The 85,601-nt window shown below is 56.6% G+C and carries 75 protein-coding genes (1 of these 75 only partly in view); 56 read left to right on the forward strand and 19 right to left on the reverse strand.

Annotated elements, in window-relative coordinates; genetic code table 11:
• The 11 genes from KVT38_RS10340 to KVT38_RS10390 form a co-directional block, all read left to right on the forward strand.
• Window positions 1-563 carry the 3' portion of a zinc-dependent alcohol dehydrogenase gene (locus KVT38_RS10340; protein WP_217593632.1) on the forward strand. It extends 430 nt beyond the left edge of the window, so 563 of the gene's 993 nt are visible here — the last part of the coding sequence; its start codon lies off the left edge, out of view; the stop codon is at window positions 561-563.
• A gap of 24 nt (window positions 564-587) precedes the next feature.
• Window positions 588-1,544, forward strand: coding sequence for an ABC transporter permease (locus KVT38_RS10345; RefSeq protein ID WP_217593633.1), 957 nt, complete (start codon window positions 588-590; stop codon window positions 1,542-1,544).
• A gap of 22 nt (window positions 1,545-1,566) precedes the next feature.
• Complete coding sequence (locus KVT38_RS10350; protein WP_368859080.1) at window positions 1,567-2,463, forward strand: carbohydrate ABC transporter permease; 897 nt, start codon at window positions 1,567-1,569, stop codon at window positions 2,461-2,463.
• 147 nt (window positions 2,464-2,610) lie between these two features.
• Window positions 2,611-4,221: a type 2 periplasmic-binding domain-containing protein gene (locus tag KVT38_RS10355; RefSeq protein WP_217593635.1), complete on the forward strand. Its 1,611-nt coding sequence runs from the start codon at window positions 2,611-2,613 to the stop codon at window positions 4,219-4,221.
• Between the two features lie 81 nt (window positions 4,222-4,302).
• Window positions 4,303-6,372: a hypothetical protein gene (locus tag KVT38_RS10360; RefSeq protein WP_217593636.1), complete on the forward strand. Its 2,070-nt coding sequence runs from the start codon at window positions 4,303-4,305 to the stop codon at window positions 6,370-6,372.
• A gap of 25 nt (window positions 6,373-6,397) precedes the next feature.
• Window positions 6,398-7,054: an RraA family protein gene (locus KVT38_RS10365; protein ID WP_217593637.1), complete on the forward strand. Its 657-nt coding sequence runs from the start codon at window positions 6,398-6,400 to the stop codon at window positions 7,052-7,054.
• Window positions 7,055-7,086: 32 nt separating this feature from the next.
• Window positions 7,087-7,851, forward strand: a complete 765-nt coding sequence (locus KVT38_RS10370; protein ID WP_217593638.1) for an SDR family NAD(P)-dependent oxidoreductase — start codon at window positions 7,087-7,089, stop codon at window positions 7,849-7,851.
• Window positions 7,852-7,881: 30 nt separating this feature from the next.
• Window positions 7,882-8,724, forward strand: coding sequence for an amidohydrolase family protein (locus KVT38_RS10375; protein WP_217593639.1), 843 nt, complete (start codon window positions 7,882-7,884; stop codon window positions 8,722-8,724).
• A gap of 16 nt (window positions 8,725-8,740) precedes the next feature.
• On the forward strand, window positions 8,741-10,504 hold the full coding sequence (locus KVT38_RS10380) for an IlvD/Edd family dehydratase (protein ID WP_254639132.1): 1,764 nt from the start codon (window positions 8,741-8,743) through the stop codon (window positions 10,502-10,504).
• A 400-nt stretch (window positions 10,505-10,904) separates the two neighbouring features.
• On the forward strand, window positions 10,905-13,274 hold the full coding sequence (locus tag KVT38_RS10385) for a carbohydrate-binding protein (protein ID WP_217593640.1): 2,370 nt from the start codon (window positions 10,905-10,907) through the stop codon (window positions 13,272-13,274).
• Window positions 13,275-13,546: 272 nt separating this feature from the next.
• Window positions 13,547-14,515 carry a PLP-dependent cysteine synthase family protein gene (locus KVT38_RS10390; RefSeq protein WP_217593641.1) on the forward strand — a complete coding sequence of 323 codons (969 nt, stop codon included), beginning with the start codon at window positions 13,547-13,549 and terminating at the stop codon, window positions 14,513-14,515.
• On the opposite strand, the gene alr is transcribed toward KVT38_RS10390, so the two are convergent.
• From alr to KVT38_RS10405, 3 genes are all read right to left on the reverse strand, one after another.
• A complete protein-coding gene (gene alr, locus KVT38_RS10395) occupies window positions 14,460-15,653 on the reverse strand; it encodes an alanine racemase (RefSeq protein WP_217593642.1) in 1,194 nt (397 codons plus the stop codon). The two genes, KVT38_RS10390 and alr, sit on opposite strands and share 56 nt — an antisense overlap.
• Window positions 15,650-16,780: an alanine dehydrogenase gene (gene ald, locus KVT38_RS10400; RefSeq protein WP_217593643.1), complete on the reverse strand. Its 1,131-nt coding sequence runs from the start codon at window positions 16,778-16,780 to the stop codon at window positions 15,650-15,652. Before ald ends, alr begins: the two co-directional genes overlap by 4 nt.
• 102 nt (window positions 16,781-16,882) lie before the next feature.
• Window positions 16,883-18,130: a PucR family transcriptional regulator gene (locus KVT38_RS10405; RefSeq protein ID WP_217593644.1), complete on the reverse strand. Its 1,248-nt coding sequence runs from the start codon at window positions 18,128-18,130 to the stop codon at window positions 16,883-16,885.
• Between the two features lie 230 nt (window positions 18,131-18,360).
• Between KVT38_RS10405 and KVT38_RS10410 the strand changes: the two genes are divergently transcribed.
• Window positions 18,361-19,542: an LL-diaminopimelate aminotransferase gene (locus KVT38_RS10410; RefSeq protein ID WP_217593645.1), complete on the forward strand. Its 1,182-nt coding sequence runs from the start codon at window positions 18,361-18,363 to the stop codon at window positions 19,540-19,542.
• Window positions 19,539-21,020: an aldehyde dehydrogenase family protein gene (locus KVT38_RS10415; protein WP_217593646.1), complete on the forward strand. Its 1,482-nt coding sequence runs from the start codon at window positions 19,539-19,541 to the stop codon at window positions 21,018-21,020. Before KVT38_RS10410 ends, KVT38_RS10415 begins: the two co-directional genes overlap by 4 nt.
• Here the strand turns inward: KVT38_RS10415 and KVT38_RS10420 are convergent.
• The gene (locus tag KVT38_RS10420) at window positions 21,017-22,204 is read right to left on the reverse strand and encodes a CdaR family transcriptional regulator (protein ID WP_217593647.1); all 1,188 of its coding nucleotides are present in this window, start codon (window positions 22,202-22,204) and stop codon (window positions 21,017-21,019) included. The two genes, KVT38_RS10415 and KVT38_RS10420, sit on opposite strands and share 4 nt — an antisense overlap.
• An 85-nt stretch (window positions 22,205-22,289) precedes the next feature.
• Here KVT38_RS10420 and KVT38_RS10425 point away from each other — a divergent pair, with 85 nt between their 5' ends.
• The 13 genes from KVT38_RS10425 to KVT38_RS10485 all read left to right on the forward strand — a co-directional run bounded on the left by KVT38_RS10425 (window position 22,290) and on the right by KVT38_RS10485 (window position 36,637).
• Window positions 22,290-23,276 (forward strand): NAD(P)-dependent oxidoreductase, encoded by a 987-nt coding sequence (locus tag KVT38_RS10425; protein WP_217593648.1) that lies wholly within the window; start codon window positions 22,290-22,292, stop codon window positions 23,274-23,276.
• A gap of 46 nt (window positions 23,277-23,322) precedes the next feature.
• Window positions 23,323-24,474, forward strand: a complete 1,152-nt coding sequence (locus tag KVT38_RS10430) for a saccharopine dehydrogenase family protein (protein ID WP_217593649.1) — start codon at window positions 23,323-23,325, stop codon at window positions 24,472-24,474.
• Between the two features lie 19 nt (window positions 24,475-24,493).
• Window positions 24,494-25,900, forward strand: a complete 1,407-nt coding sequence (locus KVT38_RS10435) for a hypothetical protein (RefSeq protein WP_217593650.1) — start codon at window positions 24,494-24,496, stop codon at window positions 25,898-25,900.
• A 152-nt stretch (window positions 25,901-26,052) separates the two neighbouring features.
• The gene (locus tag KVT38_RS10440) at window positions 26,053-26,475 is read left to right on the forward strand and encodes a hypothetical protein (protein ID WP_217593651.1); all 423 of its coding nucleotides are present in this window, start codon (window positions 26,053-26,055) and stop codon (window positions 26,473-26,475) included.
• 12 nt (window positions 26,476-26,487) lie between these two features.
• Window positions 26,488-28,914, forward strand: a complete 2,427-nt coding sequence (locus KVT38_RS10445) for a molybdopterin-dependent oxidoreductase (RefSeq protein ID WP_217593652.1) — start codon at window positions 26,488-26,490, stop codon at window positions 28,912-28,914.
• Window positions 28,915-29,015: 101 nt separating this feature from the next.
• Window positions 29,016-29,723: a DNA alkylation repair protein gene (locus KVT38_RS10450; protein ID WP_217593708.1), complete on the forward strand. Its 708-nt coding sequence runs from the start codon at window positions 29,016-29,018 to the stop codon at window positions 29,721-29,723.
• Between the two features lie 236 nt (window positions 29,724-29,959).
• Entirely contained in the window at window positions 29,960-32,215 is a 2,256-nt protein-coding gene (locus tag KVT38_RS10455; protein WP_217593653.1) for an ATP-binding cassette domain-containing protein, read from the forward strand.
• A gap of 21 nt (window positions 32,216-32,236) precedes the next feature.
• Window positions 32,237-32,830, forward strand: coding sequence for a YdeI/OmpD-associated family protein (locus KVT38_RS10460; protein ID WP_217593654.1), 594 nt, complete (start codon window positions 32,237-32,239; stop codon window positions 32,828-32,830).
• Window positions 32,831-32,909: 79 nt separating this feature from the next.
• Entirely contained in the window at window positions 32,910-33,725 is an 816-nt protein-coding gene (locus KVT38_RS10465; RefSeq protein WP_254639133.1) for a copper amine oxidase N-terminal domain-containing protein, read from the forward strand.
• Window positions 33,726-33,820: 95 nt separating this feature from the next.
• The gene (locus KVT38_RS10470) at window positions 33,821-34,216 is read left to right on the forward strand and encodes a hypothetical protein (RefSeq protein WP_217593656.1); all 396 of its coding nucleotides are present in this window, start codon (window positions 33,821-33,823) and stop codon (window positions 34,214-34,216) included.
• A 144-nt stretch (window positions 34,217-34,360) separates the two neighbouring features.
• On the forward strand, window positions 34,361-34,540 hold the full coding sequence (locus KVT38_RS10475) for a hypothetical protein (RefSeq protein WP_217593657.1): 180 nt from the start codon (window positions 34,361-34,363) through the stop codon (window positions 34,538-34,540).
• Window positions 34,541-34,645: 105 nt separating this feature from the next.
• Complete coding sequence (locus KVT38_RS10480; protein WP_217593658.1) at window positions 34,646-35,536, forward strand: LysR family transcriptional regulator; 891 nt, start codon at window positions 34,646-34,648, stop codon at window positions 35,534-35,536.
• A 114-nt stretch (window positions 35,537-35,650) separates the two neighbouring features.
• Entirely contained in the window at window positions 35,651-36,637 is a 987-nt protein-coding gene (locus KVT38_RS10485) for an SLAC1 anion channel family protein (RefSeq protein ID WP_217593659.1), read from the forward strand.
• Window positions 36,638-36,668: 31 nt separating this feature from the next.
• On the opposite strand, the gene KVT38_RS10490 is transcribed toward KVT38_RS10485, so the two are convergent.
• Genes KVT38_RS10490 through KVT38_RS10500 form a run of 3 tightly spaced genes read right to left on the reverse strand, consistent with a single transcriptional unit; the run spans window position 36,669 to window position 40,547 of the window.
• Entirely contained in the window at window positions 36,669-37,766 is a 1,098-nt protein-coding gene (locus tag KVT38_RS10490; RefSeq protein ID WP_217593660.1) for a GerAB/ArcD/ProY family transporter, read from the reverse strand.
• Between the two features lie 49 nt (window positions 37,767-37,815).
• Window positions 37,816-39,042, reverse strand: a complete 1,227-nt coding sequence (locus KVT38_RS10495; RefSeq protein WP_217593661.1) for a Ger(x)C family spore germination protein — start codon at window positions 39,040-39,042, stop codon at window positions 37,816-37,818.
• Window positions 39,039-40,547 (reverse strand): spore germination protein, encoded by a 1,509-nt coding sequence (locus tag KVT38_RS10500; RefSeq protein WP_217593662.1) that lies wholly within the window; start codon window positions 40,545-40,547, stop codon window positions 39,039-39,041. The genes KVT38_RS10495 and KVT38_RS10500 overlap by 4 nt, the downstream gene beginning before the upstream one ends.
• Window positions 40,548-40,704: 157 nt before the next feature.
• Here KVT38_RS10500 and KVT38_RS10505 point away from each other — a divergent pair, with 157 nt between their 5' ends.
• From KVT38_RS10505 to KVT38_RS10515, 3 genes are all read left to right on the forward strand, one after another.
• Complete coding sequence (locus KVT38_RS10505; RefSeq protein WP_217593663.1) at window positions 40,705-41,388, forward strand: PAS domain-containing protein; 684 nt, start codon at window positions 40,705-40,707, stop codon at window positions 41,386-41,388.
• 25 nt (window positions 41,389-41,413) lie between these two features.
• Window positions 41,414-43,207 carry a hypothetical protein gene (locus tag KVT38_RS10510; RefSeq protein ID WP_217593664.1) on the forward strand — a complete coding sequence of 598 codons (1,794 nt, stop codon included), beginning with the start codon at window positions 41,414-41,416 and terminating at the stop codon, window positions 43,205-43,207.
• A gap of 188 nt (window positions 43,208-43,395) precedes the next feature.
• Window positions 43,396-44,121 (forward strand): YheC/YheD family protein, encoded by a 726-nt coding sequence (locus KVT38_RS10515; protein ID WP_217593665.1) that lies wholly within the window; start codon window positions 43,396-43,398, stop codon window positions 44,119-44,121.
• Here KVT38_RS10515 and chrA read toward each other — a convergent pair.
• A complete protein-coding gene (gene chrA / locus KVT38_RS10520; RefSeq protein ID WP_217593666.1) occupies window positions 44,118-45,362 on the reverse strand; it encodes a chromate efflux transporter in 1,245 nt (414 codons plus the stop codon). The genes KVT38_RS10515 and chrA overlap by 4 nt on opposite strands.
• Before the next feature lie 184 nt (window positions 45,363-45,546).
• On the opposite strand from chrA, the gene KVT38_RS10525 reads away from it, so the two are divergent.
• The 4 genes from KVT38_RS10525 to KVT38_RS10540 all read left to right on the forward strand — a co-directional run bounded on the left by KVT38_RS10525 (window position 45,547) and on the right by KVT38_RS10540 (window position 50,313).
• Window positions 45,547-45,912: an ArsR/SmtB family transcription factor gene (locus KVT38_RS10525; protein WP_217593667.1), complete on the forward strand. Its 366-nt coding sequence runs from the start codon at window positions 45,547-45,549 to the stop codon at window positions 45,910-45,912.
• A 212-nt stretch (window positions 45,913-46,124) separates the two neighbouring features.
• Window positions 46,125-46,610, forward strand: a complete 486-nt coding sequence (locus KVT38_RS10530) for an RrF2 family transcriptional regulator (protein WP_217593668.1) — start codon at window positions 46,125-46,127, stop codon at window positions 46,608-46,610.
• Window positions 46,611-46,744: 134 nt separating this feature from the next.
• Window positions 46,745-48,178, forward strand: a complete 1,434-nt coding sequence (locus KVT38_RS10535; protein WP_217593669.1) for a DHA2 family efflux MFS transporter permease subunit — start codon at window positions 46,745-46,747, stop codon at window positions 48,176-48,178.
• A 194-nt stretch (window positions 48,179-48,372) separates the two neighbouring features.
• Complete coding sequence (locus KVT38_RS10540; protein WP_217593670.1) at window positions 48,373-50,313, forward strand: hypothetical protein; 1,941 nt, start codon at window positions 48,373-48,375, stop codon at window positions 50,311-50,313.
• Between the two features lie 10 nt (window positions 50,314-50,323).
• Here the strand turns inward: KVT38_RS10540 and KVT38_RS10545 are convergent, their stop codons facing one another.
• On the reverse strand, window positions 50,324-51,202 hold the full coding sequence (locus KVT38_RS10545; RefSeq protein ID WP_217593671.1) for a helix-turn-helix domain-containing protein: 879 nt from the start codon (window positions 51,200-51,202) through the stop codon (window positions 50,324-50,326).
• 153 nt (window positions 51,203-51,355) lie between these two features.
• On the opposite strand from KVT38_RS10545, the gene KVT38_RS10550 reads away from it, so the two are divergent.
• Together KVT38_RS10550 and KVT38_RS10555 are read left to right on the forward strand one after the other, a co-directional pair.
• Window positions 51,356-52,279, forward strand: a complete 924-nt coding sequence (locus KVT38_RS10550; RefSeq protein ID WP_217593672.1) for a phytanoyl-CoA dioxygenase family protein — start codon at window positions 51,356-51,358, stop codon at window positions 52,277-52,279.
• A 135-nt stretch (window positions 52,280-52,414) separates the two neighbouring features.
• Window positions 52,415-52,900: a GNAT family N-acetyltransferase gene (locus tag KVT38_RS10555; protein ID WP_217593673.1), complete on the forward strand. Its 486-nt coding sequence runs from the start codon at window positions 52,415-52,417 to the stop codon at window positions 52,898-52,900.
• Window positions 52,901-52,952: 52 nt separating this feature from the next.
• On the opposite strand, the gene KVT38_RS10560 is transcribed toward KVT38_RS10555, so the two are convergent.
• Window positions 52,953-53,939 (reverse strand): aldo/keto reductase, encoded by a 987-nt coding sequence (locus tag KVT38_RS10560; protein ID WP_217593674.1) that lies wholly within the window; start codon window positions 53,937-53,939, stop codon window positions 52,953-52,955.
• A gap of 183 nt (window positions 53,940-54,122) precedes the next feature.
• Here KVT38_RS10560 and KVT38_RS10565 point away from each other — a divergent pair, with 183 nt between their 5' ends.
• The gene (locus KVT38_RS10565; RefSeq protein ID WP_217593675.1) at window positions 54,123-55,094 is read left to right on the forward strand and encodes an AraC family transcriptional regulator; all 972 of its coding nucleotides are present in this window, start codon (window positions 54,123-54,125) and stop codon (window positions 55,092-55,094) included.
• Window positions 55,095-55,142: 48 nt separating this feature from the next.
• Window positions 55,143-55,781: an HD domain-containing protein gene (locus tag KVT38_RS10570; protein ID WP_217593676.1), complete on the forward strand. Its 639-nt coding sequence runs from the start codon at window positions 55,143-55,145 to the stop codon at window positions 55,779-55,781.
• A 114-nt stretch (window positions 55,782-55,895) separates the two neighbouring features.
• Here KVT38_RS10570 and KVT38_RS10575 read toward each other — a convergent pair whose 3' ends face one another.
• Window positions 55,896-56,465 carry a collagen-like protein gene (locus KVT38_RS10575; protein ID WP_217593677.1) on the reverse strand — a complete coding sequence of 190 codons (570 nt, stop codon included), beginning with the start codon at window positions 56,463-56,465 and terminating at the stop codon, window positions 55,896-55,898.
• 301 nt (window positions 56,466-56,766) lie between these two features.
• On the opposite strand from KVT38_RS10575, the gene KVT38_RS10580 reads away from it, so the two are divergent.
• Both KVT38_RS10580 and KVT38_RS10585 read left to right on the forward strand, forming a co-directional pair.
• Window positions 56,767-57,807: a YheC/YheD family endospore coat-associated protein gene (locus KVT38_RS10580; RefSeq protein WP_217593678.1), complete on the forward strand. Its 1,041-nt coding sequence runs from the start codon at window positions 56,767-56,769 to the stop codon at window positions 57,805-57,807.
• Between the two features lie 127 nt (window positions 57,808-57,934).
• A complete protein-coding gene (locus KVT38_RS10585) occupies window positions 57,935-58,378 on the forward strand; it encodes a cell wall hydrolase (protein WP_217593679.1) in 444 nt (147 codons plus the stop codon).
• Here KVT38_RS10585 and KVT38_RS10590 read toward each other — a convergent pair.
• Window positions 58,375-58,974, reverse strand: coding sequence for a cupin domain-containing protein (locus tag KVT38_RS10590; RefSeq protein ID WP_217593680.1), 600 nt, complete (start codon window positions 58,972-58,974; stop codon window positions 58,375-58,377). The two genes, KVT38_RS10585 and KVT38_RS10590, sit on opposite strands and share 4 nt — an antisense overlap.
• A gap of 132 nt (window positions 58,975-59,106) precedes the next feature.
• Between KVT38_RS10590 and KVT38_RS10595 the strand changes: the two genes are divergently transcribed.
• The 9 genes from KVT38_RS10595 (at window position 59,107) to KVT38_RS10635 (ending at window position 68,549) form a co-directional block, all read left to right on the forward strand.
• The gene (locus tag KVT38_RS10595; protein ID WP_217593681.1) at window positions 59,107-59,796 is read left to right on the forward strand and encodes a L,D-transpeptidase family protein; all 690 of its coding nucleotides are present in this window, start codon (window positions 59,107-59,109) and stop codon (window positions 59,794-59,796) included.
• 344 nt (window positions 59,797-60,140) lie between these two features.
• Complete coding sequence (biuH, locus tag KVT38_RS10600) at window positions 60,141-60,824, forward strand: biuret amidohydrolase (RefSeq protein WP_217593682.1); 684 nt, start codon at window positions 60,141-60,143, stop codon at window positions 60,822-60,824.
• A 25-nt stretch (window positions 60,825-60,849) separates the two neighbouring features.
• Entirely contained in the window at window positions 60,850-61,929 is a 1,080-nt protein-coding gene (locus KVT38_RS10605; RefSeq protein WP_217593683.1) for an ABC transporter substrate-binding protein, read from the forward strand.
• A gap of 14 nt (window positions 61,930-61,943) precedes the next feature.
• Window positions 61,944-62,801 (forward strand): ABC transporter ATP-binding protein, encoded by an 858-nt coding sequence (locus KVT38_RS10610; protein ID WP_217593684.1) that lies wholly within the window; start codon window positions 61,944-61,946, stop codon window positions 62,799-62,801.
• Complete coding sequence (locus KVT38_RS10615; RefSeq protein WP_217593685.1) at window positions 62,798-63,550, forward strand: ABC transporter permease; 753 nt, start codon at window positions 62,798-62,800, stop codon at window positions 63,548-63,550. The genes KVT38_RS10610 and KVT38_RS10615 overlap by 4 nt, the downstream gene beginning before the upstream one ends.
• Complete coding sequence (atzD, locus tag KVT38_RS10620; protein WP_217593686.1) at window positions 63,547-64,620, forward strand: cyanuric acid amidohydrolase; 1,074 nt, start codon at window positions 63,547-63,549, stop codon at window positions 64,618-64,620. Before KVT38_RS10615 ends, atzD begins: the two co-directional genes overlap by 4 nt.
• Window positions 64,621-64,687: 67 nt before the next feature.
• On the forward strand, window positions 64,688-66,472 hold the full coding sequence (gene atzF, locus KVT38_RS10625; protein WP_217593687.1) for an allophanate hydrolase: 1,785 nt from the start codon (window positions 64,688-64,690) through the stop codon (window positions 66,470-66,472).
• Window positions 66,473-66,495: 23 nt separating this feature from the next.
• Window positions 66,496-66,933 (forward strand): cupin domain-containing protein, encoded by a 438-nt coding sequence (locus KVT38_RS10630; protein WP_217593688.1) that lies wholly within the window; start codon window positions 66,496-66,498, stop codon window positions 66,931-66,933.
• Window positions 66,930-68,549, forward strand: coding sequence for a PucR family transcriptional regulator (locus tag KVT38_RS10635; RefSeq protein ID WP_217593689.1), 1,620 nt, complete (start codon window positions 66,930-66,932; stop codon window positions 68,547-68,549). The genes KVT38_RS10630 and KVT38_RS10635 overlap by 4 nt, the downstream gene beginning before the upstream one ends.
• Window positions 68,550-68,642: 93 nt before the next feature.
• Here KVT38_RS10635 and KVT38_RS10640 read toward each other — a convergent pair whose 3' ends face one another.
• The gene (locus KVT38_RS10640) at window positions 68,643-70,049 is read right to left on the reverse strand and encodes an aminotransferase-like domain-containing protein (RefSeq protein WP_254639134.1); all 1,407 of its coding nucleotides are present in this window, start codon (window positions 70,047-70,049) and stop codon (window positions 68,643-68,645) included.
• A gap of 134 nt (window positions 70,050-70,183) precedes the next feature.
• Between KVT38_RS10640 and KVT38_RS10645 the strand changes: the two genes are divergently transcribed.
• Window positions 70,184-70,594 (forward strand): GNAT family N-acetyltransferase, encoded by a 411-nt coding sequence (locus tag KVT38_RS10645; protein ID WP_217593690.1) that lies wholly within the window; start codon window positions 70,184-70,186, stop codon window positions 70,592-70,594.
• A 90-nt stretch (window positions 70,595-70,684) separates the two neighbouring features.
• Here the strand turns inward: KVT38_RS10645 and KVT38_RS10650 are convergent, their stop codons facing one another.
• Window positions 70,685-72,046 carry an MATE family efflux transporter gene (locus tag KVT38_RS10650; RefSeq protein ID WP_217593691.1) on the reverse strand — a complete coding sequence of 454 codons (1,362 nt, stop codon included), beginning with the start codon at window positions 72,044-72,046 and terminating at the stop codon, window positions 70,685-70,687.
• A 256-nt stretch (window positions 72,047-72,302) separates the two neighbouring features.
• Here KVT38_RS10650 and KVT38_RS10655 point away from each other — a divergent pair, with 256 nt between their 5' ends.
• From KVT38_RS10655 to KVT38_RS10670, 4 genes are all read left to right on the forward strand, one after another.
• On the forward strand, window positions 72,303-73,637 hold the full coding sequence (locus KVT38_RS10655; RefSeq protein ID WP_217593692.1) for a spore germination protein: 1,335 nt from the start codon (window positions 72,303-72,305) through the stop codon (window positions 73,635-73,637).
• Complete coding sequence (locus tag KVT38_RS10660) at window positions 73,634-74,746, forward strand: SLC5/6 family protein (protein WP_217593693.1); 1,113 nt, start codon at window positions 73,634-73,636, stop codon at window positions 74,744-74,746. The genes KVT38_RS10655 and KVT38_RS10660 overlap by 4 nt, the downstream gene beginning before the upstream one ends.
• Window positions 74,739-75,842: a Ger(x)C family spore germination protein gene (locus tag KVT38_RS10665; protein ID WP_217593694.1), complete on the forward strand. Its 1,104-nt coding sequence runs from the start codon at window positions 74,739-74,741 to the stop codon at window positions 75,840-75,842. The genes KVT38_RS10660 and KVT38_RS10665 overlap by 8 nt, the downstream gene beginning before the upstream one ends.
• Window positions 75,843-75,961: 119 nt before the next feature.
• Window positions 75,962-78,154 (forward strand): fibronectin type III domain-containing protein, encoded by a 2,193-nt coding sequence (locus tag KVT38_RS10670; protein ID WP_217593695.1) that lies wholly within the window; start codon window positions 75,962-75,964, stop codon window positions 78,152-78,154.
• A gap of 66 nt (window positions 78,155-78,220) precedes the next feature.
• Here KVT38_RS10670 and KVT38_RS10675 read toward each other — a convergent pair whose 3' ends face one another.
• Entirely contained in the window at window positions 78,221-79,168 is a 948-nt protein-coding gene (locus KVT38_RS10675; protein ID WP_217593696.1) for a phytanoyl-CoA dioxygenase family protein, read from the reverse strand.
• Window positions 79,169-79,287: 119 nt separating this feature from the next.
• On the opposite strand from KVT38_RS10675, the gene KVT38_RS10680 reads away from it, so the two are divergent.
• Both KVT38_RS10680 and gap read left to right on the forward strand, forming a co-directional pair.
• A complete protein-coding gene (locus KVT38_RS10680; protein ID WP_217593697.1) occupies window positions 79,288-80,151 on the forward strand; it encodes a helix-turn-helix domain-containing protein in 864 nt (287 codons plus the stop codon).
• 191 nt (window positions 80,152-80,342) lie between these two features.
• Entirely contained in the window at window positions 80,343-81,395 is a 1,053-nt protein-coding gene (gene gap, locus KVT38_RS10685; protein ID WP_217593698.1) for a type I glyceraldehyde-3-phosphate dehydrogenase, read from the forward strand.
• A gap of 164 nt (window positions 81,396-81,559) precedes the next feature.
• Here the strand turns inward: gap and KVT38_RS10690 are convergent, their stop codons facing one another.
• The 4 genes from KVT38_RS10690 to KVT38_RS34715 form a co-directional block, all read right to left on the reverse strand.
• A complete protein-coding gene (locus tag KVT38_RS10690; RefSeq protein WP_217593699.1) occupies window positions 81,560-82,075 on the reverse strand; it encodes a discoidin domain-containing protein in 516 nt (171 codons plus the stop codon).
• A gap of 278 nt (window positions 82,076-82,353) precedes the next feature.
• On the reverse strand, window positions 82,354-83,064 hold the full coding sequence (locus tag KVT38_RS10695) for an ABC transporter permease (RefSeq protein WP_217593700.1): 711 nt from the start codon (window positions 83,062-83,064) through the stop codon (window positions 82,354-82,356).
• Window positions 83,033-83,986, reverse strand: coding sequence for an ABC transporter ATP-binding protein (locus KVT38_RS10700; RefSeq protein ID WP_217593701.1), 954 nt, complete (start codon window positions 83,984-83,986; stop codon window positions 83,033-83,035). The genes KVT38_RS10695 and KVT38_RS10700 overlap by 32 nt, the downstream gene beginning before the upstream one ends.
• A 255-nt stretch (window positions 83,987-84,241) precedes the next feature.
• A complete protein-coding gene (locus KVT38_RS34715) occupies window positions 84,242-84,478 on the reverse strand; it encodes a hypothetical protein (protein WP_254639135.1) in 237 nt (78 codons plus the stop codon).
• 182 nt (window positions 84,479-84,660) lie between these two features.
• Here KVT38_RS34715 and KVT38_RS10710 point away from each other — a divergent pair, with 182 nt between their 5' ends.
• Window positions 84,661-85,320: a TetR/AcrR family transcriptional regulator gene (locus tag KVT38_RS10710; RefSeq protein WP_217593702.1), complete on the forward strand. Its 660-nt coding sequence runs from the start codon at window positions 84,661-84,663 to the stop codon at window positions 85,318-85,320.
• Window positions 85,321-85,601 lie beyond the last annotated feature (281 nt).

Genomic DNA, 85,601 nt, shown 5'->3' on the forward strand with positions numbered 1-85,601 from the left:
CACGAATCGCGCATGCCTCCAACTATCGGGTGATTGGCTTGGAGCCTATTGCAGAGAGAAGGTCGCTGCTTGTCTCGGCAGGCATCCGCCACGCCTGCAAGAACGGAGAAGAGGTCGCCGCCGTACTGCGGGATACGACACCCGACGGAGGCGGCGCGGACGCCGTGCTCGTATGCGCCAGCAATCGAAAGGCCAGCCTGATCGACGAAGCCATCGGATGGCTCCGGGACCGCGGTCGCGTCGTCATCGTCGGTGACACCGGCACCGCATTCGATCGCGATCTGCTCTTTGCCAAGGAAGCGAGCGTGCACATCTCGCGGGCCGGCGGGCCGGGGCGCTATGAACCGGACTACGAACAGCGGGGCGTCGACTATCCGATCGGTTACGTGCGTTGGACGGAAGGACGCAACGTGCAGGACTTTCTTCGAATGCTCCAGGAGAAGCGCATCGACATCCGGTCTCTGATCTCCGACCGCGTGTCGTTTCGCGAGCTGCCCGAGCTTTACAGCCAGTACGCTTCGGCGCCCCAGAACAGAATGGGCATCGTCGTCCGCTTCGATTAGAGCGGCAGGAGAGGAGTGAACGGCATGTCGCAAGGAAGCGCGCAAGCCGCGGACGTATCAAGCGGATACGTGCATAAGCCATCAATTGGAAACAAGATATGGCGCTACCGCTGGCTTTACGTGTTTATGGTCCCTGGCATTCTCTATTACCTGGTCTATCATTACGTCCCGATGTTCGGACTGGTCGTCGCCTTCCAGGACTACAATCTGATGCAAGGCGTCACCGGCAGCTCCTGGGTCGGATGGGACAACTTCAAGGCGGTATTCGAATCGCCGGACTTCCCGCAACTGATGAAAAACACCGTTCTCCTTAGCATTTACCGCCTCGTGTTCGGCATGCTGCCGGATCTGCTGCTAGCGCTCATGCTGAACGAGATCCGGGTAAGGTGGTTCAAAAAGACGATCCAGACGCTTACCTACGGCCCGCACTTCCTTTCCTGGATTATCGTGTACGGCATCATGTTCTCCTTTTTCGCGCCGGGCTCGGGGCTGGTGACGACGTTCTTCCGGGATATGGGCTGGGGCGATATCGATGCGCTGACCAACTCGGATCTCTTCCGGCCGATGCTCGTCATGACGGACATCTGGAAAAGCACCGGATACGGCGCCATCATTTACTTGGCAGCGCTTGCCAACATCAACCATGAGCAATATGAGGCCGCCGCGATCGACGGGGCCAACCGCTGGCGCCAGCTGTGGCACGTAACGCTGCCCGGCGTTCGCGACGTCTTTATGCTGCTGGTGATCCTCCGACTTGGCGGCATCCTGGATGCGGGCTTCGAGCAAGTGTACATTTTCCTGAACGTTCGCGTTTACGACGTCGGCGACATTCTCGATACATGGATCTTCAGGCGCGGCATCGAAGAGATGAATTACAGCGTGCCGGCTGCGGTCGGCGTGTTCAAGTCGGCGATCGGCTTCGTCCTCGTGCTGGGCGCGAACAAGCTGGCGAAGCGATTCGGCGGCTCCGGCATCTGGTGAGGCCGGCAAGCATCGAACGGAGGTGGCGCAATTGACCTATATTTTCAAAAAGTCGGTTCCAGACCGCATTGTGGACGCGTTTATCATCGTCATTCTCTCCGTATTCGGACTGGCGACCTTGTTCCCGCTTTATTATGTTGCGGTCGTCTCGATTACGCCTTATACGGAGGTGCTCCGCAACGGCGGCTTTCTCCTAATTCCCAAAACCTTCACTTGGGATGCCTACAAGGCGATCTTTAACAGCGGCGTCGTGCCGAGGGCGCTGAACGTGACGATCTTCGTCACTTTGGCGGGCACCGCACTGAACCTCATCGTCACGACGCTGCTTGCCTATCCGCTCTCCAAAAAATACTTGCCGGGACGCAACGCCGTGCTCATGGGAATCGTATTCACGATGCTATTTTCCGGCGGGCTCATCCCGACTTTCCTTACAGTCAAGGCGACGGGCCTGATGAACACGCTCTGGGCGCTCATCATTCCCGGCATGGTATCGACCTTTAACCTGCTGGTCATGAAAACGTACTTCGAATCGCTCCCGTCGGAGATCGAAGAGGCTTCGAAGGTGGACGGCTGCACGGACGTCGGCACGCTGCTCCGGATCGTACTGCCGCTGTCCATGCCGATCATGGCGACGCTCGGGCTGTTTTACGGGGTCAACCATTGGAACGCCTACTTCGGCGGCATCATGTACTTGAACGACCGGGATCTGTACCCGCTGCAAGTCGTCCTCCGCAATATGATCGTCACGCCCAGCGTGAGTCAGGAGCTGTCCGTACCTCAATCGCAGCTGAGCGCGTTGCCGCCGGAGTCGATCAAGATGGCAACCGTCGTTGTCGCGATCGTGCCGATCATCGCCGTCTATCCTTTTCTGCAAAAATACTTCATCAAAGGGATGCTGCTCGGCGCCGTTAAAGGCTGATCCGTCTAACTCGTCAAGGGGGGATGCGTCAGCCGAAGCGCCTCGGCGCCGGCGACCCACAGTCCGAAAGGCATGAAAAAGAAGGCATTCCGCACATTCCATGCAAGCTGGCTCGTCATGCAACCCAATCCAGGGAGGTCATTCCACATGAAACGTACAAGCGCCATACTGGCAAGCCTTGCCGCCGCATCCCTATTGGCCACCGCCTGCGGCAACAACGACAACGGCGCTTCGCCGTCCGCCGGCTCTTCCTCGTCCGGTTCCTCCGCATCGTCCGCCACGGCCGCGACGAAGCTCAAGCTGAACTGGTATGTCATCGCCTCGGCGGACGCCCAGCTCCCCAAAGGGGATGCCGACTTCGTCAAGAAGGCGATCGACGAGAAGTTTAACGTCGACCTCGTCATTGACTATATGCCTCTCGGAACGGACTTTCAGAACAAATTCAACTCGCTGGTCGCTTCCAACGACATTCCCGACGTCTTTTTCGCCGAAGGCATCCCCTCGAACCAATACATTGCGGACGGCGTCGCACGCGACATGACGGGCCTCGTGACGCCGGCCAACATGCCGAACTACTTCAAGTACTGGGTCACCGAGGAAGAGCTGCCGAAGTACCAGGTCCAGGGAAAGTTCGCGCGCGCTCCGGTTCCTTACGAAAAAAATTATTATCGGTCTTATTACGTACGCAAGGACTGGCTCGACAACCTCGGCCTGTCCGTGCCGAAGTCGTACGACGAGATGGTCGAGGTCATGAAAGCCTTCACGACCCGCGATCCGGACGGAAACAACAAAAACGATACTTACGGCTTCACCGCATACGGCAACGGAACGAATATGTCGCTCGAATTTCCGACCTACGTAAAAAACGGCCTGTTCGGCGACTTCATGGTCGAAGGCGACCAATTCATCGATACCCGCACGGACCCTCGCATGCAACAGGTGTTGACGGATACCCGCGCGCTTCTGGATCTCGGCGTCGTCGACCGGGACTGGCTGCTTAACAAGAACGGACAGCAGCTCGAAAAGGCGGAGCAGGGCAAGGCGGGCATCGTGCTCGGCTTCGGCAAAAACTTGGCGTTCGACAACAACCCGGAAGGTCTCCAAGCGAAAACGAAGGAAATCACAAAAGTCGAGACCGCAAACTGGGTGGCTTTCGATCCGTTCGCCGACACGGGCACTTACCTGACGCCTGTACCCGGCAACCCGTTCTTGTTCAGCTCGAAGTCGACGGATGTGGAAATCGAGCGTTCGATGCAGATCCTCGACTGGCTCGCGGGCGAAGAGGGCTTCCTGATGACCCATTACGGCCGGGAAGGCTCGGAGTACACGCGCAGCGGCAGCACGATCACGCTGAACCAGGAAGCATACAAGACAAACGTCACGGATCAGGGCAACTTCCTGTCCGTCTACCAATGGTTCACGCCGATCTCGGGTCCCGAGGCGTTCGGCGTCGAGGTGTCCGATCCGAATATGACCGACCGCGACAAGGAGATTCTGGCGACGATGAATGCATACAAGCTTGTGCCGTCCGTCGGTACCAGCCTCGTCGTCAAGGAAGGCATGGACCTGGCCGCGCTTCGCAAGCGCATGAATGAGCTCCAGATCAAGGTGCTCTATGACGACAAAACCGCGGACAACTGGCCTGCTTACCGCCAGGAGCTCATGACAAAGTATGCAGGCAAGGAAATTTTCGAGTACTACGCGCAGCAAGTTTCGGAGGCGCGCGGTACGACGGTGAGCTTCGACGCGGGCAACTGATCGCCTTGATAGAGCTTGAAGGCGGAGAGCCGGCATCGGCTCTTCGCCTTCGCCGAATGAAGAAGCGAAAGGGGAGCGCACATGAACGGTTGGCAACGGCAGGCCGACGATGTGACGGCGCTGAAGCGACTGCCGTCAGGCGGAATTCAGGCCGGCGAGACGATTCTGGTGCGCGGCTACGCGGCGGCCGGAGACGGCGGGGCGAAGGAGGTGGCGTGGCATCCGGAATGCGAGCTGGCCGACGACGGAGGCTTGGTTCATGCGCCGGCGGACGGCGGGCGGGGAAGATGGATCGTCTCGCACGAAGGCGTCGGAAAATTCAGTTACTTCGGCGTGTTCGGACGCGAAACGGCTGCGGATGCCGCACTCGATGCGATGCTCGCACATCCTTCGATCCGGCGGATCGAAGCGGACTGCGATTTGAACTTCACGCAGCGGCACCGGATCACCCGCGGCTTTATCGATCTGAACTTCAACGGCTTCACGGTAACGACGACGGGGATCGAACCTGCACCGCCGAACGATCCGTTTGCGGCGATTTTCTACTTCCGCGGCGAGGAGACGGGCGACGTTCAGCGCGTCGTGCTCTCGGAGACGCTTGCGGAGCTGGAAGATCGCTTCGAAGTGGCGGACGCCACGGCGTTCAACGTCGGCGATTGGTGGCTCGTGCGCGGCGACCGGCTGTCCGGCGGCGCGGAACGGGAGCTGGAGAAACTCGTCAAGGTAACGGAAGTGCCGGACCCGACGCATGTGCGTCTGCAGTATAAGAACGGATGGACGCTGGAAGCGGGCCGCGTCCTCGAGTATCGGCGTGTGAAGCCGATCGTGCAGGCGAACGTGCGAAACATGAAGTTCGTCGCGAAGGGCGCGACCGAAGCGTCCGGCTCGCATCCGCTCGCCTTCGAGTATGCTGTCGAATGCGACGCCGTCGGCATCGATGCGACAGGCACGTACTGGCCGGTCGTCATGCGGCGCTACAACACCTTTTACGTAACGGAGCGCTGCCAGCTGCTGAATCCGGCCGAGGTCGTCGTTGGAGGCACCGGCTATCTGACGCAGCAAATTTATTGTTTGTATGGCCATGTGCGGGACTGCCTGACGAGCAACGGCAGGCACTTGAACGACTTCACCGGCTCGGCCTATTGCCATGTCGAAAACTGCCATGCCGACGGGGACGATCTCGGCGCGTTCGTGACGCACGGACAATATGAGCACGATCTCACCTATGTCGGCAACTCGGGCCTCATGTCGTTCGCCAACAGCGGGCCGACCTGGGGAGAGAGCGCAAAGCGGATTACGGTCAAGCAGCATGTCGCTTCGTGGTTTCTTGCCTTTCGAAAGGTGACCGATCTGACGCTCGAAGACGTTCATGTCTACGCGCGCGCCGGAGTCGAAAATACCGCGGATACAGGCTCCTTCTGGCTCAATGCCGACGGGGTGCAGATGAAAAATTGCACGGCGGAAAAGATGGTGAAATTCAAGCAGGTCTCCGCGCGCTCTCGGCGCCCCTCCGTCGTGGAAAATTGCGCCTTTGCGTTGACGAAAGGGCGACGCGTCTCCCATGAGGAGGTCGCGTCGGAGCTGACGTTCCGCGGGTGCCGGTTCACGGGCTCGGACGGCAATGCGTTCGCGGGAACGGGGGATTTGCGCTTTCTGGATTGCCGAATCGAGGGGTCGGGACCCGACGCCCGCCCGATCCGATTTGCTGGAAAGCGGTTGACGATACGCGGCGGAGAAATTCGAAATTCAGGATTCCGATTAACCGGCGGCAGCGATGTCCGACTGGACGTCGGATCGGGCGCGACGATCTCGGGGAGCAACGGAGAGCAAGCGTTTTTCAGCAGAAGCGGAGAGCCGGGAGGAGGCGCGACGAGCTGGAGATTCGACGGCGCGATCAGCATGGCCGCCTGTCCGACGATGGCGCACTTCGCCATCGCCGGCTACGACGCCGATCACGAGTGCTTCGTGACCGGATCCGCCTTTGAAGGCGGCCGCTTCGAAGTGTCCGAAGGCGCGTTCGGCGAAGGGAGCTGCATGCTGTACGATTCAAACGTCGAACGCGGCGTGGATCGAAGCGCCCTGCCGCCCGAATCTGCGGCGATCAGGCATCGCGAAGGCAATCTCCTGCTGCCGGCACGTTCAACAAAATAAGCGTTAACCATGGAGGATAACAATCGTGAACGATCAAGAACTGTTCGACCGCATGAGTGAATCGCTCTATTCGGCGGTCCTGTCCGACACGCTCGACGAGCTGGGCTACCGCAATCAAGTGATGAGGGAAAACATCAATCCGATCGATCCGGATTGGGTCGTGGCCGGCCGCGCCAAGACGATCCTGTCCGTCGATGTGCACTACCTGCCGGATCATCCGTACGAACAGGAGATCGCGGCAGTCGACAGCATCAAGCCGCATGAGGTGGTCGTCGGCTGCACGAACGAGTCGCTGCAGAACGGGCTGTGGGGAGAGCTGCTCTCGACGGCATCCAAGATGAGAGGTGCGCGCGGCGCGATCGTCGACGGCCTCATCCGCGATACGAAAAAAATTCTCGAACTGGGCTTCCCTGTATTCGCGACGGGGACGAAGCCGGTCGATTCGCAAGGACGCGGACTCGTCATCGAATACGATATTCCGGTCAAATGCGGCGGCGTACTCGTCCATCCCGGCGACGTCATCTTCGGCGACAGGGACGGCATCGTCGTCATTCCGGCCGCGCTGGCAGAAGAGGTTTTCAGGCGTGCGCTGGACAAGGCAACCCGCGAGAACCATACGCGCGACGAGCTGCTGCAAGGAAGGACACTGCGTCAGGTTTACGACAAGTACGGGGTATTGTAAGCACTTGCGAAAAAAGGAGGTTGGCGGCAGCCGTGAGATTGCGGGGTAAACGAGCGCTCGTGACCGGAGCGGCAAGAGGCATCGGCGAAGGCATTGCCGAGCGCTTCCTCGAGGAGGGCGCCAGCGTCGTCCTGTTGGACCGAAGCGAGACGGAGCTTAAAGCGGCGCTCTCGCGGCTGGAGACCCGATCGCCGGGGCGCGTCGCGATCGAAGTGTGCGACCTGGCCGACGAAGCCGGCTTGGAGCGGGCGGCACATTGCGCCTTTGTACGCTTCGGATGTATCGACATCCTCACCAACAACGCAGGCATCGCCTATCGGGAGGCGTTCCTGTCGATCCCTTCCGCGCACTGGAATGCCGTCTTCGATATCAATGTGCGCGCGACGTTCAGGCTCGGTCAACTGGCTGCGAGCCGAATGATCGCTCAGGGAAGCGGCGGCTCAATCGTCAACATGAGCTCGAAAAACGGACTGGCAGCAAGCAGCTGGCTCGCCCATTACAATGCCTCGAAGGCGGCGGTCATTTTATTGACCGAATCGATGGCGGTCGAGCTCGCGGTGCATGGCATTCGCGTGAACGCGGTCGCGCCGGGCTTCGTCGACACGCCGCTGGATCGCAAGCTTCGGGCGGAATCGAGCCTGCCTGCTTATTCGTCGCGCACGCCGATGAAGCGGGGCGGCACGGTGGAGGAGATCGCGAACGTCTTTTTGTTCCTCGCCTCCGACGAAGCTTCATACGTGACCGGCTCGACGCTTCGTGTCGACGGCGGCCATTTGGCGAACGGCAGCGAGCTTTAAAGAGGAACAAACAAGGAAGGCGGCGAGCCCATGATTTTCGACAGTCATACGCATCTGTTCGGTCCGGGCATGGTGTCCGGACCGTCCGATCAGGCGATCAAGCGCGCCTGGGGGCCGGATATGAACATAGAGGCGACGCCGGCGCAGCATCGGGAAAATATAAAGGGACTTCGGGGCTCGATCGTGCTTGCCTTTGCCGGGCATGCGACGGGCATGGTCGTGCCGAACGAGTACGTCGCCGATTATTGCCGGACCGATCCGGACCGTCTGTTCGGCTTCGCCAGCGTCGATCCCAATCGTCCGGACTGCGTGGACGCGTTCGAGACCGCGATCCGGGAGCTGAAGCTGTGCGGCCTCAAGCTCGGTCCGATCTATCAGAACTTTTATCCGGATGCCCAAGCGCACTTCGCACTCTATGCCAAGGCGCAAGAGCTTGACGTGCCGATACTTTGGCATCAGGGCACGTCGTTCGTGCCCGAAGGCTATCTGGACGCATCCCGTCCGGCGATGCTGGATCCGATCGCCAGAGCTTTTCCGCGTCTGAAAATGATCGTGGCGCATATGGGGCATCCGTGGGTGGACGAATGCATCTCGCTGGTTCGCAAGCATCCGAATTTGTACATGGACCTGTCGGCGCTCGGCGGACGGCCGTGGCAGTTCTATAATGCGCTCGTGTCGGCGCTGGAGTACGGTGTGCAGGACAAAATTTTGTTCGGCTCCGACTTTCCGTTTTTCACGACGCGGCAGACGATCGAATCGCTTATGCGCATCAACGATCTGGTAGAGGGAACGAAGCTGCCGCGCGTCCCGGATACGGTCGTCGAGGCGATCATCCATCGGCCGACGCCGGAGCTGCTCGGACTTGTTCCATAGGGCGGCAGCTTCAAAAATGAAGAAGGGGAGAAGTCCGATGGCGCAAGGAGACGGAGAACGCGGAGCCGAGGCTTCGTCCGGCCGCAAGCTGAAGAGCGAGTCGTATTTTCAGGAAAAGGAGCTGTGGGGCTTCATTCATCGTTCCTTCACGAAGTCGATGGGGTACACCGAGGAGGATCTCCGCAAGCCGGTCATCGGCATCTGCAATACGTTCAGCGAACTGAACAAGTGCCATTCGCACTTCAATGAGCTGGTCGAATACGTCAAACGGGGCGTCTGGCAGGCGGGCGGGCTTCCGATGGCATTCCCGACGATCTCGATCGGCGAGCCGTATATCAAGCCGACCTCGATGCTGCTTCGCAATCTGATGGCGATGGACACCGCAGAGATGATGAAGGCGCAGCCCATCGACGGCGTGGTGCTCATCGGCGGCTGCGGCAAGACGGTGCCGGCACAGCTCATGGCGGCGGGCAGCGTCAAAATTCCCGCGATCGTGCTCACGGGCGGCCCCATGCTGAACGGCAGGCTGAACGGCCGCTCGCTCGGGGCCTGCACGGATTGCTACGGCTTTACGCTGGAGCACAAGGCGGGCAACATCACGGACGAAGAGCTGGCTATCGCGGAGAATGCGGTCTGCCGAAGCGACGGGCATTGCATGGTGATGGGGACGGCCAGCACGATGGCTTCGATCGCGGAAGCGATCGGCATGGCGCTGCCGGGCAACGCGGCCATCCCTGCGCCGGACAGCCGCAGGAGGCATATGGCCGAACGGACGGGCAAACAGATCGTCGAGCTGGTCCGCCGGGATATCCGTCCGCGCGACATCATGACTGCGGAGGCGCTAGAGAACGCGATCGCGGTCACGATGGCCAGCGGCGGCTCGACCAATGCGATTATCCACCTGATCGCGATCTCCCAGCGGCTGGGCCGCAAGCTGCCGCTGGAGACGTTCGACGCGATCAGCGCCTCCACGCCGTTTATTCTGAATCTGCGGCCTTCCGGCAAGTACCAGATGGAGGAATACTTCGAAGCCGGCGGCGTACCCGCGCTCATGAAGGAGCTCGAGGCGCACCTGCACCTCGATTGCCTGACGGTGACCGGACGAACGATAAGGGAGAATCTCGCCTCGGCGCGGACGCTGAACCGCGACGTCATACGCACGGCGGCGGAGCCGCTCGACGCGCAGGGCGGCATCGCGGTGCTGCGGGGCAACCTTGCGCCGGATGGCGCGCTGGTCAAGCAAACCGCGGTAACCGCGCGCTTGAAAAAGCATCGGGGCCAAGCGGTCGTTTTTGAGAGCCCGGCCGATATGGAGGCCAGGATCGACGACCCGGATCTGGACGTGGACGAAAACAGTGTTCTCGTGCTGAAGAATGCGGGTCCGAAGGGGGCACCGGCCATGCCCGAGATCGGGCAGATTCCGATCCCGAAGAAGCTGCTCGTCCAGGGGGTGCGCGACATGGTACGGATCTCGGATGCGAGAATCAGCGGCACGTCCTACGGCGCGCTGATCGTTCACGCGGCGCCCGAAGCGGCGGTCGGCGGCAATCTGGCGCTGGTGCGCACGGGCGACTGGATCGAGCTGGACATTGACCGCCGCAAGCTGGAGCTGCAGGTCACGGACCAAGAGCTGAAGGAGCGTCGTCAACATTGGCAGGCGCCTGCGCCGCAGGACGACCGGGGTTACGGCCTGTTGTTCCACGAACGGGTGCTACAGGCGAATTTGGGCTGCGATTTTGACTTCCTGCTGCCGAAGGCGCTGCGGGAGGAACTGCTGTAGCCGCTCGGGATGACCATTTGATGACAGTGGCTGTAATCAAACACCGTCAGGGTGAGTTTTGCCCTTGCGCTCAAGGAGCCCTTGCGGCTCCTTTTTTTTGTGCGGTTCGGCCTATCTTAGAGAAAACGGATCTGATACCATCCTGCAAAAGTATATCGTTTGCCAGGTCATCGGACGCATTTTACAAACGAGTGTGTTCACATTATCCATTATGAGGGAATAATATTAATATATATAAATTAATATTATCGATTTGACATCCGATATAAAAGGGTAACAAAGGAGGTTTATGATGAAAAATTCATATAATAGGAAATTAAAGATTATTATTTCAGTTATGTTGGCGTTCATTATTGCAATACCCGCGCTCCCGAACGAAAGCGCCCATGCCGAAGGTACGTTGATCAAATCGGGCAATTATTTGTACAGCCCGCAGCCAGATGCGGGCAGCTCTCCCGATCGCGTGACAAGCGGACTGGTATCGACGGCGAACGGCGTGCTGGTTGACGGTTTGAGCAACTATGCCGGTTGGATGGGCAGCGGGACCGCTTTGACGACCGTAAGAGTCGTTTTCGATCTCTTAAGGGACTATCCGTTGGAGCAGATCAACATCGTCATGAATTCCCAAAACAATTATTGGGGCTTTAAAGATATCACCGTCAAGTATCGGCCTGAAGCGAAGCTCGGCTACTATATCGCCGCCAGGCATGTCAGGTCGGGCACGAATCTGAATTATACCGTCACCGTGCCGATGGCAAACGCAACGGCCAGATATGTCATCCTGGAAATCCGGCGAACGCAGCAGTATCAGCATATCCCGCTCACGGAAGTGGAGGTTTACAAAGGGACCGGCGAAGCGCGCGAGATTTCGACAGATGCGCTTACTGCGACGGATCTCAAGGCCGAGCTGTCCAAGGATGCGCTGATGGTCGACAAGTACGGTCAATGGATAAGCGAGACCTGGCCCGGCAAAGTCGGCTACGACGTGCAGCTTCAGCTCGAGTATGCGAACGAGGCGGCTCAGCTGGCGACGACTGCTTTGAACCTGGCTAAATACGACGCTTACGGCGGAATCAAAAGTATGGGCAAGTACGCAGCGACCGGATTTTTCCGACTGCAAAAAATAAACGGCAAGTGGTGGTTCATCACGCCGGAAGGCTACCCCTTTATTATGAAAGGCGTCGATGCGGCAAGTCTGTGGGAGGCCGGCTACAAGACGCCGGTCAACAAAGCCGACGGGAGCCCGAGGGCCATTTTCGACGAGCTGCCGGACAAGAGCTTGTATTCGCCGGCTTATACCAACGATACCAACGGCCAGTATGTGAGCTTCGTCGTTGCCAACGTTATGAAAAAATACGGCGAAAACTACGAGGCGAAATGGGAAGACATCACTAAGAAGCGGTTGATCGATTGGGGCTTTAACGCGTTCGCGAAATGGACAAAGCCGAAGGGTGTCACTTTCCCTTATGTTCAAGTGCTGCAGGATCCTGCGAACTTGCGAAGAATTTTGTGGACGTACGACGTCTTCGATCCCGAGAGCGAGACGATCATCGACAACGCGCTGAAGACGCAGCTTCAAGCCGCGAGAAGCAGCGCATGGCTCATCGGGTATACGTATGACAACGAAGCGGGCTGGGACAGCGAGATCGTGAAGCAAATTTTGCTATACGACGCGAGCTCCCCCGCCAAAAGCGCGTTCGTCGATTTTATGTCGGCCCGATACAACGGTGATCTGGCAACGGTTAATCGCTTGCTCGGAACGGGTGCCGCGTCGTTCGCCGCGCTGAAGGATACGCGAGTCGATATCGCCAAAGTGCCTGGCGTGGACGTATCCGAATATATCCGGCTGGCGTCCAAAACGTATTATTCCACCATCCGCAACATCATCAAAAAGTACGATGCGAACCATCTGTTCCTCGGCAGCTCCGTCGTTCCGACCTGGCGCACGAGTCTGGATTGGGATCAAGGCGCGATGGCTTACGTCGACGCCTTCTCGGTGGACAGCTACACGCAGAATGCCGATTGGATCGCCAAATATGCGGCATACGACAAGCCGCTCCTGAATCAGGAGTATTCGTTCGGCACCTCGGTCAGAGGGCTGACCTATATAAGCGCACCGACGAAGACGGAGAGTATCGCGGACAGAGGCAGGGCTTTCGAGACATTCATCGAGAGTCAGGCCGCCAATCCGCTGTTCGTCGGATCCGGCTGGTATTCGTACTACGATCAGCCGGTGACGGGCAGGCCGGACGGGGAGAGCTACAATACCGGTCTCGTGAATCAGCAGGATCAGCCCTATACTGAAATGGTCTCCTATATGAAGGAAGCGCATGCCGTATTGGAGAGCCTGCATGCCGGCTCCGCTGCGCCGGTCGCGACCGCACCGGCTCCAATCATGATCGAAGCCGAGAAATACGGCGCGCAGCTGGGAGCCGCGATCGCTTCCGGCTCGACCGGTGCGCAGTATATCGGCGCCTTGAAGCCCGGCGATTGGACGGCTTACGCCAACGTGAACCTGACGGGAATGACCAAAGCGGAGTTTAAATTCGCTTCGGACAAGATGGGAACCTTGCGTCTAAGAACCGGCGGTCCGTCCGGCACCGTCATCGGTACGTTAAATATCGCACCGACGGGCGGGCTGCAGACGTGGAAAACGTCGCAGATCTCCATCACGCCTACAGCCGGCGTTCAAAATCTGTACCTGACGTTTGAAAACGCGGCCGGCGACGAAATCGGCAATATCGATTACTTCAAGCTGCTTGCTTCCTGAACTTGTAGAGGGATCAAGTGACGAGCGGGGCTTCACAGGAAGTCTTCGTCACTATCGACATTAAAAAGAGGGGCGACATCGTCGCCCCTCTATTATTCGTTTTCACGAACGATGAATCAGAAATCGCCTCCTGTTTATTCGTTTTTGTTGCCGAGCGTACGAATTCGGGCATCACCTCCTTTATTTGAATATGCTTGAGTGTTTACGGCGATGCATTATAATAGACAAAAGGATCAATATATTGCACAAAATGAGGAATGGGGTAGGCGTAAATGCGCGGAAAAGTACTGAATCATGTTTATGAAGCGATCGGGCATACGCCCATCGTGCGGTTAAGCCGGCTTACGCAAGCGTTGGAAGGGGAAATCTACGCCAAACTGGAATATCTCAATCCGGGCTTCAGCAAAAAAGACCGGGCGGCGCTCGCGATTGTTGAAGAAGCGGAGGCGGACGGCCAGCTCTCGCCGGGGCAGACCGTCGTCGAATTGACCAGCGGGAACATGGGTACCGGTCTGGCTATCGTATGCACCGCCAAAGGATATCCGTTCGTGGCCGTCATGTCCAGGGGCAACTCGATCGAACGGGCGCGCATGATGAAGGCGCTTGGGGCCGAAGTGGTGCTGGTCGATCAAGCGCCGGGCTCGCAGGAAGGCCAGGTATCGGGCGAAGATCTTCGTTTGGTCGAGCTCGTGACCGAGCGGATTACGCGCGAACGCAAGGCGTTCCGCGCGGATCAGTTCAATCGGCAGGGCAGCGTGCACGCGCATCAATACGGTACGGCGAAGGAAGCCTGGGAACAGACGGATGGGCATATCGACGCGTTCGTCGATTTCGTCGGAAGCGGCGGCACGTTCGGCGGGTGCGCCCGCGCGCTTAAAGCGCTGAAGCCGGACATTCGCTGCTACGTGGTAGAGCCACGGACAGCGCCGTTCCTAGCGGGACTTGAAGTGACGAATCCCAACCATCGCATTCAAGGCGGGGGATACGGCATGGCGCTCTCTTTTGTTGACGATGCCGCGCTTGTAGAGGACTTTATTCAGGTGTCGGACGAGCAAGCTATTGCAGCCGCGCGGGATTTGGCGTCCAAGGAAGGAATATTCGCAGGCTTTTCTTCGGGCGCGAACGTGGCTGCCGCGCTGCGATTGCTCGAGGAGCGGGAGCGGGGCAGCCGCATTCTGCTTACGATCAACGATTCGGGACTGAAGTATTTATCGACGGATCTGTATGAGACGGAGGTGTAGCGAGTTTGTCTTTCAACGTGTATATACGCGGTACTCTTTTTCCGATCAGGCAGACCGCTTCATAGGAAATGGTGCCCATGCGGGAAGCGACTTCATGAATGGAAATCCTATCGCTCCCTGATCGGCCGAACAAGGTGACCTCGTCTCCGGTCTTGACGTCCGGCAGCGAGGTCACGTCGATCATCGTCTGGTCCATGCATACGCGGCCGACGATCGGCACGCGTACGCCCTGAACGAGCGCGAAGCCGTTGTTCGATAGTTGGCGCGACAAACCATCGGCATAACCGACAGGGAGCGTCGCGATCGAGCTCTCTTCTGTAGTGGTATAGGTTAAGCCGTAGCTGACTGGCCGATTTTCTGTCACTTTTTTTATGTATGAGATGCTCGTCTTCAGCTGCATCGCTTCCAGCAAGGGATAGGAAGGGAGCGGCGCCCCCGTCAGCGGAGACAAGCCGTACATCGCGATGCCGATCCTCGCCATGTCCATGTGCATTTCCGGAAAACGCATGGCGGCCGCGCTGTTGCAGCAATGCTTGATCGGAATATGGATGCCGTGATCCGCCAATTGGGCGATCGTGTTGACGAACCGTTCGAACTGGCTCCGGGTAAACGACGGGTCGGGGTTATCGGCATCGGCAAAATGCGTAAAAATGCCCTCGATCGTTACCAATGGATGAGAGCGCTTTAGACAAAACGCCAACACCTTCTCCGGCTGAAAGCCCAAGCGAGCCATGCCGGTATCGACCTTCAGATGAACGATAGCCTGCTTGCCAAGCCTGCCCGCGACCGAGACGACATCGTCCCACATGTCTCGGGACGACACCGCGATCGCGATCCGTTGGCGGACCGCGGCTTCGATCGCCCGCGCCGTCGAATGCCCCAGGATCAGAATCGGCGCCTCGATGCCGGCATCCCTGAGTGCGATGGCTTCATCCGCGAGCGCCACCCCCAAATAATCGGCGCCCGTCTCTATGGCCGTCCTGGCCGTCGCCTCAGCGCCGTGCCCGTACCCGTCCGCTTTGACGACGGCCATGAGCCGAACGCCTATCCCCAGATTCTCCCTGAATAGTCGCACGTTGCGGGCGATGGCATCGAGCGACACCTCCGCCCGCGTATCCCGGCAGCCGGCAGACGTCATACGAGATTCCCGCCGCGCATCGCCAGTTCTACAGGAACGTATTCATAGCTAAGGTCTCGGGCGACGGCTTCATAGGTGACATAGCCGCCAGCGGTATTCACGCCGAGCTTCAGGGCGGGATTGCGCTCGATGGCCTTCACGATGCCTTGATTGGCGATTTGCAGCGCATAAGGGACGGTAACGTTCGTCAGCGCCATCGTCGACGTCCGCGGGACCGCGCCGGGCATATTCGCTACGGCATAATGAACGATGCCGTGCTTTTCGAATGTCGGGCGGTCGTGTGTGGTGACGCGATCGATCGTCGCGAATACGCCGCCCTGGTCGACGGCGACGTCGACGTCGACCGAACCGGCCTGCATCGATCGGATCATATCCTCGCTCACCAGCTTTGGCGCCTTCGACCCCGGAATCAGTACCGCGCCGATGCACAGATCCGCTTCGGCGACCGCCTCCGCAAGATTGGACGGATTGGACATCAGCGTCGTGACGTTCGCGCCGAACAGATCGTCGAGCTGCCGCAGCCGCTCGGCATCCTTGTCCAGCATCGTCACTTGCGCGCCAAGCCCTGCCGCGATCTTGGCGGCGTTCGTCCCGACGACGCCTCCGCCGATGATCGTCACCTTGCCGCGCCGGACGCCGGGCACGCCGCCCAGCAGGATCCCTTTGCCGCCATGCGTCTTCTCCAGGAGATGGGTTCCGATCTGCACGGACATCCGGCCCGCAATCTCGCTCATAGGGGTGAGCAGCGGCAACGTCCGATCATGCGATACCGTTTCGTAAGCGACCGCCGTCACCTCGGCTTGCGCGAGCGCTTGGACTAATTCGGGGTTCGCCGCCAGGTGGAGGTACGTGAACAAAATAAGATCCTTGCGGAAATAGCCGTATTCTTCGCGAATCGGCTCCTTTACCTTCAAGATCATATCCGAGACCTGCCAGACCTCGGCTGCTTGAGCCGCGATGCGCGCGCCGGCAGCCGCAAAATCGTCGTCGCTATAACCGCTGCCTGCGCCGGCGCCCCGCTCGACGACGACCTCATGACCGGCCAGCTTAAAGGAGGAGACGCCCCCGGGTGTTAGCGCAATGCGGTTTTCGTTGTTTTTGATTTCTTTCGGCACGCCGATGATCATGGCGAAGACTCCCTTCTCGTTCGCTTTACGAACAGTATAAGGGAGCGCGTCCCGCGACGGTTTGTCGGAAAAAGAGAATCGGAGAGCGGGGATTTGTGGTTTTTAACGAAGCCGCCTGGACTTGAATTCCAGGTAACAGGTCACCTTTTGATCCATGCGGGAGAGATCGATGCCGCCGATATGCGCGATCCGCTTCAGGCGGTAACTGAGCGTATTCTCGTGCACGTGGAGCGCTTCCGCCGATTCTTTCAAATTGCTGTCATGGTCCAGATAGATCTCCAGCGTACGCAGGAGGTCTCCGTTATGATCGAGATCGTACGCTTCCAGGCGATTCAAGCATTCGTTTTCATAATAATGGTCCTGCCGGTGCCGCTGAACGTCGGGCAGCAGGCGGTAATAGCCAAGCTCGGCGTATCGCTGGACGGCCTTAAGCGCATCGGGAAAGGATCCGCGGAGCCGGATGACGGTCATGGCTTCCTCGCAGCTGGCGGTCACGCGCGCATAATCGTCATAGACGGCGCCGCAGCCGCCCGGCAGCGTGGCGCAGTCGAAGCGCTGCGTCAATTGATCGGCCAACAACGTCAGGGCGGTCGGCGTTTGCACCTGCGGCAACCGGGCAGGGGCGGCTTCGAGCACGAGAAGCCGATCGCGGTCGATCGCATGAAGCGCGATACGCTTTTGAAGCGTCGTCGTGATCAAATATTGAAGCTGCTGCCGCTGTTTGTCGGCGATCTCTTCGGGAAAGGGGAGAATCCCCACGCAGAATAAAGGGGGGAGCGCGATCCCTTGCTCTGCCGCCAGCCGTTTGACCTCCGAATCCGTCTTTAAATCCCCCGACAACAGCTGCCGGAAAAATTCCTGCTGGCCGATCTCCGCTTTCCGGTGCGTCATATGAAGCTGAAGCAGCTTGGTTTTGGCGGCTTTGGCCGCCTTGGCGAGTTCTTCGCAAATATAATCCGGCTGCAGGTCGTTTTCGCCCGCGACCAGCCATATATAGCCCAGCACCTGGCTTTCCTTCCGAATGGCGACAGCGACCCGGTCGCCGAGTCCGATCTCGCCGATCGAGGAGATCAGGAGCGGCGCTTCGCTTTTCATCAATTTCGGAATCGCGCCCTCCCGCCACAGCGCCTGTACGACCTTCTCGGGAACTCTTTTGCCGATGATGGTCGAGATGCGCGCCGGATCCGTCTCTCCGTGATGGGAGCTGTAGGCGATCAATCGATGGCCTGCGTCCTCGATCGTGACCGAGCAATGAAGATGCTCGCTGATCGCGTCCGCCAGCGCTTCCAGGCTGTCGAAGCTTCGGTCGAACGGGTTTTTGCCTTCTTTTTTGTCCATTTCCTTATCCATGTCCGATAACTCCCCGACGATTATGAATCCGATTCCTTTATTTTTATCACATTCGGCGTACCTGTTACATCTTGCCGGACCCATTTGTGCGAATTGCACGGAACTTTTATTCATTCAGTCTATGATTTTCGTGCAAAACGGCCATAGTCGCAAGACTGGAAAAAAAGCTATCGTTAAGGCAGAACGGCGACCGCGAAAGTAGACAGCGCTGAAGAGAGGCGAAGGCAAGCATGCAGTATTCATCCCGGCGGGTCGAACGAATCCCGCCATACGTGTTCGCGGAAATGAACAAGAAAAAAGCCCGGATGATACAGGAAGGGGTCGATGTCATCGATCTTGGCATCGGCGATCCCGACCTTCCGACGCCCCGGCCGATCGTCGACAAATTGATCGAGGAGATGCAGGACCCGGCCAATCTGAAATATCCGAGCTTCATCGGATGCGCGGAGTTTCGCAAGGCGGTGGCGGATTTCTATAACCGCGAGTACGGCGTCGCGCTAGACCCGGACACGGAGGTTCTTGCGCTCATCGGGTCCAAAGAGGGGATCGCCCATCTCATCCCCGCCCTGGTCGATCCCGGAGACGTGGTGCTCGTCCCCGACCCGAGCTATCCGGTGTACCGGATGGCGACGGAGATCGCGGGCGGCGAGCCGTACGGCATGCCTTTAACTGCCGAAAACCGGTACGAGCCGCGGTTCAATACGATTCCGAAGGAGACGGCCGAGCGGGCCAAGCTGATGTTCTTGAACTATCCCGGCAATCCGACTGCCGCGACGGTCGAACTCGATTGCTTCGAACGCGCCGTCTCTTTTGGCCGGGCGCACGGAATCGCGATTGCCCACGATTCCGCCTACGGCATGGTTACCTTCGGCGATTACAAGGCGCCGAGCATCCTGCAGGCGGCAGGAGCGAAGGAGATCGCGATCGAGTTCGGCTCTCTCTCGAAAACCTACAACATGACGGGCTGGCGCATCGGCTACGCGGTCGGCAACGGCCGGCTCATCAAGTCGCTGTCCGTCATGAAGAGCAATATGGATTCCGGCCCGTTCACGCCGATCCAAAAAGCGGCCGCATTCGCTCTGAACGGCGACAAGGAAACGATCGCGGCCCGCAACCGGATTTACAAACAGCGGATGGACGTCGCGATCGAGGGGCTTGCGGCGATCGGCGTCCGGGCGGAGGCGCCGCGCGGCAGTTTTTTCATCTGGGCTAAAGTTCCGCAAGGGTATACATCGGCGACGTTTGCCGCGCATGTCCTCGAAGAAGCCGGCGTAATTGTGACGCCCGGTCCGGCATTCGGTCCGGCAGGAGAGGGCTTTTTCCGAATATCCGTCTCGGTGCCGGGCGACCGGCTGGAAGAGGCAATGAACCGGATTCGGCACCAATTAAAATTTGATGGAGGCCAACCATGAAAAAAGTGTTGAACTATATTAACGGCAAATGGACGGAATCGGCGACGGGCAAATTTCTGCCGGTCCTCAATCCCGCGACAGGGGAAACGCTCGCCGAAGTGACGCAATCCGCGGCGGAGGAAGTCGATCTGGCCGTACAAGCGGCCGTCGCCGCGCAAAAATCCTGGCGGCTCGTACCGGCGCCGGAACGGGCGGAAGTGTTGTACAAGGTCGCGCATTTGCTGAAGGCGCGCAAGGAAGAGCTGGCACAAATATTGACGAGCGAAATGGGCAAGGTCATCGACGAAGGACGAGGCGAGGTTCAGGAAGCGATCGACATGGCCTATTATATGGCCGGCGAAGGCAGACGCCTGTTCGGCGATACGGTGCCGTCCGAGCTTCGCAACAAGTTCGCGATGAGCGTCCGCGTGCCCATAGGGGTCGCGGGGCTGATCACGCCCTGGAACTTCCCGATCGCGATCGCGTCCTGGAAGTCGCTGCCCGCGCTCGTCGCCGGCAATGCCGTCGTCTGGAAGCCGGCCTCCGAGACGCCGATGATCGCCGCCGAATTCGTCAAGGTTTATGAAGAGGCCGGTCTGCCGGCAGGCTTGGTAAATCTCGTCAACGGCTCCGGCAGTGTAGTAGGCCATGCGATGGCCCTGCACCCGGGCATCGATCTGATCTCCTTCACGGGCTCTAACGAAGTTGGCAAGCGGATCAACGCCCAAGCGGGCGCGCTGCTGAAAAGAACGTCGCTGGAAATGGGCGGCAAAAACGCGGTCATCGTCATGGACGACGCGGATCTCGACCTGGCGGTGGACGGCATCTTGTGGAGCGCCTTCGGAACGAGCGGGCAGCGATGCACGGCCTGCAGCCGGGTCATCGCGCACGAATCGGTCAAGGCGGAGCTGGAGGGCAAACTGCTGTCGCGGATGGGGCAACTGAAGCTCGGCAACGGTCTCGACGATGCCGTGCAAGTCGGGCCGGTCATCAATCGCGCTTCGCTGGACCGCATCGATTCGTACGTGCGAATCGGCAAGGAAGAAGGCGCGAGGCTGCTCGGCGGAGGCAAGCCGGCTACGGAGGGCGGCTTGGCGGACGGCAGCTTTTACGAGCCGACGCTGTTCACGGACGTGAGGCTGGACATGCGAATCGCCATGGAGGAAATCTTCGGGCCGGTCGTATCGATCATTCCGGTCGGGAGCCTCGAGGAAGCGATCGAAGTGAATAACCGCGTCGAATTCGGCCTGTCCAGCTCGATTTTCACCCGCGACATTAACCGCGCCTATCAAGCGATGCGCGATCTGGATACGGGGATCGTCTACGTTAACGCAGGCACGTCCGGCGCGGAGATCCATCTGCCCTTCGGCGGCACCAAAGGGACGGGCAACGGGCATCGCGACTCCGGCGTCGCTTCGCTCGACGTGTACACGGAGTGGAAGTCCATCTATGTCGACTACAGCGGCAAGCTTCAGCGCGCGCAGATCGACAACTATTAATCCCGCGCGTTGCGAAGGGCGATATATAGCAGCAGGCTGTGCTCGAACGTGGAGAGATCGAGACCCGTCAGCTCCGACAGCTTGTCCAGGCGATAGTTCAGCGAATTGCGGTGGATGAACAACGTTCGGGCGGTCTCGCTCAGATTCAGGTTGCATTTGCAGTAGGCCAGAAACGTCGAGGACAACGTCTCGTAATTGGCGTGTTCGCGCAGCGCCTGCAGCATGACCCCGAATTGGTCCGTGACGGGCGGCGTCAATTCCTGCGTTAACAGCTCCAAGGTGATTTCCCAATCGTTGTAATGATAGAATGGATTGGAAGTCGGGGTTCGTTTACCGATTTTTAAAGTCCGGACGGCGTTCTCGTAGGACTGCTTGATGCCGGCGACGCCGGACATGACGTTCCCCAACGCGACGGAAGCGCCGGCCTGATGCTTATCCCGAAGAAACTGATTGAGCTTGCGCATTCGCTGTTCGGTCTTCCCGGCGAGCAGCTCCTGCTCGTGGGGCTGGACGGTCTTCAGCACGATCAGCTGTTCGAGATTGAGCAGCGAAAAGATGTCTTGCCGGTGGTCGACGAACAGTTGCTTGACCTGCTCGATCAGATCCTTTTGGAAATAGGGGAAAGCACTTTTATCCAAGCTGCCGTCCTTGTCCGGCAGTTGCAACGAAAGCAAATCCAGCTCAATCACGATACATACGCGATCGAGATCGAAGCGGTAGCCGAGCATCCGCCCGTATTCGATCATCGTGTCGGACTCTTCGTCCGGGCTCGAGAACAGCAAATATTGGACCAACGTATCGAGCGCCTTCGTTTCCAGCGCGGACGTTTCCTTTTTGAACGATTCATGGAACATCAGCTCGACGTGGCTCTTCACCAGCTGGACGTACTTCTTGATCGAATCCGGTTCGCCGGCGATGCCGAGCACGCCGATGACCGCATCGTTCAGCAATATCGGCGTGGCGATGCCCGGCAGCACGTTGTCGAGCGCTTTGACGTCGCCGGGCTCGTACGAGATCGTCCGGTTTTTGCGCAGAACTTCGATCGATGCGATGTGAAGGCTGCCCAAGCGGTCGCGGTCGGTCGAACCGATGATCGTCCCTTTGTCGTCCGTGATGATAATCGGATATTCGATGATCTCGCTCGTATGATCGACGATCGTCTGCGCGATCTGGTCTAGGATCATGCTTGTATCGCTCCTGGCGGAAGTCTTATTTGGAGCCCATTATAGCATGATTAGGGCAGGTGCAGGGCGGGAAAGGAGCCAAGGAATGGCAAAACCGAAAGTATTGCAGATTCTGTCGATGTACCACGAACAGGGGCAAATCGTCCTCCGGGAAGGCGCGGAGGTCGTGCGAACGGACCGATACGACATTCCCCATTTATGCGAGCTGGCCAAAGGCGTGGATGGCATTGTCCTGCGCGCTCCCGCGCGAATCACGCGCGAGGTGATCGACGCGAACCCGAAGCTGCGCGTCATATCCGGCGCCGGCGTCGGCCTCGACAATATCGATGTCGCCTACGCAACGGCGCACGGCATTCCCGTGCTTCACGCGCCGTCCGTCTACCGCGTGTCGACCGCCGAGCATGCCATCGCGCTCATGTTGGCGCTCGGCAAATCCGTCGTTCGGCTGCACGGCGAGATGAGCAGGGGCAACTTCGCTTCGCGGAGCGTTATCCCAACGTTCGAATTGAAGGGGAAAAAGGCCGGCTTGATCGGCTTCGGCCAGATCGCGCGGAAAGCGGCAAAGCGACTGCGGCTCGGCTTCGAGATGGACGTTACCGCATGGGTCAGAGAGAAGGATCAAGAGAAGGTTCGCATCGCGGGGGAGCTTGGCGTCCTGCTGACGACTCGGATCGAGGACATTTTCGAATCGGCCGATTATGTATCCGTGCATGTGCCGCTCACCGATCGGACCAGGCATTTAATCGATTATCGGCTATTGGCCAGCATGAAGCCGACCGCTTATTTCATTAATACGGCCCGCGGGGCGGTCGTAAACCAGACGGATTTATACGCGGTTTTGCATGAAGGGAGAATCGCTGGCGCGGGGCTTGACGTGTTCGATCCGGAGCCCCCCAGCCCGGAGCTGCCGCTGCTCTCGCTGCCGAACGTCATCGTCACGCCGCACGTCGGAGGGACAACGGTCGAATGCAACTTGATCACGTCGACGACCGTCGCCGCCAACGTCATTCGCGTGCTTCGCGGCGAGACGCCCGAATATATCGGAAATCCGGAAGTGCTTGGAGAACGATAGGCTTGGCAGACGTTAGAAGGCGCTAGCGCTAGAAGGAGGAAATGCGATGCGAGTCGTCGTATTGGGAACGGGAATGATCGGCAGCGTCATCGTGCAAGAACTCGGCGGCGTCGTTTCGATCGACGAGGTCGTCGCCGTGGATGCCGTATCCGCGAGCGTGGAGCGATGCGTAGCTGGAGCGAATTCGTCCAAGGTGACCGGGAGGACGGCCGCTTTGGACGATTACGATCGCGTAGTTGAGCTCCTGGCCGGTGCGGATATCGCGGTCTCTTGTTTGCCGCACGGCCTCAGCATGCTGGCGATCAAGGCGGCGATCGCAGCGCGGTGTCACTTGATCGATCTCGTAGGTTCGAAGTATGAAGAGAAAGCCCAATTAAACGAGCAGGCGCTCGAAGCCGGTGTACTGATCGTGCCGGGCGCCGGCGTAGCGCCGGGCATCGCGAACTTCCTGGCGGCGCGCGGCATCGAGCTGCTCGACGAGGCGGACGAGGCGGTCATGCTGTGCGGAGGTCTGCCGCGGCATCCGCTGCCGCCGCTCTGGTACCAGGTCGTCTTCCGACTCGAAAGCCTGCTGGGACTCTGCACGAAGCCCGCGTTGGCCGTTGAAGACGGAGAGCTCGTCAAGCTGCCGCCGCTGACGCGTTTGGAGTCGCTTTCGTTCCCCGAGCCCGTAGGCGAATGCGAAGCGGTCGTCACGGACGCTCACAGCACAGCGTATACGCTGCGCTCGAAGGTGAAGCGGCTGTACGAAAAAACCGTGCGCTACAAAGGCCATTGGGAAAAAATGAGCGTGCTCGCCGAGCTCGGCTTTCTGGACGAGACGCCGATCGACGTGGACGGAACGCTCGTCTCTCCGCAGCGCGTGGCGATTCCATTGTTGGAGCGGAAGATGAAAGGCGGCTCAAACGAGGACATGACCGTGCTGCGCGTCACGGTGACGGGGACCCGCGGCGGAAAACGAACGAAGCTCGAATGGGAAATGGTCGACGCGTACGACAGCGATCGGCGAATCACTTCGATGGCGAAAACGACCGGCTTCCCGGCCGTTTTACTCACGGAATGGATGTCCGAAGGAAAATTGAACATGCGCGGCGTTAAGGCGATCGAGGACGTTATCATCGGCCGCCACTTCGATCCATTCGTCAAGGAGCTGGGGGACCGAGGAATCGCGATCTCTTTTAGGGAAGAGATTGAGTGAAGAAAGCGAGCGGACAACGATGATATCCGCCATCCGGACGGCAATGGAGAGGGCGATTCTTTTCTCCATTGCCGTCATTTTTATCGTAGCGCAACTAACGAACATCGGGTCGCTGACTTTTATGCTCGGCGGGCTTGTTTTTGTTGCGATCTTTTTACGGCTGCCCGGCCTGAAAGGGATGACGTTCTGGCTTACCGCCGTCTTTTCGATTGCCGGCATCGTCCTTTTGTCGATGCGGGCTGCGGAAGCAAAGGTATGGTTCGAGGCTGCCGGCGTGAACGTGACGATCGTGACGCTATTCCTGTTCGCGCCGTTATTCGGCATACCCGTTCGGCTTCCGGCGTACGTCGAGTCGCTGAAGCGGTTCTATGAAGCCAATCTTCGCAGCTCGACCGCGCTGTTTGCCGGAACGCAGCTATTGACGCAAATGTTGTGCGTATTCATTAATGTCGGTTCGATCCCCGTCGTCTATCAAATGGTCTTCGTCAGACCGCGCCCCGGCATGAGCTTGCTGCTGGCAAATGCGATGAACCGCGGCTTCGCCGGAGCCATTCTTTGGTCGCCGTATTTTGCCGCCATGACGCTTGTGACGACGGCCTTGCAGGTGTCCTGGTCGTCGGTTCTGCCGCATATGCTCGTGCTGGCTATTATGAGCTTGATCATCAGTGTGGCGATGGATTTTCGGCAGTTGCAACGCACGGAAGCAGGGATTCCCGAGCCTCCCGTACAGCTCCCCCCTAGGGATGAGGAGGCGTTCGCCCTCAAGGCGGCAAAGAAGGGGCAAAACGCAGCTTTTCCTTACGGACTCGGGTTATACTTAATCGCTTCGATGGCTGTCGTATTTCTATTAGAACGGCTGCTCGACCTGCCGATGGTACTCGTCATCTGCCTATCGGCACTTCTTTTTCCGCTGCTCTGGTGTCTGGCGTTAGGGAAGGCTTCGTGCTTCAGGCACGGCGTCCATCATCACGTGACGGCCACGCTGCCCGCGCTACAAAAGGAAATCGCGCTGTTTTTATCCGCAGGCTTTTTCAGCGGCGCCCTCGGCGTCTGGCAGATCGGAACCGCCGTGCCGGCGATTCTCGGCAAGATCCCGTTGCTGCCCGTGCCTGTTCTATTTTCCGTTCTGACCATCGTGCTGATCGTAGGCACCTCTGCGCTTGGCATTCATCCCATCGTCCTTGTGACGATCCTCGCCGGCGGCATCGACCCGCTCGCCATGCAGATGAGCCCGGATCTATTCGCGGCGCTGCTGCTGGGCAGTTGGGCCATGTCCAACCCTATATCGCCGGCTTCGGCCGTAAACAACCTGCTGGCGGGTCTGCTTAAGCGTTCGGTGCTCGAGCTCGCGTCGCCGAATTACAAGTTTGCCGTCTGCATGGGCGGGGTATTGATCTTCTATCTCTCGATCGCCTCTTTCCTGTAAATCGCAGACGGCACCGCAACGCCAGGGCCTCGACAAGTTACTGACAAACGTCAGAACTTTGTCGAGGCCTGGTTTGGATAATCGGGAAAAGCGTTAAATAGTACGAAAGCACACGCATTCAAGGTCAATCCGACACGAGAAGGAGACTTATTATGGCCGAGCTGACGATCATTTTCGAAGCCTTGTGGGCAAACGCGATCAAGATCGAGCGCACGATAGGCGAAGCCGACAATCCGCTGGCCAAGCTCTGTTTAACCGTCCTGCGCGAGCAGAAGCAGCAGCTCGAACGGCTGCTGCCGAAGCTGGCTGACGAAGGGAGCATCCTGACCTCAGGCAAGCAAGCGCTTTCGATCGTGTATCACGACGACGAGCTGATCGACAGCTATTTCCGCTCTTGGCTGCGTCATTTGAAGTGGTCGGAGGACCCGTTCTTGCCTGAAGCGGAACGGCTGCTGACCGTACTCGAGGAGACGAAGTCCAGGCTGACGGAAGCTGCGAGCCTGCTCGAGGACCGCTACGGATACGATGCGGTCAAATACGTGATACCGGCCTTTTATATGCCTATCCATCATTAAGGAGGGGTCGACTTGTCCTGGATCGACGAGAGAGTGGACATGAATGTGTATACCCAAGGGGATATCGACCGCTGGGTATACAGCACCTGCAACATTTGCTCCGTCGGCTGCGGCTGTCATATCGCGGTGAAGGATAACAAGATCGTGGGCATCCGCGGAAATGCGGCGCATCCCATCAATCGCGGCAGGCTCGGGCCGAAGGGCGAAAACCAGTGGTATGCGAACAACAGCACCGACCGGCTGCTGACGCCGCTCGTCCGCAACGCGTCGGGCGAGCTCGAGCCGGCCACCTGGGACGAAGCCATGTCGCTGATCGTGCGGAAAACGAAGGAGACGCTGGCGCAGAAGGGCGCGAACAGCGTCGCCATCTATTCGACGGGCCAGGGCCATCTCGAGGACTACTATACGATCGGCAAGATCGGAAGGGCGGGCTTGCACACGCATCTGCTCGACGCGAACACGCGGCTGTGCACGGCCACGACGGAGTTCTGCCTGCTGCAATCGTTCGGGGCCGACGGTACACCGGCTTCCTACGACGACGTGGACGAGACGGACGTGCTGATGCTGTTCGGCCACAATCTGGCGGAGACCGGCACAGTGTTGTTCGAACGTGTCCTTCAGCGCAAAAAACGGACAGGCAAGCCTTATCTGATCGTGGTCGATCCGCGGCTCACGCCGACCGCGAAGGAAGCCGATCTCCATCTGCAGCTGTATCCGGGCACGAACGTGCCTCTGTTGAACGGACTCATTCGCATGATCGTTAAGGCGGGACGGATCGACGAAGCTTTTATTCGAAACTATACGATCGGTTACGACGCCATGCTGGCCTCGGTGGAGGAGTGGACGCCGGAGAAAAGCGCAGAGGCAACCGGCATTCCGCTCGCGCAGCTCGAAGCGGCGGCCGAAGCGCTGGGGCAGACCTCCCGGCTGGTAACGACGACGCTGCAAGGAACGTTCCAGAGCGCGGATGCGACGACGGCCTGCGTGGACATCAACAATTTGCATCTGATCCGGGGGCTCATCGGCAAGCCCGGCTGCGGACCGCTTCATATGGCCGGGCAACCGAGCTCCTCGGCGAATCGGACCGTCGGCGGCGTCGGCACCTATCCCGCGCACAGGAATCCGCAAAATCCGAAACATCTTCAGGAAATGGCGCGGCTGTGGAACGTGGAGGAGCGCGTGCTGCCCGCCGGCCCCGAGAAGGGGATCGAGGACCAGCTCTCGTTGATCGAGCAGGGGAAGGTCGGCCTGTTCTGGAATATCGGTACGAACCCGCTCGTGTCGCTGCCGAACCGTACCAGGGTCAAAAAAGCGCTCGAAAGCGTGTTCGTCGTCGTTCAGGACCCTTTCCTGACGGAGACGGCTGCGGTCGCGGACGTCATTCTGCCTGCTGCGCTCTGGGGCGAGAAGGAAGGGACGATGGAAAATGCCGACCGGACGATCAACCTGCTGCGGAAGGCGGTCGATCCGCCCGAAGGCGTAAGGTCGGACTTCGACATATTGCTGGACTTCGCGCGCCGAATGGACTTCCGGGATAAAGACGGCCGGCCGTTGATCGGCTACGATTCACCCGAGGCATGCTTTGAGGAGTGGAAGGCGGTGTCGCGGGGCAGGCCTTGCGATATGAGCGGCATCACCTACGACAAACTGGAGCGGCACAACGGTCTGCGCTGGCCCGTGACGGAGGAGGCGCCGCTCGGTACGCCGAGGCTGTATGCCGATCTAAGGTTCCGCACCGAAGCGGACGACGCGCAGAGCTATACGAAGGACCAGTTCACCGGCCGGCCGCTGACGGCGTCGGAATATGCGGAGCTGAAGCCGGACGGACGGGCCATCCTGCACCCGACCCGCTATTCGCCGCCGCCCGAGCAGCCGACGGCATCGTATCCGTTCTGGCTGACGACCGGCCGTCTCGTATGGCATTGGCACACCCGAACCAAGACGGCCAGATCGCCTTATTTGCAGGCGATCGCCCCGAACGCTTACGCGGAGATCAACGAAGAGGATGCCGAGGCGCTGTCCTTGCTGCCCGGCGAGCTGGTGCGCATCTCTTCGCCCCGCGGCTGGATCGAGGTGCCGGCGAATATCGGCAATGCCGTGCAGAAGGGACTGATTTTCGTGCCGTTCCATTACGGCAGCTGGGACGGTCATCAAGCGGCGAACGAGCTCACGGCGGACTTCGTCGATCCATTGTCCAAGCAGCCGACATTCAAGCAGTCCGCCTGCAAAATCGAGAAGATCAGGCATTCTCATGCGCTGACGAGAGAGGATACGCTGCAGACGGTCGCCGATCATTACCGCATCCGCCTGGACGATCTGTTAAAGGCCAATCGACTGAAGGCGGATCATGCCGTGCAAGCCGGCCAAACGCTGGAAATTCCGATATCCGCCGCCAATGTGACGCTGCCTGCGTATCGACCGTATCTCAAGCAAGTGTAAATGGACGACGAGCCGCCCGGGCCGCTCTATCGTTTTGCGATTCGCGAGAAGCTTGTATAATGAGCGATAGGATGCATTTCGCGATGGAGAGGAGCCGGCGGATGGAGCTGGATACGGTCATGCAGGAGCTGGAGGCGCTGGGCAAGGAACGTCTGAAAAAAATGTATATGTCGAACGGGGCGCGCGAGCCGGTATTCGGTGTCGCTACGGGCGAGATGAAGCCCCTTTTCAGGAAAATTAAAATGAATCAGCCGCTCGCCGAACAGCTGTATGCGACGGGCAACTACGACGCCATGTACTTCGCCGGCATCATTGCGGACCCGAAGGCCATGACGGCGGCGGACTTCGACCGGTGGATCGATTCGGCCTATTTTTATATGCTCTCCGACTTCGTCGTCGCCGTCACTTTGGCCGAAGCGCCGATCGCGCAGGACGTCGCCGACGCCTGGATCGCCAGCGGCGACGAGCTGAAGCGGTCGGCAGGCTGGAACTGCTATTGCTGGATGATCGGCAATCGGCCGGACAGCGATTTTTCGGAGCAAAAGCTCGAGGGACTGCTGAAGTTGGCGGCTGAAACGATTCGCGAAGCGCCGGAACGTGCAAAATACGCGATGAATCAATTCATATACACGGTAGGCATATCTTATGTGCCGCTGCACGACAAAGCGATGGATACAGCATTAGCTTTAGGCCCGGTCGAGGTGGTCGCGCCTAAAGGCAAGAGCAAATATTTGAATGCAGCGGATACGATCCGCAAGGCGGTCGACAAAAATCAGCTTGGATTCAAGCGCAAGCATGTCAGGTGTTAAGTGTCGATCTGCGGCTGAGATCCACGACTGACATCCGGGATTGACACGACACCTGACAGTATCATACAATCACACCTACAACATTGGTTCCCGACATAGAAGGCTCTAAGCGAGCGCGGCTCCGCTCCGATCCGGATTCTCGTATGCCGGCTGCATCTCCTGCAGCCGGTTTAAGTATGTCGAGGATACGGCAGCCGGACCTACTTCGTTACGATTACATAAGGAAGGATGAGTTCATGAACGCACCTGACCAGTCGTACATCGTCATCTCCGGCGCGAGGGAAAACAATCTGAACAACGTCTCGCTGCGCATCCCCAAACGCAAAATCACGATTTTTACCGGTGTATCCGGCTCGGGCAAGTCCTCGATCGTGTTCGATACGATCGCCGCGGAATCCACGAGGCTGCTGAACGAGAACTTCAGCATGTTCGTGCGGACGTTCCTGCCCAAATATCCGCAGCCGGAAGCGGATTCAATCGAAAACCTGAGCATGGCCGTCATCGTGGACCAGAAGCGGCTCGGCGGCGGCTCGCATTCCACGATGGGGACGATCACCGACATTTCTCCGATCGTTCGCCTTCTATTTTCCCGCATCGGCAAGCCTCACGTCGGTTCCGTCAACTTGTTTTCCTTCAACGACCCACAAGGCATGTGTCCCGCATGCAACGGCATCGGACGCAGTCTGGGCGTCAACATGAGCAAGGCTGTGGACATGTCCAAGTCGCTGAACGAAGGGGCGATCATGCTGCCGGACTACGGCCCGGGCGGCTGGGAGCTGAACATGATCCTGCAATCGGGCGACTTCGATCCCGACAAGAAGCTGAGCGACTACACGGCGGACGAGCTGGACCAGCTGTTGTACGGCAAGGCGAGAAAAGTGAAAATGGACTTCGCCGGCAAAGCGATGAATATTACGGTCGAAGGCGCCCTTGAGAAATTTACGAACAAATATATTAAACAGGATCTCAAAGCGAAGTCCGAGCGAACGCAGAAGACGGTCGCGCCGTTCATCACCGAAGGAACGTGCCCGAGCTGCCGCGGTGCGAGACTCAGCGAAGCCGCGCTGAGCTGCAAGGTCCAGGGCTACAACATCGCGGAGCTGTCCGCGATGGAGGTCGGGCAGCTCATCCGCGTCATCCGGGAGATCGAAGATCCGGCCGCTGCGCCGATCGTTCAATCGTTGACGGAGCGGCTGCAGCATTTGGTGGATATCGGTCTCGACTACTTGACGCTCGACCGGGAGACGGACACGCTGTCCGGCGGCGAGTCGCAGCGCGTCAAGATGGTGAAGCATCTGAGCGGCAGTCTCGTGGACGTCACCTATATCTTCGACGAGCCGAGCGTCGGCTTGCATCCGCGCGACGTCCACCGGTTAAACGAGCTGCTGCAGAAGCTGCGGGACAAAGGCAACACGGTCATCGTCGTCGAGCACGATCCCGACGTGATCAAGGTGGCGGATCATATCGTCGACGTCGGTCCGCATGCGGGAAGCCGGGGCGGGAATATCGTGTTCGAAGGAAGCTTCGACGGCCTCCTGGAAGCCGGCACGCTGACGGGAAACTATATGAAGCGGCCGCTGCAGCTCAAGCGGGATTGCAGACAGGCGACAGGCAAGCTGTTCGTAAAAAACGCCTCGCTGCACAATTTGAGGGACGTAAGCGTCGACATTCCGACCGGCGTGCTGACCGTCGTGACGGGTGTCGCCGGCTCGGGCAAAAGCACGCTTATCAACGAAGTGTTCCTGGGCCAGCATCCGGATGCGATCGTCATCGACCAGTCGGCGATCGGCGTCTCTACCCGTTCGAATCCCGCGACCTACACGGGCATCATGGACGACGTGCGCAAGGCGTTCGCCTCGGCGAACAAGGTCAACCAGGGCTTGTTCAGCTTCAACTCCAAAGGCGCCTGCGAAAATTGCCAGGGGCTCGGCGTCGTGTACACGGACCTGGCATTCCTCGACAGCGTGAAGCTGCCGTGCGACGTTTGCGGCGGCAAACGGTTCAAGGAGGAAGTGCTCGAATACAAGCTGGACGGCAAGTCGATCGCCGAAGTGCTCGATATGACGGTGGAGCAGGCGCTCGCCTTTTTCAACCTCAAAGAGGTCGTGCGCAAGCTCCAGGCGATGAGCGACGTAGGTCTGAACTACATTACGCTCGGCCAGCCGCTCAGCACGCTCTCGGGCGGAGAGTGCCAACGCATCAAGCTGGCGAGCGAGCTGCACAAGAAGGGCAGCATTTACGTGATGGACGAGCCGACGACGGGGCTGCATATGTCGGACATCGGCCATCTGCTCGACATCATGAACCGGCTCGTCGACGCCGGCAACACGGTCATCGTCATCGAGCATAACCTCGATGTTATAAGCCAGGCCGATTGGATCATCGACATGGGGCCGGACGGCGGCAGCCGGGGCGGACAGGTCGTGTTCGAAGGAACGCCGGAGCAGATCGTCCGTGAGGAACGGTCGATTACGGGGAAATATTTGGCTTAGCGCAGAAAAGAGGGCCGCTGCATGATCAACCGCCAAACGCATCCGAAAGCCGACGCTTTTTTCGCAAAATCGAGTCGCTGGAAGGCCGAATACGCGCATTTGAGAGAAATCGTCATGGACTGCGGGCTGACCGAGGACTTTAAATGGATGCATCCGTGCTATACGTATCAAGGCAAAAACGTCGTGCTCATCCATGGGTTTAAGGAATACTGCGCGCTGCTGTTCCATAAAGGCGCTCTTCTTAAAGATCCGAACGGGATCCTCGTCCAGCAGACCGAAAACGTACAGGCCGGGCGCCAGATCCGGTTCGCAAGCGTCGAGGAAATCGCGGAGCAGGAAGCGATCTTAAAAGCTTATATTCACGACGCGATCAATGTGGAGAAGTCGGGGCAGGAAGTGACGTTTAAAAAGAACACGGATTTCGCCGTGGCCGAGGAGCTTCAGCGCGCCTTCGAAGAGACGCCTGCCTTAAAGACGGCGTTCGAAGCTTTGACGCCGGGACGGCAGCGCGGGTACTTGCTTCATTTTTCGCAGCCCAAGCAGTCGAAAACGAGAGAGGCCAGAGTCGAAAAGTACAAGCAGAAAATTCTCGAAGGCAAAGGCTTGGACGATTAGGGCGAGGCGCGAATAGCAAGCTCATTTTGAAAAGCATCGGTGGAAGCCGGTGCTTTTTATCTGTACAACGCCTCTTGACTTGGAACACGCCGAGCCTCCGACAGTTAACTACGCTTCGAAGCGTCCGATTATCATTGACGGCGTTGCCCTCGCTTCGGAAGTCAATCCCGAAGTGAAAAACAATCGGACGATGGTTCCATTGCGGTTAATCGGCGAGAATTTGGGAGCTCAGGTGGAATGGAATAAGACGGAAGTGACGCTAGTCAAAAACAAGATGACGGTTCGTTTAAACACAATCAGCAGCATTGCGCTGAAAAATGGCGAAAAGGTACAGCTCGACGCGATGCCTTATTTGAAAAACAATCGTATTTACGTCCCGCTTCGCTTTATCGCGGAAACTTTTCAGGCCAAAGTCAGCTATAACAATGCCACTGTTCAGATCGATACCGCTCCGCTCAAGATCGGCGGCGTAGCCGTGAAGGCCTTTCAGCAGGAATACCATATGTTCATGGGCGGGGTCGTCCAGCAAATCAGGGGGAATGCCTATAACGAAGCCCTCTACCGATTAATCGAAGAAAACAAAGGAAAAGCCATTCAGGAGCCTGCCAATTATTCGTGGAACTTGAATCTCGATGATCCAGACGCCTATTACAAAAATGGCCAATTCGAATTTTTGGACGCAAAAGGAGCGAGTATCAAGCGTTTTGATATATATTCCTTACAAAACGTCTCTCCAGAAGGAACGACGCCCGCATATCCGCAGATCATAGTTCATGATTATTTAGCCAATCAATGGTTCGAATTTAGTCGTTCTGCGCAACAATCCATGGAACAGCTTATTTACACGGCATCGACAAGTGGGTTTCTGACCATCATTAGTAATACGGTTGCATAAAATCGATCGAGATTGGCATGCGTGACCATTTGTTTGTGCCAAATAAACATCGTATGATAGATGAACTTGGACAAGCGCAAGGGAGAAATGGCTAAATGAAATTTCACGGTACTACACGGCGCCAGCTGCGCATCATCATCGCCATCGTCGCAGTGTTCATGCTGGCCGGCTGCGGGGCTTCGGGAAAACAGCAGACGCTTAAATTTTCAGAGGTCACGTTAAGCAGTCAGCCGACGCCGCCTGCGGCAGGGCAAGCGGCGAAGCTCATTGCCACGATCGACAACGAAAAATTTGCAGCGCTGGAAGCTAAGGCTCAATTTCAAATCAATTCCAAAAACGATCTGCCCGGACTGATCGACGCCGTAAAGGAAGGCGACGGCTACACGGCCGACTATACGTTTCCTTCCGACGGGGAATATACGATTACGATTCATCTGATTTATCCGGACGATCACTTCGCGATCACGAAGCAGCTCCGCGTCGGCGGTTAGCGCAGAGCCGAGGACGGCCATGGCACTCCGAGGGTCCATTTCCCTCTATTGGCATATTCGCAGGAGAAATGGACATCCTATGATTCGGCTTTGGTTCGGCTGATGGGATTGATCGAGAAGAGGTTCGGGAGGCAACGACGTTTTATGGCGAACAAAAAAATGTATTATGCATTCGAGGATCCTTTCGGCGATGCGATGGAGTTTCAAGCGACGAGCCTGCGGCAGGCGATGATCATCAAAAAAAAGAAAGCGCAGGCGATCGGCAAACCGAAGGAAGCCTTCGAGCTTACGAGCATACGCAAAAAACCAATCCAGGGCGAGTAGCCCGGCTTGGTTTTTTTTATGCAAGGAAGCGGCTATTGTTCCTGCCAAACGGATGCGTTAGATTTAAAAAACGCGACAGCCGTGTACCGAAGGAGGGGCCGACCGTTGGAATTGAGACAACTGGATTATTTTATCGCGACCTGCGAGGAGCTGCATTTTACGAGAGCGGCCGAGAAGATCGGGATCACGCAGCCTTCCTTGAGCCATCAGATCAAAGCGCTTGAAGACGAGATCGGCGTTCCATTGTTCGACCGGATCGGGAAAAAAATCGCTTTAACCGAAGCCGGAATGATCTTGTATGCGCAGAGCAAACTTGCATTCGGCAATCTTGCGAGCGCCAAAGAGCAAATCCAAGAGCTGCAGCGAATCGAACGCGGCAAGTTGTCGATCGGCGCGCTGCCGGGAGAGCTCAACCAGTTGGTGTCGACGTTGCTGATCGATTACCACCGCGATTATCCCAAAGTCCAAATCAAAATATTGGGCGTCGAGGATGTCGCGACCGGTCTGCTGCAAAACGAATTGGATCTAGCCGTTACGATTTTGCCGATCGAGGACGAGCGGATCGAGACGATCCCTCTGTACAACGAACGGTTTTTCTTCGTCGCGACAGCCGGACATCCTTATGCCGGCCGAAGCGCCATCGATTTTGAAGAAATATTGCGCGTACCGGTCGTAACGTTTCCCGAGACGCATCGCTGCCGCCAATTGGTCGATACGACCTGCGCCAGAGCCGGCCTTCGGCTCCAGCCCTTGATCGAGACGACGACGATCGATTCGTTGTTCGGACTCGTCCGGTCGGGCGCAGGCGGCTCCGTTTTGTCGAAGACGCTGCTCGAGATGTATAACTACGACGATTTAGTTTGCATTCCGATTCAAAATCCCAGCCTGACGAGAGAAGTGGGCATGGCATACCTTCGCGATAAATATATGGGGAAGGCTTCGCAGGGCTTTATCGAACTCATGCAAACACAAGTGAAAATGCTCAAAGTAAAATGATGAGCGATCTCTGAACTGCGGGTCTCGTCTATCGTTCACATAGAAATAACGATATTGATCTATCAACACTTCTCCCCCTACAATGAAACGACAGGAAAAGGGGGAGAGAGATACATGCGTGAAATAACTGCTGAATTAAAGTTGTCGGCCCTGGGCTCCATTCAGTTTCTTCCGGTCAATCTGTTTGCATCGGTAATGGGATTTTCAGGTCTTACCTTGGCTTGGAGAGAAGCAATCGAGCTGTTCGGCGCGCCTGCCGCGATCGCGGACATTTTCGGAGGGATGGCTGTCGTCTTATTCATGACGCTCAGTATCGGTTATTCGTTCAAATGGTTTTTATATCCGCAGACCGTAAAGGAAGAATTCGTGCACCCGATTGCAAGCCATTTTTTCGGAACGATCACGATTTCCGTCCTGTTGCTATCCTCCGTCATCGGCAGCTATAGCCCGCTTGCCGGACAAGCGATCTGGATCGCCGGGGCGACGGCAACTTTAGCGCTTAGCTATATGTTCGTCGCACGACTGATGAACGGCAACCGCGAACGCGGCCATTCAGTTCCGGCCATGCTCGTCCCCGTGGTCGGCACGCTCGACATTGCGGTCGCAGGCGGCACGATGCCGTTCCCGTGGGCGCATGAGGTCAATATGCTGTCGCTTGCGATCGGCGGGATGTTCGCGCTCGTATATTTCACATTCATAATGTCCAGATTGATTCACGAAGCCCCGCTCCCGAAGACGATGGCGCCTTCCTTGTTGATTCTGATCGCGCCGTTCGAGGTCGGATTTCTAGGCTATTCGAACGTTACGGGACGCATCGATGCGTTCGCCTCCGCGCTGTTTTACTTCGGACTGTTTTTGTTTGTCGTCCTGTTCTTCAAAGTATTCAACAAATCCATCCCGTTTGGCGCTTCGTGGTGGGGCGTGAGCTTCCCGATGGCCGCGCTCGGCATCGCAGCCTTAAAATACGCGTTGTTCTTGCGAGCTTGGCCTTTGATGCTCCTGTCCGCGGCCTTGTTGGGTTTACTCAGCATCGTGTTGGTCATTCTGCTTTACCGGACGATAAGATTGCTGCTAGGCGGCAAGCTTCTCGCAGGGAAATGAAGGTCGCATCGGATGATAAGCGCAGGCTCGGTCAGCCATGACCGGGCCTTCTTTTGCCGAGATCGAGCTTCATCGCGATGAACAGGAGGAGCGGCAGAACGATCTGAAAAATCGTGAACCAGTAAGTGACGACCTTGCCCAGCCAGATGTGATGCGTATAGTTGGGCGATATAAAGGAAAGGCCGTAAATCAACAAGCCGGTCCCAAAGACGCCCTTCCGGTATCCGATCCCCGTCAATTGGCTGATGCCCGTCGCCGCACCGGTAAAAAAAGCCGCGAGCTTGAGGCCGAGCCCCAGGAAAAGCACGAATACGAAGAAGATGTCCATACGCTCGAATACTTGCGAAAACTCGATCAGCTGAACGCTTTCCAATAACGGAAAAGTAACTCTTTCCGCGATGGACTGCCCGAGCACGAACAGTATCAGCTGGTTCATGGCGATCAGGAAAATCGATACGGCCGCGTAAGTGAGATAGACGGTCCGCGTGAAGTTGCGATTCTGCGTGCGAACAAGGGGGAAAAAGACGAGAAACAAGACCGTCTGACCGAACGGAAAAGAGACCAGACTGGGAAAGGCAGCCCTGAAAACCGGCCGCCACCCGTTTTCCAGCACGGGAAATAAATTTTCAGCATGGATCAAATGTTGACCTGTCAGCAAGAATATGAGCAGCAAATAACCGACGATAACAAAAGGAAAGAGGACAAGCGAACAAAGGAATAAGATTCGCCCGCCATACCTTGCCGTATTGGACACGACGGCGACCGAAAGCAATGCGATAACGAACAAAGGCGTATCGTTGAGCAAAATCTGCGAAGTTAGCTCGACCAAATCCCGCAAATTGCGGGAGGCTTCGTAAGCGAAATAACCGAAAAAAGCAAACCCGACCGCCTTGCCCAGCCATTTGCCCATATAGGTTCGACAGAGCGAAAACAGGTCTCGCGCCGGGTCCATTCGATGCATGGCCAGATAGAGCGCGAGCAAAACGAAGCCGGCGGCCGAAGCCATCGTCATGGCGATCCATGCGTCCTGCTTGGCTTCGGCAGCCAGGAGAAAAAGCGTCGAGCTGCCGATCTCGTAAAGGGCCAGACAAGCGATTAAACTCGAGGGTTGTGTCGTTCGATTATCCATATGCGATGCACCTTCCTCCGAAACGCCAAGCCCGCTTCAGTTCATCTTGTCAGGGCTGATTTTCGCTCACCGTATTGGTCAGCATGCCCGTGTTTTCAAGCGTCGCCTGGACGCGCACATCCAGATCGACCTGATCGAGCCGTTGCTCCCAGTCCTGCTTCGCCTTGTTCCATGCAGTCGGATATTTTCGATGGATTTTGTCCGCGAATTCCGCCAGATCGACATGGAGACGCTGCGAGGCAGCCCACCCCCTTCGTATATCTTCGATTACGACGCTTTCGATCGATTTCTCCAACGCCTCAACCGTGGATGGAGCGGACAGACGCCTCGCGCAAGAAGATTCGATTAATGCGCCCTTGACTTTGACCCGTACCTTCATTTGAAACGCATCGCCGGACTTAACGGGCCTAACGCGCGTGCTGGCGGTTCTAACTTGATAAGTACCGCGTTCCTGGTCCGACTTCGCACCTGGGCATGGGAATGCGATCGTCGTTTTTTTAATCCGACCGTTCAACCAGTCCAAGCCGTAGCTCTCGTTCCGCTCGAGCCATCCGACCTGCTTGTCTCCCTTAAATACGCCTAGCCGCATCAGACGAAGCTTCGTCGGCACGACGGCCGTTTTGAAGGCATCAACACCTTCTAAGGCTTTCTCGTCTCCTCCGTCTACGCGGCGAATGCCGATTTCGGGTACGAGAATCGCGTTTGAATCGGCGTAAAGGCTTTTGACTATATCAAACACGCGAACGGCCGGCATAGAGCCCGAAGTTTCCTGATTGGTTGTCAGGATCGTTGCGATCGCCGTTCCCGGCAGTTTTTCCGGCGGCACGAATTGACGCAAAATCCGGGAAGCTTCTCCGTCAGTAACGGTCACCAACACGGTTTCCCGCGCGTCGAAGCTTCGCAAATACAAATCGAGTATTTCGGATATCCCGCTGCGCGCTGCCTCCTTACCCAACACGAGCACGTCTGTGTGAGAAAAATAGAGCTGCCGGGTAAACTCCAGATTCGCGCGGCTGGCCGCCTCCCGGATCGTGCTGCCGCGCGAGGAAAATACATGTACCGAAGACTGCGAGCTGCTCGCCGTGCCGCCGCCGCTGGCGCCGGTCCACATCGCGGAGGGTACGATCACTTGATAGGTTACCGTCCATTCGTTGCCCGACCGGTCGATGCCGGTCGCGGCGGTGATGCCCAGCTGGTTCAATTCTCTGCGGTCCCAGCAGCCCGATAGCAGGCAGCAGGCTGTCAGCGCACAGAGCGATAAGTACCGTTTTTTCATGTACGGTTACCCTCTCCATGTCGATTACGCTTAGGCTGACGTCTCGGATTGCGACTGCCTATCACAGCAGGCCGTTGCTTCAGGACTCTCCAAGGCATTCGAAAAAACAAATCCTTGAAATTGCCCCAATTCAAAGGAGCGATCGGCAGCAAGTAAGGTACGCCGAAGGAGCGGAGCGCGACGAGATGAAGGAGGAGCGGTATCATCCCGATAAGCACGCCGAACAAGCCGAACGAGCCCGCAAGCAGCATCAGCAGGAAACGCATCAAGCGAATAGCCGCCGACATCCCCAGCGCCGGAATGACGAAGCTCGCGATGGCGGTAAAAGATACGATGATGACCATCGCGCCCGACACCAGGCCGGCCTGGACGGCAGCTTGACCGAGCACGAGCGCGCCTACGATCGAAATGGCCGGTCCGATGACCCTGGGCATGCGTATGCCGGCCTCGCGGATGACTTCGAAGGTGAGCTCCATGAGCAGCGCCTCGAGCAGCGCAGGCAGCGGTATGCCTTCTCGCTGTGCGGCCAGACTGATCAGCATCGTCGTCGGTATCATCTCTTGCTGAAATGTCGTCACGGCGATATAAAGCGAAGGAAGGAGGAGACTGACGAAAAACGAAAAGAATCGGATCATGCGGACGAATGAGGCGATATCGTGTCGTTGATAGTAGTCCTCGCTCGACAGAAAGAACTTAAAAAAAGTGACGGGCAAAAGCAAAGCGAACGGCGTACCGTCGACGAGTACGGCGGCATGGCCTTCGAGCAGATAGGCGGAGACGGAGTCCGGCCGCTCCGTATTCTGAATTGTCGGAAAGGGCGTCCATGCCGTATCCTGGATTAATTCCTCGATATAGCCGCTCTCGAGGATGCTGTCGATATCGATCTTATCAAGACGACGGCGAAGCTCATCCAATATGACGGGCTGCACGATGCCGTGAATATAAACGACAGCGATTTTCGTTCGCGTATAGCGACCAAGGATACGATCCTCGATTCGCAAATCGGGCGTGCGAAGTCTTCTGCGTACCAGTGAAAGGTTGTCTGCCAGATTTTCCGTAAAGCCGTCTTTCGGTCCCCGAACGACCGTCTGGGAAGACGGCTCCTCGATGGAACGGGAGGGACCGCCGGGAATGGCCACAGACAGTCCGCCCGAGCGTCCGGCCCCGATAATGACGACTTCTCCGTTCAGCATCGCCTGAACGAGCGAATCCTCGGTTGCCGCATCCGCCAGTGCGCCGACAGGTACGCGAGAGGCAAGCGATGCCGCCAGATCGGAAGGATGGACAGCATCTTCCCGGGCTTCCGCCACGACCGCCTCCAGCAAGAATGCCAGCAAGCTTTTGTCCACCAATCCGTCGATGTAGCAAACGGCATATTTATCAATCCTGTTCCGTTCGTCTTGAATAAGCCTGACAATAAAGTCCGAACTTCCCCCTAATCGGCAGCGAAGTTCTTCGACGATGGAAGAAAGATCTCCGTTATCCAATCCGTCCAACTTTACCATCCTTTCTAACCCGAACCGCCGAACATCATTAAGTTGTCCAATATTCCCGTATTTAACCTGTCGCGCAAATTGTACCTAATTTGACTTGGCTGTCTTTTATGAACCTGAAGAGTCGGTATATAATTAGCCTATGCAATTAACCAGAGGGCGGAAAAACATGCTGTTAAATAACGTGCTTTCATCGCAAGACCTTTTTCAAAGCTACTTCGAGCACCATCCGGACGGACAGCTTCTCATCGATGCCGAGGGCCGCATTCGGCAGGCCAACACGGCGATCCTGTCGATGCTGGCGTTCGAGCGGGAAGAGCTGCTGCAGACGTCCCTGGATCGATACATCGACCCCGCCGGCGCGATCGGGTTCGGCGACAGCCGCATGGCCGCTTCGAAGCTCGAATGCAGCGCTCGTCATTCTCAGGGACATTTGATCGAGGTCAGGCTCACCTGCGTGCCGCTTCGAAGCGACGAACCGCAGGCCGGCTGGCTCATCACCATCGAGAAGCTGGAGCGTCCCCGGTATATCGTCTCCGTCTTTTCGCCGGACGGCGTATTTACGTACATATCGCCGTCGGTCACCGCGCTGCTCGGCTATTTGCCGGAAGAAGTCATAGGCAAGCCCGCGGCGGCGTTTAACCCGCCGGAGGAAATCATGAGGCTGGTCGAATTCCGCGGCCTCTCGTATATTCAGCGCGATTCGGTACGGTTTGTCGGGCGGGTTCGCCACAAGAACGGCGAATACCGTCTGTACGAGACGACGTCCGAATACGTTCGGGACGAAGCCGGGGAGATCGTCCAGACGATCTGCATCGGGCGCGACATTACAGGTGTTCGGCCAGTGGATTAGCGGAGATACGCAGGGGAGGTCACAGATGATGTTCGATCGTGCGAACAAACCGTCCGCGCGGATATCGCTGCAGCGAACGGCCCAAGCGGGTCCTGTTAGAGGCGATACCGATCGCTTGAAAGCCGCAAGCCATCTGCCCCGGCTGCAGCAAGCGGTCGGCAATCGCGGATTGCTTGGCATGCTGCGCGGCGTCGACGTGCCGACTTCGGCGAATGTACGTTCGCAAGGCGCCGCCGATCCGGTTGCGCAGGGGAAGTTCGTGACGGAATCGGGGGAAGCGGACAACGGCGAAGAAGAGCGTATCGCGCAGCTGCTCCGTACATTTATGGAGTGGAAGCGCGACGATATGGATATGACCGCGCTGTACGATCCGATCTTGAGGGACTTTGAAGCGAATCGAACGAAAAACGAGTCGGTGTCGCTGACCGGCTGGATGGCCAAACACAGCGGCGCGCTCACGGCCGCGGAGGAAATGCTCCGCACACGCAGCACGGGCGAGCCTCAGGGCGGCATGGAAATCGAAGGAGACGCCAAAGTCCTGCCTCAAAAGCGAAAGCGCAAAGAAAGCGCAGGAAGATCCGACAATAAAAAGCGAAAGCTGGATGTCGACGTCAAACCGAAGAAAACGATATATTCCTCGGATGTCGAGGAGAGCAGCGACGACGAAACGACGGAGCTGGACGCCAAGCAGAAGCTTCAAATTTTGATGAATCTGACGGCCTCCAATATGGATATCCTCCGCTCTGCGTTTTTGGAATCGACAAAAGACGAGCATCGGTTCGACGAGCCGCTTCACCGGAAAATTTATTCGGCCGACCGCAGCAGCAATGTTCCTAAAATCGCGGATTTGTCGACCCAAGATTATTTTTATATTGGCGAACAGCGGCTTCGAATTGGGGATAGCACCGGCCACTTTATTCAAGCCGGAGGCAATGCGGAGACGCGAGGCAAAACGATCAAGGAACCGCCCCCCGATTACGACAAGCTTGTCGAAGCCATGTTGAATATGGCCAAGGATCCAAGCGCGGCCTCCCTGTATAAGCTGGCGACGGGCGCCGACCTGGACGACAAAGAGAAATTCGAGGACCGTGAGCTGGCGGCGATTATGCTGTACTATCTGAATCACAACGTATCGAAGTCGCATACCGTCCGAAGCAATCTGACCGAGCATCTTCAAAAGTTCGTGAGCGTCGTGGGCATCTCCGAGCTGACGCGCAGCTTTGAGGCCGGCGGCTCATCCAGCTATTCGGCGGAGACGCTCGTCAAGATGATGCTGAAGTGTGTCATCGACGGCACGGTATCCTCTTTGCAGGCCGTCTTCTACGAAGGAAACGGCGGCATGGACAGTCTGTTCCTAGGCGCGCCAAGCGCCGAGCGCAGCAAAGATGGGCTCGGCGGGGCAACGGTACTGCGGAATCCGTTCGCCTACGAGGAAAATCTCGAACGCCAGATGAGTCCTACGCCACACAATAAAAAAGCGTTCAAAGCGCTGCTGAACGCCGTGAGCTCCGGTTCGAAGACCGAGCTTAAACCGATTGACGAAAAAGAGAAGGCACGATTGAGAGAGGACAAACAAGCGCGCCAGCTGAAAGTGGTTCGAAGGCTGATTCAAACGATCCAAAAGACGAAGATGCCAAAAAGCGTGTTTGCGTTGAACGATTTTTTGAACGATGCCAACGGTACGCTGGGCAAGCTGTCGAAGCGTCTGAAGGGATATACCAAAACGTACGCGGACAATCCAGAAGCGCTGGCCCTCATCCGAAAAGGCTGGAAGGCGTTGGCCGCCAAGAAGCGGGAGGCGCAGAACATCAAGTTTTAACGATTGCCTGTCCGAGCTTCGACGTGGGATCCGAAGGAACCTCGGAGCCCATTGTTCGCCGCAGGCTTTTTCATAGCCCTCATGCAAGAATTAACTTTCGAAGCATACCGGTATATGAGGCCAAGACGGCAAAGATGAAGACGAATAGGATAGGAGGGACTTGAGACAAATCGGAGGGGAAGCCGGCGATGGTTCGACGCATATCGAGCAAGTGGGCGAAAACGAATGCAATAAGACGTAATCGAGAGGTAGCGCGGCACTTGCCGGAAACTTCAAAATTGACGGCCGATCACTTAAAGCGCATGCTTGATCGCTACAAGATGGTGTATGTCAAACCCGACCGCGGCTCCTACGGCAATGGCGTGATGCGGGTCGAAAAGAGCGGCGCGGGCTATCGCTATCAGGCAGGCCGCAAAATCGTCAAGTTTCGCCGTTTCGAAGCTTTATTCGGCGCGTTGCGCCGGTTAACGCGAGGAAAAACGTATTTGGTTCAAAAAGGCATTCATCTGCTTCGCTATCGCGGCAACCGCTTCGACCTGCGCGTCATGACCCAGCTTTCCCCGAAAAAGCGTTGGGAAACGACCGGCATCATCGGCCGGGCGGCCGCCAAGGGCAAAATCGTCACCAACTATCACAATGGCGGCAAGGTATATACAGCGGAAACGCTGTTAAAGCCGCACACAACGAATGTACATGCACAGCTTAAGTCGCTGGCCCGGCTCGGCGTTCAAACGGGACGCTCGCTTCGAAAATCGTTTCCAGGCATTTCGGAAATCGGGCTCGATATCGCGATGGACAAATCGCTCAAGCCTTGGATTCTCGAGGTGAACACCAAGCCGGACCCCTATATTTTCCTTAAGCACCCAAACCGCGCGATTTTCAACAAAATCAGACGTTACCAAACCGCTCGCTAAATGAATAAATGCTGAGTCAGCAGTCCGCCGGCGGCGCCCAGCACCACGACTATCCAGGGAGGCGACTTCCAGAAAACGAGCAGCACGAACAAGAGGGCGGCGAGCGCAAAATCCGCAGGGGATAAAATCGCCGTCGTCCACAGCGGATTGTAAAGCGCAGCCAGCAAAATGCCGACGACCGCCGCATTTATGCCGACCAGAGCGCCTTGAACCCGCGCGCTGCTACGGAGCGAGATCCAGAAAGGCAGCGCGCCGACGACGAGCAGGAAGGCCGGCAAAAAGATGGCCAAGGTCGCGATAATCGCACCCGTTATCCCGCTTGTCATCGCGCCCAAATAAGAGGCAAACGTAAAAAGCGGGCCCGGAACGGCTTGTGCGGCGCCATATCCCGCCAGAAAGTCTTCTTTGCCGACCCAGCCGGAGGGAACGACTTCTTGCTCCAGCAGCGGCAGCACGACATGGCCGCCGCCGAATACGAGGGAGCCGGATCTATAAAAGCTGTCGAATAAGGCGAGCCCCTCCGAAGGGTAAAGACTTTGCAGCAGCGGCAAAACGATCAGCAGTCCGAAATACGCAGCCAGACACGCATAAGCGACGCTTCGGCGAATCGGGACGGCGAGCAGGGGCGCTTGCTCTGCCGCCGATTTGCGGTACATCCATAATCCTGCGAGCGCCGCTGCCGCGATGATCAGCACTTGGCTGAGCACGGATTGCCACAACAACGCTACCGATGCCGCGATGACGGCCAGGGTAGCTCTTTTTTTATCCGGCGCCAATTTTTGACCCATGCCGAGGACGGCTTGCGCGACTATAGCGACTGCGACGAGCTTGAGCCCGTGGATCCAGCCTGCCTGGCCGATATCCATGCCCTTCATTAACGTTGCAAACACGACTAGCGCAACGACGGATGGAAGCGTAAAGCCGCACCACGCTACCAGTCCGCCCAGCAAGCCGGCGCGAATGACACCGATGCCGATGCCGACCTGGCTGCTCGCGGGCCCGGGCAAAAATTGACAGAGCGCCACGAGGTCCGCATAGCTTTTTTCATCCAGCCAGCGGCGCTTGCGTATGTACTCATTATGGAAATACCCGAGATGGGCGATCGGGCCGCCGAACGAAGTCAGACCGAGCTTCGCAGATACCGCAAGAACTTCAGGCAGCGCACGCCATCCGGATGGAGAACGCCGCTGATCGGGCGCCAATTCGTTCGTGTTCACTTGCCGTGGTACCTCCTTCGCCATAGATTAAGCAGTCGTATGTAAACCTTGTTTTCCATCGATTCTATTGTCCACGATGGTTGCGCTTTCCGTCTACATCGGATGAAGAACAAACCGGTCTTAACCGGGAGGCTAATCGTAATCTTTTCTAATTACTTGGCTGTCTGGTATAATGAATCATCGCTTACGGAAGAAACGAGGTGCCGGAATGCAGCAGCCGATCGCGGAAGATTGCGAAGTGTCGTGCGGCGGTTCGGAAGCCGATCTGGCTCGAATCAAGGCGGAGATGATCCGCGAACCGCTCATTCAAGATATCGCAGAATGGTTCAAAGCGCTCAGCGATCCGACGAGGGTCAAAATCATTAGCGCGCTCATGGGACGCGAGCTGTGCGTTCACGATTTGTCGGAGCTCCTGGAAATGGGACAATCGGCCGTGTCGCACCAGCTGAGATACTTAAGGAACCTGCGCATGGTCAAACGGCGAAAAGCCGGAAAAACCGTCTATTACTCCCTGGACGACTCGCATATCGAGGAGATCATTCAGGTGACGCTGGAGCATTTGAAGCACAAATAATCAGGTAGGGGGCTCGTACCGTGCAGGGAATCGTAATTTCCTGCACGGTACGAGCTTTTCGTTTGTAACAGAGCGATGTACGTTCAAGGTTCAAGTTTTATGGATCAGGAAGCGAAGTTCGGATTAAATTCGTTTTGCAATTTGAAAGTAAATCGTATATTATGGATATCAAAGGTCTTTATTAACCATATTCTTGGGGGGGAGGGGGAACCGTGCAGTTCTCCAAAAGCACAGATTATGCCCTACATTCCTTAATTCATCTGGGAAACTCGGAGCGTTGCAACAACGTCGGGATCAAGGAATTATCGGCGGAGCTTGGCGTTTCCGAAAGCTATTTATCCAAAATCATGTCTAAGCTGAGGCGGGATGGAATCGTACGTGCAGTGCCAGGGGTGAACGGCGGTTACGAGCTTGCACGGCCGGCGGATCAGATCACGTTTCTTGATGTGATTCAAGTAATTGAAGGCAGACAAAAGTTGTTCGAATGTTCCAATTCGAGTTCGCGGCAGCATCGATTGTTAGCGGAAGAGGGACCGGCACTGCGGGATCCGAAACGTCCAGAAAAAAACGACTGTTTGGTTGAAAAAGTGATGTACGGCGCTGAGCAGCATTTATACCAATACCTGAGGGAACAAACGGTCCAGTCGGTACTGGATAATGCTTTCAAGCGTTGTACCCATGGGGCAAACAAGAATTGATACGTGTCTTGCGCTTTAATTGTGGATATTATAGATCGATTAAGGACTCGATAAACCATTATATAGTTTGATGGGCGCATTTGTCGCTGCGGTCATAAACAATGAGCTAAAAACAGAGGCTTGGGGGAGAAAAAATGAGTAATTTGAACAATATCAAGCGCGGCCCGATTATGCTTGCCCTGATTATCGGTCTGTTCGTCGCCGCTTTGAACGAAACGTTGATGGGTAATGCCCTTCCCGAATTGATGAAATCGTTTGATGTGTCTGCGGCGACGGCCCAGTGGCTGTCCACTGCCTTTATGCTCGTCGTTGGCGTGCTTGTTCCGGTGACGGCAATTTTGCAGCAGTGGTTCACGACCCGAAAAATTTTTCTATCAGCGATGGGCCTGTTCTTTGTCGGTACATTGATCGCAGCGGTGTCGCCGACATTCAGCGTGCTGCTAATCGGACGGATTATTCAGGCAATCGGGACCGGCATGCTACTGCCGCTTGTCATGAACGTCATCATGACCATTTTTCCGCCGGAAAAGCGGGGTGGAGCGATGGGGACGTTAGGGCTCGTCGTCATGTTCGCGCCGGCGATTGGCCCGACCGTATCGGGTTTAATCGTTGATGGTCTTTCGTGGCGCTGGCTGTTTTACCTCGTAACACCGTTTGCACTTCTCTCCGTTATAATCGGAGCCGCTGTGCTTAAGAATGTGTCGGAAGTCACCAAACCGCGCGTAGATTTCTTATCCATCGTATTGTCGACGATCGGCTTTGGCGGAATCGTCTATGGGTTCAGCAGTGCAGGCGAACGCGGTTGGTCGGAACCGGCAGTCATCTGGACGATCGCGGCGGGTGGCGTTGCGTTGTTGCTGTTCGTCTGGAGGCAGCTCATATTGAAGCAACCCGTCATGGATTTACGGGCTTTTAAATATCCGACATTTGCGCTTGTCGCGGTGCTGTTGTTTATGCTTATGATGACTTTTTTCTCATCGGCCATCATGCTTCCGATGTTTATGCAAGGCGTGCTCCTGGTAACGGCATTCAAGTCCGGTTTGATCCTTCTTCCTGGAGGAATCATCAATGGATTCATGGCCCCAGTCTCAGGCAAGCTGTTTGACAAGTTCGGACCGCGCGTTCTGGTCGTCCCTGGATTGGTCATAGCTGTTATCTCACTGTGGCAATTCACCCGATTCGACGAAACGACGAGCACCGGCTTCCTCGTGACCATTCACATCGCGCTGATGATTGGCATCGCGCTAGTCATGATGCCTGCACAGACGGCAGGACTTAACCAGTTGCCAAATCATTTGCACCCGCACGGGACTGCGATCTTGAATACATTGCAGCAGGTGTCTGGTGCAATCGGCACTGCCCTATATATCAGTATTATGTCGAGCAGGCAGAAGCAGTATTTGAGCGATGCAAGCGATCCGCAGGCTCCGGCGGAAATCGTTAAAGGGCTCGCATCCGGCATTAACAACGCATTCTGGTTCGGCGTCATCATCGCGCTCGTCGCGCTTGTGTTCGGTCTCTTTATCCATAAAGGGAAATCGCCGGAGCAAGAACAGGCGGCTGGATGAATTAGTCGATCCGTTCGAATAGGGCGCTTCATCAACGATGAGGAACGGTAGGGCGTGGCAACTCTTATAACGTGAATAAAACAAGCGTTCTTAAGCGGCTTCCAAATAATAGGATGCCGCTTTGTTTATATCATTTTGCCCATTCGGGGTAATAGTGTTTTGCGGCAACCACTTTCTTTAGGAGGCGAACTAAGATGGCCACACAGCTGCCTATGCGCAAAACGAAGCAAGAACAAGCGACGCCATCTCCTCAAAAAAATCTCCATCTCGTTCAAGTCATGCCGACGATGCCCAAACCGTTCGAGATCAGGGATTGGCGGGAGAAGGCGAAGGCGTTCGACCGGTTCGCTTTCGACTTCGACCGCAAAGGCGACTATCTGCCGGTCATTTGGCGTGACAGAACACACTACAATATGGATGAGGATACTTTCGGCCTTATGTCCTACGTCGGCAAGTCGGATCAAGGCGGCAACGGCTCGCAGGAAGCGATCACGGTTATGGCAGCCGTACTCGGCGCGACGCTGGTCGGCATCGACAAGAGCGATCAAGATGGCAACAATTACGTAAAAATGCTGCAAACTTTTTTCCGTAAAGAAGAAGGCGTATTCGTCTGGTATCCTTGTATACCAAGCGGGGATACGTTCTGGTACGAGATTCAGGCGAATATTTTGTACGCCGTTTTATCTTATTTTTATCCGAATCAGCCGGAAATGGAGGCGCTCGTCCGTTCGTCTGCGGACCGCTGGGTCGAAGCGGTGAAGATCATGACGGACGAAGACGGGCGGCTCAACTTTAACTATACCTCGTTCGACTTCAAAAATATGGAGCCTGTCGACAACGGCAAATGGAAGGAGCCGGATGCGGCTTCGGGCGTTGCGATGCTCATGTACCTGGCCTTTCTCCGCTTCGGCGATCAAAAGTATCTGGATACGGCCGACGCATGCCTGGATTTTCTCGACGATCAGGAGGACAATCCCTATTACGAGCTGCTCATGTACTATTCGCCTTATTTGGCGGCCCGCATGGAAGTCGAACAGGGGACAAGCCATGATATTACGAAGTACATCAACTGGATTTTCGACGGCGGCGTGGAGATTCGACCGGATTGGGGCATGTGCATCGAGCGATGGGGAAATTACGACATGCACGGCTTGGTCGGCAATCTGAAGGATTTCGGCGGCTATATTTTCGTTATGAACGGATTTTTTCTGTTCAGCACGCTGGCGCCTTTGCTCCGTTACGATTCGCGTTACGCGCGCACGGTCGGCAAATGGATGCTGAACGTCGCCAACCAGTCCCGCATGTTCTACGCGGACGGCCTGCCGGCGGACAAGCAGTCTGGTGCGGACTGGGAAGGAGACCCCGAACATGCGCTTCCGTACGAAGGCATCCGTAAAGAATACGAGGGCAAGTCGCCCTATGCGAGCGGAGACGCTACCGTGATCGGGTGGGGGCCGCTCGACTTTTCGGTATACAGCGGCAGCCACGTCGGATTTATGGGCGCGCTGATCGAGAAGACAAACATCGAGGGGATACTGAAGATCGATTGCCTGAAAACGGATTATTACCATAAGGAAGCCTACCCGACCTTCTTGTACTACAATCCGTTCGGCTCTGCGCAGACGATCGAGATCAACGGGCTTGGACAGGATGCGGTCGACCTCTACGACACGGTGAGCGGCCGATTTCTGGCGCAGTCGGTTACCGGAACCGCGACGTTCGTCGTTCCGGCCGAAGACGCGGTCCTACTGGTCGTCGCGCCTGCCGGAGGAAGGCAGGAACGCAAAAACGGGCAGTTGTGGATCGACGGCGTCTATGTCGCTCCCGCTCCGAAGGCTGCCGTCAACATGCGGGGGATACAGGACCGGCAGAAGGTCAATAACGTATTGAAGATCGACGTGGATGCCGGCGTGCCCGAGGGAGAATCGATCAAACGGTTCACCTTCCGGTTCGGAAGCAAAATTTTGTACGAAGGCAGCACAGTACCCGAGCCGCTTTATCTCGATACGCTTCGTTTCCACAACGGGTTTTATCATCTCCGCGTCGAGCTCGAAGCCTCCGGCGGCAGCTCCGACTTCTGTGAAATCGGCGTCATGGTCGAAAATCCGAGCAACCCGCTCTCGCAGCCGAACTGAACGACGTCGCCTAAACTTTATATGTAACGAGCGCCGAGCAAAACTGGGACAGACTCGTCCCGGTTTTTTTCTTGAACATTTTCCCGAACGTATGTACGTCCGCGTACCCGACCAGACCTGCGATCTCGCTTATGGACAGGTTCGTCTGCAGCGCCAGTTCCCTTGCTTTTTGAATGCGCACCCATGTCACGTACTGCATCGGCGTAAGGCCGAATTGCCGTTTGAACTGTACGATGATGTAGTTGCGGCTTAAGCCCGCGATCCGCTCCAGATCGCTATGCCGGATGTTTTCGGCGTAGTGTTCGCGGATGTAATTTTGCGCAAGCAGCAGCTTGGCTTTCGTCCGCTCTTCGGCCGCGGAGCCTGCTTGCGCCCGATTCCCTCCCGCAGCCGCCTCGCCCAGCACTTCGAGCAGCAGACCTTTCGCTTGCAGCTGCGCGGAAAGCTCGGGCTGCCGATACAGATGCACGAGCCGAAGGAGCTTCTTCTCGAACTCCGTGCCCGCAAAGTTGCCGAGCAGATGCTTGTCTCCGAATAACGGGAGGACTGGAAAGTCAGTCGCACCAAAATGGAATACGAAGGAAAGACATACGTAAGGCTCTCCCTCCATAGTCAGGATGGAGTGAGGCTCTCCGGGACGGTGGAACAGGAGGTCGCCCTTGGCCGTCGGATACGGTTGCCCGTTAACCGGATAGTCCGCTCTGCCCTCAACGACGTATTGAAGGACATACTGCCCCATCGTCCGGTTGTGAATCGCCCAGCCCGCCGGCGCATCGAACAGATGCGCGAGAGAAATGAATGGGGGATATTGAAAATCCGGCTGATCCGGATGCGTATCGTTCGTTCGCGGGCCGCCGGGTGCCGTTAGATTTTCTTCTTCCTCGCTCATCGTCATCGCTCCTTTTCTCAATGGTACTTTCTTTATCGTATAGGAAAGTGATTTTGGCAACAAGCTTCCCTATTCGAACCAAATACTTCGGATATCCGATTCGATAAAATCGAAGTCGAAGCACAATAGACGATTAAAAAAGGAGACGATTCGATGAGCAAGTCGCAGACAGATATGATCTATGCAGACGCGCGCACGCAAAGCAGCATTACGGAGGAGCAGGCCCAGTTTTTTATGGACAACGGATTTCTGGTCATCAAGGGAGCGCTCCGGGGCGAAGAGCTAAAAATCGTTCAGGACGAGATGGAAAAGCTGGTGGCCAAAGGCGTAGCCGGCGTTCAGGACGACCCCGACTATATGTACGGCAAGGGGGGCAAATCCGGCCGCAACATTTTGCGCCGCATCGAGTATGTGATCGACAAAAGCGATCCGATGAAGGCGCTGCTCGGCCATCCTTTTATTTTGCGCTCAGTCGAAAAGCTGCAAGGCCGAAACTTCATTCCGACGTGGGACTCGATGGTGCTCAAAATGCCGGACGAAGGCATCATCGTACCGTGGCATCGCGATGCAGAGGTTCCGGAAGGGTGCACGGATTCTCGTCCGATTTTTAATGTCGACTTTTATCTGGATGCGGCCGATCTGGCGACCTGTCTGTGGGTAATCCCGGGCAGCAACAAGTGGTCGAAGGAAGCGTGCAAAGCGCGGATCGAACAAGACGGCGCCGACCGCTTCAGCACGGAGGATGCGATTCCGGTTCCATTGGAAGCGGGCGACGCAATTTTCCACGATATCACTGTGCTGCACGGTTCCCCGGCGGGCGACGGCAATCCGCTTCGACGGACGGTCTATTACGAATTCCGCCCGGGCGAGATCGAGTGGGACTTCGGTCCGCACACCCGCGAGTATCTCGGCCTGAAGCAGCAAATGTTGCTTGCGTGCCTGGACCGCCGGGCAGCGGTGCCTTACGCGCAAGGCGAGGAGCCGTTCGTTTACGATCCGGTGGGAGCGCTTGCCTTGGGCGAACGGAAGACGTCGAACACGTTCAGATATCCGCATTTAAGCTATTGGAGAGACTGATTCGCAACCGAATAAGCGTTTGGAGGCCGGTGCACTGCTGCATCGGCCTTTTTTGGCGCGCGAAGAAAGGAACGGGCAGGATCGGCCGAATTCCTCTAGAATGGAAAGTGGACTATACTCAGGAGGACGACAGGCATGATCACGCTTCGAAATGTGCAAGCTTCGGATTTGGAACAACTGGTGCGGATTGAAAAGGAATGCTTCCCGCAGGAGGAAGCCGCCACCGAAGCGGCCTTCGCGCAGCGGATACGATTGATCCCGGATACGTTTATCGTGGCTGAAAACGCAGGGGATATATGGGGCTACATCAATGGACCCGTCATCGAGCGACCTTATATCACGGACGATCTATTCGAAGAAATCAAGGCGAATCCGAAGAGAGGCGGTTATCAGAGCGTACTGGGGCTGGCCGTATCCAATAAAGCCAGAGGCCAAGGCATTGCGAAGCGATTGATGGGGGAGTGGGAGGAGCGCGCGCAGCAAAACGGAAGGGAAGGCATCACGCTGACGTGCAAGGAGGACTTGGTTGTCTTTTACGAAAAGCTGGGGTTTGCGAATTGCGGCAGATCCGCATCGCAGCATGGCGGCGTCGTCTGGTACGATATGGTCAAGCGTATATAGGCGGAAAACGCTTTGTTCGGTTCAATCGCCGAACAAAGCGTTTTGTCCCCTTTTAGAGATTGACGCTGCTCATCGAAGCTTCCGGATAGCGCAAGCCGAAGGCCGTTCCGCGCGGGGCGGCGTCGTCGATCCGCGAGAGATCCGCTTGCGTTAGCGCGACGTCAAGCGCGCCGACATTCTCTTCCAGGTACTTGATCCGCTTCGTTCCGGGAATCGGCACGATGTCCTCGCCTTGCGCCAGCAGCCATGCCAGCGCCAGCTGGGAAGGCTCGCAGCCCTTCTCCGCGGCGATCTCGGAGACCCGATCGACGAGATCCAGGTTGCGCTGGAAGTTGTCGCCCTGGAAGCGAGGAGAGAACCGGCGGTAATCGTCCTCCGCCAGATCCTCGAACTTGCGAATCTGCCCGGTCAAGAAGCCGCGGCCGAGCGGACTGTAAGGCACGAACCCGATGCCGAGCTCGCGGCATACGGCCAAAATATCGTCCTCGACATCGCGGCTCCAGAGCGAATATTCCGTCTGAAGCGCGGCGATCGGATGGACGGCAGCCGCGCGGCGGAGAGTCGCCGGCGCCGCCTCGGACATGCCAAGATAACGAACCTTGCCTTCCCGCACCAGCTCGGCCATCGCGCCGATCGTCTCCTCGATCGGCGTATTCGGGTCTACACGGTGCTGATAATACAGATCGATGTAATCGACGCCAAGCCTCCGCAGGCTCGCTTCGCAGGCGGCCCTGACGTATTCCGGGCGGCCGTTGACGCCGAGAAACTTGCCGTCCTCGCTGCGCATACTGCCGAACTTGGTAGCGACTACCACTTGGTCGCGGCGACCCTTGATCGCTTTGCCGACCAGCTCTTCGTTTTTGCCTACGCCGTACATATCCGCCGTATCGAGCAGATCGATGCCGAGTTCAAGCGCGCGGTCGATGGTGCGAAGCGAAGCCTCGTCGTCTCTGCCGGCGTAAAAATCTGACATGCCCATGCAGCCAAGCCCGAGCGTCGACACCTCTAGTCCGCCGTTGCCCAACTTTCTTCTTTTCATATTCGTTCCGCCTTTCCTGTTCAAGGTCGTATGAGCCGCACCTTTATTATGCGACGACTGGCCAGAGATCCGGTAGCCGGTTCGTACCATGTTGTTGCCTAATCCTCCAATCGTCCGGATGAGGCTCTCGTTCGGTGCTATAATATCGTTAACCTATTTCCGAAAAGCGACGGAGGGAAGAAGATGCCGCAATCGCAGATTGCCGCTCCACCATCTGGCGGTGAAGCGCTTTTTACGGACTTCGATCAACAGACTGCCGACAAGCTCGCCGTGCTGGCCGAGCTGATCGAACGACATACGGGCAAAGACGGCATATTCCGTACGGACATTCCATCGATTCATTTGATTCGCAGCTCGCAGGCGACATTGCCCGTCCATACGGTCTACGAGCCCGGCGTCGTGATCGTGGCCCGCGGCGCAAAGGTCGTCATGCTCGGCGGGGAAAGCTATACTTATGGACCGTCGGCGCACTTTGTCGTTTCGGTCGATCTGCCGGTGACTTCGCGGCTGCTGCAGGCTTCTGCGGAATCGCCGTACTTGTGCTTGCGTCTCGGGCTGGATCCGGCTCAAGTACTCGAGGTGATCAAAGACGCGAAGCTGGACCGGGAGGACGCTAGGGAGCCAAAGCGGGGAGCGTACGTCGATCGGACGAGTCCCGCCCTGCTGGACGCTGCGGTCCGTCTTGTCCGGCTGCTGGATTCGCCGCGCGAAGTCGCCTATTTGGCGCCGCTGGTCCTCCGCGAGATCTACTTCAGATTGCTAAGCGAGGAACAAGGCGGCGCCTTCAAGCAGATCGCGCTGGCCGGAAGCGGCACGAGCCGAGTCGCCGGCGTCATCGCCCGCATCAAACAAGATTACGCACGGCCGCTCCATATCGACGAGCTTGCCAGGATGGCCCATATGGGCCCGTCGTCGCTGCACCGCTATTTTAAGGAGGTCACGACGCTCAGTCCGCTTCAGTACCAGAAGCGGATTCGGCTGCAGGAGGCGCGCCGGCTGCTGTTGACCGAAGCGCTCGATGCCGCCGACGCGGCCTACCGGGTCGGTTACGAGAGCCCTTCGCAATTCAGCCGAGAATACGCGAGGCTGTTCGGGCTGCCGCCGATCAGCGACATCAAGCGGCTCCGGGAAGAGGCAGAGCAGGAGATCGGTTAAGTATTCGCTTTGCTGCGGCAACCTAAATGAGGAGGGCGACATCGATCCATGTCTACGTTCATCGCGAATATTAAAATTCCCGACAGCAAGCTCGCTTCCGAAGCAGCAGAGTTACTGCGCGAGCATGGCGGCGACTTGCTCTGGAACCATTCGAATCGCGTGTTTTTGTTCGCGTCGATCAGAGGCAACGAGCGGCAAACGAAGTACGACCCGGAATTGCTATATATCAGTTCGCTGTTCCACGACTTGGGACTGACGCCAGCCTTCCGTAGTCCGGACAAGCGCTTCGAGGTGGATGGCGCGAACGCGGCCCGCGAATTTCTGCAAAGCCGGGGAGTGCCGGAAGATTCGATCAGGCTGGTATGGGATGCCGTAGCCCTTCATACGTCGACGGGGATTGTCGAATACAAGGAAGCGGAAGCGGCCTTGATGAATTTTGGCGTCGGCTATGACGTGGTAGGCAAAAATTTTGAATCGATTTCAAATGAAATGCGGCGGTCGGTCGTTGAAGCCTTCCCGCGCGACGAGTTCAAGCGCGAGATGCTGCACGCCTTCTGGGAAGGCTTCAAGCATAAGCCCCAGACGACCTACGGCACGATGAACGCAGACGTGTGTGCGATGTTCATGCCCGGCTTCAAGCAGCCGAACTTTTGCGATCGCGTGCTTCATTCCAGATGGGAAACGTAATTCGTTTGTTTGGCGTGCTCCAAATCGAATACACCGATTCATTTAAAAAAGCTTCCCTTCAGATTCTGTTCGAATCGAAAGGGAAGCTTTTAGGCGTGTAATCGGACGCTAGCCTTAACCTAGTCTCTCAATGAGAAGCGAGGCGCTCGTCACCGGCGTTCCGCCGCCAATACTGGCTTGCAAGGTTTGAGCGCCCATGTTGTCGATACGATTCAAAGTGAGCGTGCCGCCGGCAGTCAACAAAGCGACGACTTGGCCCGGATAGGGTTGGTTCCCCGACCCCGATCCGTAATTGCTGCAAGGCACGAGCGCAGGAGGGGCAGGACCGGCGCCATCGGGGTCGAAGAACAAGCCGAAAGCGGAGTCGCCGGCCGTCGGAAATACTTCCCAAGTGATGCGATAAAATCCGGTCGTCAAAATGTTGACGGTCGAGGGCGGCGTGAAGGTAACGTCCGCTGAATCAATGACTGTGTCGTTAAACGTAACGGCTCCGCCTTGCGCGCCAGGCGCGGGGGCGGCAGCGATCGTCTGATCGACCGAGCTGCAGAGAAAGGCAAACGAAGCCGGCGCGGTAGGTCCTACGGGTCCTTGAGGTCCTTGAGGTCCTTGCGGCCCTTGCGGCCCTTGCGGCCCTGCAGGTCCTTGCGCTCCGGCTGGTCCTTGAGCGCCTGTAGCTCCTGTCAATCCTTGCGTTCCTTGCGCCCCTTGCGGGCCTTGAGGCCCTTGTGGTCCTTGAGGCCCTTGCGGTCCCGGAGGTCCGGGAGGACCTGGCAATCTACCCATAGGCGACGTGCACGCTCCTTTATCGTGGATCGGGCTGTACTGAACCGCAGATTCTGCCCATTCACACTCTATTCGGGGAAGCATCGTTACGTGCCTATCCTACCTGTTTAATTTTTGCGATCATGTATTGTTGTCCATGCCATTCGGAAGGGGACTACATACCTTATCATACGAACCTTGCGCTACTGGAGGGAGGTCGACCATGCCGACAAAAAATAGCCTTGTAGGCATTCTTGTAGCGAGTCGCGCGCAAAGAAAGCAGGCACTACGCCCGTATATATCGAACAACGCTGCCGGCGTCAGGCTATTTTCATTCACGCCGTCGTCCATCGATTGGAGAAGTCGGACGATCGTCGGGCTCCATCGCGAACGGGGAAGGTGGGCGGTCGGCCGGTTTCCGTTTCCCCAAGCCGTATATAATCGCTGCTACCGCACCGATCCGGAATTTCTGTTAAAACTCATGTCGACGATCGGCGAGCAACACGTATTTAATCATATTAATCAATTTAACAAGCTTGAGATTTATAATGTACTGAACAGATGGCTCTCTCCTCATCTGCCGGAAACCGTTCCCTATGACGAATCGAGCGCGACAAGCATGCTGGAACGCCACGGGGAAATCTATTACAAACCGCTTTACGGCTGCATGGGCAAAGGCGTGTACCGGGCGGAGCGGAGCCGTACGGGAGCCATCCGCGCGGGGCAGCATTATTTCGCGCCTAACACGATGACGAACGATTTGTCTTTATTTAACGAGCATATGAAAAGAACGCTCGATTCGACGCCTTATATCGTGCAAAAGGGAATTTCGATTAGCCAAATCGAGGGGCAAGTCTTCGATATTCGGTCCCTCGTGCAGAAAAACGAACAGGGCTTGTGGTCCGTGACCAATCTTGTCAGCAGGATTGCGTACAAAGGCAGCTTCAATACGAGCATTTTCATCAAAACCAGTTTGTCCCGGAACATTCTTGAGAAGCTATATCCACCGGACCGCGTGGGGCGCATCCTGACCTCGATATACGACGTCAGCCTCAGAACGGCAGAGATTCTGGACATGGAAACCGATTATCATCTTGGAGAATTCAGCGTCGACATCGCCCTGGACAGCGAAGCGCATCCCTGGATCATCGAATTGAACGGCAAGCCGCAAAAAAGTCTTTACCAGAACATCCCGAACCGATCCGTCGTCTATCAACGCCCGGTTCAATACGCCAAATACTTATGCGGAAAGCCCTCTTCGTAATGACCAGTATATGGACGATTGCTTGGACGCGTGACGCTCCGCTTCGTTTAAATTGCCGCTCCGGACCGATTCACACATCGGCCTCGCCTTTAATATGATGAGCCTAGAAATCGAATGAGGTGAGCCGATGGCAGTCGTAAAAGCCAGGAAACAGGATATCGACATGTTGGCGAGGCTGCTGCGAGCCGAGGCGGAGACCGAAGGCGAAACGGGCATGCTCCTCGTCGGAAACGTGGGCATCAATCGAGTCCGGGCAAATTGCTCCGATTTTAAAGGCATCCGGACGATACCTCAAATGATCGAGCAACCGCATGCGTTCGAAGCTTTGCAGCACGGTCTGTATTATCAGAACGCCAGGGAACGGGAGCGCCGTCTGGCGCAGCGGGCGGTAAACGGGGAGCGAAGCTGGCCGGCCGAATTTTCGCTCTGGTATTTCCGGCCGGGTTCGTTCGAGAATCCCGGGCCGTGTCCGCCGACCTGGTACGGCCAGCCGCTCGTTGGACGATGGAAGAAGCATTGCTTTTATCAGCCGACCGTAGAGGAATGCGAGAACGTTTATAATACGTTTTAAAACGGATAAGAGGGCGCCGCATGCGCTTGAATGCGAGGCTGTGCATGCGGGACGGCCCTCTTTCCGCAGTTTGCGGACGGGCCGATGGTCGTCGTGTCCGTAATCGGCGCAAGCGCATCAGTGATTTTGGCTTCGTCGAGGCAATACGTGTGGGCAAGCAGGTTTCTCGGCGCGAGCCGTAAAAAATCAGAGACGGCAATAAATTCCGGGACCGGCGCGTCGAAGATCGCGAGGATATGCGTCTGGTTTTCCGTCGCGATCTCCCAGTGGAACCAGCCCTGCGGCACGAGCGCGACCTGGCCGGGCTTTAACGCGAAGCTTCGGACTTCTTTGGTGAACGGATTGAGCAGGGAGACGACCGCCGCGCCCGCGACCAGGTAGACAAGCTCGGAAGCGTTCTGGTGGATATGCGGCTCGACCACGTTGCCAGCCGACATATAAATATCGAGCAGCGAGGCGTTGCCTAGCGTGTTCAGCTGTTGGATGCCGAGCGAATTGATGAAGTTGGCGCCGTCCTTGGTGAATACCCGGTTTCGATTCACGTCGTAAGCGAATTGCACATTGGGCGAAGTAAAATCCATATACGAAACGGCCATGGAGCGATCCTCCTGTCTTCGCGACAAACGCGGGCATTCTCTGCTTTTTTACGATATGAGGCGACAGCCCGACCTATGTTGCATGATTTTCCCGGATTCGGTCACGATATAGAAAAACAATCGGGTGACGGAATGAGTCGGTGCCAAAAGCAAGTCTGGATTTTAACGTTCTTCTTTTTCGTGCTTCAAACGCTGCATTCCACGCCGATTCAAGCAAATCCGGCGCTGCCGATCGTCAAAGACAGCGGTCTGATCTCGATCGAAGTGTACCCTGAGCGACATCTGTTATTGGTGAATTTGGACCATAAGCCGTACAAAAGCTTCCCCGTCGCGGTCGGCAATCCTTCAACGCCTACGCCCGTTGGCGAATACAGCGTCACCTATAAGGGGAAAAACTGGGGGCCGTCGTTCGGATCGCGTTGGATTGGATTAGACGTGCCCTGGGGAATATACGGCATTCACGGCACCAACAAACCCTTTTCCATCGGCCAGCACGCCAGTCACGGCTGCATTCGCATGCGCAATCGGGATGTTGAAGAACTGTACGAGATCATACCGATCGGAACAAAAGTCACCATATTCGGCCATGTGCTCGGCGAAGCGACTCAAGAATTAAAACCGTTAAGCGAAGGGGACGTAGGCGCTGTCGTTCAGCTCGTTCAGAATCGATTGCAAGGCGCGGGCTATTACCTCGGACCGTGCGACGGCAGATTTCGATTTTCGACGACGATCGCATTAAAAAAGTTCCAGCGTCAGAACGGTCTCGTCCCGAGCGGTGTCGTTACGCAGGCCGTATACGAAAAGTTAGGTCTTATAGAATGAACGGATTGCATGTGCATTCGAGAGACGGGGAGAAATACATATCCAAACGTTTTTTCAGCCGTAAAATGAACGAAGCCCGCGAAAATCGCGGGCTTCTTATAGCTGAAAAATCATTTCACGCCGAAGTATTCATGCATATGCATGATGTCCGCCAACGTTTTGCCGCTAAAATCATTATTCACAACACTTATGTAACATTAAATGTTATGTATATGAGATCATTCGTTATTTTTACAACAATAATGCAAAGATATTTGGTAATTACACAAAGAATATCGAAATTTGGCGTGATATAATGTGACACATAACAAAGAGATAAGACATTGGGGATAGGAGGAGCTAACATGACGGTAGAGGCAACACCCTATGCTTGGCCCTTTGACGGCAAAATTGATCCGAACAAAACGGCGCTTTTGGTGATCGATATGCAAACCGACTTTTGCGGCAAGGGCGGCTACGTCGAGCGGATGGGCTACGACCTATCCTTGACGGCGCGGGCGATCGGGCCGATCTCGCGGCTGCTCAAAAGAGTGAGAGAAATTCAGGGCTTCACGGTCATCCACACGAGAGAGGGACACCGTCCGGACCTGTCCGACCTGCCGGAAAACAAACGGTGGAGAAGCGCCAGGGCAGGGGCGGAGATAGGCTCCGCAGGGCCAATGGGACGGATACTGGTGCGAGGAGAACCGGGCTGGGAGATCATCCCGGAGCTTGCGCCTCTGCCGGGGGAACCGGTTGTCGACAAGCCGGGCAAAGGCAGCTTCTATGCAACGGACCTCGATCTGCTCCTGAAGACGCGCGGGATCACGCACCTCATCCTAACGGGGATCACGACCGACGTGTGCGTCCATACGACGATGCGGGAAGCGAACGACCGCGGCTATGAGTGCCTGATTCTGGAGGATTGCACGGGAGCGACCGATCCTTCGAACCACGAAGCCGCGCTTCGCATGGTGCAGATGCAAGGCGGCGTGTTCGGCAGCGTGTCCGATTCTAGCAAGTTGCTGACCGCTCTTGAATCGCTATAAAAACATAACAACGGGGGAATCGAGCATGCGAAAAGTGAACGGAAAATGGATGTCTGCGATTTTGTTGTCTTCGATCGTCGCGATTGCCGGCTGCGGCAGCAATTCTGCGAGCAACGGCACGAACGGCGGCAGTCAGGAGCCGGCCGGCGGCTCGGCCTCGTCCGCGACGACGGCTGCGTCTTCGGCGGCGAGCGCGGATGCGGACTCCCAAAAGCTTAAAAAAGTCGTCGTCCGGCTGAAATGGATCAATCAGGCGCAATTCGCCGGCTTCTACATCGCCAAGGAGAAGGGGTACTACAAGGACGCCGGACTCGACGTGGACATCCGACCGGGCGGTTCGGACTTTCCGTCGGTGCAGATGGTATCCTCGGGCAGCGAAGACTTCGGCGTCACGGGAGCCGACCAGATTCTGATGTCCCGCGAAAAAGGCGCCCCCGTCGTCGCACTGTCCGTCATTTACCGCTCGACGCCATTCGTGCTGTTCACGCTTAAAACCTCCGGCATTACGTCCATGAAGGATCTCGAAGGCCAGAAGGTCGGCGTCAAGCTCGGCGGCAACGAGGAGCTTACGTACCGGGCCATGGTCAACAAGGCCGGCGTCAAGGCCAAATCGATCAGTGAGATGCCCGTCAAGTTCGACCTCAGCCCGCTGCTGACGGGACAAGTCAAAGCTTGGCCGGGCTACGTCATCAATGAAGTAATCGCGGCCCAGGAGCAAGGTGAAGAAGTGAACGTCATTTATCCGAGCGACTACGGCATTAATTTTTATGCGGATACGCTGTTCACGACCGAAAAAATGATCCAGAAGGATCCCGAGACGGTGAAGGGCTTCGTTCAAGCGACGATGAAGGGCTGGGATTATGCCATAAACCACCCGGATGAGGCTGCGCAGGTGACGGTCCAATCCGGCGACCAGCTGAACCTGGAGCATGAGACGAAAATGATGAAGGCCAGCATTCCGCTGCTCGAAGCGGACAAAGGACCGCTCGGTCAGATGGAAGAGTCGCAGTGGAGCACGCTGCAGGACAGCCTGATCGACGTCGGCTTCCTGAAGAAAAAGCAGGACCTGGCCTCGGCCTTCACGAACGAATTCATTCAACCTTAAAGGAGGGATCGCCGATGGCGGCCATCAGTAGCCTAGCAGGATCCGTCAGAGAACGCGCCGCCGGCGCAGCCTTTGACGTCGGAGGCGGTGCCGGCGCAAGCTCCGACGCCCACCTCCAAACCAGCGCCATTTCCATCCAAAATTGCTCGCTGACGTTCGGCAGCGTACGCGTCTTAAACGAGGTGTCGCTCGACGTCCGAAGCGGCGAGTTCATATCCATCCTCGGTCCGAGCGGCTGCGGCAAGTCGTCGCTCCTTCGGCTGATCCTCGGCTTGCTGCAGCCGGATCAAGGCGGCGGGATCACGCTTCATGTGCCCCGGGAGGAGATCGGCATCGTTTTTCAAAAACCGGTGCTTATGCCGTGGCAAACCGCGATCCAGAACATCGAGCTGCCGCTGAACATCGGTCCGCAGCGCGCCAAGCAATCGAAGGCCGAACGCCGCGAGCGGGCGGAGTGGACGCTGGAGCTCGTCGGGCTGGCGGACTTCCGCAACCATTACCCGCAGCAGCTGAGCGGCGGGATGCAGCAGCGTATCGCCATCGCCAGGGCGCTGGCGGCGTACCCGACGATTCTGTTGATGGTCGCACCGATCGGCGCGCTGGACGAATTCACGCGCGAGAAGCTCAATATCGAGCTTCTCCGTCTATGGGCGAACCCGGACACCAAGTTGAACACGGTCGTCATGGTCACGCACTCGATTCAGGAATCCGTGCTCATGTCCGACCGGATCGTCATGATGTCGCCGCGCCCGGCCAACGTCAGCGACATCGTGCAGGTGCCGCTCGCCCACCCGCGGGAAGCCGAGATGCAGGAGCTCCCGGCATTCCTGAGCACGGTCAGGGAAATTCGAAAGCAGGTGAAGGCGCTATGACGGCCAAATTCAAGGACATTCTTTATCCGATCGCATTTGCCGTGGGCCTGATCTTGATCTGGGAGGCCGTCGTACGTATTTTCGATATCCCGCTTTACTTGCTCCCCGCGCCATCGGACATCGCCGGGGTCGTCGACGGCGAGCTGCTGCGCAACATGGGCGTGACGTTGTACGAGGCGGTGCTCGGCTTCCTGCTCGCCAATGTGCTTGGATTTTTGACGGCGATTCTGTTCGTGCATTCCCGTCCGGCCGAGAAGGGGATCTTCCCGCTGGCCATCGCGCTCAAGACGACGCCGGTCGTCGCGCTGGCGCCGCTTCTCGTCATTTGGCTGGGCACCGGCTATTGGTCGAAAGTGGCCGCTTCCATGATCATTTGCTTTTTTCCGATACTCGTAAACAGCGTAAAGGGCTTGAAGGCGGTCGAGCACGAAGCTTGGGAGCTGTTCTCGGCTTATAAAGGAACAAAGGCGGAGATCTTCTGGAAGCTGCGGCTGCCGACCAGCCTTCCCTATGTGCTGTCCGCGCTCAAAATCTCCAGCTCGCTCGCGATCGTGGGCGCCATCGTCGGCGAGTTCGTCGGTTCGAACAAGGGGCTCGGTTACTTGGTGCTGTTGTCTTCCTATCATTTAGACACGCCGGTCATGTTCTCGGCGATCGCCGCGGCCGCGGTCGCGGGGCTGATCTTGTTCGGAATCATTGCTTCGGTCGAAAAAAGAGTCATTTTCTGGCAGAAGGTGGATGAAGTATGAGGATCTCGGTCGTACGCGTCCCGGCAGCGTCTCCCAGCGATACGGCATCGCTGCGGGCGCATATCGAAGCAGGCTCGATTCATCCTTCTCAGGTGATCGCGGTGTTGGGCAAAACGGAAGGCAACGGCTGCGTCAACGATTTTACGAGAGGGTACGCGGTTCAAACGCTTCGCGGCTTCTTCGCCGGTCTAATCGGCGCGGAAGCGGCGGAGCGAATCTCCTTTATTATGTCTGGCGGCACGGAAGGCGTGCTTGCGCCACACTTCACGGTCATCAGCCGATCCGAAGCAGAGGGAGGGCCGGCTGATCCTGGCTTGAAGTCGCTTGCGGTCGGCGTCGCGCATACCCGACGCTTCCTTCCGGAGGAGCTCGGACGCTCGGCCCAAGTCGAGGAAGTGTCGGCGGCCGTAACCCGGGCTATGGCGGAGGCGCGGATCGAAGCGGCCTCCGACGTGCATTTCGTGCAGACCAAATGCCCGTTGCTTACAGATGCGGACATCGCGGAGGCCAGAGCCCGGGGAGCCGAAGTCGCGGTCGACGATACATACAAGTCGATGGGCTACTCCCGCGGCGCGTCCGCGCTCGGCGCCGCCGTCGCGCTCGGGGAGATCGTCCGCGAAGAGATCGCCGACGACGACGTCTGCCACTCGTGGGACAAATTCAGCGAAGTCGCGTCCACCTCGGCGGGCAGCGAGCTTGCCTACTGCGAGGTGATCGTCTTCGGCAACTCGGCGCAGGCGAGCGGCGATCTGTTCATGAGCCACGGCGTCATGGCCGACGCGATCGATGCGAAGCCGCTGCTCGCGATGCTTGCCGACCATCCGGGAGCGGAGGTCGTGCAGGTGCTGGCGAAGGCCGAGGCCGATCCGACGAGTCTCATCCGCGGACGCAGGCATACGATGCTTAACGATTCGGACATTAACCATACGCGTCATGCGCGGGCGGCCGTCGGCGCCGTGCTGGCTTCGATCGTAGGCGACCCGATGATCTACGTCTCCGGAGGCGCGGAGCATCAAGGTCCGGCGGGCGGCGGACCGGTAGCCGTCATTTTCCGTCGCACCAATACGTAGTAGTTCAAGAAAATTTGCAGGTACGGTACAGGCGCAGCCGTCAAGCGCCAAGGAGGAGAAGCCGAAGATGACTGCTGCACAATTCCCCCTTCGAATGACCACGTCCTGGCTGCGGGAGCAATACGCGGCTTCGAAGCTTGCGCCGCGCGATGTCGTGGCGGAGATGATCCGCCGATCCGTCGTCGATGAACACATGAACATCTGGATCGCGCCGCCGGATGCGGATACGATCGAGCCCTATCTGAAGCGGTTGGAAACGATGGACCGCTCGGCGCCCCTGTGGGGCATCCCTTTTGCCATTAAAGATAATATCGACCTGGCGAACGTCCCCACGACGGCGGGCTGTCCCGCATTCGCCTATACGCCGGATGCGCACGCCGCCGTCGTTCAGCGGCTGATCGAAGCGGGCGCGATCCCGCTCGGCAAGACGAACCTGGACCAATTCGCGACCGGGCTCGTCGGCACGCGAAGCCCTTACGGCGAGACGCACAACGCGCTGAAGCCCGAACTGATCAGCGGCGGCTCCAGCTCCGGCTCGGCTGTCGCCGTCGCAAGGGGCCATGCGGTCTTCGCGCTCGGCACCGATACCGCGGGCTCGGGACGCGTGCCCGCCGCCCTGAACGGCTTGATCGGCTTGAAGCCGAGCCTCGGATCCTGGCCGACGCGAGGCGTCGTGCCCGCTTGCCGGAGTCTGGACTGCGTGACCGTGTTTGCGCACGAGCTGGAGGACGCGATGCGCGTCGACGGGGTCGCGCGCGGACCGGATGCTGCGGATCCTTGGACACGTACGGTCGTTCGGCGTTCGCCGGAGCTGCCGAAGCGCTTGCTGCTCCCTGGCGGCGATTGGCCTTTTTTCGGCCCCTACGCCTCCCGGTACGAAGCGGCTTGGCGTCAGGCGGAGCGGAAAGCGGCACAGCTGGGCATCGAGGTTCAAACGATCGATTACGCGTTGTTCGCGGAGGCGGCCGCCGTACTTTACGACGGGCCGTGGGTCGCCGAGCGCTGGTCGGCGTTGGGCGCGTTCATCGATGCCCATCCCGGCGCGGCGTTCCCCGTGACGGAGCAGGTGCTGCGCTCCGGCTCCGGGGACCGGCACGATGCGGCTTCGGTCTTTTCGGCCATGCACCGGATTCAAGCCTTGAAGCATGAAGCGGCCAAGCTGCTCGAAGACGCAGCGCTCCTGCTGCCCACGGCCGGCGGCACGTGGTCACGCGACGAGGTCCGGGCCGATCCGATTCGGACGAATAGCGACATGGGGCGGTGGACGAATCACTGCAACCTGCTCGATTTGTGCGCCATTGCCGTTCCGGCGGGAGAAGCGGCGCCGGACGTGCCGTTCGGCATTACTTTGTTTGCGGTGTCGGGCGGCGAAGACATGCTGGCGGAGCTGGCGATCCGCTGGGCCGATCCTTCCGGGGAATCAAGTCCGCGCTCGTATAGAGGCTCCGAGGAGCAGCCGATGACGACGACGTTCGTTGCCGTATGCGGGCTTCATATGAGAGGTTATCCGCTGGAACCGCAAATGAAGGCGCATGGCGCCGCATTCGTCAAGGAAGCGAAGACGGCTTCCAAATACAAGCTATACCGTCTGCCGACATCTCCGGCCAAGCCGGGGCTGGTCAAGCAGGAGAAGGGCGGCTCCGCGATCGAGCTGGAAATATGGGAGATGCCGCTTGCAGCGTTTGGCCGATTCGCGGCGCTCATCCCCGCACCGCTTGGCATCGGCAAGGTCGAGCTGGCCGACGGCACCGAGGTGCCTGGGTTCGTATGCGAAGGATACGCGGCGGCGGATGCGGAGGACGTGACCTTTGCCGGGAGCTGGCGGAACGTACAATTGCTGAAAAATAACTAGACCTATAAAAGGAGCGCGACAGCATGATCAAAGCGGAGGAAACAAAAGTCGTCGTCGGAGCCGACATGGAATGGGGACTGATGCCCAATCACTGGCATCTGTATCATCGGGAGATCGTGAATGCCGCGCAGGCGGACGAACTCGGCGTAAGGGTCAGCTCGGTGCTGTGGGAGAAAATCGGCGTCGGGGGAGCCGTCCTGCCTCACTATCACGACGTCGCCGAAATCATTCATATTACGGCAGGCGAGGTCAAGCTGCTGCGCGACGGGACCTGGACGCTGTACAAAGCGGGGGATACTTTCCACGTACCGGCCGGCGTCGTCCATTCCGTCGCATGCGCCGGCGATTCGCCGAGCGAGCAGATCAGCGTTTTCCTGCCCGTGGAGGCCGACGCGCCCAAGAACGCCTACTTCAATACGCACCTCGTCGAAGACGTCTATACCGATAAGCTCGGATCATGATTAACGACACGTTGGCCTTCACCTGCCGCGATCTGCTGCTCATTCCGAATCTGCAAGGCGCGACCGTCCGCGCGGGCCATAAGGGGATGGATCGGGCGGTCAATCGGGTCAACGTCATGGAAGTGCCCGACGTGATCGATTGGGTGCGGCCCGGCGAGTTTCTCGTGACGAGCGGCTTTCCTTTTCGCGACAATCCGGACCGCATCGCGGAGATGATCCCGCAGCTCGCTGAACGAGGCGTAGCCGCGTTAGGCATCAAGACGCGAAGATATATCGAGGAGATCCCCCCGTCCGTGCTGGAGATGGCCGATCAATACGACATTCCGCTTATCGAGCTGCCGCTCCCGACTTCCTTCTCCGACGTCGTCCGCGAGGTCATGGAGCGGGTGCTCGTCCAGGAAGCGAGACATTTGACGCTGCTTCAATTCAGATATCAGAAGCTGTCCAAGAAGCTGCTGCACGGGGGAGGCATCGAGGAATTTCTCGGTGAGCTGGATGAGACGCTGTCGAACCCGGTCGTATTGATGGACGACGCCAATCAGCTTTATTTTTCGCCGTCGGCTAGTTCGCTCTTCCCGGGAAACGAGGAGTCAGACGAGTGGGCCAGGCTCTGCCACGACATCGAGCTTGGCGTCAGCTTGATGACTGTGGGCGACCGGCGCATTCGCGTATACATCTCGAACGAAGACGGCAAGGGCAATGCGTGCAGCCTGCTGCTGCTCGAGTGGAACCGGGAGCTGGACGACGCGGACAAGCTGACGCTGGATCGCATCGGCGTGCTGGTCAGCCTGGAGCTGGCCAATCTTCATGCGAGGCGGGAGGTCGAGTCCAAGTACGTCGATCAGTTTTTGCAGGACTGGCTAACCGGGCGCATCGTCGCCCTTCAGGACATCGAGGCAAGGGCGGACGCCTGCGGATGCCGGATCGCCCGCAACGGCGCGTACAGCGCGGTATACGTCAGGCTGTCCGATAGCCATGCGAATCCGAAGCTGCTGACCAAGGCGATCAAGCAGTTCCGCCGGTTCGGCACGGAGCGGGACGGCATCTGGGCCACGCAGCTCGACGGACATATGGCGCTTCTCCTCTCCCATGAGACGGCGGAGCATCTGGACCGACAGCTCGAGAAATGTCTGTATCGGCTGACGCACCTGCTTGGACTGGACGCCAAGGCGGACGTTTCCTTTTGCATCGGCGATCCTGTCGACGCAGCGGACGAGGTAAGGCGCAGCTGCGAGCAAGCGCGCAAAATTCATTTTATCAGCTCGATCTGCGGCATTCGCGACGCCCATATCCGGTACGACCAGCTTGGCGTCTATCAACTGCTTTATTTGCTGCCGGCGTCCGAGCAGGTCAAGGAATATCTCGACCGTAACGTCAAGCCAATCGTCGACTACGACAGCAAGCACAATACGCAGCTGCTCAAAACGCTGCAATGCTACCTGCAGCACAACGAAAACGGCAAGCTGACGGCGGAAGCGCTATTTTCGCACTACAACACGGTTGCCTACCGGATCGAACGCACGTACGAGCTGCTCGGGCTCGATCCGGAAAAGGTGAACGACCGACTGCAGCTTCATCTGGCCGTCAAGCTGTACGAGATGCAGCAGGGGCGTTAGAAGTCGGAGCGACCGGGCAATCATTTAAAGCTTTCGTAGGGACAGCCAAAAGAATCCGGCCGTGAGTCGGATTCCTTTTGCCTTTTCCAGCAATCAAATGCGTTGCTCGCGGAAAGTATAGTTTGTCGGCTTAGCGATCCGCAGTTTTTGCATTTCCTGGGCGATCGCCTTGATGCCGGCGTCGATCGCTTGCTCGTTGGCCCGCATGACGCTCAGTCGGATCATCCGATCGTGTCGGAAAGCCGGCAGCAGAAGCCGGTCGACGTTCATCGTCAATACCCCTTCGGCTTCGAGCCGCTCGCAAAGCCTCGAAGCGGACACCTGCTCAGGCAGCGCGAGCGCAGCAAACACGCCGCTCTCCGGTACTTGTATGGCCGCGTCCGCCGGGAGCGAGCGCCTGCAAGCGGATTGCAACGCCGACATTCGTGCCGAATAGAGCTTGCGCAATCGCTTCGTATGACTCGCGAACATGCCGCTTGCGATATAGAGTTCGAGCGCGCCTTGCGACAACGCCGGCGTGAACAAATCCGCCGCTTGCTTGTACCTGTGAAAAGCGGCGGCGAGCTTTTTCGGCAGCGCAACGGCGCCTAACCGAAGTCCGGGCAGCATGACCTTCGAAAAGCTTTTGACATAGATCACATGCGCTTCCCGATCATAAGCAAACATCGGATCCGCTTTTCCGTCGGGATCCAGATCGGCCAAATAATCGTCTTCGATCACGTAAACGTCGTATTTGGCCGCCAGCTTGACGATCGCCTGCTTCTGTTCCTTCGAATAGGAGCAGCCGAGCGGATTGTGAAACCGGGACACCGTATAAAAGCATTTGATGTTGTTATGCTGAAAATGCCGTTCCAATTCCTCCAGATTGATTCCATCCCATGCGCGTTCGATCCCGATCATCGTTATTCCCTTTACCCCGGCTGCCTGCATCGCTCCGAAATAGGTCGGCTGCTCAAGGAGAACATTCGTTTTCCCGTTCGGAAACGGCATTTCGACCAGCAAGCTGAGCGCCTGATGGGACCCGGACACGACAAAAATGTCCTCCGCTTTCGCAAACACTTGATCATCGGCAAAATGACGGGAGAGGGTGGAGCGAAGCGTTAATAACCCCTGCGTATCGCCATAAGCGAATAAATCGTCCCGATAGCGCTCGATCGCCTGCGTTAAACATTGCTGTACGTCCAAGTACGGCATCCAGTCTCCCTCGGGCGACGCGGATCGCATATCGATCGGCAGTCCAACCGGTGCCGGCGAGGAGGGGGAAGCGGTGGAATCGAGCAAAAAATAGCCGCTTTTCGGAACGGCGTAAACCAGATGACGGCGTTCTAATTCCGCATAGGCCCGTAAAATCGTGTTTTTGCTGCAGCCATACGTTTCGGTAAGCTTGCGGATGGACGGAAGCTTATCACCCGGTTTTAATCGGCCGTCTTTGGATTGCCTGACAAGCTCGTCGACGACGAACTCAAACTTTCGTTGATGATCGTCCTGACGCGACATCATCTATGCGTTCACTCCTAATCTGTACCCGTACAGACAATCGATTTAATGGAAGACATGTCGTGTGTCTCCTTATTATACTTCAAATGAATATTAAATTATCGCCGAAATTAGAGGATCAGATGGGAGTGTCAACGATGGACTGCAGCATGGACGGGTACAGATTTAGCGACGATAAGACACTGCTTCAAATGGACCGCATCCTGAACTGGTTAGCGGATTCGTACTGGGCCAACGAGCGCAGCAGCGGACAAATCGAACGGAGCATCGAGCAATCGATGTGCATCGGCGCCTATGAGGAAGGTTCGGACAGACAAGCGGGCTTCATGCGAATCATTACGGATTATGCCACGTTCGCTTGGGTATGCGATGTGATCGTAGATCCGGGAGAGCGGGGAAAAGGGATCGGAAAAAATCTGATGCGCGCATTGGTTGCGCATCCGAGTCTGCAGGGGGTCCACATGGGGCTAGGCACGCGGGATGCACATGGGTTATACGAGCAATACGGATTCGAGCGGACCGAGGCTATGAGGCGCTCTGCCCGATAGGCGCTTCCTTTGGCGGACAACGCAGTTCTCCGCAACGAAACCTTGCAAGCAAAAAGGACGGCGCCGCGGCGCCGTCCTTTTTGCTTGCAATCAATGCGACATCATCGCGGGCGCCGACGCCTTCCCCGACTTGACGCGGGCTTTGCTCCAGTCCAGCTTGACGTATCGCCAGCCGTTGGCCAGCGCGGCCAGCACCATGTTGCTGCACAGCGCGATCCAGGCGCCCACCTGACCATAGTCCAGCACGACCGTCAGCAGCAGCGTACAAGGAATGAAGATGATCCAATTCAGAACGAACGCCACACGGGACAAATACGTCGTATCGCCGATGCCGCGCAGCCCTCCGCCGAAAATAATGCCCGTCGTATTGAACAATTGGATAAATGCCGCAAGATGAATGAGCGGCACGACGGCCATGAAGACGGCCCGCTCCGGCGTATACAGCTTGGCGATCGGCAAGGCGAAGACGAACATCAGGATCGAGATGAGCACCATCAGGAGGATGCCCAGCAGGACAGTCATCAGACCGAATCGCTTCGCCTCCGCGTGCTGTCCTTTCCCGATCTCTTGTCCGGTGCCGATCGTCGCCGCCGCGCCGAAGCCGTTCGAGGGCATGAACCCGAACGACAAAATGTTCAAGGCGATCTCGTTCGCCGCGATGGCGACCGTTCCCAGGCGAGAGATGCACATCGTAAATACGAGCATGCCCAGGCTGTTGGACATTTCCATCATGCTGAGCTTCGCGCTCTCGAATATCATCAGTTTGACCTGCTTCCCTTCGAATCGCTCGAAGGTGCGGGTCAGCAGCGTGGCGTTCAAGTAGCCGTAGTACACCCACAGACACATTGCAGCCGTGACGATCTCCGCGATCAATACGCTCCAAGCGGCGCCCTGCAGTCCAAGATCCGGAAAGCCGTATTTGCCGTAAGCCAGCACGTACGTCAGCACGACGACCAGACCGCTGTTGATCAGCGCGATCGTCATCGGCGTCTTGGTGTCGCCGATCGCCCGTAGATAGGCGAAGAACGCGCCGCTGAAAATGCCGAAAATCAGCGCGATCATGCGAATCATGACATAGTCGGCGCCAAGTGCGACGATCTCGTCGTTCAGTCCCATCGCGCGCAAGATAAGCTCGGGGGCGAGCAGGCTGCCCGCCAGCAGGATGACGGCGAGTACGCCGGTCAGCGCCAGCGCGATTTGCATCCGCTGATTGGCGAGCCGCATCTCGCCGGAACCGTAGTTTTGCGCGACCAGATAGTTGATCGCGTTCTGTATGCCGGCGCACAGCGCCCACATGTTGTAGATAAGAATGTTGGTCACGCCCACGACCGCGATCGCGGCCGCTCCCAGCTTGCCGACAATCATCAAAACGAGCAAGCCCGTAAAGGTCATCGATGAAAACGTAGCGATGGATGGTAGCGCCAGGTGTAAAATACGTTTTGCCAGCTGCACTTCTTTTCTGCCTCCTGCCTGTTGTTGCCGCACTTGAAGGTTATCCGTTTCAAGCAGACGTAAGCTCTATTATAAACGGGTGTTTAACTCCATTCCTAGCGGAATTTGCAACCTTTTCTTATCTTTTTGCAACTTATTTTGATGCCTTTATACAACCGTAATAGAAAGGAAGGAACTGGGGCATTGTACTAAGAAGCACCGCGGAGGTTTCCAAGAACCGCCGGTACGATGTCTGGATCGATGAGGAGCAGCGCCGTTGATTAAAGAGACCCTTGAAAAATTGAAGGCTTCCGCCGATTTCCAGTGCGAAACGCTGGACAACGGACGTTTTCAAATCGAACTCTGTTACTTTTCTTCCTTGTCCGATAAGACGGTCATCAAAAAAGAGGTCGCGCATCCGTTCCAGCATGCCGAAGCGACGACCGATTACTGCGATACGCTAAGCGCAGCATTGTCCTGCGAGAAGCTGGTGGAGGATGCCGATCCGATGGACGACCTCTTGAAGGGCTTTGTCCTTATCCGTGTCGGCACCGACTGCTTCAGTCTGGACGCTGCGAAAACGATCAACAACCAGCCGCTCGAAACCTCCTCGGAAATGACGCTTCAAGGGCCGCAATCCGGCTACAGCGAGGATACGGATACGAATTTGCTGATCACTCGCAAGAGATATCCCTATCCGACGCTCGTGGCGGAAAAACGCCAATTGGGCAGCGTGTCCCGAACGAAAGCCTATATGCTGTACGACAAGGAGAAGGTCAATCCTGATATTCTTCGCAGACTAAGCGACATGCTGGACGCGATAAAAGCGGAAACGGTGATGTCCACCGGCCAGCTCGAGGCGCTGATCACGGACACCAAATTGCGGTGGCTGCCGACGATGCTCGTCACTGAGCGCCCCGACCGCGTTGTTTATAACCTTGCGCAAGGAAAAATCGTCATTTTGCTGGACGGCACGCCTTACTCGCTCATCGCGCCGGTCGTTTTTTACGATTTTCTGTCGGCCATGGACGATATGTATCAATCGTTTATCGTTTCGCGTGCGCTCATCCTGATGCGTTATGTGGCGCTATTGATCACCATTACGCTGCCGGGATTGTATGTCGCCGTCGTCTCCTACAACCCGCAAATATTTCGCGTTCAATTCGCGTTGTCCGTGGCGGGAAGCCGGGCGGCCGTCCCGTATCCATCGTTCATCGAGGTTCTGATCATGCTGTTCCTCATTGAAGCGCTCGTTGAGGCGAGTCTTCGTCTGCCCAGCTACATCGGTTCGACCGCGACCACGGTCGGCGGGCTGATCCTCGGTCAAGCGGCACAGATGGCCGGCCTCGTCAGCAGCATCATGATTATCATTACGTCCGCCGTTGCGATCTCGAACTTTGTCGTGCCGATCAACACGATGAGCTTCGCCGTAAGGATCGCCAAATATCCGCTCGTGCTCCTGGCCTCCTTGTTCGGTCTTGCGGGGCTCGTATCCGGGATGTTCGCGCTCGCTCTGTATACGACGAACCTCGAAAATTTCGGCCAGCCCTATTTTCGCTTGTTTATCGGCGAGCCGGCCGTGGCGGGCTATAAGGACAGTGATACGGATTGACTCGCTACTATTTTTATTTTTATCTGATCTGCATGCTGATCAACACGATCTTTTTCGTGCCCCGCATTCTGCTTGCGCAGCGCTTCGATGGGGCGATTATGGCGCTGATCGCCGCGGTCGGCATCGGCACCGCGCTCGCAGTGACGTTCACCAAATCGATCGGGCGGTTTCCCGGTAAAGGATTGCCCGAAATTTTCGCCGGCTTTATGCCCTTGCCGATCCGCACGCCGATTCTCATTTTTATGGGCATCATGTGGATCATCTCGGGCTCCATCATCATTATCGCGTTTTCTTTTATTACGAATCGGTATTTAAGTCCCGAGACGAGCCCGCAGCTGCTGCTCATCTGCTTCTGCGGCATCTGCAGCTGGGCATCGACGCGCAAAGCCTCCTCGATCATCAGCGTCACGGAGATCATCATACTTGTGAATTTGCCGATTGTGGCGTTTATTATGTACAAGTCGTTTTCGCAGAAGCTGTTCGACTGGGATTCGGTCAAGATCATGACCGACTATGTATTCGTTAAGCCAAGCTGGTCGCTGCTTGCGGCAGCGACCTATCCGTTCAGCGGCTATATCAATTTTGCGATATACAACCGGTATTTCAAGGAACTGAAAGTTACTCATCTGTGGCTCGTACCGGTGATCGGCGCCTTTGTTCTGTTCACCTCGATCGTCGTCCCGATCGGACTGCTCGGCACCTCGGCCGTCGGCGACTATCTATATACGTGGATCAGCGCCGCCGACACGCTGCGCATGCAGTACGGCTTTATCGAGCGCGTCGTGTTTTTGTTTCTGTTCATCTACATCGGATTTTCGCTGTTGTTCGTCACCATCTGCTGGAACATCGGCATTCAATTGATCTGCGGCTGTCTGCCGGACCGGCTCACAAAGAAAAAGCGAAGCCGCATCGTTACGTACTGGTGCATAGCCGGCGTCAACGCTGCCGTCACTTTTTGGACCGGCGTCCTATCGAACGACAAAGGGATGATCAACTTCGTGAAAATATGGCTGAATTTGCGATTGGGTTCCGAGATCGCCCTCGTCGCCCTGATGGCCGTGCTCGCTTGGCTTCACGTCAGCCGGAGACGGAACCGGGAACATGCTTAAACTGTCCAATCGCGTATTACGCCTGGCCGCCGTTCTGCTGGCGGGCTGCATGCTATTGTCCGGCTGCGGATTCAGAGATATCGACAAACGTTTTTTTGTCATCGAGATCGGCATCGACAAGGGCGATCAAAAAGCCTACAAAATATCGCTGAAGCTGGCGATTCCTTCGCCCAAGATGGAGCCCGGCGATTCGCGGTGGCAGATCATCACCGCGGAAGGAGACAGCATCGCCGAGACTGTCAGGCGCATGAAATCGATGGTGGACAAGGAGTTCGACTTCGGCCATGCTAAAGTCATCGTGCTCGGAAAAACGTTCGCGGAAAAAGGTCTGGCACATTCGCTCGACTGGATGTCGCGACGCAGAGACATCCAGGCTGTGTCATTTATGGCGATCGGCGTACCTGATGCGCTCACCGTGCTCAGGGTCAAGCCGCCGTCCGAACGGCTGCCCGGCAATGCGTTGATTCTCAGCTTTACGCGGGAAGGAACCGAGTCACCTTACATCGTGACGACGTATTGGTTCGATTATTATCGCAGAATGAGGGCAGAAGGCAAGGATCCGTTCCTGCCGGTCATCACGGCCGAAAGGGATACGTTCGATATCGACAAAGTCGCGGTGTTCGCAAAAGGAAACAAAAAGCTCGAGCTGGAGTCGACGGATACGGACGTTTTCAACCAGCTCGTCCGTCATTTGCAGCGCTTCGTCATACGCGGAGAGCTCAAAGGGAACCCGTTTATCGTAAACGTCGACAGCATGAAGCTCAAGTATCGCATTTTAACGCCTGCCGGCGGCGATCCGTCCGTCGAGATGAATATTAAGATTATGGGGGAGGTGGAAGAGTCCTCGATCTCTCTTTTCGATCAGGATTGGCGCTCGCTTGAGCGCAGTCTCGCCGAGAACCAGCGACAACGATACACGGAAGTTTTGAAGAAGCTTCAGGAAGCGAAGGTCGATCCTGTCGGATTCGGCTTGCGTTACCGCGCGACGCGGCATCGGCCGAAGACGGAGTGGGAGGAATGGCAGCGGCTGTACCCCCAAGTTCAGTTTCATGTCCGGGTGACGGTCGAACTGAAAGGCACGGGAATCGTCAAATAAACAAGGAAGCGTCTTTTTTTAAGGTAGAATTTGGTGGTATAGGATATGGTTCGTGCGAGTGATTTCACTTTTTCCTGATTATGGTACGTTTAATGAAAACGTACAAGGAGTGAAGTGAATTGTATCGACGGTTCTGGTATGTAACGGGCTTGGCGCTCGTATTGACGCTCATGCTGTCTTTTGGGGCAGCGCCGGAAGCTAAAGCCGCTACATCGGCAAATTTGACGGACAATACGGACGAGCCTCCGGTGGTGACGCGCTTGGAGCCTGCAAGCGATCATGCCGTTATTCGCAGCAACAGCCTGCATGTCGTTGCCGAAGCAGAAGACGACCTCGCTCAGCCTTCGTTTTTGGTGCAGATCGGCGTGGATCTCCGATATCCGGATATCGTCGAGAGCGACCAGGGCGCGGGCCGATTCGATCGCGTATTCGATGTGACGCGTTACGACGGCAAGCCGCTGAACATTCAATACGCCATTTCGGATGGAAGGCTGCCGGACGGCGACGACAATCGCCGGGTCATCGTGAAGCGTACCGTCCATGTCGAATCCAGCCCCGAGCTGGTCGAGGAGGAACGCGAACCGGATGCGCAGATTCTCGATGCGGACACGTCGCGTCTGCTGCTGCTTCGCGGCGGTTCCTTGATCGTGAAGGATCGCACGAGCGGTGCCGAGACCGAGCTGTTGGAAGGCGTTACGACCGACCGATCGGACGGTTTTAAACTTACGCCTGTCGGAGCTGCTTTTCTTATAGACACGGGCTGGTACGAAATGAAGCTTTTTTGGTGGAACGGAGAGACGCTCCAGTCGATGCCGGTGGAGTCGGGATCGGTATGGCAGGCGAGAGGGAATTATATCGCGTGCTCGGACTCGGGAACGCTTCATTGGATCGATACCGCAGCGGGGACGGTCCGCGATATTCCATACGCATACGATCTGAACTTTGAGCTGGAACCAAGCGGTGCGCTCCTGCTGGAGCCGAACAGCAACGCCGGGCAAAGCGACGCCATACTACGCTACGATCCGTTAAGCGGCAGCTCGACGACCGTCTTTACGTATCCGGGAGCGCCGCGCGGCCCCGTGACCGACGGCAACGCTATTTTGTTCACTTTAAACGACGGTCGATTAATGCAATTCGCAGATGGAACGGTAACTGAAGTGGATGCCGGCACGAATGGCGAACGACGCTCGCCGCACGAAGACTATGAAGTGAACGAGGGCTGGATTGCCTTCGGGAAACAGGACGCGGCACAAGGACGGCAGCTTTATTTGAAATCGCCGGAAGGTACGGTAACGCAAGCGACGAACTTCGATACGGGAGCAGCCATTCATTCTTTGAGCCATTCGGGTACGTTGATCGTTGCGCGCGAAGGCCAATTATATCGTTACGACCCTCAAATGAACAAAACGATTCGTGTCGCGGGAGAGGCCGGCGCCATCAGCTGGATCGACGGGCAGCTCCACTATTTGTTGGGCGATACGATCTTTACCGTAAAACAGCAAGCACCAACCGACACCAAGGCGCCGACTTGGCCCCAAGGGGAAGTATTGACGTTTTCCCATGCGACGCGTTCAAGCGTTGGCCTCCACTGGCAGCAGGCTGTCGACGAAGGCGGCGTAACCAAGTATTTGCTTTATCAGAACAATCAGCCGCTCGCGACCTTGAGCGGAACTGCCGATAGCTATGAAGCGCAACGATTGTCCCCTGGATCGACCTACGTTTTTTCGCTGGTCGCCGTCGATGCCGCAGGCAACGAGAGCGGGAAGATAAGCGGCACGATCGTCACGGCTGCCTATCGTCCGGTGCCCAAGCCGGAGACGCTGCTTAACAGCTTCGACGGTACGATACTGGATTTTGACCCGTATCGCATCTTATGGAAGCAAACCGGGAATAACGCGTTATGGCTCTACAGCCGCATCGACAAAAGCCAAGTCAAGGTTTACGAGGCTGCAGCAGCTGCAAGCGTCGTCGTGAAGGGCGGGTTATCCGTCGAAGGCGTCGTTTATACGTTAAACGCGGATGGGGCGCCGGTCACGTATGAATGGAAGAACGGCGTGGTCATCCATGAATGGGAAGGAGACGGACAATCCCATTACGAAACGAGAGGGCTGCCAGACGGCTATGCCATTTATAAGGTCGGCGGCACGACGTATTTGTACGCCGCCCAGGAAGGCAGGCTGATATATTCGTTTGACGGCACGGGAACGATAGCGTACCGCGCGCATTGGTTCGAGGGCCCGGCGGAGCAGCCCTATCGCATGGACGCGTGGTACCGTGTTGACGGCGGTTCCTTGTATGGCATTCGAATGTAAGGACTTTCCCATACTTAACTAATAGAAGCTGCGACGCCGACAATCCGGCGTGCAGCTTCTCTGCGTTCAGCATATTTTTTCTTTTTGCCAGCGAATCGAATCGTCGAATTCGGCAAACTCAAATTGCTTGTTTACCCAGTAATGCTTCAGCTTCTCGTCGGTCCAGCCTTCGTAGAGCTCATCCCATTCAAAAGGACCGTGCGGCTTCAGCGAAGCGGGTTCGATGACCTCGCTTGCCGGTTGGTAGCGATAATCGCACGATAGCCGAATTCGGCCGGGGATCTGGTTCGACATCGATTTGTGAACGGTGTGGCTGTGGAAGACGAGCACATCTCCAGCCTCGTAATCGATCGTCTGCCAGTCGTAGTCGAGACCGCACAGGATCGACTCCAACCCGCCGGCTCCGGGGTTGTTCGACACGCCGAGCAGTCCGGCCTGATGGCTTCCTTTGAGCACGGCCAGGCCGCCCAATTCTCTCGATACGTCGCCGAGAGGCATCCAGCAGGTCCATGTATTGGCCGCGCCCTGGATATGGAGAAAGTCCTGATGCGAAGGCGTGATTTTGGCGTCGCGATGCGGAAGCATGATTCGGCCGATATTCCGCGGATGCGGAAACGGCGTTTCCTCGAACAAAGCGGTGAAGACGGACAGAATCTCGGGCGAATGGGCCAAGGCGTGAAAAGCTTCGAGCTTCTGAATCCGGCGATACATCTCAAGCGTGACGCCGACGCCGTTCCATTGCAGCTCTTCCGACGTATAGCGATTGACGGCTTCAATATCGGCCATCCCTTCCATGAGCGGGTAACTCGGATCCATCACCCCGAAGCTGTCCAGAATGTCCAGGACGCTTCGTCGAACCTCGAGCACACGAGCGCGCGGGAGGAGTCCTCTGAAGAAGAGCAGGCCGTCATCGTTCGCTCTCGCGCGCAATCGATCGGGCCTACCGAGAAGCGGGCCGGCATCCGCGAAGGTGCCGGAAACGGGTTTGCGTTCATTGTCCAAAACGGGATTCATCGCGTATCATTCCTCCTCTTGTATTGTTGCCATCATATCACCCGTAACGCTAAAATCATTTAGATGGCAACGGACGACATTGTCATTTACCGGAATGAATACAAGGGAGGGGCATGCGGATGGAAGCGTTTATACAGGTAATCGAAAACGCGCAGCCGGCCGTCCATTATGCGAACAGCTGGATCGGCGCACCTGGCGAATCCTTCGGTCCGAGAATCATCGGGGACTATCAGTGGCTCTACGTGAAGAGCGGCAAAGGCAGCGCGCGAATCGGCGCCGAGTCCTTCCGCGTATATCCCGGTTGCTTGTTCACTTACGGTCCCGGTCAGCCGCATTGGTTCCAAGCGGGCGTCGACGAGCCGCTTGTGTTGTACGGATTGCACTTCGGCTATGAGCGACAGGCCGGAATGGAAGACGTGTTGCGCATGATTCGGAACGTCGATTGGGACAGCTTCGATAAAAAAATCCCCGATGTCCCCGTTCCATTTCCCCCGAGGATGGAGACGGGCGCTTGGCCGCTGCCATACTTCGAGCGATTGGTCGAGGAGTATTGGGGAAATCGGACGATGCGCGCCATGGTGTTAAGGGGGCTGTTCACCGAGCTGCTGGCCAGAGTCGCGCGGTGGGTCGTCGACAAGCCCGCCCGGACGCTGCCGCAGGATAAACGTATGGTCCGCGTCAAGGAAAACCTGGAGCGCAAAACGATGGAAAGCTATCGGACCGAGTGGCTGACGGACGGTTTGCCCTTCAGCCACGATTACGTCTCCCGCTTGTTCAAGCAATGCTTCGGGCAATCTCCGCGCGACTATCATAACCAGGTAAGAGTGGCGGCGGCGCGGGAGCTTCTCGAGGAGACGGGGCTCAGCTCCACTGCGGTCGCCGAGCGGATGAAGTTCGGCAGCGTGCATCACTTTTGCAAATGGTTCAAAAAGCATACGGGCATGCAGCCTGGCGCTTACCGTAAAAGAAGCCGTTTTCTGTAACGGTTTAAGGGACGTGGCCCATTTAGAATTTTATGATGCGGATTTCTGCTATTTAATATATATGACGCATTAAATGGGTGTATAAGTGGTTTTATTGCATTTTATAAGCGTATTAATTAAATTAAAATGAATCATATATTGCCTTTTTGATTTATTTATGATGTATTATATAAAGGAGGGAGGGACAGTGAATGAAAATCGGACTTAGCGGAACCGGTAGAATCGGTAGACTTGTTGTTCGAAGTTTAATGAATCATGCTCCGCAGCACGCGGACCTTGTGGCGATCAATACGACAGGTTCCGTTGAAGTGCTGGCACATTTGCTGAAGTACGATACCGTGCATGGCGTCTGGGACGCGGACATTGTCAGCGATGAGGGTGAGCTGACGATCAATGGCCGGAAGATCGCGATCGTCTCCGAGAGGGATCCGGAAAAACTGCCTTGGCGCGCGTTGGGTGTAGATCTGGCTATTGACGCGACCGGACGTTTTAACAACCGCATCGGCGCTTCCAAGCATCTAACTGCAGGTGCGAACCGCGTATTTCTCACAGCCCCGGCGGATCAAGCGGATTTTACATTGGTGATGGGAGTCAATGAACGCGGCTATGATACCGAACGGCATCGCATCTTGTCCGCCGCTTCTTGCACGACGAACTGTCTGGCACCGGTATTGCATGTGCTGGATCAAGCGTTCGGCATTGAAAAGGGCTGGATGTCTACTGTTCACGCGTATACAAACGATCAGAATCACTTGGATAATTCGCATAAGGATTTGCGACGGGCGCGATCTTGTGCGAATTCGATCATCCCCACGAGTACAGGCGTCAGAAAAGCGTTAAAGAACGTATTGCCCCATCTTGCCGACCGGATAAACGGCTTATCCATCCGCGTACCGGTGCAAGACGTATCGCTGCTGGACCTTGTCGTTCGGCTGCGGTCCAAAGCAGAGCCAGCGGAAATTCGCGACGTTTTCGTTCGCGCCGCCGAAGGCGAGCTTCGGGGCATCGTCGCCTACAACGAGCTTCCGCTCGTATCCGCCGATTACATAGGCAACGCGCATTCGGCGATCATCGACGGATTAAGCTTGCATACGGACGAAAACGAGTTGAAGCTGCTGGTCTGGTACGACAACGAATGGGGCTACGCTTCGCGCGTCGTGGATGCTGCATTCCTGATCGCATCGGCAGATGCGGATCGGGGATGGGCTGAACGGGAAGACGCAATAGATGCGGCCAGATCGTGACATCGTTAAGATAAGGGGCGGTTCATGAAGGTTACGTTAAAGAAGAGCAACCCGTAGGCTGCTCTTCTTTTGCTTATCTTATCTTCATGCGGCTACGGCCGCGATCGCGATTCACGGAGCGCCGTTCGCCGGCTTTATAGGGCGAAGTACGCCGGCGATCGCCTTCACGGTCCGTATATTTCGAGCTCGCCGAGTATGGTCGCGGTGCCGCCGCCGCTGACCGGCGACAGGTTGACGCGAACGTAGCGCGCGCTGACGGTGCTCGGCAGGTTGATGGTCGCCGTATAGCTGTTGCCCGTGTAAAAGGCATGGGTGCTGGTCGATTGATTCGTAAAGCTGCTGTCGTCCGCCGAATTGCTGGTCTGAATCGTTACCGCTTGGACGAAGTGGCCGTAAGTCGGCGTCTTCAGGACGATCTGATTGACCGATTGGACGCTGCCGAGATCGACCGTAATCCAGCCTGCCGCGCCGTAATTCGGCTGCCAGAACGTACTCTGTCCACCGTCTACGGCGTTGGCCAGACCGGTTCCGCTGCTGGCCCATACATAACGGCCCAAAGCCAGGTTGTAAGAAGCAGACGCGCTGCTCAGATGAAACGATAGCTGCGCAACAGCAAGCAGGAGCGTGAGCAGCAGCGCGATTGACGTTCTCTTTTTCACGATTTGAATACGCGTGGACATGAGCGGCCTCCTTGGCGCAAGAAGATGATCAGTCAAAAAATGCGTGCGTTCTAACCAGCGGTGCCCGCATGGCTGTTGCTTTTCCGATAGGCGCGGCACCCGTGAACCGAATCACCTCCGCTTATTCCCGCCATTCGCGGTCCGTTTGTCACTTTCGTCTATACCATAACAACAATGGATGATCGTGAGAATGTGCATAACTATTGTAATTTTGCGCATATCGGGAGGCCGCCAACATTTAACGAAATTAAACATTAAGTTCTAACTTACCGGGCAAATCACCGCTGCTCCCTGTTTTGCAACCATTTAATCGTCCCGATGAAGCCTGCCAGTCCTATTAAAAATACGAGAATATAACTGATGCCCGCCAAGGGAAAGAAGGCGACGCCGTTTTCCTTCAAATGCATAGCAGGAACAGACCAGGGCAGATACGTGCCGATGGCAGTAGGCCCTAACGCCAATGCCAGCATCAATGTCGTAAAAGCAAAGCCGATCGGCACCAGATAACCGCGAGAAATGCAGGCCAATAGGGCAAGAGGAGCGCTTAATAAGAGGTGGAGGGAGCCAATGATAAGGATGAGGAACAAATAATGTTGGACAATCGCAAACGAAAAGCCAGGGAGTCCAGTAGCAAAACCAAGTACTAGGGCGTAAGCAAAGCTGATCAACATCATAACCAAACACCAGAATATAACTGCGGCGTATTTGGCAATCGCTATTTTCCCGCGCGATATAGGCAAAACGAGCAAATCCTTGAGCGTCCGATCAGCATACTCACGGCCAAAGGTCCAGCTTGTCAGCAATCCAAATCCCAGCAGTCCAAACACGGATGCATACAAAAACGCAGTCCTTTCAAAAAAAGAAGTCCAATCGGGCTGTCCCAGGAACAACGTGATGACAAACAATATAAACGCCAGCGTGCCCCATAAAACAAAGGATCGTCTCAATTTGTAAACTTCAATGCTGTAGGCCGTCAACAAGGGTCTCATTCCGTTTTCCCTCCTTAACACCGATTACTTTAAGAAAATAATGTTCCAAATTCTCTTCTTCGATTTTAAGCATGGTCAGCGGCACTTCATGATCGGCAAGCAATCTCGCAATATGTTCGGGATTTTTCACGGCATGATCATCGGGCAGTGCAAGGCAGTTATGCGCGGACGGATGTACGGCATACCCCGCGTCAGAAAAAATGGCTTGCGCCTTCCGAACATCCTTCGTTCCGATCATCAACTGCTTTCGCCGGATGGTTTCAAAGTCTTTTGCCGTCAGTTCTTCAAGCAGTACGCCTTTGTGAATAATGCCGATTCGAGAAGCCATTTTGGATATTTCCTCAAGGATATGGCTTGATATAAACACGGTAACCCCTTGTTGAGAAGCTAGAGCTTTCAGCATTTCTCTTATCTCGACAATTCCGGCTGGATCAAGTGCATTAGTTGGCTCATCAAGAATCAGAACGTCTGGCTTATGAATTAAAGCTTTGGCCAATCCGAGCTTCTGCGCGTTGCCAAGCGACAAATCCTTTGCCTTACTATTCGCATATGGGGTCAATTTCAATTGCTCCATCATATCGTCAACTGCCCTCGGAACCCGCAATCCTCGCAACCTGGCCATCAAATTCAAGTTTTCCCTCACCGTAAAGTTAGGGTAGGCATAAGGAACTTCCACCATATAACCTACTCGCCTCGACAAATCGGGATTGCCGTTCGCCCAGCGCTGACCAAACAAATACACTTCTCCGGAAGATGGCTTGCTCATTCCGAGAAGAGCTCGAATGGTTGTCGTTTTTCCTGCGCCGTTCAACCCCAGAAAGCCATAGATTTCTCCTTTTTTAACGGAAATCGATACGCGATCGACAATGACTTTATTTCCATATTGCTTGGTCAAGTTAACGGTTCGAATAACTTCTTCCATAGAATCAGTCCTTCGCGAAGTTTTCACCACAAATGAAGTTCAAGTAATATTCAACCATTCGGACGTTAACCCGGTTGATACGCCTCTAGCGACGGTTGCTCCGGTTCTTCGATGTCTGCCGGAATTGTAGCCTGAAGTTGCCACTTATCGGATTTCGGCAGCGGTGTCACTCCGGCCATCGCCCCCGAAGATGTCCAGATATGGATACGGTCGCGATCTAACTCTTTCAATCGTACATCGACCAGATACCATCGCTCATGTTCGTGCGTTTCCCCAACCAGCGGCAAATGAACAGACCGGATCACGATAGGGTGTCTCAAGTTCGGCGCTGACTGCAACGGTAATAGCCGGCTTGTCTACACGCCTGCCATCTGCGGTATAATAACGAACAGGCAAATCCAGCACGCCTGTATCTTTGATATAGTGAACGGCCTCCAAATCATCGACGACTTCAAGCGAGCGAGGCTGAATGGCTTTGGCGCGGGATGCCATGTTTAATGAGGCGCTTCGTTCGATCAGACGATGGCGGACGTTTCGTCGGGCAAGGTCGCGTATCCTCCTTTATCATTGATTTGATATGCTATATTCGCTATACTACACCGTGCAGTGTAGTTTGTAAAGCGGAAGGCTCTATTTGATTTTCGGTCGTATACTTACAAGGGGGAAGCATAAGAGTGGATCATACAGAAAACAAGAAAATCCGCAAAGGCTCTTCAGACAAGCGAGCTAAAATTATTGCGGCGGCACGAGACCTGTTCCTTACAGATGGGTTTGATCGTTCCAGCGTCGATGCAGTCGCAGCTAAAGCGGGAGTGTCCAAACGGACCGTTTATGATTATTATGGCGACAAACAGAACCTGCTGCTTGCCGTTGTGGAAGAATCCAGTTCGGCGGTTCTGAACATGATCGAGCAGGGGATTTCAGACCACCTATCGGAATTCGAGGATCTCGCGCAGGCGCTCATCTTATTTTGCGGACAAATTGTAGCTTCTGCGAATGGTTCGTCCGATTACATTGCTTTGATCCGTCTCGTTATGGTAGAAGCCGCCAATCTGCCGGACTCGTTTTTTGAAAGGCTGGATCACGCTACTGAAGAGGGGTTAATCAGTAGGTTTACAGCGTTCGGACAAAGCGGATTGCTCGATGTGCGCGATCCTAAAATGGCTGCAAAGCACTTCGCGGCTTTAACCTTTTTATTGGTATTTAATCAACCGAGAAAAACCGGGGTATTGGACGAGGAGCAAACGAAACGTATTATCACGGAAGGCGTACACGTCTTTCTTTGCGCCTATGCGCCGCGTTCCGTTCAAAACAAAAATCAAGCTTCATCCTGATCGCGATTATAAATAACCAAAATTTGATCGTGGCGTTTGGGTGATGTCGATGTTATGATAATCATCCAGCCCGGCGATTCGTTCCACCTGACGCTCTTAATCGAATGAAGCTTAAGAGAGTTGGAAAACATTTACGCTTGCGCTAAGCAGCCGGACTTGATATGATGTAATTCCTGCCTCGGAAACGAAGCGGACAAGCGAAGACGAGATTGCTCCTTGAAAACTGAACATCGAGCGTTAAAACAAACGGACGCTGAAGCCTTTCGAGGCCGAAGCGAAAA

The organism is Cohnella sp. GbtcB17, assembly GCF_019091135.1.
Lineage (GTDB): Bacteria > Bacillota > Bacilli > Paenibacillales > Paenibacillaceae > Cohnella.

Excerpts from the sequence above, each read along its gene's own strand:
- KVT38_RS10345 (WP_217593633.1), top strand. The coding sequence starts at position 588 with ATGTCGCAAGGAAGCGCGCAAGCCGCGGACGTATCAAGCGGATACGTG.
- KVT38_RS10355 (WP_217593635.1), top strand. The coding sequence starts at position 2,611 with ATGAAACGTACAAGCGCCATACTGGCAAGCCTTGCCGCCGCATCCCTA.
- KVT38_RS10360 (WP_217593636.1), top strand. The coding sequence starts at position 4,303 with ATGAACGGTTGGCAACGGCAGGCCGACGATGTGACGGCGCTGAAGCGA.
- KVT38_RS10375 (WP_217593639.1), top strand. The coding sequence starts at position 7,882 with ATGATTTTCGACAGTCATACGCATCTGTTCGGTCCGGGCATGGTGTCC.
- KVT38_RS10380 (WP_254639132.1), top strand. The coding sequence starts at position 8,741 with ATGAAGAAGGGGAGAAGTCCGATGGCGCAAGGAGACGGAGAACGCGGA.
- KVT38_RS10390 (WP_217593641.1), top strand. The coding sequence starts at position 13,547 with ATGCGCGGAAAAGTACTGAATCATGTTTATGAAGCGATCGGGCATACG.
- alr (WP_217593642.1), bottom strand. The coding sequence starts at position 15,653 with ATGACGTCTGCCGGCTGCCGGGATACGCGGGCGGAGGTGTCGCTCGAT.
- ald (WP_217593643.1), bottom strand. The coding sequence starts at position 16,780 with ATGATCATCGGCGTGCCGAAAGAAATCAAAAACAACGAAAACCGCATT.
- KVT38_RS10405 (WP_217593644.1), bottom strand. The coding sequence starts at position 18,130 with ATGGATAAGGAAATGGACAAAAAAGAAGGCAAAAACCCGTTCGACCGA.
- KVT38_RS10410 (WP_217593645.1), top strand. The coding sequence starts at position 18,361 with ATGCAGTATTCATCCCGGCGGGTCGAACGAATCCCGCCATACGTGTTC.
- KVT38_RS10415 (WP_217593646.1), top strand. The coding sequence starts at position 19,539 with ATGAAAAAAGTGTTGAACTATATTAACGGCAAATGGACGGAATCGGCG.
- KVT38_RS10420 (WP_217593647.1), bottom strand. The coding sequence starts at position 22,204 with ATGATCCTAGACCAGATCGCGCAGACGATCGTCGATCATACGAGCGAG.
- KVT38_RS10425 (WP_217593648.1), top strand. The coding sequence starts at position 22,290 with ATGGCAAAACCGAAAGTATTGCAGATTCTGTCGATGTACCACGAACAG.
- KVT38_RS10430 (WP_217593649.1), top strand. The coding sequence starts at position 23,323 with ATGCGAGTCGTCGTATTGGGAACGGGAATGATCGGCAGCGTCATCGTG.
- KVT38_RS10435 (WP_217593650.1), top strand. The coding sequence starts at position 24,494 with ATGATATCCGCCATCCGGACGGCAATGGAGAGGGCGATTCTTTTCTCC.
- KVT38_RS10440 (WP_217593651.1), top strand. The coding sequence starts at position 26,053 with ATGGCCGAGCTGACGATCATTTTCGAAGCCTTGTGGGCAAACGCGATC.
- KVT38_RS10450 (WP_217593708.1), top strand. The coding sequence starts at position 29,016 with ATGGAGCTGGATACGGTCATGCAGGAGCTGGAGGCGCTGGGCAAGGAA.
- KVT38_RS10455 (WP_217593653.1), top strand. The coding sequence starts at position 29,960 with ATGAACGCACCTGACCAGTCGTACATCGTCATCTCCGGCGCGAGGGAA.
- KVT38_RS10460 (WP_217593654.1), top strand. The coding sequence starts at position 32,237 with ATGATCAACCGCCAAACGCATCCGAAAGCCGACGCTTTTTTCGCAAAA.
- KVT38_RS10470 (WP_217593656.1), top strand. The coding sequence starts at position 33,821 with ATGAAATTTCACGGTACTACACGGCGCCAGCTGCGCATCATCATCGCC.
- KVT38_RS10475 (WP_217593657.1), top strand. The coding sequence starts at position 34,361 with ATGGCGAACAAAAAAATGTATTATGCATTCGAGGATCCTTTCGGCGAT.
- KVT38_RS10485 (WP_217593659.1), top strand. The coding sequence starts at position 35,651 with ATGCGTGAAATAACTGCTGAATTAAAGTTGTCGGCCCTGGGCTCCATT.
- KVT38_RS10490 (WP_217593660.1), bottom strand. The coding sequence starts at position 37,766 with ATGGATAATCGAACGACACAACCCTCGAGTTTAATCGCTTGTCTGGCC.
- KVT38_RS10495 (WP_217593661.1), bottom strand. The coding sequence starts at position 39,042 with ATGAAAAAACGGTACTTATCGCTCTGTGCGCTGACAGCCTGCTGCCTG.
- KVT38_RS10500 (WP_217593662.1), bottom strand. The coding sequence starts at position 40,547 with ATGGTAAAGTTGGACGGATTGGATAACGGAGATCTTTCTTCCATCGTC.
- KVT38_RS10505 (WP_217593663.1), top strand. The coding sequence starts at position 40,705 with ATGCTGTTAAATAACGTGCTTTCATCGCAAGACCTTTTTCAAAGCTAC.
- KVT38_RS10510 (WP_217593664.1), top strand. The coding sequence starts at position 41,414 with ATGATGTTCGATCGTGCGAACAAACCGTCCGCGCGGATATCGCTGCAG.
- KVT38_RS10515 (WP_217593665.1), top strand. The coding sequence starts at position 43,396 with ATGGTTCGACGCATATCGAGCAAGTGGGCGAAAACGAATGCAATAAGA.
- chrA (WP_217593666.1), bottom strand. The coding sequence starts at position 45,362 with ATGGCGAAGGAGGTACCACGGCAAGTGAACACGAACGAATTGGCGCCC.
- KVT38_RS10525 (WP_217593667.1), top strand. The coding sequence starts at position 45,547 with ATGCAGCAGCCGATCGCGGAAGATTGCGAAGTGTCGTGCGGCGGTTCG.
- KVT38_RS10535 (WP_217593669.1), top strand. The coding sequence starts at position 46,745 with ATGAGTAATTTGAACAATATCAAGCGCGGCCCGATTATGCTTGCCCTG.
- KVT38_RS10540 (WP_217593670.1), top strand. The coding sequence starts at position 48,373 with ATGGCCACACAGCTGCCTATGCGCAAAACGAAGCAAGAACAAGCGACG.
- KVT38_RS10545 (WP_217593671.1), bottom strand. The coding sequence starts at position 51,202 with ATGAGCGAGGAAGAAGAAAATCTAACGGCACCCGGCGGCCCGCGAACG.
- KVT38_RS10550 (WP_217593672.1), top strand. The coding sequence starts at position 51,356 with ATGAGCAAGTCGCAGACAGATATGATCTATGCAGACGCGCGCACGCAA.
- KVT38_RS10555 (WP_217593673.1), top strand. The coding sequence starts at position 52,415 with ATGATCACGCTTCGAAATGTGCAAGCTTCGGATTTGGAACAACTGGTG.
- KVT38_RS10560 (WP_217593674.1), bottom strand. The coding sequence starts at position 53,939 with ATGAAAAGAAGAAAGTTGGGCAACGGCGGACTAGAGGTGTCGACGCTC.
- KVT38_RS10565 (WP_217593675.1), top strand. The coding sequence starts at position 54,123 with ATGCCGCAATCGCAGATTGCCGCTCCACCATCTGGCGGTGAAGCGCTT.
- KVT38_RS10570 (WP_217593676.1), top strand. The coding sequence starts at position 55,143 with ATGTCTACGTTCATCGCGAATATTAAAATTCCCGACAGCAAGCTCGCT.
- KVT38_RS10580 (WP_217593678.1), top strand. The coding sequence starts at position 56,767 with ATGCCGACAAAAAATAGCCTTGTAGGCATTCTTGTAGCGAGTCGCGCG.
- KVT38_RS10585 (WP_217593679.1), top strand. The coding sequence starts at position 57,935 with ATGGCAGTCGTAAAAGCCAGGAAACAGGATATCGACATGTTGGCGAGG.
- KVT38_RS10590 (WP_217593680.1), bottom strand. The coding sequence starts at position 58,974 with ATGGCCGTTTCGTATATGGATTTTACTTCGCCCAATGTGCAATTCGCT.
- KVT38_RS10595 (WP_217593681.1), top strand. The coding sequence starts at position 59,107 with ATGAGTCGGTGCCAAAAGCAAGTCTGGATTTTAACGTTCTTCTTTTTC.
- biuH (WP_217593682.1), top strand. The coding sequence starts at position 60,141 with ATGACGGTAGAGGCAACACCCTATGCTTGGCCCTTTGACGGCAAAATT.
- KVT38_RS10605 (WP_217593683.1), top strand. The coding sequence starts at position 60,850 with ATGCGAAAAGTGAACGGAAAATGGATGTCTGCGATTTTGTTGTCTTCG.
- KVT38_RS10610 (WP_217593684.1), top strand. The coding sequence starts at position 61,944 with ATGGCGGCCATCAGTAGCCTAGCAGGATCCGTCAGAGAACGCGCCGCC.
- KVT38_RS10615 (WP_217593685.1), top strand. The coding sequence starts at position 62,798 with ATGACGGCCAAATTCAAGGACATTCTTTATCCGATCGCATTTGCCGTG.
- atzD (WP_217593686.1), top strand. The coding sequence starts at position 63,547 with ATGAGGATCTCGGTCGTACGCGTCCCGGCAGCGTCTCCCAGCGATACG.
- atzF (WP_217593687.1), top strand. The coding sequence starts at position 64,688 with ATGACTGCTGCACAATTCCCCCTTCGAATGACCACGTCCTGGCTGCGG.
- KVT38_RS10630 (WP_217593688.1), top strand. The coding sequence starts at position 66,496 with ATGATCAAAGCGGAGGAAACAAAAGTCGTCGTCGGAGCCGACATGGAA.
- KVT38_RS10635 (WP_217593689.1), top strand. The coding sequence starts at position 66,930 with ATGATTAACGACACGTTGGCCTTCACCTGCCGCGATCTGCTGCTCATT.
- KVT38_RS10640 (WP_254639134.1), bottom strand. The coding sequence starts at position 70,049 with ATGATGTCGCGTCAGGACGATCATCAACGAAAGTTTGAGTTCGTCGTC.
- KVT38_RS10645 (WP_217593690.1), top strand. The coding sequence starts at position 70,184 with ATGGACTGCAGCATGGACGGGTACAGATTTAGCGACGATAAGACACTG.
- KVT38_RS10665 (WP_217593694.1), top strand. The coding sequence starts at position 74,739 with ATGCTTAAACTGTCCAATCGCGTATTACGCCTGGCCGCCGTTCTGCTG.
- KVT38_RS10675 (WP_217593696.1), bottom strand. The coding sequence starts at position 79,168 with ATGAATCCCGTTTTGGACAATGAACGCAAACCCGTTTCCGGCACCTTC.
- KVT38_RS10680 (WP_217593697.1), top strand. The coding sequence starts at position 79,288 with ATGGAAGCGTTTATACAGGTAATCGAAAACGCGCAGCCGGCCGTCCAT.
- gap (WP_217593698.1), top strand. The coding sequence starts at position 80,343 with ATGAAAATCGGACTTAGCGGAACCGGTAGAATCGGTAGACTTGTTGTT.
- KVT38_RS10690 (WP_217593699.1), bottom strand. The coding sequence starts at position 82,075 with ATGTCCACGCGTATTCAAATCGTGAAAAAGAGAACGTCAATCGCGCTG.
- KVT38_RS10695 (WP_217593700.1), bottom strand. The coding sequence starts at position 83,064 with ATGAGACCCTTGTTGACGGCCTACAGCATTGAAGTTTACAAATTGAGA.
- KVT38_RS10700 (WP_217593701.1), bottom strand. The coding sequence starts at position 83,986 with ATGGAAGAAGTTATTCGAACCGTTAACTTGACCAAGCAATATGGAAAT.
- KVT38_RS34715 (WP_254639135.1), bottom strand. The coding sequence starts at position 84,478 with ATGGCATCCCGCGCCAAAGCCATTCAGCCTCGCTCGCTTGAAGTCGTC.